This window comes from Streptomyces sp. NBC_01465, from assembly GCF_036227325.1.
Lineage (GTDB): Bacteria > Actinomycetota > Actinomycetes > Streptomycetales > Streptomycetaceae > Streptomyces.
The window spans coordinates 852,754-968,096 of record NZ_CP109467.1 but is presented as its reverse complement, the minus strand read 5'-3'; the positions used below and the strand labels follow the sequence as shown (position 1 = coordinate 968,096).

Annotated in this window: 104 protein-coding genes and 1 tRNA gene (2 of these 105 only partly in view); 76 read left to right on the top strand and 29 right to left on the bottom strand. The window is 70.4% G+C overall.

Going from position 1 to position 115,343, the window contains the following annotated elements:
* The 5 genes from OG707_RS04250 to OG707_RS04230 all read left to right on the top strand — a co-directional run.
* A protein-coding gene (locus OG707_RS04250) for an ABC transporter substrate-binding protein (RefSeq protein ID WP_329114477.1) crosses the window boundary here: on the top strand, window positions 1-1,033 show its 3' portion. Its footprint begins 251 nt before the window's first position; the window shows 1,033 of its 1,284 coding nt (coding positions 252-1,284); its start codon lies off the left edge, out of view; it ends in the stop codon at window positions 1,031-1,033.
* A gap of 11 nt (window positions 1,034-1,044) precedes the next feature.
* Window positions 1,045-2,034: a carbohydrate ABC transporter permease gene (locus OG707_RS04245; RefSeq protein ID WP_329114474.1), complete on the top strand. Its 990-nt coding sequence runs from the start codon at window positions 1,045-1,047 to the stop codon at window positions 2,032-2,034.
* Complete coding sequence (locus tag OG707_RS04240; RefSeq protein ID WP_329114472.1) at window positions 2,031-2,888, top strand: carbohydrate ABC transporter permease; 858 nt, start codon at window positions 2,031-2,033, stop codon at window positions 2,886-2,888. The genes OG707_RS04245 and OG707_RS04240 overlap by 4 nt, the downstream gene beginning before the upstream one ends.
* 5 nt (window positions 2,889-2,893) lie before the next feature.
* The gene (locus OG707_RS04235; RefSeq protein WP_329114470.1) at window positions 2,894-3,475 is read left to right on the top strand and encodes a hypothetical protein; all 582 of its coding nucleotides are present in this window, start codon (window positions 2,894-2,896) and stop codon (window positions 3,473-3,475) included.
* An 83-nt stretch (window positions 3,476-3,558) separates the two neighbouring features.
* Window positions 3,559-6,303 (top strand): exo-rhamnogalacturonan lyase family protein, encoded by a 2,745-nt coding sequence (locus OG707_RS04230; RefSeq protein WP_329114469.1) that lies wholly within the window; start codon window positions 3,559-3,561, stop codon window positions 6,301-6,303.
* A 21-nt stretch (window positions 6,304-6,324) separates the two neighbouring features.
* Here the strand turns inward: OG707_RS04230 and OG707_RS04225 are convergent, their stop codons facing one another.
* Window positions 6,325-8,856, bottom strand: coding sequence for an SCO7613 C-terminal domain-containing membrane protein (locus tag OG707_RS04225; RefSeq protein WP_329114467.1), 2,532 nt, complete (start codon window positions 8,854-8,856; stop codon window positions 6,325-6,327).
* Window positions 8,857-8,938: 82 nt separating this feature from the next.
* Between OG707_RS04225 and OG707_RS04220 the strand changes: the two genes are divergently transcribed.
* A complete protein-coding gene (locus tag OG707_RS04220; RefSeq protein ID WP_329114465.1) occupies window positions 8,939-9,385 on the top strand; it encodes an SRPBCC family protein in 447 nt (148 codons plus the stop codon).
* Window positions 9,386-9,424: 39 nt separating this feature from the next.
* Window positions 9,425-9,496, top strand: a tRNA-Val gene (locus tag OG707_RS04215).
* Window positions 9,497-9,559: 63 nt separating this feature from the next.
* On the opposite strand, the gene OG707_RS04210 is transcribed toward OG707_RS04215, so the two are convergent.
* Window positions 9,560-10,291 carry a 3'-5' exonuclease gene (locus tag OG707_RS04210; protein ID WP_329127607.1) on the bottom strand — a complete coding sequence of 244 codons (732 nt, stop codon included), beginning with the start codon at window positions 10,289-10,291 and terminating at the stop codon, window positions 9,560-9,562.
* 173 nt (window positions 10,292-10,464) lie between these two features.
* On the opposite strand from OG707_RS04210, the gene OG707_RS04205 reads away from it, so the two are divergent.
* From OG707_RS04205 to thrS, 3 genes are all read left to right on the top strand, one after another.
* On the top strand, window positions 10,465-11,043 hold the full coding sequence (locus tag OG707_RS04205; protein ID WP_329114462.1) for a DUF4365 domain-containing protein: 579 nt from the start codon (window positions 10,465-10,467) through the stop codon (window positions 11,041-11,043).
* Window positions 11,043-12,266: a hypothetical protein gene (locus OG707_RS04200; protein WP_329114460.1), complete on the top strand. Its 1,224-nt coding sequence runs from the start codon at window positions 11,043-11,045 to the stop codon at window positions 12,264-12,266. The genes OG707_RS04205 and OG707_RS04200 overlap by 1 nt, the downstream gene beginning before the upstream one ends.
* A 106-nt stretch (window positions 12,267-12,372) precedes the next feature.
* Window positions 12,373-14,352: a threonine--tRNA ligase gene (gene thrS / locus OG707_RS04195; protein WP_329114458.1), complete on the top strand. Its 1,980-nt coding sequence runs from the start codon at window positions 12,373-12,375 to the stop codon at window positions 14,350-14,352.
* 33 nt (window positions 14,353-14,385) lie between these two features.
* Here the strand turns inward: thrS and OG707_RS04190 are convergent, their stop codons facing one another.
* Complete coding sequence (locus tag OG707_RS04190; protein WP_329114456.1) at window positions 14,386-15,069, bottom strand: potassium channel family protein; 684 nt, start codon at window positions 15,067-15,069, stop codon at window positions 14,386-14,388.
* Window positions 15,070-15,135: 66 nt separating this feature from the next.
* Between OG707_RS04190 and OG707_RS04185 the strand changes: the two genes are divergently transcribed.
* Window positions 15,136-15,696: an HIT family protein gene (locus tag OG707_RS04185; RefSeq protein WP_329114454.1), complete on the top strand. Its 561-nt coding sequence runs from the start codon at window positions 15,136-15,138 to the stop codon at window positions 15,694-15,696.
* 3 nt (window positions 15,697-15,699) lie between these two features.
* Here the strand turns inward: OG707_RS04185 and OG707_RS04180 are convergent, their stop codons facing one another.
* Both OG707_RS04180 and OG707_RS04175 read right to left on the bottom strand, forming a co-directional pair.
* Window positions 15,700-17,361 (bottom strand): hypothetical protein, encoded by a 1,662-nt coding sequence (locus OG707_RS04180; RefSeq protein ID WP_329114452.1) that lies wholly within the window; start codon window positions 17,359-17,361, stop codon window positions 15,700-15,702.
* Between the two features lie 177 nt (window positions 17,362-17,538).
* Window positions 17,539-19,749 (bottom strand): elongation factor G-like protein EF-G2, encoded by a 2,211-nt coding sequence (locus OG707_RS04175; protein WP_329114450.1) that lies wholly within the window; start codon window positions 19,747-19,749, stop codon window positions 17,539-17,541.
* Window positions 19,750-19,986: 237 nt separating this feature from the next.
* On the opposite strand from OG707_RS04175, the gene pgsA reads away from it, so the two are divergent.
* From pgsA to OG707_RS04100, 15 genes are all read left to right on the top strand, one after another.
* A complete protein-coding gene (gene pgsA, locus OG707_RS04170) occupies window positions 19,987-20,658 on the top strand; it encodes a phosphatidylinositol phosphate synthase (RefSeq protein ID WP_329114449.1) in 672 nt (223 codons plus the stop codon).
* A complete protein-coding gene (locus OG707_RS04165) occupies window positions 20,655-21,557 on the top strand; it encodes a phosphatidylinositol mannoside acyltransferase (RefSeq protein WP_329114447.1) in 903 nt (300 codons plus the stop codon). Before pgsA ends, OG707_RS04165 begins: the two co-directional genes overlap by 4 nt.
* On the top strand, window positions 21,554-22,714 hold the full coding sequence (locus OG707_RS04160; RefSeq protein ID WP_329114445.1) for a glycosyltransferase family 4 protein: 1,161 nt from the start codon (window positions 21,554-21,556) through the stop codon (window positions 22,712-22,714). Before OG707_RS04165 ends, OG707_RS04160 begins: the two co-directional genes overlap by 4 nt.
* A 33-nt stretch (window positions 22,715-22,747) precedes the next feature.
* Window positions 22,748-23,293 (top strand): hypothetical protein, encoded by a 546-nt coding sequence (locus OG707_RS04155; RefSeq protein ID WP_329114442.1) that lies wholly within the window; start codon window positions 22,748-22,750, stop codon window positions 23,291-23,293.
* 118 nt (window positions 23,294-23,411) lie between these two features.
* Window positions 23,412-24,323, top strand: a complete 912-nt coding sequence (gene pdxS / locus OG707_RS04150) for a pyridoxal 5'-phosphate synthase lyase subunit PdxS (RefSeq protein WP_329114440.1) — start codon at window positions 23,412-23,414, stop codon at window positions 24,321-24,323.
* A 6-nt stretch (window positions 24,324-24,329) separates the two neighbouring features.
* Window positions 24,330-24,923, top strand: a complete 594-nt coding sequence (gene pdxT / locus OG707_RS04145) for a pyridoxal 5'-phosphate synthase glutaminase subunit PdxT (protein ID WP_329114438.1) — start codon at window positions 24,330-24,332, stop codon at window positions 24,921-24,923.
* Between the two features lie 62 nt (window positions 24,924-24,985).
* The gene (locus OG707_RS04140) at window positions 24,986-25,738 is read left to right on the top strand and encodes a YebC/PmpR family DNA-binding transcriptional regulator (protein WP_329114437.1); all 753 of its coding nucleotides are present in this window, start codon (window positions 24,986-24,988) and stop codon (window positions 25,736-25,738) included.
* A 128-nt stretch (window positions 25,739-25,866) separates the two neighbouring features.
* Complete coding sequence (ruvC, locus tag OG707_RS04135) at window positions 25,867-26,409, top strand: crossover junction endodeoxyribonuclease RuvC (RefSeq protein ID WP_329114435.1); 543 nt, start codon at window positions 25,867-25,869, stop codon at window positions 26,407-26,409.
* Window positions 26,406-27,023, top strand: a complete 618-nt coding sequence (ruvA, locus tag OG707_RS04130) for a Holliday junction branch migration protein RuvA (protein WP_329114433.1) — start codon at window positions 26,406-26,408, stop codon at window positions 27,021-27,023. Before ruvC ends, ruvA begins: the two co-directional genes overlap by 4 nt.
* A 109-nt stretch (window positions 27,024-27,132) precedes the next feature.
* Window positions 27,133-28,212 (top strand): Holliday junction branch migration DNA helicase RuvB, encoded by a 1,080-nt coding sequence (gene ruvB, locus OG707_RS04125; RefSeq protein ID WP_329114431.1) that lies wholly within the window; start codon window positions 27,133-27,135, stop codon window positions 28,210-28,212.
* A gap of 164 nt (window positions 28,213-28,376) precedes the next feature.
* Window positions 28,377-28,823, top strand: coding sequence for a preprotein translocase subunit YajC (yajC, locus tag OG707_RS04120; protein WP_329114429.1), 447 nt, complete (start codon window positions 28,377-28,379; stop codon window positions 28,821-28,823).
* A gap of 144 nt (window positions 28,824-28,967) precedes the next feature.
* Window positions 28,968-30,686, top strand: a complete 1,719-nt coding sequence (secD, locus tag OG707_RS04115) for a protein translocase subunit SecD (RefSeq protein ID WP_329114427.1) — start codon at window positions 28,968-28,970, stop codon at window positions 30,684-30,686.
* A gap of 1 nt (window position 30,687) precedes the next feature.
* Complete coding sequence (secF, locus tag OG707_RS04110) at window positions 30,688-31,794, top strand: protein translocase subunit SecF (RefSeq protein WP_329114425.1); 1,107 nt, start codon at window positions 30,688-30,690, stop codon at window positions 31,792-31,794.
* A complete protein-coding gene (locus OG707_RS04105; RefSeq protein ID WP_329114423.1) occupies window positions 31,791-32,330 on the top strand; it encodes an adenine phosphoribosyltransferase in 540 nt (179 codons plus the stop codon). Before secF ends, OG707_RS04105 begins: the two co-directional genes overlap by 4 nt.
* 159 nt (window positions 32,331-32,489) lie before the next feature.
* Window positions 32,490-34,970 carry a RelA/SpoT family protein gene (locus tag OG707_RS04100; RefSeq protein WP_329114421.1) on the top strand — a complete coding sequence of 827 codons (2,481 nt, stop codon included), beginning with the start codon at window positions 32,490-32,492 and terminating at the stop codon, window positions 34,968-34,970.
* Between the two features lie 70 nt (window positions 34,971-35,040).
* On the opposite strand, the gene OG707_RS04095 is transcribed toward OG707_RS04100, so the two are convergent.
* Both OG707_RS04095 and OG707_RS04090 read right to left on the bottom strand, forming a co-directional pair.
* Window positions 35,041-36,270: a DUF349 domain-containing protein gene (locus OG707_RS04095; protein WP_329114419.1), complete on the bottom strand. Its 1,230-nt coding sequence runs from the start codon at window positions 36,268-36,270 to the stop codon at window positions 35,041-35,043.
* Between the two features lie 152 nt (window positions 36,271-36,422).
* On the bottom strand, window positions 36,423-37,199 hold the full coding sequence (locus tag OG707_RS04090) for a peptidylprolyl isomerase (RefSeq protein WP_329114418.1): 777 nt from the start codon (window positions 37,197-37,199) through the stop codon (window positions 36,423-36,425).
* Between the two features lie 139 nt (window positions 37,200-37,338).
* Here OG707_RS04090 and OG707_RS04085 point away from each other — a divergent pair, with 139 nt between their 5' ends.
* Window positions 37,339-38,025: an MBL fold metallo-hydrolase gene (locus OG707_RS04085; protein WP_329114416.1), complete on the top strand. Its 687-nt coding sequence runs from the start codon at window positions 37,339-37,341 to the stop codon at window positions 38,023-38,025.
* 10 nt (window positions 38,026-38,035) lie between these two features.
* Window positions 38,036-39,298 carry a histidine--tRNA ligase gene (gene hisS, locus OG707_RS04080; RefSeq protein ID WP_329114414.1) on the top strand — a complete coding sequence of 421 codons (1,263 nt, stop codon included), beginning with the start codon at window positions 38,036-38,038 and terminating at the stop codon, window positions 39,296-39,298.
* A gap of 53 nt (window positions 39,299-39,351) precedes the next feature.
* On the opposite strand, the gene OG707_RS04075 is transcribed toward hisS, so the two are convergent.
* From OG707_RS04075 to OG707_RS04060, 4 genes are read right to left on the bottom strand one after another with little or no spacing between them, the layout of a single operon-like run.
* A complete protein-coding gene (locus OG707_RS04075) occupies window positions 39,352-39,972 on the bottom strand; it encodes a response regulator transcription factor (protein WP_329114411.1) in 621 nt (206 codons plus the stop codon).
* Complete coding sequence (locus OG707_RS04070) at window positions 39,969-41,201, bottom strand: sensor histidine kinase (protein WP_329114409.1); 1,233 nt, start codon at window positions 41,199-41,201, stop codon at window positions 39,969-39,971. The genes OG707_RS04075 and OG707_RS04070 overlap by 4 nt, the downstream gene beginning before the upstream one ends.
* Window positions 41,159-42,010, bottom strand: coding sequence for an ABC transporter permease (locus OG707_RS04065; RefSeq protein ID WP_329114406.1), 852 nt, complete (start codon window positions 42,008-42,010; stop codon window positions 41,159-41,161). Before OG707_RS04065 ends, OG707_RS04070 begins: the two co-directional genes overlap by 43 nt.
* Window positions 42,007-42,861 carry an ABC transporter ATP-binding protein gene (locus OG707_RS04060; RefSeq protein ID WP_329114404.1) on the bottom strand — a complete coding sequence of 285 codons (855 nt, stop codon included), beginning with the start codon at window positions 42,859-42,861 and terminating at the stop codon, window positions 42,007-42,009. The genes OG707_RS04065 and OG707_RS04060 overlap by 4 nt, the downstream gene beginning before the upstream one ends.
* A gap of 137 nt (window positions 42,862-42,998) precedes the next feature.
* Here OG707_RS04060 and OG707_RS04055 point away from each other — a divergent pair, with 137 nt between their 5' ends.
* The 3 genes from OG707_RS04055 to OG707_RS04045 are packed head-to-tail and all read left to right on the top strand — an operon-like array spanning window position 42,999 to window position 45,731.
* Window positions 42,999-43,619 (top strand): vitamin K epoxide reductase family protein, encoded by a 621-nt coding sequence (locus tag OG707_RS04055; protein ID WP_329114402.1) that lies wholly within the window; start codon window positions 42,999-43,001, stop codon window positions 43,617-43,619.
* 9 nt (window positions 43,620-43,628) lie between these two features.
* Window positions 43,629-44,999, top strand: a complete 1,371-nt coding sequence (locus tag OG707_RS04050; RefSeq protein ID WP_329114400.1) for a replication-associated recombination protein A — start codon at window positions 43,629-43,631, stop codon at window positions 44,997-44,999.
* Window positions 45,000-45,023: 24 nt separating this feature from the next.
* A complete protein-coding gene (locus tag OG707_RS04045; protein WP_329114398.1) occupies window positions 45,024-45,731 on the top strand; it encodes an HNH endonuclease family protein in 708 nt (235 codons plus the stop codon).
* A 1-nt stretch (window position 45,732) separates the two neighbouring features.
* Here OG707_RS04045 and OG707_RS04040 read toward each other — a convergent pair whose 3' ends face one another.
* Entirely contained in the window at window positions 45,733-46,410 is a 678-nt protein-coding gene (locus OG707_RS04040; protein ID WP_329114396.1) for a DUF2470 domain-containing protein, read from the bottom strand.
* A gap of 189 nt (window positions 46,411-46,599) precedes the next feature.
* Between OG707_RS04040 and rpsD the strand changes: the two genes are divergently transcribed.
* Window positions 46,600-47,214, top strand: coding sequence for a 30S ribosomal protein S4 (gene rpsD, locus OG707_RS04035; protein WP_329114394.1), 615 nt, complete (start codon window positions 46,600-46,602; stop codon window positions 47,212-47,214).
* Here the strand turns inward: rpsD and OG707_RS04030 are convergent.
* Window positions 47,202-49,334 (bottom strand): ATP-binding protein, encoded by a 2,133-nt coding sequence (locus tag OG707_RS04030; protein ID WP_329114393.1) that lies wholly within the window; start codon window positions 49,332-49,334, stop codon window positions 47,202-47,204. The two genes, rpsD and OG707_RS04030, sit on opposite strands and share 13 nt — an antisense overlap.
* A gap of 147 nt (window positions 49,335-49,481) precedes the next feature.
* Between OG707_RS04030 and OG707_RS04025 the strand changes: the two genes are divergently transcribed.
* The 16 genes from OG707_RS04025 to OG707_RS03950 all read left to right on the top strand — a co-directional run bounded on the left by OG707_RS04025 (window position 49,482) and on the right by OG707_RS03950 (window position 65,355).
* A complete protein-coding gene (locus OG707_RS04025; protein ID WP_329114391.1) occupies window positions 49,482-49,910 on the top strand; it encodes a DUF948 domain-containing protein in 429 nt (142 codons plus the stop codon).
* A gap of 7 nt (window positions 49,911-49,917) precedes the next feature.
* Complete coding sequence (locus OG707_RS04020; RefSeq protein WP_329114389.1) at window positions 49,918-50,241, top strand: DUF6167 family protein; 324 nt, start codon at window positions 49,918-49,920, stop codon at window positions 50,239-50,241.
* Window positions 50,241-52,910, top strand: coding sequence for an alanine--tRNA ligase (gene alaS / locus OG707_RS04015; protein ID WP_329114387.1), 2,670 nt, complete (start codon window positions 50,241-50,243; stop codon window positions 52,908-52,910). Before OG707_RS04020 ends, alaS begins: the two co-directional genes overlap by 1 nt.
* The gene (gene ruvX / locus OG707_RS04010; protein ID WP_329114385.1) at window positions 52,910-53,374 is read left to right on the top strand and encodes a Holliday junction resolvase RuvX; all 465 of its coding nucleotides are present in this window, start codon (window positions 52,910-52,912) and stop codon (window positions 53,372-53,374) included. Before alaS ends, ruvX begins: the two co-directional genes overlap by 1 nt.
* Before the next feature lie 101 nt (window positions 53,375-53,475).
* On the top strand, window positions 53,476-55,146 hold the full coding sequence (gene mltG, locus OG707_RS04005) for an endolytic transglycosylase MltG (RefSeq protein ID WP_329114383.1): 1,671 nt from the start codon (window positions 53,476-53,478) through the stop codon (window positions 55,144-55,146).
* Window positions 55,139-55,969: a shikimate dehydrogenase gene (locus tag OG707_RS04000; protein ID WP_329114382.1), complete on the top strand. Its 831-nt coding sequence runs from the start codon at window positions 55,139-55,141 to the stop codon at window positions 55,967-55,969. The genes mltG and OG707_RS04000 overlap by 8 nt, the downstream gene beginning before the upstream one ends.
* Before the next feature lie 128 nt (window positions 55,970-56,097).
* Entirely contained in the window at window positions 56,098-57,282 is a 1,185-nt protein-coding gene (gene aroC, locus OG707_RS03995; protein ID WP_329114380.1) for a chorismate synthase, read from the top strand.
* Between the two features lie 29 nt (window positions 57,283-57,311).
* Window positions 57,312-57,794: a shikimate kinase gene (locus tag OG707_RS03990; RefSeq protein WP_329127605.1), complete on the top strand. Its 483-nt coding sequence runs from the start codon at window positions 57,312-57,314 to the stop codon at window positions 57,792-57,794.
* Window positions 57,791-58,882, top strand: a complete 1,092-nt coding sequence (gene aroB, locus OG707_RS03985) for a 3-dehydroquinate synthase (protein WP_329114378.1) — start codon at window positions 57,791-57,793, stop codon at window positions 58,880-58,882. Before OG707_RS03990 ends, aroB begins: the two co-directional genes overlap by 4 nt.
* On the top strand, window positions 58,879-59,319 hold the full coding sequence (gene aroQ, locus OG707_RS03980; RefSeq protein ID WP_329114376.1) for a type II 3-dehydroquinate dehydratase: 441 nt from the start codon (window positions 58,879-58,881) through the stop codon (window positions 59,317-59,319). The genes aroB and aroQ overlap by 4 nt, the downstream gene beginning before the upstream one ends.
* A 103-nt stretch (window positions 59,320-59,422) precedes the next feature.
* Window positions 59,423-60,217, top strand: a complete 795-nt coding sequence (locus tag OG707_RS03975) for an AAA family ATPase (RefSeq protein ID WP_329114374.1) — start codon at window positions 59,423-59,425, stop codon at window positions 60,215-60,217.
* Between the two features lie 66 nt (window positions 60,218-60,283).
* Entirely contained in the window at window positions 60,284-61,396 is a 1,113-nt protein-coding gene (locus tag OG707_RS03970; RefSeq protein ID WP_329114372.1) for an aminopeptidase P family protein, read from the top strand.
* 49 nt (window positions 61,397-61,445) lie between these two features.
* On the top strand, window positions 61,446-62,012 hold the full coding sequence (gene efp / locus OG707_RS03965; protein ID WP_329114370.1) for an elongation factor P: 567 nt from the start codon (window positions 61,446-61,448) through the stop codon (window positions 62,010-62,012).
* 2 nt (window positions 62,013-62,014) lie between these two features.
* The gene (gene nusB, locus OG707_RS03960) at window positions 62,015-62,446 is read left to right on the top strand and encodes a transcription antitermination factor NusB (protein WP_329114368.1); all 432 of its coding nucleotides are present in this window, start codon (window positions 62,015-62,017) and stop codon (window positions 62,444-62,446) included.
* Between the two features lie 93 nt (window positions 62,447-62,539).
* Window positions 62,540-63,922, top strand: coding sequence for an MFS transporter (locus tag OG707_RS03955; protein ID WP_329114366.1), 1,383 nt, complete (start codon window positions 62,540-62,542; stop codon window positions 63,920-63,922).
* Window positions 63,919-65,355 carry a pyridoxal phosphate-dependent decarboxylase family protein gene (locus OG707_RS03950; protein ID WP_329114364.1) on the top strand — a complete coding sequence of 479 codons (1,437 nt, stop codon included), beginning with the start codon at window positions 63,919-63,921 and terminating at the stop codon, window positions 65,353-65,355. The genes OG707_RS03955 and OG707_RS03950 overlap by 4 nt, the downstream gene beginning before the upstream one ends.
* Before the next feature lie 79 nt (window positions 65,356-65,434).
* Here the strand turns inward: OG707_RS03950 and bldD are convergent, their stop codons facing one another.
* Window positions 65,435-65,932: a transcriptional regulator BldD gene (gene bldD / locus OG707_RS03945; protein WP_329114362.1), complete on the bottom strand. Its 498-nt coding sequence runs from the start codon at window positions 65,930-65,932 to the stop codon at window positions 65,435-65,437.
* Between the two features lie 220 nt (window positions 65,933-66,152).
* On the opposite strand from bldD, the gene pyrR reads away from it, so the two are divergent.
* The 14 genes from pyrR to OG707_RS03875 all read left to right on the top strand — a co-directional run bounded on the left by pyrR (window position 66,153) and on the right by OG707_RS03875 (window position 82,583).
* The gene (gene pyrR, locus OG707_RS03940) at window positions 66,153-66,728 is read left to right on the top strand and encodes a bifunctional pyr operon transcriptional regulator/uracil phosphoribosyltransferase PyrR (RefSeq protein WP_329114360.1); all 576 of its coding nucleotides are present in this window, start codon (window positions 66,153-66,155) and stop codon (window positions 66,726-66,728) included.
* A gap of 79 nt (window positions 66,729-66,807) precedes the next feature.
* The gene (locus OG707_RS03935; protein WP_329114359.1) at window positions 66,808-67,788 is read left to right on the top strand and encodes an aspartate carbamoyltransferase catalytic subunit; all 981 of its coding nucleotides are present in this window, start codon (window positions 66,808-66,810) and stop codon (window positions 67,786-67,788) included.
* Window positions 67,788-69,074, top strand: coding sequence for a dihydroorotase (locus OG707_RS03930; RefSeq protein ID WP_329114357.1), 1,287 nt, complete (start codon window positions 67,788-67,790; stop codon window positions 69,072-69,074). The genes OG707_RS03935 and OG707_RS03930 overlap by 1 nt, the downstream gene beginning before the upstream one ends.
* Entirely contained in the window at window positions 69,071-69,643 is a 573-nt protein-coding gene (locus tag OG707_RS03925) for a PH-like domain-containing protein (protein WP_329114356.1), read from the top strand. Before OG707_RS03930 ends, OG707_RS03925 begins: the two co-directional genes overlap by 4 nt.
* A complete protein-coding gene (carA, locus tag OG707_RS03920; protein ID WP_329114353.1) occupies window positions 69,640-70,776 on the top strand; it encodes a glutamine-hydrolyzing carbamoyl-phosphate synthase small subunit in 1,137 nt (378 codons plus the stop codon). Before OG707_RS03925 ends, carA begins: the two co-directional genes overlap by 4 nt.
* Window positions 70,769-74,077 carry a carbamoyl-phosphate synthase large subunit gene (carB, locus tag OG707_RS03915; protein ID WP_329114351.1) on the top strand — a complete coding sequence of 1,103 codons (3,309 nt, stop codon included), beginning with the start codon at window positions 70,769-70,771 and terminating at the stop codon, window positions 74,075-74,077. The genes carA and carB overlap by 8 nt, the downstream gene beginning before the upstream one ends.
* A gap of 56 nt (window positions 74,078-74,133) precedes the next feature.
* Window positions 74,134-75,246, top strand: a complete 1,113-nt coding sequence (locus OG707_RS03910) for a quinone-dependent dihydroorotate dehydrogenase (protein ID WP_329114349.1) — start codon at window positions 74,134-74,136, stop codon at window positions 75,244-75,246.
* A complete protein-coding gene (pyrF, locus tag OG707_RS03905) occupies window positions 75,243-76,082 on the top strand; it encodes an orotidine-5'-phosphate decarboxylase (RefSeq protein ID WP_329114347.1) in 840 nt (279 codons plus the stop codon). Before OG707_RS03910 ends, pyrF begins: the two co-directional genes overlap by 4 nt.
* A gap of 288 nt (window positions 76,083-76,370) precedes the next feature.
* Window positions 76,371-76,694, top strand: a complete 324-nt coding sequence (locus OG707_RS03900) for an integration host factor (RefSeq protein WP_328971330.1) — start codon at window positions 76,371-76,373, stop codon at window positions 76,692-76,694.
* A gap of 38 nt (window positions 76,695-76,732) precedes the next feature.
* Complete coding sequence (gmk, locus tag OG707_RS03895) at window positions 76,733-77,290, top strand: guanylate kinase (protein ID WP_329114345.1); 558 nt, start codon at window positions 76,733-76,735, stop codon at window positions 77,288-77,290.
* Window positions 77,291-77,317: 27 nt separating this feature from the next.
* A complete protein-coding gene (gene rpoZ / locus OG707_RS03890) occupies window positions 77,318-77,590 on the top strand; it encodes a DNA-directed RNA polymerase subunit omega (RefSeq protein ID WP_003970369.1) in 273 nt (90 codons plus the stop codon).
* A gap of 102 nt (window positions 77,591-77,692) precedes the next feature.
* Entirely contained in the window at window positions 77,693-78,898 is a 1,206-nt protein-coding gene (gene coaBC / locus OG707_RS03885) for a bifunctional phosphopantothenoylcysteine decarboxylase/phosphopantothenate--cysteine ligase CoaBC (RefSeq protein ID WP_329114343.1), read from the top strand.
* A 242-nt stretch (window positions 78,899-79,140) separates the two neighbouring features.
* Window positions 79,141-80,349, top strand: a complete 1,209-nt coding sequence (metK, locus tag OG707_RS03880; RefSeq protein ID WP_329114340.1) for a methionine adenosyltransferase — start codon at window positions 79,141-79,143, stop codon at window positions 80,347-80,349.
* A 92-nt stretch (window positions 80,350-80,441) separates the two neighbouring features.
* On the top strand, window positions 80,442-82,583 hold the full coding sequence (locus tag OG707_RS03875) for a primosomal protein N' (protein WP_329114338.1): 2,142 nt from the start codon (window positions 80,442-80,444) through the stop codon (window positions 82,581-82,583).
* A gap of 79 nt (window positions 82,584-82,662) precedes the next feature.
* On the opposite strand, the gene OG707_RS03870 is transcribed toward OG707_RS03875, so the two are convergent.
* Window positions 82,663-83,208 carry a hypothetical protein gene (locus tag OG707_RS03870; RefSeq protein WP_329114336.1) on the bottom strand — a complete coding sequence of 182 codons (546 nt, stop codon included), beginning with the start codon at window positions 83,206-83,208 and terminating at the stop codon, window positions 82,663-82,665.
* A 231-nt stretch (window positions 83,209-83,439) separates the two neighbouring features.
* On the opposite strand from OG707_RS03870, the gene fmt reads away from it, so the two are divergent.
* The gene (gene fmt / locus OG707_RS03865; protein WP_329114334.1) at window positions 83,440-84,384 is read left to right on the top strand and encodes a methionyl-tRNA formyltransferase; all 945 of its coding nucleotides are present in this window, start codon (window positions 83,440-83,442) and stop codon (window positions 84,382-84,384) included.
* A 40-nt stretch (window positions 84,385-84,424) separates the two neighbouring features.
* Window positions 84,425-85,867 (top strand): RsmB/NOP family class I SAM-dependent RNA methyltransferase, encoded by a 1,443-nt coding sequence (locus tag OG707_RS03860; protein ID WP_329114333.1) that lies wholly within the window; start codon window positions 84,425-84,427, stop codon window positions 85,865-85,867.
* Here the strand turns inward: OG707_RS03860 and OG707_RS03855 are convergent.
* Window positions 85,847-88,006, bottom strand: coding sequence for an MMPL family transporter (locus tag OG707_RS03855; protein WP_329114330.1), 2,160 nt, complete (start codon window positions 88,004-88,006; stop codon window positions 85,847-85,849). The two genes, OG707_RS03860 and OG707_RS03855, sit on opposite strands and share 21 nt — an antisense overlap.
* A gap of 145 nt (window positions 88,007-88,151) precedes the next feature.
* Here OG707_RS03855 and rpe point away from each other — a divergent pair, with 145 nt between their 5' ends.
* Together rpe and OG707_RS03845 are read left to right on the top strand one after the other, a co-directional pair.
* Window positions 88,152-88,838 carry a ribulose-phosphate 3-epimerase gene (gene rpe / locus OG707_RS03850; protein ID WP_329114328.1) on the top strand — a complete coding sequence of 229 codons (687 nt, stop codon included), beginning with the start codon at window positions 88,152-88,154 and terminating at the stop codon, window positions 88,836-88,838.
* Between the two features lie 108 nt (window positions 88,839-88,946).
* Window positions 88,947-89,963, top strand: coding sequence for a sugar-binding transcriptional regulator (locus OG707_RS03845; RefSeq protein ID WP_329127603.1), 1,017 nt, complete (start codon window positions 88,947-88,949; stop codon window positions 89,961-89,963).
* 15 nt (window positions 89,964-89,978) lie between these two features.
* Here OG707_RS03845 and OG707_RS03840 read toward each other — a convergent pair whose 3' ends face one another.
* The 5 genes from OG707_RS03840 to OG707_RS03820 form a co-directional block, all read right to left on the bottom strand.
* Window positions 89,979-90,980 (bottom strand): LacI family DNA-binding transcriptional regulator, encoded by a 1,002-nt coding sequence (locus OG707_RS03840; protein ID WP_329114326.1) that lies wholly within the window; start codon window positions 90,978-90,980, stop codon window positions 89,979-89,981.
* A gap of 60 nt (window positions 90,981-91,040) precedes the next feature.
* On the bottom strand, window positions 91,041-92,363 hold the full coding sequence (locus OG707_RS03835) for a GH1 family beta-glucosidase (protein ID WP_329114324.1): 1,323 nt from the start codon (window positions 92,361-92,363) through the stop codon (window positions 91,041-91,043).
* Window positions 92,360-93,181, bottom strand: a complete 822-nt coding sequence (locus OG707_RS03830; RefSeq protein ID WP_329114322.1) for a carbohydrate ABC transporter permease — start codon at window positions 93,179-93,181, stop codon at window positions 92,360-92,362. The genes OG707_RS03835 and OG707_RS03830 overlap by 4 nt, the downstream gene beginning before the upstream one ends.
* Before the next feature lie 2 nt (window positions 93,182-93,183).
* On the bottom strand, window positions 93,184-94,149 hold the full coding sequence (locus OG707_RS03825) for a carbohydrate ABC transporter permease (protein ID WP_329114320.1): 966 nt from the start codon (window positions 94,147-94,149) through the stop codon (window positions 93,184-93,186).
* Window positions 94,150-94,230: 81 nt separating this feature from the next.
* Complete coding sequence (locus OG707_RS03820; RefSeq protein WP_329114318.1) at window positions 94,231-95,517, bottom strand: ABC transporter substrate-binding protein; 1,287 nt, start codon at window positions 95,515-95,517, stop codon at window positions 94,231-94,233.
* Window positions 95,518-95,833: 316 nt separating this feature from the next.
* Here OG707_RS03820 and OG707_RS03815 point away from each other — a divergent pair, with 316 nt between their 5' ends.
* The 4 genes from OG707_RS03815 to OG707_RS03800 all read left to right on the top strand — a co-directional run bounded on the left by OG707_RS03815 (window position 95,834) and on the right by OG707_RS03800 (window position 101,750).
* Entirely contained in the window at window positions 95,834-98,053 is a 2,220-nt protein-coding gene (locus OG707_RS03815) for a glycoside hydrolase family 9 protein (RefSeq protein WP_329114317.1), read from the top strand.
* A gap of 74 nt (window positions 98,054-98,127) precedes the next feature.
* Window positions 98,128-99,036: a glycoside hydrolase family 6 protein gene (locus tag OG707_RS03810; protein ID WP_329127601.1), complete on the top strand. Its 909-nt coding sequence runs from the start codon at window positions 98,128-98,130 to the stop codon at window positions 99,034-99,036.
* A 187-nt stretch (window positions 99,037-99,223) separates the two neighbouring features.
* A complete protein-coding gene (locus tag OG707_RS03805) occupies window positions 99,224-100,687 on the top strand; it encodes a GuaB1 family IMP dehydrogenase-related protein (protein WP_329127600.1) in 1,464 nt (487 codons plus the stop codon).
* Window positions 100,688-100,874: 187 nt separating this feature from the next.
* Window positions 100,875-101,750 (top strand): RNA polymerase sigma factor SigF, encoded by an 876-nt coding sequence (locus OG707_RS03800; RefSeq protein ID WP_329114315.1) that lies wholly within the window; start codon window positions 100,875-100,877, stop codon window positions 101,748-101,750.
* Between the two features lie 16 nt (window positions 101,751-101,766).
* Here the strand turns inward: OG707_RS03800 and OG707_RS03795 are convergent, their stop codons facing one another.
* The 6 genes from OG707_RS03795 to OG707_RS03770 all read right to left on the bottom strand — a co-directional run bounded on the left by OG707_RS03795 (window position 101,767) and on the right by OG707_RS03770 (window position 106,226).
* The gene (locus OG707_RS03795) at window positions 101,767-102,138 is read right to left on the bottom strand and encodes an ATP-binding protein (protein ID WP_329114313.1); all 372 of its coding nucleotides are present in this window, start codon (window positions 102,136-102,138) and stop codon (window positions 101,767-101,769) included.
* A gap of 97 nt (window positions 102,139-102,235) precedes the next feature.
* Window positions 102,236-103,450 (bottom strand): PP2C family protein-serine/threonine phosphatase, encoded by a 1,215-nt coding sequence (locus tag OG707_RS03790; RefSeq protein ID WP_329114311.1) that lies wholly within the window; start codon window positions 103,448-103,450, stop codon window positions 102,236-102,238.
* Complete coding sequence (locus OG707_RS03785; protein ID WP_329114309.1) at window positions 103,447-104,475, bottom strand: SpoIIE family protein phosphatase; 1,029 nt, start codon at window positions 104,473-104,475, stop codon at window positions 103,447-103,449. The genes OG707_RS03790 and OG707_RS03785 overlap by 4 nt, the downstream gene beginning before the upstream one ends.
* On the bottom strand, window positions 104,472-104,951 hold the full coding sequence (locus OG707_RS03780) for an ATP-binding protein (RefSeq protein WP_329114307.1): 480 nt from the start codon (window positions 104,949-104,951) through the stop codon (window positions 104,472-104,474). Before OG707_RS03780 ends, OG707_RS03785 begins: the two co-directional genes overlap by 4 nt.
* Window positions 104,935-105,345, bottom strand: a complete 411-nt coding sequence (locus tag OG707_RS03775) for an STAS domain-containing protein (protein WP_329114304.1) — start codon at window positions 105,343-105,345, stop codon at window positions 104,935-104,937. The genes OG707_RS03780 and OG707_RS03775 overlap by 17 nt, the downstream gene beginning before the upstream one ends.
* Entirely contained in the window at window positions 105,342-106,226 is an 885-nt protein-coding gene (locus OG707_RS03770) for an STAS domain-containing protein (RefSeq protein ID WP_329114302.1), read from the bottom strand. Before OG707_RS03770 ends, OG707_RS03775 begins: the two co-directional genes overlap by 4 nt.
* A gap of 179 nt (window positions 106,227-106,405) precedes the next feature.
* On the opposite strand from OG707_RS03770, the gene OG707_RS03765 reads away from it, so the two are divergent.
* The 4 genes from OG707_RS03765 to OG707_RS03750 all read left to right on the top strand — a co-directional run bounded on the left by OG707_RS03765 (window position 106,406) and on the right by OG707_RS03750 (window position 110,163).
* Window positions 106,406-106,861 (top strand): Lrp/AsnC family transcriptional regulator, encoded by a 456-nt coding sequence (locus OG707_RS03765; protein WP_329114300.1) that lies wholly within the window; start codon window positions 106,406-106,408, stop codon window positions 106,859-106,861.
* 14 nt (window positions 106,862-106,875) lie between these two features.
* Window positions 106,876-107,430 carry a sugar O-acetyltransferase gene (locus OG707_RS03760; RefSeq protein ID WP_329114298.1) on the top strand — a complete coding sequence of 185 codons (555 nt, stop codon included), beginning with the start codon at window positions 106,876-106,878 and terminating at the stop codon, window positions 107,428-107,430.
* 180 nt (window positions 107,431-107,610) lie between these two features.
* Window positions 107,611-108,408 (top strand): carbon-nitrogen hydrolase family protein, encoded by a 798-nt coding sequence (locus tag OG707_RS03755; protein ID WP_329127598.1) that lies wholly within the window; start codon window positions 107,611-107,613, stop codon window positions 108,406-108,408.
* Between the two features lie 57 nt (window positions 108,409-108,465).
* Complete coding sequence (locus tag OG707_RS03750) at window positions 108,466-110,163, top strand: flavin monoamine oxidase family protein (RefSeq protein WP_329114296.1); 1,698 nt, start codon at window positions 108,466-108,468, stop codon at window positions 110,161-110,163.
* Between the two features lie 39 nt (window positions 110,164-110,202).
* Here OG707_RS03750 and OG707_RS03745 read toward each other — a convergent pair whose 3' ends face one another.
* Both OG707_RS03745 and OG707_RS03740 read right to left on the bottom strand, forming a co-directional pair.
* Window positions 110,203-111,135 (bottom strand): LLM class F420-dependent oxidoreductase, encoded by a 933-nt coding sequence (locus OG707_RS03745; RefSeq protein ID WP_329114294.1) that lies wholly within the window; start codon window positions 111,133-111,135, stop codon window positions 110,203-110,205.
* Window positions 111,136-111,172: 37 nt separating this feature from the next.
* The gene (locus OG707_RS03740) at window positions 111,173-111,880 is read right to left on the bottom strand and encodes a DUF5995 family protein (RefSeq protein WP_329114292.1); all 708 of its coding nucleotides are present in this window, start codon (window positions 111,878-111,880) and stop codon (window positions 111,173-111,175) included.
* A 96-nt stretch (window positions 111,881-111,976) separates the two neighbouring features.
* On the opposite strand from OG707_RS03740, the gene OG707_RS03735 reads away from it, so the two are divergent.
* Window positions 111,977-113,140, top strand: coding sequence for a glycoside hydrolase family 6 protein (locus tag OG707_RS03735; RefSeq protein ID WP_329114290.1), 1,164 nt, complete (start codon window positions 111,977-111,979; stop codon window positions 113,138-113,140).
* Window positions 113,141-113,465: 325 nt separating this feature from the next.
* On the top strand, window positions 113,466-115,343 hold the 5' portion of the coding sequence (locus tag OG707_RS03730; RefSeq protein ID WP_329114288.1) for an ATP-binding protein. 897 nt of this gene lie beyond the right edge of the window; the window shows 1,878 of its 2,775 coding nt (coding positions 1-1,878); it begins with the start codon at window positions 113,466-113,468; its stop codon lies off the right edge, out of view.

Sequence of the window (115,343 nt, the reverse complement as noted above, 5' to 3'; positions counted from 1 at the left end):
GACCAAGTTCCAGACCCAGGCCTCCGGCGGCAATCCCCCGGACGTCTTCCAGAACGCGATCGGCTTCCTGCGCAAGTACAACGACAAGCACGTCCTGCTGGACCTCAACTCCCAGGTGAAGGCCGGGAATCTGAGCCTCGACGGCTTCCGCGCCGGGCTGGAGAAGTTCGGCGTGGTCGACGGGAAGCTGCTCGGCATACCCGTCGGTTCCAACTCGATGGCGCTGGTCATCGACAAGGACGCGTACGCGAAGGCCGGGATCAAGCCGAGGATCGGCTGGACCTGGGAGGAGTACTACGCGGGGCTGGAGAAGATCCACGCGGAGCAGCACATCGCCGGCGACACGGGGCCGATGGGCATCATGTACCTCTACGACCTGGTGCTCCGGCAGAACGGCAAGGCGTTCTTCGACGAGAAGGGGCTCGGCTTCACCGAGGCCGACCTCACCGACTGGTGGAACCAAGGACTGGCCAGGACCAAGTCCGGGCTCTTCGCCGACGCGAAGAAGGTCGACCAGATCAAGCCCAAGGCGGGGCTCTCGGACGGGCTTTCGGCCGGCGAGTTCACCTGGGACAACTTCTCGGTCCGCTACACCGCCGAGGGCAAGGGCAACTACGGCCTCGCGCCGATTCCCTCCACCGACGGGAAGACCACGGGGCAGTACCTCGGCTCCCTGATGCTCAGCGGCTCGGCGCGCACCAAGCACCCCAAGGAAGTTGCCCAGTTCATCAACTTCATGGTGCACGATCCCGAGGTCGCCAAGATCATGGGATTCGACCGGGGGGTTCCCCCGACCACCGCGCAGTTCGACGCCTTCAAGCCGACCGACGCCGTCGCGCTGGGCATCCAGGCGTACGAGACCGAGATCGCCAACGCCCGGATCCTGCAGCCCATCACTCCGCACCCGGCGGGTGCCGACGTCTGTGAGTCCGCCTTGCTGCGCATCGCCACCGACGTTGCGCTCGGCTCGCTCTCGGTCGACAAGGGCGTCAAGCAGTTCTTCTCCGAGGCGAAGACCGCACTCGGTTCTTGAGGGGATCAGCTGTGACACACATCCAGGACGCTGCGCCCGAGAGGCTCGGCAAAAGCTCCGGGGCGCAGGACGGTCCGGGAGCGCCTGCCGTCCCTGCCGCGCTCAAGCGGCGGGGACGGCAGGAGAACCTGGCCGGTTTTCTCTTTCTTTCTCCGTGGGTCGTGGGGCTGGTGGTGCTCACGGCCGGGCCGATGCTCGTCTCGCTCTACCTGGCCTTCACGGACTACAACCTCTTCGATTCGCCGAAGTGGATCGGGCTGCAGAACTTCACCGACATGTTCGGCGATCCCCGCTGGCAGAAGTCGGTGCGCGTCACGCTGCAGTACGTGGCGATCGGCACGCCCCTGAAGCTGCTGCTCGCACTCGGCGTCGCCCTGCTGCTCAACCAGAACCGGCGCGGACAGGCCTTCTACCGGGCGGCGTTCTACGCACCCTCGCTGGTCGGGGCGAGCGTGTCCATCGCCATCGTGTGGCGGGCGCTCTTCGCGGACGATGCCATCGTCGACCGTACGCAGCAGCTGTTCGGCATGCAGGCGGGCGGCTGGATCAGCAATCCGGACATGAAGATCTACTCCTTGGTGCTGCTGACCGTCTGGCAGTTCGGGGCGCCGATGGTCATCTTCCTCGCCGGTCTCAAGCAGGTGCCGGGCGAGCTCTACGAAGCCGCCGAGGTCGACGGCGCGGGCACCTGGCGGCGGTTCTGGAACATCACCCTGCCGATGATCTCTCCGGTCCTCTTCTTCAATCTGCTCCTGGAGACGATCCACTCCTTCCAGGTCTTCGGTTCCGCGTATGTCCTGGGCAGCCAGGGCTCCAGCTGTGGTCCTGCGGACTCCGTCCTCGTCTACACCTGCTACCTCTACGACCAGGGCTTCGCCGGCGGCCGCATGGGCTTCGCGTCGGCCATGGCCTGGCTCCTGTTGATCACCGTCGGCCTGGTCACGGCCGTCCTGTTCTGGTCCCAGAAACGCTGGGTGCACTACGAGGAGGCCACCCGATGAGCGCGCTCACCGGCTACCGGAGGAAGAGTGCCGGTTCGCTGGCCTGGCACATCGGTGCGTTCGTCGTCCTGGCGGTCGTTCTGTATCCCGTGCTGTGGGTGATCGGCGGCTCGCTCAAGCCGAGCAGCCAGATCATCGGAAGCCTGGACCTCATCCCCACCAGTCCGATCACCAAGAACTACAGCAGGCTGACCGAAGGCATAGCGGACATCCCGATCTCCACCTTCTTCGTCAACTCGCTTGTTCTGGCGGTCGGTTCGGTGGTGGGCGTGCTCATCTCCTGCTCGCTGGCCGCCTACGCCTTCGCGAAGATCAAATTCGCCGGGCGCAACGCGCTGTTCGCCGTGATGATCGGAACCCTGCTGCTGCCGTACCACGTGCTGCTGATCCCGCAGTACGTGCTGTTCCAGAAGCTGGACCTGATCAACACCTACACCCCGCTGCTGCTGGGCAAATACCTCGCCACCGACGCCTTCTTCGTCTTCCTGATGATGCAGTTCATGCGGAATCTGCCGAAGGAGCTGGACGAGGCGGCGCGCCTCGACGGCTGCGGGCACCTGCGGACGTACTGGCTGATCGTGCTGCCGCTCTGCCGGCCTGCCCTGATCACCAGCGCGATCTTCACCTTCATCAACTCCTGGAACGACTTCCTCGGACCGCTGATCTACCTCAACGAACCGAGCAAGTACACCGTCGCGCTGGGGCTGAAGATGTTCGTCGACCAGGACGCGGTCGCCGACTACGGCGGGATGATCGCCATGTCGCTCGTCGCGCTGCTTCCGGTGCTCGCCTTCTTCATGGCCTTCCAGCGCTATCTCGTCGATGGAATGGCCACCTCAGGGCTGAAGGGCTGAGCCCCATGAAGACGCGCAAGGCCCGTGGCCGCGCCAACACCGCCGATTCCGTGCTGCATTCGCGCTTCGCGATCCTTGCCGAATCGCTGCTCACCGGGGTCTGGCTGACCCTCGCCGCGCTGCCGCTGCTCACCCTGCTGCCCGCTTTCGCCGCCGGATGCGCGCACCTGCGTCGCCATCTGGACAGCGAGCCCTCCGGATGGGGCGAGTTCGTGGCCGATGTGCGCGAGGCGACGCGCAGCGGGCTGCGGTTCTCGCTGCTGTGGTGGGCGGGGATCGCCGTGCTCGTCTTCGACTGGCGGGTGGCCGGCAGCGGGCTGCTGCCGGGCGGGCCGCTGCTCATCGCCGTCAGCGTCGTCGGGCTGCTCGCGCTGGCTGTCGCCGGGCTGCGTACGGCTGCGGCCTGGCGGCCCGGTGGCAGGTGGGCTCTTGTCCGTACGGCTGATGTCGGCGGATCTCTGCTGCTCGTCGGCGGGTTCGTCGCGGTCGCGGCCACCGCCTGGCAGATTCCGCCGCTCGCCGTCCCCGCCGTGGGGTGTCTGGCCGCGGCCGCCGTGGCCCTGGAGCGGCGCGCCGCACACGGCTGAGCCCTGGGCGTGGGTGCGCCCTTGTTCCGTACGACCGCACACCTCTCTCTGTCATGCCCATGTCCCTGTGAAATGGAGTGCAGATGTCCCCGATTCCCCGTCGCAACCTCCTCAAGGCCGCCGCCATGGCCGGTGTCGCCTCCCAGTTCTCCTGGGCGCTCGGCAAGAACGCCCAGCAGGCGTCCGCCGATGAACAGGCCGCCGATGGAGCGGTCGAGATCAGCTGGCTGGAGGACGGTGCGCTCGGTGCCGCGCCCGGGTCCACCGTCGGTGTGCCGTGGCCCATGGGGCAGTACCAGAAGGACCAGACCTTCAGCCTGGCCGCCGCCGACGGCACGGACGTTCCGGTGCAGAGCTGGGCGACCGGTTTCTGGCCCGACGGCTCACTGAAGTGGACCGCCCATGCGGTCGGCCCGCAGGGCGGCGGCGCGGAGAAGTACACGCTCGGCGCGGGGGCGCCCGCCGCTCCCGAGAAGAAGGTCACCGTCTCCTCCGCGGGGGGAGCCGTCACCGTCTCGACCGGGGTCATCACCGCGAAGATCGGCAAGAGCGGCTCCACCCTCGTCAAGTCCGTCACCAGAGGCACCACCGAGATCGCCAAGAACGGCAAGCTCGTTCTGATCCGCCAGGGCGAGCTGGAGGACGGCGACCAGGGCGCGGAGAAGTACGACCGCTTCGAGAGCGCCATCGACGAGGTGAAGGTCGAACAGGACGGGCCCGTCCGTGCGGTGGTCCGCATCGACGGCAAGCACCGCAGCGGGAACCGGAGTTGGCTTCCGTTCTCCGTCCGGCTCTACTTCTACGCGGGCGGCGAGTCCTTCCGCATGGTGCACACCATCACCTTCGACGGCACCCAGGAGCCGGGCAAGGCGAGCGGCGACTTCATCCGCGGGCTCGGGGTGCGCTTCACCGTGCCGATGCGCGACGCGTCGTACGACCGCCACATCCGCATCGGCGGCGACGGGACCGGACTGCTGCGCGAAGCCGTCAAGGGCATCACCGGGCTGCGCCGCGACCCGGGCGCGTCCGTCCAGGCCGCGCAGTTCGCCGGCGAGAAGCTCGCCGACCCCGCCACCTGGGACCAGCGCGTCACCACCCGCCTCCAGTACATCCCCGAATGGGGCGACTACACCCTCAGCCAGCTCTCCGCCGACGGCTTCACCCTGCGCAAGCGGACCAAGAAGGGGTACGGCTGGATCGCGGCCGGCGGAGGCCGGCGCGCCTCGGGCTTCGGATACGTCGGCGGTGCGAGCGGCGGACTCTCCTTCGGGCTGCGCGACTTCTGGGAGAAGCACCCCGCCCAGCTCGACATCCGCGACGCCCACACCGACGAGGCCGAAGTCACCCTCTGGCTCTGGTCGCCCGAGGCCCAGCCGATGGACCTGCGCTTCTACCACGACGGCATGGGCCAGGACACGTATCCCGAGCAGGCCGAGGGCATCCAGATCACCTACGAGGACTACGAGCCGGGCTTCGGCACCCCGTACGGCATCGCCCGCACCAGTGAACTCGTCTTCTGGGCCAACGAGTCCACGCCCACCCCGGAGGCCCTCGCCCAGCAGGTCGAGGCGGTCCGTACCCTGCCCCAGCTCGTCGCCCCGCCGAAGCAGCTCATCAAGGCGAAGGTCTTCGGCCCCGGCCTCTTCTCCGAGCCCGACCGCTCCACCCCGGCCAAGGCGAAGATCGAGGACCACCTGGACTTCCTCTTCACGTACTACAAGGACCAGGTGGAAATGCGCCGTTGGTACGGCTTCTGGGACTACGGCGATGTGATGCACTCCTACGACCCGGCCCGCCATCAGTGGCGCTACGACGTAGGCGGCTATGCCTGGGACAACTCCGAACTCTCGCCCGACCTCTGGCTCTGGTACGCCTATCTGCGCTCCGGCCGCGCCGACATCTTCCGCTTCGCCGAGGCCATGACCCGCCACACCGGCGAGGTCGACGTCTACCACCTCGGCCAGTGGGCCGGGCTCGGCACGCGGCACGGCGTACAGCACTACGCGGACAGCGCCAAGCAGCAGCGGATCGCCAACACCACCTACCGGCGCTTCTACTACTTCCTCACCGCGGACGAGCGCGTCGGCGATCTGATGGCCGCCAACGTCGACTCCGACGAGACCTTCCTGGCACTCGACCCCCTCCGCAAGATCCGCACCGAGCCCTACACCCCCGACCGCCACGCCCTGTCCATCGGCTTCGGCACCGACTGGAGCGGACTCGTATCGGCCTGGCTGACAGAGTGGGAGCGCAACGGCCCCAAGGCGGAGAAGGCCAAGGCCCGCGTCCTGTCCACCATGGAGACGATCGCCGCCCAGCCCAACGGATTCGTCCAGGGCAGCGGGCTCTACGACCTCGACACCGGCAAGTTCGCGATCGCGGACACCCCGGTGGTCGGCGTCTCGCACCTCTCGGCGGTCTTCGGGCTCAACGAGCTGTGTGCGGAGCTGATCCACATCACCGACGTGCCGAAGTTCAAGGACGCCTACCTCGACTACTGCCGCTACTTCAACGCCACCAAGGCCGAGCAGGCGGCCCGCTACGGATCCAACTTCGGGACGCTGCTGCTCTTCCAGGGCCACTCGCGCCTGGACGCGTACGCCGCTGTGCAGACCGGGGACGCGGCGCTCGCGGCGCGCGCCTGGACGAAGTTCTACAAGAGCGACGGCTACTTCGAGTCCTCGCCGTGGACCACCGAGAAGCTCAGCGGCCCCGTCACCCTGGTGCCGGGCAGCGAGGCCAACTGGGTCTACACGAACGACACTTCGCTCTACGGTCTCGCCGCCATCGAGAACCTCGCCCTGCTCGGGGACAAGATGCCCAGCTGATCGTTGTTCGCGGGTCTGCTGTCAGTGCATGCGCGCCAGCCGCTCCCGCAGCCGGCGCGCATCACGCAGCCGGTGCTCGTACGTCGCCCCGACGGCCAGCAGCAGAAGGCCGGCGAGTGCGGGCACCACCCAGCGGGGGAGTGCGTCCACGACCTGCACGATGTACGGCGCGAGCTCGTGCAGCGCGTCCAGGGCGAGGACGCCTCCGCCGATCATCAGCAGGGCCTGCAGCCGGGAGCGGGCCCCGACGAGGGTGACGGCGAGCGCAGCCGCGCCGAGCAGCAGCGGCCGCAGCCAGTCGGTGTCGCCCCAGGCCGCGACGAGGCTCGGCAGCATCGTCGCGGCCAGCCCCGGCCCGTACGCCGTCCAGGACGAGGCCTCCGGGTCGCGGCGCCGCCGCAGGACGCCGATGGCCAGCGCGGGGACGGTCACGGGGAGGGTGTACGCCTCGGGGACGGCGACGTCCCAGGCAGCCAGCCGCACCCAGGTGGCCAGCACGAACAGCACAGGGGCGGCATAGCCGACGGCGCGCCGCTCGGGCCGTACGGCAGTGCCCGCGGCCAGGGCACCGCAGAGGGCGAGGACCAGGGCGAGGGTGGTGGCGTCGGTCGCGGCCAGCACGACGGAGAGGAGGGCCGCGGAGGAGGCGACGATCTCCAGGGGGAGCGCGAGCGGGTGACGGCGCAGCCGGGCGCCCAGCAGGGCGACGGCGGCGGGGACGGCCAGCACGATCAACGCGGTGCGGTGGACGGGGAGTTCGAGGGCGGCGCCGGTCGCGCAGGCGAGGGCGGTGGCGTACAGGACCGCGGGCCCGGCTGTGGTGCTGCGGACCAGCGGGGTGGTGGCGCAGGCCGCGGCGCAGAGCGCGAACAGGACACCGAAGACGGCGAACGTGGCGGCTTGCGTAGCGAGCGCGAAGAGGGACACACCGACCGCGCCGAGGAGGGCGCAGGCCAGGGCGGTGACGGCGAGGGCCCGGTGCGGTTCCAGCCGGACGGCGGGTCCGTGAGGAGCCGCCCCCGGTACTGGCTGCGCGGGCCTGTGCGGGGCGTTGGGCCGGGCGGCCGGGACGGTCGGAGCGCTGGGCTCGGTCGGGTCGGGCGCCGTCTGCGCGGGGGCCTGCGGGGACGCGGGCGCGGGGACTGCCGGAGCCTCCGTTGCCCCCTTCCGCTCAAAGGCCACCGCCGTGGCCAGTGCCGCCACTGTCAGCGCGACCTGAGTGGAGAGCGCCGCCGCGTAAGGGAGTTCGAGTGCGGCGGGGGTCAGGAGCAGGGTTGCCCAGGTCAGGGCGAGTGCGCCGGACGCGGTTGCCGCGCGCCAGGGCCTCTCCGTGGCGGAGAAGCGGTACGCCGCCACCAGCGTGCCCGCCAGCAGGGCCAGTGTCACCGTTGCCGCGGGCAGGCCGGGCCACGGCACCTCCGTGGATCCGGGAGCCCCCGACCAGGGCTTGAACACCCAGGCGGCCGGAGTCACCAGGGCGAGCGCCGCCGCAGGGAGTGCCCAGAGCGCCGCCGCCGCGTGCACCGCACCCGATGCCACGGCCAGGCCGTGCCGGACCGGGCGCGGCAGTTCGGTGCGTACGACGGCCAACAGGGCGATGGAGCACGCCAGTACGGCAGGGACGGTCCAGGCGCCGGGCAGCGCGGGGCGGAGCGCGCCGGCGACCGCCGCCAGGGCCGCGAGCCCGGCGATCGCCGCCGCGACGGGCGCGAGCGTGCGCCAGGCGATGAACAGCGCGAGCACGGCCCCCGCGAGGAGCAGCGCGCCAGGGGCGGCCGCATCGACCGACGAACCAGCGGTCGCCGACAGCCGCGCGGCCGTCAGCAGCGCCGGGGCGCCCGTGGCGCAGGCACCGGCCCAGGCGACCACGCGCACGGCGCGGCCAGGGCCCCACAGGGCGAGCGCGACATCGAGCGCGGCGGTCACCAGCAGCGCCCAGCCCGTCGTGAGTGCGCCCGCATCCGTGGCCAAGGCCCAGAGGAGCAGCGGGAGTTGGGCGGTCACGACAGCGACGGGCAGCGGCAGCCGCAGCCGGTTCACGGCCGTTCCGTACGCGGCCCAGAGCAGTGCGAGGGCGGCAGTGGCCCCCGCCGCGTACGCCAGCGGATCCGTGTCCGCGGCGGCCACCTCGTGCAGTGCGTACGCGTCGAGCACCGTCAGGACAAGGCCGAGCCCGGCCACCGACTCCGCCGTCGACAACAGGGAGCGGCGCAGCAGTACGACCGGTGCGGCCAGCGCCGCGAGCGTCACCGCGGCGAGCACCGCCGCCCGCCCGCCGATGCCCAGATGGCCCCAGCTGACCAGCGTGAAGGCGAGCGCGGCGACCGTCAGCAGGACGGCGCCCAGCGTGAGCAGCACGTTCTGCGCGTTCGGCGGCGAGGTCTCCGGGTGCGACCGGGGCTGCGGAGCACCCCAGGGGTGCGGCGGAGGCGGCTGCAGCACGGACAGCAGCCAGGCCCTGCGGCCGAGCAACTGGTGCCTGCGTGCGTCGAGTTGAGCGAGCTCGCGATCGATGAGCATCAGCTCTTCCGAGGGCGGCGGAACGTTGTCCATGAGCAGGAGTGTGGCGGTGGACACGCCGGCAGGGATGCGCGCGGATACTCAGTTCCCGCTTGAGTACGCGCAGACTTGGCCCATGGACTGGAGCCACTACCGCTTCCGCAGCGTCTGGGAACTGCCCGCCGCCCCCGAGGCCGTCTACGCCGTACTCGAGAAGGCCGACGAATACCCCAGGTGGTGGCCGCAGGTCAGGTCCGTCACCCCGCTCGACGACATCACCGGCACCGCCCGCTTCCGCTCCCTCCTCCCGTACGAACTCGTCGTGACCGCCCGCGAGAAGCTGCGCGACCCCGTGGCGCGGGTGCTCGAAGTGGAGATGACGGGCGATCTGGAGGGCTGGGCGCGCTGGACGGTCGAGGGCCGCGGCGGGCGCACGCGCGCCGTCTACGAGCAGGAGGTGGAGGTGCGCAAGCCGCTGATGCGGCGTCTCTCCGTCCCCGGCCGCCCCGTCTTCCTCGCCAATCACGCGCTGATGATGCGCGGCGGGCGGCGCGGACTGACTGACCTGCTGCAAAGAGTTTGAAAGCACCCCGCGAAGACCTGTATGGTTCAGTCCGTTCCCGGGCGATTAGCTCAGTGGGAGAGCGCTTCGTTCACACCGAAGAGGTCACTGGTTCGAACCCAGTATCGCCCACCGGGAAAGGCCGGTCCGTCACTGACGGACCGGCTATTTTTCTGCCTCGACGCCCCTGCGCCCCTACGCCGCCGCGCTCAGCGCCGGACGCGGCCGCAGCGGCCACGACTGGTCCACCGCCTCCGGGGTGCCCTGCCGCGCGAACCACGCCTGCAGGCCGCGCGCCTGGGCCGCGTGCCACCCGGTCTGCAGCGAGTGCAGCTCGGACGCCGTGAGGCGCTCGAGGCGGGCGGAGAACCGGCGGCCGATCGCCCGTACGACCTCCAGCGAGGCCGCCGCGTCCGCCGCCGCGTCATGGGCGCCGTCCAGTACGACCTCGTACTGCGAACAGAGGTCGGTGAGCGTACGGCGCCCCTTGCGGTAGCGGTCCAGGTGCTTGTCCAGGACCCGGGGGTCCAGGACGCGCAGTGAGGTGTCGCCCAGGTACCTCTCCAGGGACGAGGCGCGGTGGCGCTGCAACTCCCGGTCCAGCAGCGTCAGATCGAACGGCGCGTTCATGACGACGAGCGGCCGGCCCGCCGCGCACTGCTCGGCCAGCGCCTTCGCTATCTCCTCCACCACGGGCGCCGGCCAGCGCCCGTTGCGCTGCAGATGCAGGTCGGTGAGACCGTGGATCTCGGTGGCGCCGGGCGGCACCGGGATGCCCGGATTGACCAGCCAGCGTGTCGCCCGCGGCCGCATTCCCGAGCCGTCCTGGACGACGAGGGCGGCCGACACGATGCGGTCCTCCTCGACGTCGACGCCTGTTGTCTCCGTATCAAATGCGGCCAGGGGGCCTTCGTACCAGCACGGCATGTTCCAACTCCTCGCGCTCACTTGGCAGATGGTGTGCGTCCCCTGCCCGATTCGGTGATACCCGGGCTGTTTGCGACATACGCCGGAAGGAGACAACACAGGTGACGGGCTTGGAATTTCGGCGTCCGTCGCGGGGATACTGATCAGCACAGTCCGGAAGGCGCACAACAGCCATGGCGCTTGCGCAGCCCGAACCGGCCGTGCCGGGCGGCAGTGTGCTGCCCGAGCGGATCGCACCGCTGCGCGGCTCACTGGCCACCACCGCCTGTATGGAGACCCTTCAGGTGGGCTACCTCCATGCCGTCGCGGCAGCGGCGGGATGCTCGTTGTCGCAGCCCTTTCCGGACAACGGAATCGACTGGCACGTGAGCCACGGGGCTCCCGGGCACACCGTCGACGACGAAGTGACGATAAAGGTGCAGCTCAAGTGCACGTACCAGATACCGCCGCACCCGCCGGGCGGAGCTTTCTCCTTCACGCTCGACAACCCGCACCTGGAGAAGCTGGCGCGCACCCCGGTCTCGGTGCACAAGATCCTTGTGGTGATGCTCGTACCCCGGACGCAGGAGGACTGGCTGCGTGCCAGTCACGACCGGCTCGATCTGCGGCACTGCTGCTACTGGACCAATCTGGCCGGCCACCCGGTGACGGGGAGGCGCAGGACGACCGTACGGATCCCGACCTCGCGGATATTCGACGACCGAGCGCTCTGCGAGATCATGACCCGTGTCGGGGTGGGAGGGAGACCCTGATGCAGCACCGCCCCATCGACGAGCCCGTACGTGCCCATCCGAGCGAACTGCCCGGAGTGTGGGACGGCGGCGAGGGCCCCGATCCGTCGCGGGTCGATCCCGCCGTGCTCGGCGCGCTCCTGGAGAGGCACGGCTGGCGGCGGCGCGGCGGCGCGGCCGGGCGCTATGCGCGCTGGACACCGCCCGGCCCCGGCAACGGCTCCGTGAGTCTGCTCGTGCCGGAGAGCCGGGCCTTCCCCGACAGCGACGAACTGCTCGGCGAGGCGCTGACCGCGCTGCAGCGATGCGCCGCGCCGTCGGCGCGCGAGGTGCTCGTCTCACTGTCCGTGCCGAGCGACGAGATCCGCTGGTGGCGCGATGTCCCCGAGGGCCCCTCGGGGGCGTCCTCGTGGACCGCGCAGGAGCAACTGCGGGGCGCCGCACGGCAGATGCTCCTCGCGGGCGCGCTCGCCGCCCGCGGACAGGCCGGCTACTACGGGGCGCGCCACCGCCGTCAGGCGCAGGCCGCGCTGGAGGGCGTGCTGGTCGGCACGGACCCGGGGGGCCGCGGGCTGACGGCCTTCGTGCCGGTCGAGCGGGGGCGTACCGCTGTCGTACGGCTGCACCACGCCCTGCACGCCGCCCGCGAGGCGGCCGACTACCAGCGGGCGACCGGCGGCATGGAAGCCTTCGACGCGGCGGTCGAAGCCGGCGTGAGCCGGGAGCTGACCGAGGCTGTCGTCGCGCTCGTACGGGGATCGGAGGGCGTCGCCGTCTCGCTGGCCTGGGCGCCGGCGGCCGGAGTCCCCGCACACTGCGCGGCCCGGCCCGAGCCGGTGGAGTTCTCGCCCGGCGACCTGCCCGCGCTGCGCGAGGCGGGCGCCCGCTACATGCAGGACGAGCCCTCGCTGCCGGTACGGATCACGGGCGCCGTGGTCCGGATGCGGCGCTCGGATCCGCGCGGGCCCGGGACGGTACGGCTGCGGGTGCTGGCCGGGGCGGAGATCCCGCACGTACGGATGGTGCTCGACGAGGAGGCGTACCGGATCGCGGGCCATGCCCATCTGGTGGGACTGCCGATCCGGGTGCACGGGCGGCTGGAGAGCCGCGGCGGATTCCGCAGACTGACCGGCGCGGACGGTGTCGTCCCCGTGCAGGTGGACGAGGCGGAGCGGGACCGGCTGATGAAGTCGCTGCACGAGAATCTCGACTTCTTCGAGGAGGCGTGCAGCGGCGAGGACTGAGCCGTCGGCCGGTGAGCCAAACCGTTTCGCATCCCGCCCGGGGGGCTCGGTAAGCTGCGGGGGTACGCAGTGAACACTGCGCGACCCCCTCAGTCAGGAGAGACCGGTGTCAGACGTCCGTGTGATCATCCAACGCGATTCCGAGCGGGAAGAGCGCGTGGTGACGACGGGCACTACGGCAGCGGAGCTCTTCCCCGGCGAGCGCACCATCGTGGCCGCCCGCGTGGCCGGCGAGCTGAAGGACCTCAGCTACGCCCTGGCCGACGGCGACGAGGTCGAGCCCGTCGAGATCACCTCCGACGACGGCCTCGCGATCCTGCGCCACTCCACCGCGCATGTCATGGCACAGGCCGTGCAGGAGCTCTTCCCCGAGGCGAAGCTGGGCATCGGTCCGCCCATCAAGGACGGCTTCTACTACGACTTCGACGTCGAGAAGCCGTTCACCCCCGAGGACATCAAGGCCGTCGAGAAGAAGATGCAGGAGATCCAGAAGCGCGGACAGCGCTTCTCTCGCCGCGTCACCACCGACGAGGCCGCGCGCGAGGAACTGGCGGGCGAGCCGTACAAGCTGGAGCTCATCGGTCTCAAGGGCAACGCGGCCCAGGCCGCCGACGGCGCGGACGCGGAGGTGGGCGGCGGCGAGCTGACCATCTACGACAACCTCGACGCCAAGACCGGCGACCTGTGCTGGAAGGACCTCTGCCGCGGTCCCCACCTGCCCACCACCCGCAACATCCCGGCGTTCAAGCTGATGCGCTCGGCCGCCGCGTACTGGCGGGGCAGCGAGAAGAACCCGCAGCTCCAGCGGATCTACGGCACCGCGTGGCCGACCAAGGACGAGCTGAAGGCGTACCTCGACTTCCTCGTCGAGGCCGAGAAGCGCGACCACCGCAAGCTCGGCGCCGAGCTCGACCTGTTCTCCTTCCCCGACGAGCTGGGCCCCGGCCTGGCGGTGTTCCACCCCAAGGGCGGGATCATCCGCAAGGAGATGGAGAACTACTCGCGGCGCCGCCACGAGGACTCCGGCTACGAGTTCGTGAACACCCCGCACATCTCGAAGGAGCACCTCTTCGAGACCTCGGGGCACCTTCCGCACTACGCGGAGGGCATGTTCCCGCCGATCGAGTTCGACGGACAGAACTACCGCCTCAAGGCGATGAACTGCCCGATGCACAACCTGATCTTCAAGTCCCGCGGGCGTTCCTACCGTGAACTGCCGCTGCGGCTCTTCGAGTTCGGCACGGTGTACCGCTACGAGAAGTCCGGCGTCGTGCACGGCCTGACCCGCTCGCGCGGCTTCACCCAGGACGACGCGCACATCTACTGCACCAAGGAGCAGATGGCGGACGAGCTCGACACGCTCCTGACCTTCGTGCTCGACCTGCTGCGCGACTACGGCCTGGACCAGTTCGAGCTGGAGCTGTCCACCCGAGACGACTCCGACAAGTTCATCGGCACCGACGAGGACTGGGCCGAGGCCACCGAGGCGCTCCGCCAGGCCGCCGAGAAGCAGGGTCTCCCGCTGGTCGCCGACCCGGGCGGCGCCGCGTACTACGGCCCGAAGATCTCCGTGCAGGTGCGTGACGCGATCGGCCGCTCCTGGCAGATGTCGACCCTCCAGGTCGACTTCAACCAGCCCAAGCGGTTCGGTCTCGAGTACACCTCGGCGGACGGCTCGCGCCAGCAGCCCGTCATGCTGCACCGTGCGCTGTTCGGCTCCATCGAGCGGTTCTTCGGCGTGCTCCTGGAGCACTACGCGGGCGCCTTCCCTGCGTGGCTCGCCCCCGTCCAGGCGGTCGGCATCCCGATCGGCGACGCCCACATCCCCTACCTCCAGGAGTTCGCCGACCAGGCGAAGGCCAAGGGGCTGCGGGTGGAGGTCGACTCCTCGTCCGACCGGATGCAGAAGAAGATCAGGAACCACCAGAAGGCCAAGGTTCCATTCATGATCATCGCGGGTGACGAGGACATGGAGGCCGGCGCCGTCTCCTTCCGCTACCGCGACGGTTCGCAGGAGAACGGCATCCCGGTCGAGGACGCCATCGCCAAGCTGGTGAAGGTCGTCGAGGACCGCGTCCAGGTCTGATACGCAAAAGCGGCACGGGCCCCCGGGGAGCGATCAGCTCTTCGGGGGCCTTCCCGTTTCCTCTTCCTCGTCCTCGCGGGTGAAGACCTGCAGCAGCCAGGACGAGAAGGACCCCGTCACCGCGCCGAGCAGCGCGAGCCCGCACCCCATCAGACCGGCCGCGATCGCGCGCCCCCAGAACGTCACCGGTGCGACGTCGCCGTAGCCGACCGTCGTGAGGGTCTCGCAGGTCCACCACGCGGCGTCCCCGAAGGTGCGGATGGTGGCGCCGGGAGCGGTGCGCTCGAACTTGTAGACCGTGAGTGCCCCCGCGAAGCCGAGCAGAGCGGAGGTGAGGCCCGCGTACGTCATCACCCGCGCGTGCAGGCTCAGCCGCGGCTCGTCGCGCCTCTCCTGTACGGCGCTGTACACCTTCACCATCCGCAGCGGCCGCAGCAGGGGCAGCGCGAGGACCACGGTGTCCAGCCAGTGCGACGTGACAAAACGCAGCCGCTGCCCGCTCAGTACGAGCCGTACCGCGTAGTCCACCGCGAACGCCAGCCAGGTGACCAGGGTCAGGATGAGCGCGATGTCCCGCCACAGCGGATCGATGCCCCGGGCCAGCACATGGACCGCGTAACAGAGGAGGAAGAGGAGCGAGGCCGCGAAGAGCGGTGCCTCCATCCGCTGCTCCCAGCGGCGCAGTCGGTTCGGGTGGCCGGGTACGGGGGCGTCCATCGGATCAGCATCGCCGCAGGGGCGGCGGGAACGCCCCGGCGACACGTCGGACACGGGGGAAGTCATATGCTGCACAGCATGACGATTGAGCCGGAGCAGCAGATCGGAGTGGGGACGCAGGACGCGTTCCAGCGCCTGTGGACGCCTCACCGGATGGCGTACATCCAGGGCGAGAACAAGCCGAGCAGCCCGGAGGCCGGCGACGGCTGTCCCTTCTGCTCGATCCCGGCGAAATCCGACGAGGACGGCCTGGTCGTCGCACGGGGTGAGCACGTGTACGCGGTGCTCAATCTCTACCCGTACAACGGCGGTCATCTGATGGTGGTGCCCTTCCGGCACGTCGCCGACTACACGGAACTGGACGCCGCCGAGACCGCGGAGCTGGCCGAGCTGACGAAGCGCGCGATGACCGCGCTGCGTACGGCGTCCGGCGCGCACGGCTTCAACATCGGCATGAACCAGGGCACGGTCGCAGGGGCGGGCATCGCCGCCCATCTGCACCAGCACATCGTGCCGCGCTGGGGCGGCGACACCAACTTCATGCCGGTCGTCGGCCACACCAAGGTGCTGCCCCAACTCCTCGCCGACACGCGGAAGATGCTCGCGGACGCCTGGCCGGCCGCGTAGCCCTCACGCGTCGTAGACGTCCGCCTTCCGGGGCGCCGGGTCCTGGACGAGGCCGCTCAGTATCACCGAGCGGTTTCCGAAGCGCTCGGTGTCCACGTTGTGCTCGTCGAGCACCTTCATGGCGGCCGCGTGGACCGCGCGCAGGACGGGAGTGGCCGCCCGCATCGCGTCGTCGGCCATGAAGCGGTGGCGCCAGGGCTTCTCGGCCCAGGCGTGCCGCACCCCGAACGGTTCGGGCAGGACGAGCCCGCCGCCCGCCCAGCCGAGGAGGTTGGGGAACCAGGTCAGCGGGGCGCGCACGGCGATGCGTACGACGTCGTCGGTCCCCATCAGCGGCAGCTGCCGCTCGTGCGTCTCCCAGAACTTGACCGTCCCGCTGACCTCCACGGTCTTGGCCTTGGGCTTGCTGGTGAACAGGGAGTGGACCGGGCCCAGCGCATGGCCCGTGACCTCGATGCGCAGCGTCTCGTGGAGCACGGTGACGGTGATCAGCATGGTGATGACCAGCTGGCCGTCCCAGAGGGTGAACTGGCAGCCCAGGTAGTGGCGGTTGCCGCTGCCGAACTGCTGCTCGTTGCAGATGCGCTGTATCTCGTGGCCCTTGATCTGGAACGCGTCCACCTCGGTGCCGCTCGGACGGCTGACCTCCTTGGCGTTCTCACCGACCGGGGAGACGATCCAGTGCTTGACGTCGGGGGTCGGGAAGCCGTTGGTGTGCAGGGGGCTGCGCTCGAGGAGCTTGAGACGGTCGTGGATCGCGCGGATCACGTCCCAGCTGCGGAAGCCGTGGATCTCGGTGCCCTCGTCGCGCGGGATCAGCTCCTCGGCGAGCTGCCAGCTGCCCCAGCGGGTGCCCATGCCGAGTATCCCCTTGGGGCCCGCGTAGAAGACCGAGTTGGACTGCTGCTCGGCGGTGAGCTTGGCGAGGTTCTGGCGCAGTTGTTCGGCCGCGGTCTCGGTCGGATTCCGCGGTACGGCCTCGGGGATCTTGGCGCCCACGCCGCCGCCGGAGAGCAGGTTCGTCCAGCGGGCGCGGAGGTCCTTGGCGGTCTTCTCGCAGATCTGCTTGGCCCAGAGCCAGCCGATGACCGGCGCGACGATCATCGCGCGGAGGTAGAGACCCAGGAATCCGGTGAAAGGCAGCTTGACCAGGAAGAGCACGGCCAGTCCGCCGGCGGCTATCAGCAGCGCGGTGCCGAGGACGCCCGTGCGCTTGTCCTTGGAGTCCTTCAGTATGCGGCGCAGCTGGAACACGCCCAGCCAGAGCAGCAGTCCGGGGAGGAAGACCAGCCCGAAGACGACCATCACGACCGTGAGCCGGGTGTCGCGTTCCTTGCGGATACGGGTCGCGGCCAGGCAGTGCTCGACCACGGTCTGCGGTTCGGTGCCGAAGGACTGGATGAGCGCCTTGCGGGCGCCGCCGAGCATCCGCACCTGGACGGCCCGCGAGAAGGCCTCGCCGAGATCCGGCTCGAAGAGCTTGAACTTCCCTTCCTTCACCTTGGACTCGTGCCACTCGCTGTTGGCCTTGAGGATCTCGTGGACGTCGCTGTCGCGGTACGCGGCCGAGGCGAGGGCATGCGTCGCCGCGGTCTGGCCCGCCGATCCCTGGAGCGGGATCTGGGCCCCGGGAATGAAGTCGAAAACGTTGTCCCTGTCCGGCATCGCTTCCCCCATCGCCGCGTACAACCGCTGCTGCGGCCTGTTCCCAACTCCCGCACCCTGCACACCTTCTGAGCTGGGACCACAGCGTAACGGCGCGATCCTCTCTCCGTCAGGGGACAGCGGAATGCCGCCCGCCGCAAGCGAATTGGGCGGACGGCATCCTGGACTCACACTCAACTACGTGCCGGTTTCCGCCTGTTCGCGGATTTTGTCGGCCAGCTGGGGAGGCATCGGCTCATGTCGGGCGTACGTACGGCTGAAGCGGCCCGTGCCGTGCGAGATCGACCTCAGATCGACCGCGTACCGCCCGATCTCGATCTCCGGGACCTCCGCCCGCACCAGCGTCCGTCCCGGCCCGGCCTGTTCGGTGCCGACCACCCGCCCCCGCCGCCCGGAGAGATCGCTCATCACCGGGCCCACGTAGTCGTCGGAGACGAGCACCTGCAGCTCGGCCACCGGCTCCAGGAGATCGATCCGCGCGTCGAGCGCCGCCTCACGCAAGGCGAGCGCCCCCGCCGTCTGGAAGGCCGCGTCGGAGGAGTCCACCGAGTGCGCCTTCCCGTCGAGGAGGGTGATCCGTACGTCCACGAGCGGATGGCCCGCCGCCACGCCGCGCGCCGCCTGGGCGCGTACCCCCTTCTCGACCGACGGGATGAACTGCCGGGGCACCGAGCCGCCCACCACCTTGTCGACGAACTCGATCCCGGTGCCCGGGGGCAGGGGAGACACCTCGATCTCGCAGATCGCGAACTGGCCGTGGCCGCCCGACTGTTTGACGTGACGGCCGCGCCCCGCGGACTTCGCCCCGAAGGTCTCCCGCAGCGACACCTTGTACGGCACGGCGTCGACCTGCACCCCGTAGCGGCTGCGCAGCCGCTCCAGCGCCACGTCCTTGTGTGCCTCGCCGAGGCACCAGAGGACCAGCTGCCGGGTGTCCGGATTCTGTTCGAGTCGCATCGTCGGGTCCTCGGCGACCAGCCGAGAAAGACCCTGCGAGAGCTTGTCCTCGTCCGCCTTGCTGTGCGCCTCGATGGCGAGCGGGAGGAGCGGGTCCGGCATGACCCAGGGCTCCATGAGGAGGGGATCGTCCCGGCCGGAGAGGGTGTCGCCGGTCTCGGCGCGGGTCAGTTTGGCGACGCAGGCGATGTCTCCCGCGATGACCTGCGTCATCGTGCGCTGCTGTTTGCCGAAGGGGGAGGAGAGGGCGCCGATGCGCTCGTCGATGTCGTGGTGGTTGTCCTGGCCCCGGTCCTGCAGCCCGTGTCCGGAGACGTGGACGGTCTCGTCGGGGCGCAGGGTGCCGGAGAAGACCCGTACCAGCGAGACCCGTCCCACGTAGGGATCCGATGCGGTCTTGATGACCTCGGCGACCAGCGGCCCGCGCGGATCGCAGACCACCGCGGGGCGGGAGCCGCCCTGGGGGGTGGTGACCCGGGGGGTCTCGCGCTCGGGGGGAGTCGGGAAGCCGCCGGTGATCAGTTCGAGGAGCTCGACCGTGCCCAGCCCCTGTGTGGCGCCCTCGGCGGCCGGGGCCGCCGCGAGGACGGGGTGGAAGGTGCCGCGTGCGACGGCCCGCTCCAGGTCCTCCACCAGGGTCTTCACGTCGATCTCGTCGCCGTCGAGATAGCGGTCCATGAGGGACTCGTCCTCGCTCTCGGCGATGATGCCCTCGATGAGCCGGTTGCGGGCCTCCTCGATCAGCGGCAGGTGCTCGTCCCCGGGCGCACCGTCCTTGCGTACCCCCGACGCGTAGTCGAAGAGCCGCTGGGTCAGCAGCCCGATGAGCCCCGTCACGGGGGCGTGCCCGTCGGGGGCCTGCGGTCCGTACAGCGGTAAGTAGAGCGGGAGTACGGCATCGGGGTCGTCGCCGCCGAAGATCCGGCCGCAGACCCGGGTCATCTCGTCGTAGCCGGTGCGCGCCGTGTCGAGGTGGGTGACCACGATCGCGCGCGGCATCCCGACGGCCGCGCACTCGTCCCACACCATGCGGGTCGTCGCGGCCACGCTGCCCGCGTCCTGGGCGGCCGATACGACGAAGAGGGCCGCGTCCGCCGCCCGCAGACCGGCCCTCAGCTCACCGACGAAGTCGGCGTAGCCGGGTGTGTCCAGGAGATTGATCTTGATCCCGCCCCATTCGACGGGGACGAGGGAGAGCTGGACCGAGCGCTGCTGACGGTGCTCGATCTCGTCGTAGTCGGAGACGGTCTGCCCGTCCTCGACCCGGCCCGCCCGGTTGACCGCACCCGCGGTCAGCGCGAGGGCCTCGACCAGTGTGGTCTTGCCCGAACCGCTGTGGCCGACCAGCACCACATTCCGTACGGAAGCGGGCCGGTCGGCCGTCGCTGCCCTGCCGGCGGCTCCGGGGTGTGCGTTTGCCTTGTCGCCCATGATTCTTGCCTCCCGGGTTGTTGCACGGTGAGGAGAGAGGGCGCGGACACAAGGGGGCCGCAGTGCGTGGCGGCACCGGTGACGCCCGCGGTGTTTCGAGCTTTCCACTCCGGTCACGCTGCGTCCATACGTCGTACCGAGCCGGGGTGCCCGGCGGTGGACGGGGGCGGGCCTGGCTACGATGGGCCAGCCGGTGGCCAGAAGGGCCGCGCGGCCATCCGACCCCTCGGGAAGGCCATGCTGAACAAGTACGCGCGTGCATTCTTCACGCGTGTCCTCACGCCGTTCGCCGCATTTCTGCTCCGCCGTGGGGTCAGCCCCGACGCGGTCACACTCATCGGCACGGCCGGAGTGATGGCAGGTGCACTGGTCTTCTTCCCCCGCGGAGAGTTCTTCTGGGGCACGATCGTCATCACCCTCTTCGTCTTCTCCGACCTCGTCGACGGCAACATGGCGCGCCAGGCCGGGATCTCCAGCCGCTGGGGCGCGTTCCTCGACTCGACCCTCGACCGGGTCGCCGACGGGGCGATCTTCGGCGGATTCGCGCTCTGGTACGCGGGCAGCGGCGACAACAACATGCTGTGCGCGGTCGCGATCTTCTGCCTCGCGAGCGGCCAGGTCGTCTCGTACACGAAGGCGCGCGGTGAGGCGATCGGGCTTCCCGTCGCCGTCAACGGACTGGTCGAGCGGGCCGAGCGGCTCGTCATCACCCTGGTCGCCGCCGGTCTCGCCGGGCTGCACGCCTTCGGCGTCCCCGGCATCCAGATCCTGCTGCCGATCGCCCTGTGGATCGTTGCCGTCGGCAGCGCGATCACCCTGGCGCAGCGGGTGGTGACCGTACGCCGGGAGTCCGCCGAGGCCGACGCCGCAGCAGCAGCCGCTTCGGCGCAGGAGAGCGAGGCGGCGTGAAGGAGAAGCTGACCGACGCGCTGTACGGACTGGGCTGGGCGGCCGTCAAGAAGCTGCCCGAACCGGTCGCCACCGGACTCGGCCGGCGCATCGCCGACACGGTCTGGAAGCGGCGCGGCAAGAGCGTGCTGCGGCTGGAGGCGAACCTGGCGCGCGTGGTGCCCGACGCCACTGAGGCCCGGCTGGCCGAGCTGTCGAAGGCCGGCATGCGCTCGTACATGCGGTACTGGATGGAGTCCTTCCGGCTGCCCGCGTGGAGCGCCGAGCGCGTGAAGAACGGGTTCGCCGTCAAGGGAGTCCACCATCTGACCGACGGCCTCGCCGCCGGTCGCGGTGTGGTCCTCGCCCTGCCCCACATGGGCAATTACGACCTCGCGGGCGCCTGGGTCACCACCAAGCTGGAGGTCCCCTTCACCACGGTCGCCGAGCGCCTCAAGCCCGAGACGCTGTACGACCGCTTCGTCGCGTACCGCGAGGGCCTGGGCATGGAGGTCCTGCCGCACACCGGCGGCTCGGCGTTCGGGACCCTGGCGCGGCGGCTGCGTGCGGGCGGTCTGGTCTGCCTGGTGGCCGACCGTGATCTGTCCGCCTCCGGTGTCGAGGTGAAGTTCTTCGGCGACGCGGCGCGGATGCCCGCGGGGCCCGCGATGCTGGCGCAGCAGACGGGGGCGCTGCTTCTTCCCGTAACGCTCTGGTACGACGACTCCGCCATAATGCAGGGCCGGATCCATCCGCCCATCGAGGTGCCGGAGACAGGTACGCGGGCCGAGAAGACGTCTTCGATGACGCAGGCGCTGGCCGATGCCTTCGCCACCGGAATCGCCGAGCACCCGGAGGACTGGCACATGCTGCAGCGTCTGTGGCTCGCCGATCTAGAGCCCCGCCAGGAGTCAGAGTGAAGATCGGCATCGTCTGCCCGTACTCCTGGGACGTCCCCGGGGGAGTCCAGTTCCACATCCGCGACCTCGCCGAGCATCTGATCCGGCTCGGCCACCAGGTCTCTGTGCTGGCCCCCGCGGACGACGAGACGCCGCTTCCGCCGTACGTCGTCTCGGCCGGCCGGGCCGTCCCGGTGCCGTACAACGGCTCGGTCGCCCGCCTCAACTTCGGCTTCCTGTCGGCCGCGAGGGTGCGTCGCTGGCTGCACGACGGCACCTTCGACGTGATCCACATCCACGAGCCGGCCTCGCCCTCGCTGGGACTGCTGACGTGCTGGGCCGCGCAGGGGCCGATCGTCGCCACCTTCCACACGTCCAACCCGCGCTCCCGCGCGATGATCGCCGCGTACCCGATCCTGCAGCCCGCACTGGAGAAGATCAGCGCGCGCATCGCGGTCAGCGAGTACGCGCGGCGCACGCTCGTCGAGCACCTGGGCGGCGACGCGGTCGTCATCCCCAACGGCGTCGACGTCGGCTTCTTCGACAAGGCCGAGCCGAAGGCAGAGTGGCAGGGCGGCACGATCGGTTTCATCGGCCGGATCGACGAGCCCCGCAAGGGACTTCCCGTCCTGATGCGCGCCCTCCCGAAGATCCTCGCCGAGTGCCCGGACACCCGGCTGCTCGTCGCGGGCCGCGGCGACGAGGAGGAGGCGGTCGCCTCGCTGCCGAAGGAGATGCGCGAACGCGTCGAGTTCCTCGGCATGGTGAGCGACGAGGACAAGGCGCGGCTGCTGCGCAGTGTCGATGTGTACGTCGCCCCCAACACCGGCGGCGAGAGCTTCGGGATCATCCTGGTCGAGGCGATGTCCGCGGGCGCCCCCGTGCTCGCCAGCGACCTGGACGCCTTCGCCCAGGTCCTGGACCAGGGGGCCGCGGGCGAGCTCTTCGCGAACGAGGACGCGGACGCGCTGGCGACCGCCGCGGTCGCGCTGCTCGGCGACGAGGAGCGGCGCAGGGAGCTGAGCGAGCGCGGCAGCGCGCACGTACGGCGCTTCGACTGGTCGACGGTCGGAGCGGACATCCTCGCGGTCTACGAGACGGTGACGGACGGCGCCGCTTCGGTGGCCACCGACGAGCGCATCAGCCTCCGGGCCCGGTTCGGCCTCGCCAGGGACTGAGTCACCCCGCGGTCACGGGTAGCCTTGCCGCCCGTGACCGTAACCCTCATCTGGATCGTCGTCGCCCTCGTCGCGATCGGCCTGTACCTGAGCTGGACCGCGGGGCGCCTCGACCGGCTGCACACCCGGATCGACGCCGCCCGCGCCGCCCTCGACGCCCAACTCCTGCGCCGCGCCTCGGTCACCCAGGAGCTGGCCACCTCCGGCGTCCTCGACCCGGCCGCCTCGATCGTGCTCTACCAGGCCGCGCACGCCGCCCGGCAGGCCGAGGAGGATCACCGGGAGGTCACCGAGAGCGAGCTCAGCCAGGCGCTGCGGGCCGTCTTCGGCGAGCAGGCGCAGGTCGACGTCGTACGCGAGGCGCCGGGCGGCGAGGAGGCCGCCGACGAACTGGCCGCCGCCGTACGCCGGGTGCCGATGGCCCGCCGCTTCCACAACGACGCGGTACGGGCCGCGCGCGCCCTGCGCGGCCACCGCAAGGTCCGCTGGTTCCGGCTGGCCGGGCACGCGCCGTTCCCCCTGGCCTTCGAGATGGACGACGAGCCGCCGGTGGCGCTGGCCGACCGCCCGGGAACGTAACCGCTCACCGCGGGGGCCAAAACGATCCACCGGCTGTCCATTGGCCCTTGCTGTGGACTGGTCGCAGGGCGTTTGCTCGGGGAAGCAAGAACCCTCTTCACCGAGTGAGGTCAATTCCGTGAGCACGCTTCCCACCACCCCCCAGACCCCCGCGACCGGCACCGCACGCGTCAAGCGCGGCATGGCCGAGCAGCTCAAGGGCGGCGTGATCATGGACGTGGTCAACGCCGAGCAGGCGAAGATCGCCGAGGACGCGGGCGCCGTCGCCGTCATGGCCCTGGAGCGGGTTCCCGCCGACATCCGCAAGGACGGCGGAGTGGCCCGGATGTCCGACCCGAACATGATCGAAGAGATCATCGAGGCCGTCTCCATCCCCGTCATGGCCAAGTCCCGTATCGGCCACTTCGTCGAGGCCCAGGTCCTGCAGTCGCTCGGCGTCGACTACATCGACGAGTCCGAGGTCCTCACCCCGGCCGACGAGGTCAACCACAGCGACAAGTTCGCCTTCACGACCCCCTTCGTCTGTGGTGCCACCAACCTGGGCGAGGCCCTGCGCCGTATCGCCGAGGGCGCGGCCATGATCCGCTCGAAGGGCGAGGCCGGCACCGGCAACGTCGTCGAGGCCGTCCGTCACCTGCGCCAGATCAAGAACGAGATCGCCCGCCTGCGCGGCTACGACAACAACGAGCTGTACGCGGCCGCCAAGGACCTGCGCGCCCCCTACGAGCTGGTCAAGGAGGTCGCCGAGCTCGGAAAGCTCCCGGTCGTCCTCTTCTCCGCGGGCGGCGTCGCCACCCCCGCCGACGCCGCGCTGATGCGCCAGCTCGGTGCCGAGGGCGTCTTCGTCGGCTCCGGCATCTTCAAGTCGGGCGACCCGGCCAAGCGCGCCGCCGCCATCGTGAAGGCCACCACCTTCTACGACGACCCCAAGATCATCGCGGACGCGTCGCGCAACCTGGGCGAGGCCATGGTCGGCATCAACTGCGACACCCTCCCCGAGGCCGAGCGCTACGCGAACCGGGGCTGGTAAGCAGCGATGAGCACCACCCCCGTCATCGGCGTCCTGGCTCTCCAGGGCGACGTACGGGAGCACCTGACGGCTCTGGCCGCGGCGGACGCCGTGGCCAGGCCGGTCCGGCGCCCCGAGGAGCTCGCCGAGGTCGACGGACTGGTCCTCCCCGGCGGCGAGTCCACCACGATGTCCAAACTGGCCGTTCTCTTCGGCATGCTGGAGCCGCTCCGCGAGCGGGTCCGTGCCGGAATGCCGGTCTACGGCACCTGCGCCGGCCTGATCATGCTCGCCGACAAGATCCTCGACCCGCGTTCGGGCCAGGAGACGATCGGCGGCATCGACATGATCGTCCGCCGCAACGCCTTCGGCAGGCAGAACGAGTCGTTCGAGGCGGCCGTGGCCATCGAGGCGATCGAGGGCGGCCCCGTGGAGGGCGTCTTCATCCGCGCCCCGTGGGTCGAGTCGGTCGGCGCGGAAGTATCGGTGCTCGCCGAGCACGGCGGCCATATCGTGGCAGTACGGCAGAAGAACGCCCTCGCGACGTCGTTCCACCCGGAACTGACCGGCGACCACCGGCTGCACGAGTATTTCGCGGACATGGTGCGCGCCGCCCTGTGACGGAGTCCCGGTAGGATCTCTGGCGTTCGTACAGAAGATGGTTACGCGAAGGAGACAGGCAGATGTCCGGCCACTCTAAATGGGCTACGACGAAGCACAAGAAGGCCGTGGTTGACGCCAAGCGCGGCAAGCTCTTCGCGAAGCTGATCAAGAACATCGAAGTTGCGGCACGCTCGGGCGGCGTCGATCTCGATGGCAACCCGACCCTCGTCGACGCCATCCAGAAGGCGAAGAAGAGCTCGGTACCCAACAAGAACATCGACTCCGCGGTCAAGCGCGGCGGCGGCCTCGAGGCCGGCGGCGCCGACTACGAGACGATCATGTACGAGGGCTACGGACCGAACGGCGTCGCGGTGCTCATCGAGTGCCTCACCGACAACCGCAACCGCGCCGCCTCGGACGTGCGGGTCGCGATGACCCGCAACGGCGGCTCGATGGCGGACCCCGGCTCCGTCTCCTACCTCTTCAACCGCAAGGGCGTCGTCATCGTCCCCAAGGGCGAGCTCACCGAGGACGACGTGCTCGGCGCGGTCCTGGACGCGGGTGCCGAGGAAGTCAACGACCTGGGCGAGAGCTTCGAGGTCATCAGCGAGGCCACGGACATGGTGGCGGTGCGCACCGCGCTCCAGGACGCCGGCATCGACTACGACTCGGCCGACGCCAACTTCGTTCCGACCATGCAGGTCGAGCTGGACGAAGAGGGCGCGCGCAAGATCTTCAAGCTGATCGACGCGCTCGAGGACAGCGACGACGTGCAGAACGTCTTCGCCAACTTCGACGTCTCCGACGAGGTCATGGAGAAGGTCGACGCCTGACGGGCGCTCACGCACACTCGCTGCGGGCCGACGGGACACACCCTGTCGGCCCGCAGCTTTGTCTTTTTGTCAGAGGTCCCCGATACGCTGCACAAACAGACGATCGACTAGGCGACAAGGGGCGGCGGATGCGGGTGCTGGGTGTGGACCCCGGGTTGACCCGGTGCGGTGTCGGAGTGGTCGAAGGTGTCGCGGGCCGGCCCCTGACCATGCTCGGCGTCGGTGTCGTACGCACCCCGGCGGACGCCGAGTTGGGCTCGCGCCTCGTCGCCATCGAGCGCGGCATCGAGGAGTGGCTGGACACGCACCGGCCCGAAGTCGTCGCCGTGGAGCGGGTGTTCAGCCAGCACAACGTCAGTACGGTGATGGGAACCGCCCAGGCGAGCGCCGTCGCCATGCTCTGCGCCTCCCGCCGCGGCATCCCCGTCGCCCTGCACACCCCCAGCGAGGTCAAGGCCGCAGTCTCCGGCAGCGGCCGCGCCGACAAGGCCCAGGTGGGCGCCATGGTGACCCGGCTCCTGCGCCTCGACGCACCGCCCAAACCGGCCGACGCCGCCGACGCGCTCGCCCTCGCGATCTGCCACATCTGGCGCGCCCCCGCCCAGAACCGACTCCAGCAGGCCGTCGCCGCCCACCGCACGGCACAGGCAACGAAAGGCCGTACCGCATGATCGCCTTCGTCACAGGACCGGTGGCCGCCCTGGCCCCGACGACCGCCGTCCTGGAGGTGGGCGGGGTCGGGATGGCCGTCCAGTGCACCCCGAACACGCTCTCCACCCTCCGGATCGGCCAGGAGGCCAAGCTCGCGACCTCTCTGGTCGTACGGGAGGACTCGCTCACTCTCTACGGCTTCGTGGACGACGACGAGCGCCAGGTCTTCGAGCTCCTCCAGACCGCCAGCGGCGTCGGCCCGCGCCTCGCCCAGGCGATGCTCGCCGTGCACTCCCCGGACGCCCTGCGCCTCGCGATCTCCACCGCCGACGAGAAGGCGCTGACCGCGGTCCCCGGCATCGGCAAGAAGGGCGCCCAGAAGCTCCTCCTGGAGCTCAAGGACCGCCTCGGCGCCCCCCTCGGCACCGGCGCGCACCTCGCCGCCCAGCGCACGGCCTCCGGGCCCGCCCCCTGGAGCGAGCAGCTGCACTCCGCACTGGTCGGCCTCGGGTACGCCCCGCGCGACGCCGAGGACGCGGTCATTGCCGTTACACCGCAGGCAGAGGCATCCGCCGAGCCGAACGTGGGCGCGCTCCTCAAGGCCGCCCTGCAGACCCTCAACCGCGCCCGCTGACCGAGAGATCCACCGCCATGCTGCATTTTCCCGGGGACAACCCCCGGACCCCCGGCCGGACAAGCAGGTCACGCCAGGCACCGGGACCGCACGCGCGAGGAGGTTCTCAGTGAACTGGGACGAGACGAGCGGCCCCGCGGCCCGCGACATCGACGACCGCCTGGTGGACTCCGTCGCCGACGGGGAGGACCAGGCGGTCGAGGCCGCCCTGCGCCCCAAGGACCTCGACGAGTTCGTCGGACAGGAGAAGGTCAGGCAACAGCTCGACCTGGTGCTGCGCGCGGCCCGCCAGCGCGGTGCCACCGCCGACCACGTCCTGCTCTCCGGAGCCCCCGGCCTCGGCAAGACAACCCTCTCGATGATCATCGCCGCCGAGATGGGCGCCCCGATCCGCATCACCTCGGGCCCCGCCATCCAGCACGCGGGCGACCTCGCCGCGATCCTCTCCTCCCTCCAGGAGGGAGAGGTCCTCTTCCTGGACGAGATCCACCGCATGTCGCGTCCCGCGGAGGAGATGCTCTACATGGCGATGGAGGACTTCAGGGTCGACGTCATCGTCGGCAAGGGCCCCGGCGCCACCGCCATCCCGCTGGAGCTCCCGCCCTTCACCCTGGTCGGCGCCACCACCAGGGCCGGACTCCTGCCGCCCCCGCTGCGCGACCGCTTCGGCTTCACCGGTCACATGGAGTTCTACGAGCCCGCCGAGCTGGAGCGCGTCATCCACCGCTCCGCCCGCCTGCTCGACGTGGAGATCGACGGCGAGGGCGCGGCGGAGATCGCAGGACGCTCCCGCGGCACCCCCCGTATCGCCAACCGCCTCCTGCGCCGCGTCCGCGACTACGCCCAGGTGAAGGGCGACGGCACCATCACGCGCGAGGTCGCCGGCACGGCCCTCGCCGTCTACGAGGTCGACGCCCGCGGTCTCGACCGCCTGGACCGGGCCGTCCTTCAAGCTTTGCTCAAGCTCTTCGGCGGCGGACCCGTGGGCCTGTCCACGCTGGCAGTGGCCGTAGGAGAGGAGCGCGAGACGGTGGAAGAGGTCGCCGAGCCCTTTTTGGTACGGGAAGGACTCCTCGCCCGCACCCCGCGAGGCCGGGTGGCGACGCCTGCCGCCTGGGCCCATCTCGGACTCGTACCGCCGCAGCAGACTGGGGCAGATAACGGACAAGGCGGGCTGTTTCGGGCATAGCGGCGCGGAGGGTCGCCCGGTCAGGAACGGCAGTGCCATGCTGGGCGTTGTTCCAATGATGCGGACTCGCTTAGACTCCGCCGACGTCGCCCTTCCAGGCCGGCGTGCCCACCCCCGTAGATCAGGCCGCTCACCAGCGCGGTCGTGCGAAGGAAGTCCGTCCCGTGAGTCCGATCACTCTCCTCCCCTTCATTGTGCTTATCGGGGCCATGTTCCTGATGACCCGCTCCGCCAAGAAGAAGCAGCAGGCGGCCGCGTCCATGCGCAATGAGATGCAGCCCGGTACCGGCGTCCGCACGATCGGGGGCATGTACGCCACCGTCAAGGAGATCCACGACGAGACGGTGACCCTCGAGGTCGCTCCCGGCGTCCACGCCATCTACGCCAAGAACGCCATCGGCGCCGTCCTCGTGGACGAGGAGTACAACCGCATCGTCCACGGCGAGGACGACAGCGCCATCGTGCCGGACGACGCCTCCTCGCTCACCGAGGCCGACGAGACGGCGGATGACGCCAAGATCGACCTGGGCAAGAAGGACGCCGCGGAGGACACCGTGGACGAGACCGCGCCCAAGGACGACAAGGCCGACGGCGAGGGCGACGCGAAGTAGTCACGTACGGGGACCGGATCGCGCTCATCCGCGCACCCGGTCCCCGGCTCGTACGACTTCTGCGGGGGCAGGACCCCTTAATACTTCGTGGCCGCCCACAGCGCACACCCGGCGCAGGGCGGTAGGACAGGGAGAAACGACAAGGTGGCAGCACCGAACAAGGGCCGAAGGCCGGCGGGGGCCCAGGGCAAGCCGGGACGTTCCCTGCTCCTGATCCTGATCGCCATGGTCGCGATGGCCGGAGGAATGTTCCTCGGCGGGCACACCACGCCCCGCCTGGGCATCGACCTCGCCGGCGGTACGAGCATCACGCTCAAGGCCGAGCCGACGCCGGGCAAGCCGAACGCGATCAACAAGACGAACATGGACACCGCGGTCAGCATCATCGACCGGCGCGTCAACGGCATGGGCGTTTCCGAGGCCGAGGTCCAGACCCAGGGCTCGGACAACATCATCGTGAACATCCCCAAGGGGACGAACTCGAAGGAAGCTCGCGCGCAGGTCGGTACCACCGCCCAGCTGTACTTCCGGCAGGTCCTGACCGAGGCCGCGGGCACGCCGACGCCGACGTCCACCGCTTCGCCCACGCCGACCGCCTCGTCCACCGGCAAGGCGAAGGCCACCTCGTCGGCAACGCCCACCCCGACCGCCTCCGCGACCTCTCAGGGCCGTGCGGTCACCGACGGTCTGAAGGCGGACTCCACGCCTTCTCCCACGCCGACCCCTTCGGCGAGCTCCAGCGCCTCGGCGGCCGATGCCGCCACGGCTGCGAAGCTGCAGAAGGAGTTCACGGCGCTCGACTGTTCCACCAAGGCCGGCCGCGCCAACGCGAGCAAGGGCGCCCTGCCCACCGACCCGGTCGTGTCGTGCAGCGAGGACGGTTCCACGAAGTACATCCTCGGCCCGGCCGAGCTCTCCGGTACCGACGTCGACAGCGCCAAGGCCGCGATCTCGCAGCAGAACGGCGCATGGGTCGTCAACATGGACTTCACGGGCAAGGGCTCGAAGAAGTTCCAGACGACCACCACCAAGCTCGCCAAGGCGACGGAGCCGCAGAACCAGTTCGCGATCGTCCTCGACGGCCTGGTCCAGTCCGCCCCTCGCGTCTCCACGACGCTCAGCGGCAGCGCCGAGATCTCCGGCAGCTTCGACCAGAAGTCGGCCCAGAGCCTCGCCAACGTCCTGTCCTACGGCGCCCTTCCGCTGACCTTCCACGAGGAGACCGCCACCACCGTGTCGGCCGCCCTTGGTGGCCAGCAGCTGGACGCCGGTCTCATCGCCGGTGCGATCGGCCTCGCGCTGGTCATCATCTACCTGGTGGCGTACTACCGCGGCCTGGCCGCCATCGCGATCCTCAGCCTCGCGGTCTCGGGCATCCTCACGTACGAGATCATGACGCTGCTCGGCCCGGGCATCGGCTTCGCGCTGAACCTGCCCGCTGTCTGCGGTGCGATCGTCGCGATCGGTATTACCGCGGACTCGTTCATCGTCTACTTCGAACGAGTGCGTGACGAGATCCGGCACGGCCGTACACTCCGTCCGGCCGTCGAGCGTGCCTGGCCGCGTGCCCGGCGCACCATCCTCGTCTCCGACTTCGTGTCGTTCCTGGCCGCCGCCGTGCTCTACATCGTGACGGTCGGCAAGGTGCAGGGCTTCGCGTTCACGCTGGGCCTCACCACCCTGCTCGACGTTGTGGTCGTCTTCCTCTTCACCAAGCCGGTCATGACGCTGATCGCGCGCAGGCAGTTCTTCGCGGACGGTCACCCGTGGTCCGGTCTCGACCCCAAGCGCCTCGGTGCCAAGCCCCCGCTGCGTCGTTCCCGCACCGCCGCCTCCGCTCACACCGACCCGAAGGAGGCGTGAGATGTCGCGACTCGGCACCATCGGCGCCAAGCTGTACCGCGGCGAGATCGGCTACGACTTCGTCGGCAAGCGGAAGCTCTGGTACGGCATCTCCATCCTGATCACCATCACGGCCATCGTCGGCCTTGCGGTGCGTGGTCTCACGATGGGCATCGAGTTCGAGGGCGGGGCGGTCTTCACCACGGACAAGACCACCCACGTGTCCGCCTCCGTCGAGCAGATCAAGGAAGACGCGGAGACGGCCTCCGGCCACGACGCGACGGTCCAGAAGCTCGGAAACGGTTCGGTCCGGATCCAGATCGCCGGTATCGACACCAAGCAGTCGGACAAGATCCAGGCCGAACTGGCCAAGGACCTGAACATCCCGGTCAACAAGATCAACGCCGACCTCGTCGGGCCCAGTTGGGGTGAGACGGTCGCCAACAAGGCATGGACCGGCCTCGCCATCTTCATGGTCCTCGTAGTGATCTATCTGGCGATTGCCTTCGAATGGCGCATGGCCGTCGCCGCTTTGATCGCCCTGATCCACGACCTCACTATCACCGTCGGTGTCTACGCACTCGTCGGATTCGAGGTCACCCCGGGCACCGTGATCGGTCTCTTGACCATTCTCGGATACTCCCTCTACGACACTGTCGTCGTCTTCGACAGTCTCAAGGAGGGCGGCAAGGACCTCACCAAGCAGACCCGCTGGACCTACAGCGAGATGGCCAACCGCTCGCTCAACGGCACCCTGGTGCGTTCCATCAACACCACGGTCGTCGCGCTGCTCCCGGTGGCGGGCCTGCTCTTCATCGGTGGCGGCGTCCTCGGCGCCGGTATGATCAACGACATCTCGCTGTCGCTCTTCGTCGGCCTCGCGGCCGGTGCGTACTCCTCGATCTTCATCGCCACGCCTCTGGTCGCAGACCTCAAGGAGCAGGAGCCGGCGATGAAGGCCCTCAAGAAGCGGGTGCTCGCCAAGCGGGCCGCCGCTGCCGCCAAGGGCGAGACCGTGGAGGACGACTCCGTGCAGGACCACGGTGACGAGCCGGTGGACGCCGCCCCCGCGGGCGCCGTCGTCGGCCAGCGCCAGCAGCCCGTACGAGGACGTGGAAAGCGCCGATGACCAGCACCCAGGAGCTCCTGCTCAGCCGTATCCGGGATGTGCAGGACTATCCGAAGCCCGGCGTCGTCTTCAAGGACATCACGCCGCTGCTCGCGGACCCGGAGGCCTTCACGGCCCTCACCGACGCCCTCGCCGACCTGTGCGTCAAGCACGGGGCGACGAAGATCGTCGGGCTCGAGGCGCGCGGGTTCATCCTGGCCGCACCGGTCTCGGTCCGCGCGGGCATCGGGTTCATCCCCGTACGCAAGGCGGGCAAGCTCCCCGGAGCGACGCTCTCGCAGGCGTACGACCTCGAGTACGGCAGCGCCGAGATCGAGGTGCACGCCGAGGACCTCAGCGCCGGTGACCGTGTCATGGTCATCGACGACGTCCTCGCCACCGGCGGCACCGCCGAGGCCTCGCTGGAGCTCATCCGGCGGGCCGGCGCCCAGGTCGCGGGCGTGGCCGTCCTCATGGAGCTCAGCTTCCTCGACGGGCGTGCCCGTCTGGAGCAGGCTCTGCAGGGCGCCCCGCTGGAGGCCCTGATCACGGTCTGATCCGTACGCGAACACACGAAGGGCGGGCACCCGGGACGACCCCGGGAGCCCGCCCTCCGCACGTCCACGGACCGGTCCAGGGCGAGCGCACAGCCAGGGGTCGATACCATGGGTCTTCCGGACCTGACCGGGGGACCCGGACCCGCACGAGGAGCGCTCTTGCCAGACGAGGCCCAGCCCGCAGCCGCCGCGCAGCCCGACCAGCCGGAGAAGAAGGCCGCTGCGACCCCCGCCACGCCCCCCAAGCCGCCCCTGGAGAAATCCAGGCCCGCGGACGCACCGGTGCGTGCGGGCGGCGCGGCCCCGGTCTCCGCGCCCAAGCCCGCCCTCCAGGGCCCGGCGGCGCGCACCGGCGGAGGATCGTCGAACCGCGTACGCGCACGCCTCGCCCGCCTCGGCGTCCAGCGCTCGTCCCCGTACAACCCCGTTCTCGAACCGCTCCTGCGGGCCGTCCGCGGCAACGACCCCAAGATCGAGACCTCCACGCTGCGCCAGATCGAGCGCGCGTACCAGGTCGCCGAGCGCTGGCACCGCGGCCAGAAGCGCAAGAGCGGCGACCCGTACATCACCCACCCCCTCGCCGTCACCACGATCCTCGCCGAGCTCGGCATGGACCCGGCGACCCTGATGGCAGGGCTCCTGCACGACACCGTCGAGGACACCGAGTACGGCCTGGACACCCTGCGCCGCGACTTCGGCGACCAGGTCGCCCTCCTCGTCGACGGCGTCACCAAGCTCGACAAGGTCAAGTTCGGCGAGGCCGCGCAGGCCGAGACCGTACGCAAGATGGTCGTCGCCATGGCCAAGGACCCGCGCGTCCTGGTCATCAAGCTCGCCGACCGCCTGCACAACATGCGCACCATGCGCTATCTCAAGCGGGAGAAGCAGGAGAAGAAGGCCCGCGAGACCCTCGAGATCTACGCGCCGCTGGCCCACCGCCTCGGCATGAACACCATCAAGTGGGAGCTGGAGGACCTCGCCTTCGCGATCCTCTACCCCAAGATGTACGACGAGATCGTGCGCCTCGTCGCCGAACGGGCCCCCAAGCGCGACGAGTACCTCGCCATAGTGACCGACGAGGTGCAGAGCGACCTGCGCGCGGCCCGCATCAAGGCCACCGTCACCGGACGCCCCAAGCACTACTACAGCGTCTATCAGAAGATGATCGTCCGCGGCCGCGACTTCGCCGAGATCTACGACCTGGTGGGCATCCGCGTCCTCGTCGACACCGTCCGCGACTGCTACGCGGCGCTCGGCACCGTCCACGCGCGATGGAATCCGGTCCCCGGCCGGTTCAAGGACTACATCGCGATGCCCAAGTTCAACATGTACCAGTCGCTGCACACGACGGTCATCGGCCCCAACGGCAAGCCTGTCGAGCTGCAGATCCGCACCTTCGACATGCACCGCCGCGCCGAGTACGGCATCGCCGCGCACTGGAAGTACAAGCAGGAAGCCGTCGCCGGCACCTCCAAGGTCCGTACCGACGTCCCCCGGCACAAGGACGACGCGGTCAACGACATGGCGTGGCTGCGCCAGTTGCTCGACTGGCAGAAGGAGACCGAGGACCCCTCGGAGTTCCTGGAGTCGCTGCGCTTCGACCTCTCGCGCAACGAGGTCTTCGTCTTCACGCCCAAGGGCGACGTCATAGCGCTCCCGGCGGGCTCCACCTCGGTCGACTTCGCGTACGCCGTCCACACCGAGGTCGGCCACCGGACCATAGGAGCGCGGGTCAACGGGCGGCTCGTACCGCTCGAATCGACCCTGGACAACGGCGACTTGGTGGAGGTCTTCACCTCCAAGGCCGCCGGCGCGGGTCCCTCCCGCGACTGGCTCGGCTTCGTCAAGTCGCCGCGGGCGCGCAACAAGATCCGCGCCTGGTTCTCCAAGGAGCGCCGCGACGAGGCGATCGAGCAGGGCAAGGACGCCATCGCGCGTGCCATGCGCAAGCAGAACCTGCCGATCCAGCGGATCCTCACCGGGGACTCGCTGGTCACGCTCGCGCACGAGATGCGCTACCCGGACATCTCCTCGCTGTACGCGGCGATCGGCGAAGGCCATGTCGCCGCCCAGGGCGTCGTACAGAAACTCGTCCAGGCCCTCGGCGGCGAGGAGGCCGCCAACGAGGACCTCGCCGAGAGTGCGCCGCCCTCGCGCGGCCGCTCGCGCCGTTCCAACGCCGACCCCGGGGTCGTCGTCAAGGGTGTCGACGACGTCTGGGTGAAGCTCGCCCGCTGCTGCACCCCGGTTCCGGGCGACCCCATCATCGGCTTCGTCACCCGCGGCAGCGGCGTCTCCGTGCACCGCGCGGACTGCGTCAACGTGGACTCGCTCTCGCAGCAGCCCGAGCGGATCCTCGAAGTCGAGTGGGCGCCGACCCAGTCATCGGTCTTCCTGGTCGCCATCCAGGTCGAGGCCCTCGACCGCTCGCGGCTCCTCTCCGACGTGACACGGATCCTCTCCGACCAGCACGTCAACATCCTGTCCGCGGCCGTCCAGACGTCCCGCGACCGGGTGGCCACCTCGCGCTTCACCTTCGAGATGGGCGACCCCAAGCACCTGGGCCACGTCCTGAAGGCGGTGCGGGGCGTGGAGGGCGTCTACGACGTCTACCGCGTGACCTCGGCCCGGCGCCCGTAGCAACGACAGAGGGCGGCCCCGGTACGGAATTCCGTACCGGGGCCGCCCTCTGTCGTTCTGGTCCGGCTGCTCAGCCGCCGAACTCCTCCAGGCCCTTCAGCGCCTGGTCGAGCAGCGCCTGCCGGCCCTCGAGCTCGCGCGCGAGCTTGTCGGCCTTGGCGTTGTTGCCCGCCGTGCGCGCCGTGTCGATCTGCGTCCGCAGCTTGTCGACCGCGTCCTGCAGCTGACCCGTCAGACCCGCGGCACGCGCACGTGCCTCCGGGTTCGTACGGCGCCACTCGGACTCCTCGGCCTCCTGCAGCGCACGCTCCACCGTGTGCATCCGCCCCTCGACCTTCGGGCGGGCGTCACGCGGTACGTGGCCGATGGCCTCCCAGCGCTCGTTGAGCGCACGGAACGCGGCCCGGGAAGCCTTGAGATCCTTCACCGGGAGCAGCTTCTCGGCCTCGACCGCGAGCTCCTCCTTCAGCTTCAGGTTCTCGCCCTGCTCGGCGTCGCGCTCCGCGAAGACCTCGCTGCGGGCGGCGAAGAAGACGTCCTGGGCGCCGCGGAAGCGGTTCCACAGGTCGTCCTCGGACTCGCGCTGTGCGCGGCCCGCGGCCTTCCACTCCGTCATCAGGTCGCGGTAGCGGGCAGCCGTCGCACCCCAGTCGGTCGAGCCGGACAGCGACTCGGCCTCGGCGACCAACTTCTCCTTCGCCTTGCGGGCGTCCTCGCGCTGGGCGTCCAGCGATGCGAAGTGCGCCTTGCGGCGCTTGGAGAACGCCGAGCGGGCGTGCGAGAAGCGGTGCCACAGCTCGTCGTCGGACTTCCGGTCGAGCCTCGGGAGGCCCTTCCAGGTGTCCACCAGCGCGCGCAGCCGCTCGCCGGCCGACCGCCACTGGTCGCTCTGCGCCAGCTCCTCGGCCTCGACGACCAGCGCCTCCTTGGCGAGCTTCGCCTCGTCGGTCTGCTTGGCCTTCTCGACCTTGCGCTCCTCGCGGCGCGCCTCGACCGTCGAGATCAGACCGTCGAGCCTCTTGCGCAGGGCGTCGAGGTCGCCGACGGCGTGATGCTCCTCGACCTGCCCACGCAGATGATCGATGGCGGTCTGGGCGTCCTTGGCCGACAGGTCGGTGGTCTTCACCCGACGTTCGAGGAGGCCGATCTCGACCACCAGGCCCTCGTACTTGCGCTCGAAGTAGGCCAGAGCCTCCTCGGGAGAGCCTGCCTGCCACGAGCCGACGACCTTCTCGCCATCGGCAGTACGCACGTACACGGTGCCTGTCTCGTCGACACGGCCCCACGGGTCGCTGCTCACAGCGCCTCCATCCACATGATGCCTGCGAGGGCTGTGCGGCCCCCGGGCATCGTCCACAGTTTCTTCGGCCGGGCCACATGCGCCCTGCACTCCGCCAACATAGGCGAACGGCGGGGTGGCTGTCCGCATCCCGCCCATCCGGATATCGCCGATCAGGACTTGGTCACGGTGGCCTTCGAGATGGTGACGGCCTTCTTCGGCGCCCCGTCGGCCGCCCCGCCGGTGACTCCGGCCTTGCCGACGTCCTTGACGGTCTTGAGGCCTGCGGCGTCGATCGTCCCGAACGGGGTGTACGTCGGGGGCAGCTTGCTGTCCTTGTAGACCAGGAAGAACTGGCTGCCGCCGGTGTGCGCCGCACCCGTGTTGGCCATCGCCACGGTCCCTGCGGGGTACGTGACCGTGCCGTCGGCGCCCGCCTTGCCGTACGCGGTCAGGTTCTCGTCCGGGATCGTGTAGCCGGGACCGCCGGTGCCGTCGCCCTTTGGGTCACCGCACTGCAGTACGTAGATGCCGCTCGTGGTCAGACGGTGGCACTTCGTGTTGTTGAAGAACCCCTTGTCCGCCAGCGACTTGAAGGAGTTGACGGTGTGCGGCGTCTTCTTCGCGTCCATGGCCAGCGCGATGTCGCCCTGGTTCGTCTTGAGCGTGAAGGTGTACTTCGCCGCCTTGTCGATCGACATCGCGGGCTCGGGCGCCTCGGACTTGCTCGCCGAAGGAGAAGGTGCCGCGTCCGCGGTCTTCTTCTTGCCGTCGCTGTCGAACGCGCCCGTCGCGAACGCCGTGGCACCGGCGGCGACGACCACGGCGACGACCGCGCCGATCACCGCGGTGCGCTGACGGGTCTTGCGCTGGGCCGCGGCGCGGCGCTGCTGCTGCCGCTCGAACTTCTCTCGGGCGAGCTGGCGCCGCCGCTGATCGCTGCTGACCACCGGTGTTCTCCTCGTGCGTCTCGTGAACCGGTCCTGGCTGAGTTAGCCCGTACCGTATATGGGTTCGCTGTGTGATGAGCAGCGCCGGTAGGCTCTGATCTGCTGCAATCTCCCACCGCACCGACATTTAAGGACGATCGTGCTCATTGCCGGGTTCCCCGCCGGGGCCTGGGGCACCAATTGTTATCTGGTCGCCCCCGCCGCAGGCGAGGAGTGCGTGATCATCGACCCGGGCCACCAGGCCGCCCAGGGAGTCGAGGACGCGCTCAGGAAGCATCGGCTCAAGCCCGTGGCGGTCGTCCTCACCCATGGCCACATCGACCATGTGGCCTCTGTCGTCCCGGTGTGCGGAGCGCACGACGTACCGGCGTGGATCCACCCTTCCGACCGGTACATGATGAGCGACCCGGAGAAGGGCATCGGCCGCACCATCGGCATGCCGCTGATGGGCGAGCTGACTGTCGGGGAGCCGGACGACGTACGGGAGCTGAGCGACGGCGCCGAGCTGAAGCTGGCCGGCATGGAGTTCGCCGTCTCGCATGCGCCCGGCCATACGAAGGGGTCGGTGACCTTCAGGATGCCGGAGATGGCGGACATTCCGCCGGTTCTCTTCTCGGGCGACCTGCTGTTCGCCGGCTCCGTCGGACGCACCGACCTGCCCGGCGGCGACCACGCCGAGATGCTCGAGTCGCTGGCGCGGGTGTGCCTGCCGCTCGACGACTCGACCGTGGTGCTGTCCGGCCACGGCTCCCAGACGACCATCGGCCGTGAGCGCGCCTCGAACCCGTATCTGCGGGGCATGGCCGCTCCCCGACGAGGAATGTGACGTTTCTTCCGTGAGTACTTTCCAGGCCCCCAAGGGCACGTACGACCTGCTCCCGCCGAGTTCCGCGAAGTTCCTGGCGGTGCGTGAGGCCATCTCCGCGCCGCTGAAGAACTCCGGATACGGCTACATCGAGACCCCCGGCTTCGAGAACGTCGAGCTGTTCTCGCGCGGTGTCGGCGAGTCCACCGACATCGTGTCCAAGGAGATGTACTCCTTCGAGACGCGCGGCGGCGACAAGCTCGCGCTGCGCCCCGAGGGCACCGCCTCCGTGCTGCGCGCGGCCCTGCAGGCCAACCTGCACAAGCTCGGGAACCTGCCCGTCAAGCTCTGGTACTCCGGCTCGTACTACCGCTACGAGAAGCCGCAGGCGGGCCGCTACCGCCACTTCTCGCAGGTCGGCGCCGAGGCTCTCGGCGTGGAGGACCCGGCGGTCGACGCCGAGCTGATCATCCTCGCCGACCAGGCGTACCGGACCCTCGGGCTGCGCAACTTCCGCATCCTGCTCAACTCGCTGGGCGACAAGGAGTGCCGCCCGGTCTACCGCGAGGCGCTCCAGGGCTTCCTGCGCGACCTCGACCTCGACGAGGAGACCCGTCGCAGGATCGACATCAACCCGCTGCGGGTGCTGGACGACAAGCGGGCCGACGTACAGAAGCAGCTGGTCGGTGCGCCGGTCCTGCGCGACTATCTCTGCGACGCCTGCAAGGCGTACCACGAGGAGGTGCGCGCGCTGCTCACCGCTGCGGGCGTGGTCTTCGAGGACGACGAGAAGCTGGTGCGCGGTCTCGACTACTACACGCGGACGACCTTCGAGTTCGTCCACGACGGTCTGGGCTCGCAGTCCGCGGTGGGCGGCGGCGGCCGCTACGACGGTCTCTCCGAGATGATCGGGGGCCCGGCGCTCCCGTCGGTGGGCTGGGCGCTCGGTGTGGACCGTACGGTGCTGGCGCTGGAGGCGGAGGGCGTGGAGCTCGAACTGCCCTCCACCACCAGCGTGTTCGCGGTGCCGCTCGGCGAGGAGGCCCGCCGGATCCTCTTCGGCGTGGTCACCGAGCTGCGCAAGGCCGGGATCGCCACGGACTTCGCCTTCGGGGGCCGCGGCCTCAAGGGCGCGATGAAGTCGGCGAACCGCTCCGGCGCGCGCTACACCCTCGTCGCTGGCGAACGCGACCTCACCGAGGGCGTCGTCCAGTTCAAGGACATGGAGTCGGGTGAGCAGATCGCCCTCCCGCTGGAGGGCATCGTCGAGGCAGTCCGTACGCGCCTCGGCTGATACGCATCCCGAAGTGCCCCCTGGCGAGATTCCTCGCCAGGGGCACTTTCGCGTCAGAGGAGCCCCTGCCGCATCGCGCTCGTCACCGCCGCCGTCCGGTCGTCGACCCCCAACTTGCCGAAGGTGCGCAGCAGATGGGTCTTCACCGTCGACTCGCCGATGAACAGGCGGCGTCCGATCTCCGCGTTCGTGCACCCCTCCGCGACCAGTTTCAGCACCGCCGTCTCGCGCTCCGAGAGGCGTACGCGCTCCGGCTTGTTGCGCAGCTGGTCGACCAGGCGGGTCGCCACCGAGGGCGCCAGTACGGTCTCGCCGCGGGCCGCGGCCCGTACCGCGTCGGCCAGCTCCCCTCGGGCGAGGTCCTTGAGGAGGTAGCCCTTGGCGCCCGCCTCAACCGCGCGCAGGATGTCCGTGTCCGTCTCGTACGTGGTCAGGACGATGACCCGGCAGGGGAGTCCGGCCGTGGTCATCCGGCCGATCGACTCGACCCCGCCGCCACCGGGCATCCTGAGGTCCATCAGCACGATGTCGGGGAGCAGTTCGGCGGAGAGGGCCTCGGCCTCCGGGCCGCTCGATGCCTCGCCGACGACCTCCAGGTCCGGTTCGGCGGTCAGCATCCCGCGCAGGCCCTCCCGTACGACGGGGTGGTCGTCGGCGAGCAGGATACGGATCAACGGGGGCTCCTCAGGGACACGGTGACGGTGGTTCCCTCGCCCACGGCGCTGTGCACCAGCGCGGTGCCGCCGACCTCGGAGGCGCGGGCGCGCAGGCCGCTGAGGCCGTAGCCCTGGTTCGGGACGCGCGGGTCGAAGCCGCGGCCGGTGTCCTTCACGGAGACGGTGAGGGCGGTGTCGGCGTAGGCGAGTGTGATCGTGACGGGGGTTCCGGGGCCCGCATGCTTGCGGGCGTTGGCGAGGGACTCCTGGCAGGTGCGCAGGGCGACGACCTCCAGACCGGGCGGCAGCGGCTGTACGGTTCCGGCCACCGTCACCTCGGCTGCGGCGCCCGTCTGTTCGGCATGGCGCGCGGCCAGGCGGCGTACGGCGTCGGGCAGCGAGCTGCCGTCCAGGTCGGCGGGGGCGCCTCCGGCCACCAGGGCCCGGGCCTCCGCGAGGTTCTGCCGGGTGGTGGCGGCCATCAGCTCCAAGTGGCGCCGGGCGCCCGGCAGATCGGTCTCCACCTCGGCCTCCACCACCTGGATGAGCATCAGCAGACTGGTGAAGCCCTGGGCGAGGGTGTCGTGGATCTCGCGGGACATCCGCTCGCGCTCGGCGAGTGCCCCGTGGGCGGTGGAGAGCCGGGCGACCTCCTCGCGGCTGGCGTCCAGCTCGGCGATGAGCACGGCCCTCTCCTGGCTCTGTTCCAGCACCTTGGTGATCCAGGTGCCGAAGAACACGGAGAACGCGAGGGAGGCCACGGCGAAGACGGTGTTGAAGAAGACGACCTGGCGTCCCGGGTGCCAGATCAGTGCCCAGCCGAGCACCGGCGCCAGCACGATGACCGACATGAAGACCAGGGCGCGGCGCATCCGCAGCAGCATGAAGCACTGCGGGGCGAGCACGAAGGTCGCCAGGCGCGTCTCGCCGACGATCCAGGAGGCGGCCAGGAAGAGAGCGACCGCGCCCACGAGATAGACCGTGGCCCTGCGCTCGTCGTCGCCCTTGGCCGTGATCACGGGCCGGCCGGCCGCGACGTACCAGGGGACCAGCAGCGCGAGCAGGACCGCGGCCGTGATCCGCAGGGCCGGACCGGGGTCCGAGGTGCCCAGGACGAAGACCTCGGTCGCGGCCCAGGCGACGGCGAAGTACGCGTCCCAGGGCAGGAACGTCCGTTCCCACACATGGGACGCGCGGGCCGCCGTCAAGCGTCGCGCCGGTTCTTCCACCGGAAGGTCAGTAGACACAGCACCAATCCTCCGATGCACCAGGCCCCGAGCACCAGAGCGATCTTCCCGAATTCCCAACTCCCCGTCTGCTCCAGGACGGAGGCGGAATCGGGCAGGAAGACCCCGCGGAAGCCCTGGCACATCCACTTCAGCGGGAAGAGCGCGCTGATGTTGAGCAGCCAGTCGGGCACGGTGCCGACCGGAATGTAGACGCCGGAGATGAACTGCAGGATCAGGAAGGGCAGTACGACGACCGAGCTGGCGCTCTTGCCGGACTTGGGAAGCGAGCTGATGGCGATGCCGAGCAGTGCGCAGGAGGTCAGTCCGAGCGCGAAGATCCAGGCGAAGGTGAGCCAGCTCAGGGCGTCCGTCGGCAGATCGAGGCCGAACAGTCCGGACCCGACGCCGAGCAGGATGGCCGTCTCGGCGGTCCCGGTGACCAGGACCATCCAGATCTTGCCGAGGAAGTACGCGGCCGGGGGCATCGGGGTGCCGCGCAGCCGCCGCAGCACCTTCTCGTCGCGCTCGATGGCGATGGAGATGCCCAGCGACTGGAAGCTGGTGGACATGATGCCCGCCGCGAGCATTCCGGCCGCGTACAGCTGCGATGCGGTGATGCCCGCGTCCTTGACGTCGTCGCTGAAGATCGAGGCGAACAGGGCGAGGAAGACGACCGGGAAGGCGAAGGTGAAGATGACTTGATCGCGGAGTCGGAAGTACTGCTTGAGCTCCAGCGCGCCGCGGCTGAGCCCGAGGGACCAGGCACTGGGGAGGGCGGATTTCTTGCCGCGCACGGTGGCGGGTGCGGTGACGGTGGTGGAAGTCATCGGGCGTTCTCCTGTCCGGTCAGGCGCAGATAGACGTCTTCGAGGGTGGGGCGGCTGATCTTCAGGCCGGGGATCTCGCCGTCGAAGCGGTGGATGAGCTCGGCGACCGTACGGGTCGGTGTCGCGGTGCGCTCCGAGCGCGGGGTGCCGTCGGGCTCGGTCCATTCGACGGTGGCCCCGTCCCCGAACCGGCTGCGGAGTTCGGCGGGTCGGCCCTCGGCGACCACCTTGCCCGCGGCGATGACCGCCAGCCGGTCGGAGAGCTCCTCGGCCTCTTCCAGGTAGTGCGTGGTGAGGACGATGGTGGTGCCCTCGTCCGCCAGCTTCCTGATCAGGTCCCAGAACTGGCGCCGCGCCGCCGGGTCGAAGCCGGTCGTGGGTTCGTCGAGGAGCAGCAGTTCGGGTCCGCCGATCACCCCGAGCGCGACGTCGAGCCTGCGCCGCTGGCCGCCGGACAGCCCCTTGATGCGTTCGTCGGCCTTGGCGTCGAGACCGACCAGCGAGATGACTTCCTCGGCGTCCCGTGGATTCGGGTAGTACCGGGCGAAATGGGTCACGGTCTCGCGCACCGTCAACTCCGCGGGCGCCGACTCGTCCTGCCATACGATCCCGACCCGGGAGCGCCAGGCGCGGTTCGCAGTGGCCGGATCGGCGCCGAGAACGGACACCTCGCCCCCGTCGCGCGAGCGGTGACCCTGCAGGATCTCCACCGTGGTGCTCTTCCCCGCCCCGTTGGGGCCGAGGATCCCGAACACCTCACCCTGGCGAATGCCCAGGTCCAGTCCGTCGACAGCGGCCACTTCGCCGTACGTCTTGCGAAGGCCGCGCACTTCCACCGCGAGTGATGTCATGCAGACGAGTCTTCTGCGGAGCGGGAGGCGCCGGTAGAACCAGGCGTACATGCTTATGTCCACCGAACGGTGGACACGGCGCCCGGTACGGCAGAATGACGGTGCCCAGCAGGTCACAGGAGCGACGGATCGGCACTATGACGACGACAGTGGTGGATGAGGTGTCCGAGGACCAGGGACGCAGGACCGGCGGCAGCCGCGCCTTCGCCTGGCTTCTGGTGATCACGGGGGCGGCCGGACTGCTCGCCGCGTGGGTCATCACCATCGACAAGTTCAAACTGCTCGAGGACCCGAGCTTCACCCCGGGCTGCAGCCTCAACCCGGTGGTCTCCTGCGGCAACATCATGAAGAGCGACCAGGCGTCGGCCTTCGGCTTCCCGAACCCGATGATGGGCCTCGTCGCGTACGGCATCGTGATCTGCGTCGGCATGAGCCTGCTCGCCGGCGGCCGCTTCCGCCGCTGGTACTGGCTCACCTTCAACGCGGGCTGCCTCTTCGGCGTCGGCTTCTGCACCTGGCTCCAGTACCAGTCGCTCTACAACATCAACTCGCTCTGCCTCTGGTGCTGCCTGGCCTGGGTCGCCACGATCACCATGTTCTGGTACGTCACCTCGTACAACGTCCGCAACGGACACCTGCCCGCCCCGTCCTGGCTCCGGACCTTCTTCTCCGAATTCACCTGGGTCCTGCCCGTACTGCACGTCGGCATCATCGGGATGCTCATCCTCACCCGCTGGTGGGACTTCTGGACGAGCTAGGGTTCCTGGGTGGAACCCGATCTCTTCACCGCCGCAGCCGAAGAACGCCAGGAGAAGCACCCGTCCAGCAGCCCTCTGGCTGTACGGATGCGCCCCCGCACCCTCGACGAGGTCGTCGGCCAGCAGCATCTGCTGAAGCCGGGATCGCCGCTGCGCCGCCTGGTGGGGGAGGGGGCCGGCGGTCCTGCGGGGCCCTCCTCGGTGCTCCTCTGGGGCCCGCCCGGCATCGGGAAGACGACCCTTGCGTACGTCGTCAGCCAGGCCACCCAGAAACGATTCGTCGAGCTCTCGGCGATCACCGCGGGCGTCAAGGAGGTCAGGGCGGTCATCGACGGCGCCCGCCGGGCCTCGGGCGGTTACGGCAAGGAGACCGTCCTCTTCCTCGACGAGATCCACCGCTTCTCCAAGGCCCAGCAGGACTCGCTCCTGCCGGCGGTCGAGAACCGCTGGGTCACCCTCATCGCGGCGACCACCGAGAACCCGTACTTCTCGATCATCTCCCCCCTCCTCTCGCGCTCCCTGCTGCTCACCCTGGAGTCGCTCACCGACGACGACCTGCGCTCCCTGCTGCACCGCGCGCTCACCGAGGAGCGCGGTCTGGGCGGCGCGGTCACCCTTTCCGAGGACGCCGAGGCGCACCTCCTGCGGATCGCGGGCGGTGACGCCCGGCGTGCGCTGACGGCGCTGGAGGCCGCCGCGGGCGCCGCGATCTCCAAGGGCGATCCCGAGATCACCCTGGAGACGCTGGAGGAGACGGTCGACCGCGCGGCGGTGAAGTACGACCGTGACGGCGACCAGCACTACGACGTGGCGAGCGCCCTCATCAAGTCGATCCGCGGCTCCGACGTGGACGCGGCCCTGCACTACCTGGCCCGGATGATCGAGGCGGGCGAGGACCCGCGCTTCATCGCACGCCGGCTGATGATCTCCGCCAGCGAGGACATCGGCCTCGCCGACCCGACCGCCCTGCCCACGGCGGTCGCCGCCGCCCAGGCCGTCGCGATGATCGGTTTCCCCGAGGCCGCGCTGACCCTTTCGCACGCCACGATCGCCCTCGCCCTTGCGCCCAAGTCGAACGCCGCGACGCTGGCGATCTCCGCCGCCCAGGCGGACGTACGCAACGGACTGGCGGGCCCCGTCCCGCCGCATCTGCGCGACGGCCACTACAAGGGCGCCGCCAAGCTCGGCCACGCCCAGGGCTACGTCTACCCGCACGACGTCCCCGGCGGGATCGCCGCCCAGCAGTACGCCCCCGACGAGGTCCGGGGCAAGCGCTACTACACGCCCACCCGCTACGGCGCGGAGGCCCGCTACGCGGACGTCGTCGAGAAGGTGCGCGAGCGCCTCGCGGGGGAGGGCTCCGCCGACGGGCGCCACTGATCCACCGGGCCTACGCTCCGGAACATGGCCCCTCGCGCCCTCGTCCTCTCCGTCTGCGTCCTCGCCGGCGCCGTCGCCGCGACCGGCTGCCAGGCGTCCGGTGACGACCAGCCCGACGCGGCCCTGGTCTCCGCCGTCCCCCTGGTCAGCCCCGGCTTCCCGCCGTCCCCGGCGCAGGCCAGGGCCGACCTCGGCCGCCTCACCGTCGGCTGGGGGCAGCACTGGGAGACGTACAAGCGCGAGGAGTTCGGAAAGACCTGGTCCGACGAGACGGACGCCCCCGGCGGGCGCAACGGCTGCGACACCCGCGACGACGTCCTGCGGCGGGACCTGAAGGACATGCGCCAGGGCGACCGCAATCCCTGTGTGGTGCTCTCCGGCGTCCTGCACGATCCGTACACGGGCAAGCAGCACCCGTACTCCTACCGCCGCGCCTCCCAGATCCAGACCGACCACGTCGTCGCGCTGGGCGCGGCCTGGCGGGGCGGCGCCTGGGCGTGGACTCCGCAGAAGCGTCTCGAGTACGCCAACGACCTGGACGTGCTGCTCGCCGTCGACAAACAGGCCAACTACGAGAAGAGCAGCAAGACCGCGGACAAGTGGAAGCCGCGCAAGGAGTACTGGTGCGCCTATGCGGAGCGCTACACCGGCATCAAGACCAAGTACAGGCTGACGGTGACCCCGCCGGAGAAGACCGCGCTGCAGGAGATGCTGGCGACCTGCCCGAAGTGAGTCAGCGGGCCGCCTCGAAGAGCGTGTGCATGGCACGGCGGAGCTCGGTCACGTCCCGTACCGGCTCGTGAAAGTCGAAGCGCGCGTCGAAGCACTCCGCGCCGGTGCACCGCACCCGCAGCCCGAACCGGTCCAGCGCCAGCGGCACCACGCTCCGCTGATCGCCTGCCCGCTCACCGAGCAGAGAGCCCAGCATCTGCACCTGTTCGCCGTGGGCGGCGTGCAGATGCTGCAGGAGTTCCGTCTCGTGGACGGAGAGCGGATCGGCCGCAGCGTCCCTGAGCTCCTCCGGCTCCACGCCCTCGGCTCCCCACAGGTCGTCGACGTACGCCTCCGCGGTCTCCAGCCGCAGCACCATCCGGCCCGGCTGTGCCATGCCGGGTACGGAGGTGAGCCAGCCGGAGACCCGGGCGCGGCCGCGGATACGATGGGGGACCGAGACCGGGGCGACGTCGGTGATCTCCAGCACGGCGGTCAGCTCGTCGTCCTGCGCGTGGGTCGCGGCCCGTACGACCGGGGAGTCCGCGGGGAACTCGAGGAACAGATCACCCTCGGGCCCGACGGTCCGGGACTCCGGAACGGCCTGCCAGAGGTGCGCCTGTTCGAGGCCTGGTACGAGCAGTACCGCGGAGCAGGTACTCTGTACGAGAGTTCGTGTGCGCTCGGCTGCTGACGGCATCCGAGTGTTTTCAAGCCCGCTGGGACGCGGCTGACCACGATCTGATCGGTCCTCCGTCATATCGACGCCTTCTTTGTGCGTCGATTCTGTCGTGCTGTCCGTGACGTGTGTGGTGTTCCCAGGGCGAGACATGCGATCTCCTTGAGTAAGGTGAGCCTAACCTAACCCAACCATGGAGGTCTGGAGAACGTGCCTAACCAGTCGCGTCCCAAGGTCAAGAAGTCTCGTGCGCTCGGCATCGCCCTGACGCCGAAGGCTGTCAAGTACTTCGAGTCCCGCCCCTACCCGCCGGGCGAGCACGGCCGTGGCCGCAAGCAGAACTCGGACTACAAGGTCCGTCTGCTCGAGAAGCAGCGTCTGCGCGCCCAGTACGACATCAGCGAGCGCCAGATGGCCCGCGCCTACGACCGCGCCAAGAAGGCCGAAGGCAAGACGGGCGAGGCGCTGGTCGTCGAGCTCGAGCGCCGCCTCGACGCGCTGGTCCTGCGTTCGGGCATCGCCCGCACCATCTACCAGGCCCGCCAGATGGTCGTCCACGGCCACATCCAGGTCAACGGTGGCAAGGTCGACAAGCCGTCGTTCCGCGTCCGTCCCGACGACGTCGTGATGGTCCGCGAGCGCAGCCGCGAGAAGGTCCCGTTCCAGGTCGCCCGTGAGGGTGGCTACGACACGGACGGCGAGACCCCGCGCTACCTCCAGGTGAACCTGAAGGCCCTGGCCTTCCGCCTGGACCGCGACCCGAACCGCAAGGAAATCCCGGTCATCTGCGACGAGCAGCTGGTCGTCGAGTACTACGCCCGCTGATCCGGACGTACCTCGCGTTTCCGTACGTCGACCCGTCGTCCCCTCGCTCCTCGCGGAGCAGGGGCCGGCGGGTCTTCGCGTCGCAGCGGGCCGTGCACGGCCCGCGTGACCGCCTCGTCCTGCTCCAGCAGGGCGCCCTCGCGCCGGATCCGCTCGTACGGAGCGTCGCCCAGCTCCTTGCGGGCGCGCTCCTCGCACACCGCGTGCGGCGCGCAGAAGTACGCCGAACCGAACAGCGGAAGCCCGACCGAGGGCCAGATCCGCTCGGCGGCACCCTGCAGCAGCGCGGCCTCCTCCGCATCGCCCTCCTCCAGCGTCACGAGCGCCAGCATCTCCAGGGCCAGCACCGTGCCGAGCTGGTCGTGGAAGGCGTGGTCGATGACGAGGCACTCGGTGAGCAGCTCCCTGGCCCGGTTCGTGCGGCCGCGCGTCCACTGCGCGTACCCCAGGACGTACAGCGCATAGGCCAGCGTCCAGCGCTCCCCGTGGTCCTCGCAGACCGCGACGACCTCCTCGCAGATCGCGGCCGCCTCGGCCACGTCACCGCGGAAGGCCACCGCCATCGCCAGTTCGACCTGTGCCATCAGCACGTTGCTGTTGAGCTCGCCGATCTCTCCGTAACTCCCGATCGCCTGCCGCAGCAGGTGTTCGGCGCGCTCCATGTCGTCGGTGACCAGCGCCAGACAGCCGGTCCTGTGCAGTGCGTACGCGGCCGCCGTCGCGTCCCCGGACTGCTCGGCCTCCTCGCCGCACTCCTGCAGGGCGGCGACCGCCGCGGCCGCGTCCCCCTGCAGCACCGACACGTACCCCAGCACCCAGAGCGCCTTGAGCCGTGACGTGTCGCGCTCGGCCTCCGCCTCCAGCACCTGGTCGAGCCAGTGCCGCCCCTCGGCGAGCCGGCCGCAGCCGACCCAGTAGAACCAGAGCGTGCCGGCGAGGTACTGCGCCAGGTGCGCGTCGCCGGGAAACTCCAGCGAACACTCCATCGCGGTCCGCAGGTTGGGCAGTTCGCAGTCGATCCGTGCCGCCACCTCGGACTGCCGCGGGCTGAACCAGTCCAGCTCGCACCAGGTGGCGAGCCCCAGATACCAGTCGCGGTGGCGCCGCCGTAGCCGGTCGGTGTCGCCCGTCGCCGCGAGCCAGTCGTGCCCGTACTCCCTGACCGTGTCCAGCATCCGGTAGCGGCGTCCCGCCGGTCCGTCCTCGGGCACCACCACCGACTGGGCGAGCAGTTCGCCCAGTACGTCGAGGATCTGCTCGGCGGGCAGATCGGGTCCGCCGCAGATGTACTCGACCGCCTCCAGGTCGAACTGGCCGCTGAAGACGGAGAGTCGTGCCCACAACAGCCGCTGTTCGGACGTGCAGAGCTCATGGCTCCAGCCGATCGCCGTCCGCAGCGTCTGATGGCGGGGCAGTGCACCCCGGCTGCCTCCGGTCAGCAGCTGGAAGCGGTCGTCGAGCCGCTGCAGCAGCTGTTCGACGGAGAGTGTCCTCGCCCGCCCGGCGGCCAGCTCCAGCGCCAGCGGGATTCCGTCCAGGCGCCGGCACAGCTCCTGTACGTGACGGAGGTTGCCGCCCGTCAGCCGGAAGGAGGGCTGCCCGGCGGTGGCACGGTCCGCGAAGAGCCGTACCGCGTCCGTGTCCACCATCGGGGCCAGTGGGAACGTGCTCTCGCCGTCGATCCGGAGCGGCCGGCGGCCCACGGCGAGCACCCGCAGGCGCGGGGCGCGGCGCAGCAACTCGCGTACCAGCCCGGCGCAGGCGTCCACGAGCTGCTCGAAGCCGTCGAGGACGAGCAGGGTCTCGCGCTCCTCGAGATGGGCGACGAGCGCGGCCCGGGGTGTCCTGGTGGTGTGGTCGGTCAGGCCCAGCGCCTCGGCCAGGGCGTGCTCGAGGAGATCGGGGTCGCGGACGGTGGACAGCTCCGCCAGCCAGACGCCGTCGCAGTACCGTTCCTGCAGCATCGCCGCACCGTGCGAGGCGAATCGTGTCTTGCCGACCCCGCCCACTCCCACCACGGTGACCAGGCGTGAGTTCCGCAACAGACACCCCAGCTCGGCCAGTTCGCTTGTCCGCCCCACGAATTGGTTGAGTTCCGCCGGAAGATTGCCATGTCGCATGAGACACGGAGAGTACTGGGAGGTAAGCATTCCGTACAATCCCATCCCGCAATCCCGTCCGCAGGCAGGGCGAATCCGGTATAGGACCGGAGCCCCGGCGCGATAGGCTCGGGGGACCGAAAATCAACGACCAGAGAGCGGTGCGACGTGTCCGGTGGAGAGGTGGCCGGCCTGCTGGTGGCCGTCTTCTGGGCGATCCTGGTCTCCTTCCTCGCCGTGGTGCTGGTGAGGCTGGCCCAGACGCTCAGGGCGACCACCAAGCTGGTGGCGGACGTGACCGATCAGGCCGTACCGCTCCTCGCCGACGCCTCGGCGGCCGTGCGCTCCGCGCAGACCCAGCTGGACAAGGTCGACGCCATCGCCAGCGACGTCCAGGAGGTCACCTCCAACGCCTCGGCGCTCTCGACCACGGTCGCCTCCACGTTCGGCGGCCCGCTGGTGAAGGTCGCGGCGTTCGGATACGGGGTGCGCCGGGCGCTGGGACGCAAGGACGCCGCGGAGCCGGAGCGTTCCCGTCGTACCGTGATCGTCGGCCGCACCGTGCCGGCCGCGAGGCGCAAGAAGCGGAAGGGCTGACCTGCTGATGTTCCGCCGTACGTTCTGGTTCACCGCGGGCGCGGCCGCCGGTGTGTGGGCCACCACCAAGGTCAACCGCAAGATCAAGCAGCTGACCCCCGAGAGCCTTGCCGCCCAGGCGGCGAACAAGGCGGTCGACGCAGGTCACCGGCTCAAGGACTTCGCTCTCGACGTCCGCGCGGGCATGGCCCAGCGCGAGGCCGAACTCGGCGAAGCACTGGGCCTGGAGACCCCGCCGGACCCCGAACTCCCCGCGCAGCGACGCCTCGCGGCCATCGAATACATCACCGAGCACTCGCACCACTCGTACAACCGGAATGAGGACCACTGATGGAGTCGGCTGAAATTCGCCGCCGCTGGCTGAGCTTCTACGAGGAGCGCGGGCACACCGTCGTGCCTTCGGCGTCGCTCATCGCGGACGACCCGACTCTGCTGCTGGTCCCCGCGGGCATGGTCCCCTTCAAGCCGTACTTCCTCGGCGAGGTCAAGCCGCCCGCGCCGCGCGTCACCAGCGTGCAGAAGTGCGTCCGTACGCCGGACATCGAAGAGGTCGGTAAGACCACCCGCCACGGCACGTTCTTCCAGATGTGCGGCAACTTCTCCTTCGGCGACTACTTCAAGGAAGGCGCCATCGAGTACGCCTGGGAGCTGCTCACCAGCTCCGTGGCGGACGGCGGCTTCGGCCTGGAGCCCGAGAAGCTCTGGATCACCGTCTACCTCGACGACGACGAGGCCGAGGCGATCTGGCGCGACAAGATCGGCGTGCCGGCCGAGCGCATCCAGCGCCTGGGCAAGAAGGACAACTTCTGGTCCATGGGCGTCCCCGGGCCGTGCGGCCCGTGCTCGGAGATCAACTACGACCGCGGCCCCGAGTTCGGCGTCGAGGGCGGCCCGGCCGTCAACGACGAGCGCTACGTGGAGATCTGGAACCTGGTCTTCATGCAGTACGAGCGCGGCGCCGGCGACGGCAAGGAGGACTTCCCGATCCTCGGCGACCTGCCGTCGAAGAACATCGACACGGGTCTCGGCCTCGAGCGCCTCGCCATGATCCTGCAGGGCGTACAGAACATGTACGAGACCGACACCCTGCGCGTCGTCATGGACCGCGCCACCGAACTGACGGGCATTCAGTACGGGGCCGAGCAGGGCTCCGACGTCTCGCTGCGCGTCGTCGCCGACCACATCCGCACCTCCGTGATGCTCATCGGTGACGGTGTCACCCCGGGCAACGAGGGCCGTGGGTACGTCCTGCGCCGCATCATGCGCCGCGCGATCCGCAACATGCGCCTCATGGGCGCCACCGGTCCCGTCGTCCAGGACCTGGTCGACGTCGTGATCAACACCATGGGGCTGCAGTACCCGGAGCTGATCACCGACCGCAAGCGCATCGAGACCGTCGCGCTCGCCGAAGAGGCCGCCTTCCTCAAGGCGCTCAAGGGCGGCACCAACATCCTCGACACCGCCGTCACCGAGACGAAGGCCGCAGGCGGCACGGTCCTCGCCGGCGACAAGGCGTTCCTGCTCCACGACACGTGGGGCTTCCCGATCGACCTCACGCTCGAAATGGCCGCCGAGCAGGGGCTGTCGGTGGACCAGGACGGCTTCCGCCGCCTGATGACCGAGCAGCGCGACCGTGCCAAGGCCGACGCCAAGGCCAAGAAGACCGGCCACGCCGACATGTCCGGCTACCGCCAGATCGCGGACGCCGCCGGTGAGACCGACTTCATCGGATACACCAACATCCAGGGCGAGTCGACGGTCGTCGGCATTCTCGTCGACGGTGTGCCCTCCCCGGCAGCCACCGAGGGCGACGAGGTCGAAATCGTCCTGGACCGCACCCCGTTCTACGCCGAGGGCGGCGGCCAGGTCGGCGACACCGGCCGCATCCGCCTCGACTCGGGCGCGGTCATCGAGGTACGCGACTGCCAGAAGCCCGTCCCCGGCGTGTACGTCCACCGCGGCACGGTCCAGGTCGGCGAAGTCACGGTCGGCGCCGCCGCCCAGGCCACCATCGACATCACCCGCCGCCGGGCCATCGCCCGCGCCCACTCTGCCACGCACCTCACCCACCAGGCGCTGCGCGACGCTCTCGGCCCGACGGCCGCCCAGGCCGGTTCCGAGAACCAGCCCGGCCGCTTCCGCTTCGACTTCGGTTCCCCGGCCGCCGTTCCCGGCACGGTCCTCACCGACGTCGAGCAGAAGATCAACGAGGTCCTCTCCCACGAACTCGACGTGCACGCCGAGGTCATGTCGATCGACGAGGCCAAGAAGCAGGGCGCCATCGCGGAGTTCGGCGAGAAGTACGGCGAGCGCGTGCGCGTCGTGACCATCGGCGACTTCTCCAAGGAGCTGTGCGGCGGCACCCACGTCCACAACACCGCCCAGCTGGGTCTGGTGAAGCTGCTCGGCGAGTCGTCGATCGGCAGTGGCGTACGCCGTATTGAGGCGCTGGTCGGCGTGGACGCGTACAACTTCCTCGCCCGCGAGCACACGGTCGTCGCCCAGCTCCAGGAGCTGGTCAAGGGCCGCCCCGAGGAGCTTCCCGAGAAGATCTCCTCCATGCTCGGCAAGCTGAAGGACGCCGAGAAGGAGATCGAGAAGTTCCGCGCGGAGAAGGTCCTGCAGGCCGCCGCCGGTCTCGCCGCCGGCGCCCAGGACGTGCGCGGCGTGGCGGTCGTCACCGGGCAGGTCCCGGACGGCACGGGCGCGGACGACCTGCGCAGGCTGGTCCTCGACGTACGCGGCCGTATCCCCTCGGACCGACCGGCGGTGGTGGCTCTCTTCACCACGGCCAACGGCCGCCCGCTGACCGTCATCGCCACCAACGAGGCCGCCCGCGAGCGCGGTCTCAAGGCCGGCGACCTGGTCCGTACGGCGGCCAAGACCCTCGGCGGCGGCGGTGGCGGCAAGCCGGACGTCGCCCAGGGCGGCGGCCAGAACCCCGAGGCCATCGGCGACGCCGTGGCCGCGGTCGAACGCCTGGTCGGAGAGACCGCCTGATGCGACGCGGCCGCCGTCTCGCGATCGATGTCGGGGACGCCCGGATCGGGGTCGCCTCGTGCGACCCCGACGGGGTCCTCGCCACGCCGGTGGAGACCGTGCCGGGACGTGATGTCCCGGCCGCCCACCGGCGGTTGAAGGCCCTCGTCGAGGAGTACGAACCGATCGAGATCGTGGTCGGCCTGCCTCGCTCCCTCAACGGGGGCGAGGGCCCGGCTGCGGCCAAGGTCAGGGCGTTTGCCCAGGTCCTGGCCGCGGCCGTCGCACCGATCCCGGTGCGTCTGGTCGACGAGAGGATGACCACAGTGACGGCCAGTCAAGGGCTCCGCGCCTCGGGCGTAAAGTCCAAAAAGGGCCGGTCTGTCATCGACCAGGCGGCGGCAATCGTCATCCTCCAGAACGCTCTGGAGTCCGAACGGGCGTCAGGCAAAGCTCCGGGCGAGGGCGTCGAAGTGGTTGTCTGATCGCGATACGGTAACGTTCCGCGCCATGCGACAGTGTTCGAACAGCTGCCGCACAGTAAACGAGGCGGACGATCCGGAGGCCTCGCGGCTCTAGGGGACCGATGACTGAGTATGGCCGGGGCGCAGGCTCCGAACCGTGGCATCCCGAAGACCCGTTGTACGGGGAGCAGGGGTGGAATGGCCAGCAGGCCGCATCCGGTCACCAGGACCCGTACGGCGGCGGGCAGCAGCAGTACCCGCAGCAGCAGCCGCAGTACGGGAACCCGCAGCACCAGCAGCAGCAGTACGGAAACCAGCAGTACGGCCAGGACCCGTACCAGCAGGACCCGTACGCCCAGCAGCCGCAGCAGCACCCCCAGCAGCCCCAGTACAACGGCGGTTGGGACACCGGCCAGCAGGCGGCCATGCCCTACGGCAACGACGCCGCTGACCCCTACGGCAACCAGCAGCCGCAGTACGGTGGCGAGAACCCGGACTACTACCGGACCCCTGACGCGTACCCGCCGCCGCAGCCCCCGGGCCGCCGCGAGCAGGAGTGGCAGCCGGAGCCGCCCCCCGCCGAGGAGACCCATCCCTTCTTCACCGGCGCGGACAGCGATGCCCGCGACGACAGGGACGACTACGACGACGACCCGGACGACGGCGGCCGGGGCGGCAGAGGCGACCGCAGGAGCAAGTCCAAGCCGAAGAAGCGCCGCAGCGGCTGTGCGTGCCTGGTCGTCACCGCGGTCCTGGTGGGCGGCGTCGGCGGTGTCGGCTACTTCGGCTACAACTACTGGCAGAACCACTTCTCCGCGGCACCGGACTACACCGGCGTGGGCGCCAATCCCGTACAGGTCGACATCCCCAAGGGCACGACCATCGGCGGGATCGGGCGGATCCTCAAGGAGAAGGGTGTCGTCAAGAGCGTCGACGCCTTCGTCACCGCGGCAGACAAGGACCCCAAGGGCAAGTTCCTCCAGGCCGGCGTCTATTCGCTGAACCAGGAGATGTCCGCCGCCAACGCGGTCAAGGCGATGGTGGACCCGAACAGCCTCAACTACGTCATGGTCTATCCGGGCGAGCGCTCCAAGAAGATCTACGGCGAGATCGACAGCCACCTCGGGCTGAAGGCGGGAACGACCGCGGGCGTCGCCAAGGCGCAGGCCAAGAACCTCGGGCTGCCCGACTGGGCCGATGACAACAAGGACATCAAGGACCCGCTGGAAGGATTCCTCTACCCGGCCAGCTACTCGGTCGCCAAGGGCATGAAGCCGGAAGCCGTCCTGAAGAACATGGTCTCCCAGGCCAATGAGGCGTACGGGAACGTGGACCTCAAGGCCGCTGCGCGAAAGCTGGGTCTGAAGTCCCCGCTGCAGGTCATCACGGTCGCGAGCCTCGTGCAGGCGGAAGGCGTCTCCAAGGACGACTTCAAGAAGATGGCGGCTGTCGTCTACAACCGTCTGGACCCGGCCAACGCCGCGAAGGTCCAGAGGAAGCTGCAGTTCGATTCGGCCTTCAACTACCTGCAGAACGAGAGCAACATCGACATCAGCTCGAAGGAGATCAACAGCAACCAGGATCCGTACAACACGTACGTGCATGCTGGTCTGCCGCCCGGCCCGATCGGGAACCCCGGCAAGGACGCGCTGGCGGCGACACTGACTCCCGACACCGGGTCCTGGCTGTACTTCATCTCCATCGACGGCAAGACGACGCAGTTCAGCAAGACGTACAGCGAGTTCCTGAAGGACAAGGCGAAGTTCGACGCGATCCGGAAGAACGGTGGCTGAGCCCAGACGGGCGGCAGTCCTCGGCTCGCCCATCGCACACTCGCTCTCCCCGGTGCTGCACCGGGCGGCCTACGCCGAACTGGGGCTCGCCCACTGGTCGTACGACCGCTTCGAGATCGACGAGGCAGCTCTCCCCGGCTTCATCGGGGGGCTCGACGCATCATGGGCCGGCCTGTCGCTGACCATGCCGCTCAAGCGCGCGATCATCCCGCTGCTCGACGAGATCGGCGAGACGGCGTCCTCCGTGGAGGCCGTCAACACGGTTGTCCTCACCGAGGACGGCCGCCTCCTCGGCGACAACACCGACATCCCCGGGATGATCGCCGCGCTGCGCGAGCGCGGGGTGGAGAAGACGGAGTCCGCAGCCGTCCTCGGCGCGGGCGCGACCGCGTCGTCCGCGCTGGCCGCCCTCTCCCGTATCTGTACGGGTCCCGTCACCGCGTACGTGCGCAGCGCGGCCCGTGCGGCCGAGATGCGCGGCTGGGGCGAGCGGCTGGGCGTCGACCTGCGGACCGCCGACTGGGCGGACGCGGCGGAGGCGTTCGCCGCCCCGCTGGTCATCGCGACCACGCCCGCCGGCACCACCGACGCCCTGGCCGAGGCGGTGCCGGACGTACCCGGGACGCTCTTCGACGTGCTCTACGACCCGTGGCCCACGGCCCTGGCCGCTCGCTGGACAGCGCGTGGCGGTGCCGTCGTGGGCGGGCTCGATCTGCTGGTGCACCAGGCCGTGCTCCAGGTCGAGCAGATGACCGGGCGGACGCCGGCCCCCCTCGCGGCCATGCGCGCGGCGGGCGAGCGGGCGCTGCACGCAGCCGGCTGAACTGTCCGGGCAGTGGACACCGGACGGAGCCTCCCTCCGCGGCGTGGGAGGATCGGGGGTGGCGAGACCGGGTCGCGCGCCCGGTCGCGCCGTTGCAGTTCGAGGCGCGAGCAACAAGAGGAGCACCGTTGAGCAGGTTGCGCTGGCTGACCGCGGGGGAGTCGCACGGCCCCGCACTGGTGGCGACGCTGGAGGGTCTTCCCGCCGGCATTCCGATCACTACGGACATGGTGGCGGACGCGCTTGCCCGGCGGAGGCTCGGTTATGGCCGCGGCGCCCGGATGAAGTTCGAGAAGGACGAGGTCACCTTCCTCGGCGGCGTACGGCACGGCCTGACCATGGGCGGCCCGGTGGCCGTGATGGTCGGCAACACCGAGTGGCCCAAGTGGGAGAAGGTCATGTCGGCCGACCCGGTCGACCCCGACGAGCTCGCCCAGCTGGCCCGCAACGCCCCGCTGACCCGGCCGCGCCCCGGCCACGCCGACCTGGCGGGCATGCAGAAGTACGACCTGGACGAGGCCCGGCCGATCCTGGAGCGCGCCAGCGCCCGGGAGACGGCGGCCCGGGTGGCGCTGGGTACGGTGGCCCGTTCGTACCTGAAGGCGACCACCGGCATCGAGATCGTCAGCCACGTCGTGGAGCTGGCCGCGGCGAAGGCTCCGTACGGTGTCGTGCCCGTCCCCTCCGACGAGGCCAAGCTGGACGAGGACCCGGTGCGCTGCCTGGACGCCGACGCGTCGAAGGCGATGGTCGCGGAGATCGACCAGGCCCACAAGGACGGCGACACGCTGGGCGGGGTCGTCGAGGTCCTCGCGTACAACGTGCCCGTCGGTCTCGGCTCGCACGTGCACTGGGACCGGCGTCTGGACGCCCGTCTCGCCGGCGCCCTCATGGGGATCCAGGCCATCAAGGGCGTCGAGGTCGGCGACGGCTTCGACCTGGCCCGGGTGCCCGGATCGCAGGCGCACGACGAGATCGTGCCCACCGCCGAAGGCGTACGCCGCACCACCGGGCGCTCCGGCGGTACGGAAGGCGGCATGTCCACCGGCGAGCTGCTGCGTGTACGGGCCGCGATGAAGCCCATCGCGACCGTGCCCCGCGCGCTCGCCACCATCGACACCGCCACCGGCGAGGTCGCGGCCGCCCACCACCAGCGCTCGGACGTGTGCGCGGTGCCGGCCGCCGGGATCGTCGCCGAGGCCATGGTCGCGCTGGTTCTCGCGGACGCGGTCGCGGAGAAGTTCGGCGGCGACAGCGTCGGGGAGACCCGCCGCAACGTCGAGTCGTACCTGAAGAATCTGCGCATCCGGTGAGCGGGCCGCTGGTCGTTCTCGTCGGGCCGATGGGCGTGGGCAAGTCCACCGTCGGCGCACTCGTCGCCGAGCGCCTCGGCGCCGCCTACCGCGACACCGACGCCGACATCGTCGCGGCCCAGGGCCGGGAGATCGCGGAGATCTTCGTCGACGAGGGCGAGCCGCACTTCCGCGAGCTGGAGCGCCTCGCCGTACTGCAGGCGGTCACCGAGCACGACGGTGTGCTGGCACTGGGCGGCGGCGCGATCCTCGACGAGCGCACCCGCGCGCTGCTCGCCGGCCACCCGGTGGTCTATCTCTCGATGGACGTCGACGAGGCGGTCAAGCGCACCGGCCTCAACACCGCGCGCCCGCTGCTCGCCGTCAACCCGCGCCGCCAGTGGCGCGAACTGATGGACGCCCGCCGCTCGCTGTACGCCGAAGTCGCCCGCGCCCAGGTCGCCACCGACGACCGCACCCCCGAAGAGGTCGCACAAGCGGTCCTCGACGCCTTGGAGTTGAAGAACGCATGACGCAGGACGCCCCCACCCGGATCCAGGTCGGCGGCACGGACGGCGACCCGTACGAGGTACTGGTCGGCAGGCAGCTCCTGGGCGAACTGCCCTCGCTGATCGGCGAGCAGGTCCAGCGCGTCGCCGTACTGCACCCGGAGGCACTCGCCGAGACCGGTGAGGCGCTCCGCCAGGACCTGGCCGACCAGGGGTACGAGGCCATCGCGATCCAGCTCCCGAACGCGGAGGAGGCCAAGACCGTCGAGGTCGCCGCCTACTGCTGGAAGGCGCTGGGGCAGACCGGCTTCACCCGCAGCGACGTGATCGTCGGCGTCGGCGGCGGGGCCACCACGGACGTCGCCGGGTTCGTCGCGGCGACCTGGCTGCGCGGAGTGCGCTGGATCGCCGTCCCCACGACCGTGCTCGGCATGGTGGACGCGGCGGTCGGCGGCAAGACCGGCATCAACACCGCCGAGGGCAAGAACCTCGTCGGCGCCTTCCACCCGCCGGCCGGGGTCCTGTGCGACCTGGCCGCCCTGGACTCGCTGCCGGTCAACGACTACGTGTCGGGCCTCGCCGAGATCATCAAGGCCGGTTTCATCGCCGACCCGGCGATCCTGGACCTGATCGAGGAGGACCCGCAGGCGGCCCGTACGCCCGCGGGACCGCACACCGCCGAGCTCATCGAGCGGGCGATCCGGGTCAAGGCCGAGGTCGTCTCCAACGACCTCCGTGAGTCGGGGCTCCGCGAGATCCTCAACTACGGCCACACGCTCGCCCACGCGATCGAGAAGAACGAGCGCTACAAGTGGCGGCACGGCGCGGCCGTCTCCATCGGCATGGTCTTCGCCGCCGAACTCGGCCGTCTCGCCGGGCGGTTGGACGACGCGACCGCGGACCGCCACAGCTCCGTACTGGAATCGGTCGGTCTGCCGCTGACCTACCGCGGCGACCAGTGGGCCAAGCTCCTGGAGACCATGAAGGTCGACAAGAAGTCCCGCGGCAACCTGCTGCGCTTCATCGTCCTGGACGGCCTCGCCAAGCCCACCGTCCTGGAGGGCCCCGACCCGGCCGTCCTGCTCGCGGCGTACGGGGAGGTCTCCGTATGAGCCGCCCGGTCCTCGTGCTGAACGGCCCCAACCTGGGCCGGCTCGGCTCCCGCGAGCCCGATGTGTACGGGGCGACCTCGTACGCCGGACTCGTCGAGGCGTGCCAGACGCTGGGCAAGGAGCTCGGCCTGGACGTCGAGGTCCGCGAGACCAACGACGAGGGCGAGCTGATCCGCTGGCTCCACGAGGCGGCGGACGGCACGATTCCCGTCGTCATCAACCCCGGGGCTTTCACGCACTATTCGTATGGAATGAGGGACGCGGCCGCCCAGCGCACCGCCCCCCTCATCGAGGTGCACATCTCCAACCCGTACGCACGCGAGGAATTCCGCCACACCTCGGTGATCGCGCCTGTCGCCACGGGCACGGTCGCGGGCTTCGGCATCGGTTCGTACCGGCTCGCCCTGCGCGCGCTGGCGGACGAACTGGCAAGCTGACGCGGCACTTTGAGCCCTCCCCGGCCGTTCACAGGATGACGCTCGGGGAGGGTACCGTTCGGTAGCGACGACCTGTCGCCTGTACGAGACGGAGTGGCACCGGATGCAGCACGCATGGGCGCACGGCACCCACCCGGGTCCGCCGCCCCCGCAGGGCCCGCCGCCGCCCGCACCCGGGTGGACCGGACCGGCGCCGCAGCCCGTCCCGCCCGCAGGGCCGCCTGCGGGCGCCCCCGGGGGCAGGCCCGCCCTGGACACCACGGGGCACATCCAGCTGCCGCCCGGCGGCCCCGTACCGCTGCCGATGCCGCCGCAGGCCACCGCACAGGCGGACACCGGCGCGACCACCCTCGCCGTCCTGCTCATCGGGCCGGCCGGTGCGGGAAAGACCACCGTCGCCCGGCACTGGGCGCAGAGCCGGCGCGTCCCCACCGCCCACATCAGCCTCGACGACGTCCGTGAGTGGGTCTGTTCCGGCTTCGCCGATCCCCAGTCCGGCTGGAACGACCACTCCGAGGCCCAGTACCGCCTCGCCCGCCGCACCTGCGGCTTCGCCGCCCGCAACTTCCTCGCCAACGGCATCTCCTGCATCCTCGACGACGCGGTCTTCCCCGACCGCCCGGTCGTCGGCCTCGGCGGCTGGAAGCGACATGTGGGCCCGGGACTGCTGCCCGTGGTGCTCCTGCCCGGCCTCGAGGTCGTCCTGGAGCGCAACGCGGCGCGCAGCGGCAACCGCCGCCTCAGCGACGAGGAAGTCGCCAGGATCCACGGCCGGATGGCCGGGTGGTACGGATCGGGCCTGCCCATCATCGACAACTCCGGCTACGACGTGGCGACCACCGCCCAGGTCCTGGACGACGTCCTGGCCCGCTCCATCGCGAGCCCGCCCAGCTGGTAGGCGAGCAGCCCCCCGGTCGGACGCGCTGAACCGGCCGCGCCCGGCTCCCGCTCTTACGCTCGGTCCATGTCAGAGGTGTATGCGGTCCGGCGAAACCATCTGCGCGACCGGTGTGCTGCGGCGGGCAGCGAGGCCGCGCTGGTCTCGCGCCCGGCGAATGTGCGCTACCTCGCGGGCGGAGCGCCCCCCGGCGCCGTCCTGCTGCTCGGCAGCGGCGGTGGCGACGACGTACTGCTCTGCCCGCGCACCCCGGCGAGCGACCCGGCCGACGGCCGCCCCGACGAGTCGCTGCGGCTGACGGTCCTGCCCACCCCCGGCGGCGACCCCGCCGTCGCGGCGGCGGATCTCCTCGCCTCCGCAGGCACCGGCTCCCTCGCCGTGGAGGAGAACCATCTGACCGTCGCCAGGCACCGGGCCATGGGTTCCGTGGCGCCGCGGCTGCGCCTCGACGGGCTAGCAGGAGCCGTGGAGCAGCAGCGGATCATCAAGGACGAGGACGAGATCGCCTGTCTGCGGATCGCGGCCGAGATCGCCGACCAGGCGCTCGGAGAGCTGCTCGAATCGATTCTGGTCGGCCGCACCGAACGCCATCTCGCCCTGGAGCTGGAGCGCAGGCTGGTCGACCACGGCGCCGACGGCCCCGCCTTCGCCACCTCCGTCGGCACCGGACCGAACTCCGGCCGGGGCAAGCACAGGCCCTCCGACCGCAGGGTCGAGGAAGGGGATTTCCTTTCTGTCTGCCTCGGCGCGAACTACCGCGGTTACCGGTGCGAGGTCGGCCGTACGTTCGTCATCGGGACCGCCCCGGCGGACTGGCAGATCGAGCTCTACGACCTGGTTTTCGCCGCTCAGCGGGCCGGCCGCGAGGCTCTCGCCCCTGGCGCGGAGTACCGCGATGTGGACCGCGCGGCCCGTCAGGTCGTGGACGCGGCGGGCCATGCGGAGGCCCTCGCGGAGACCACCGGACACGGTGTGGGGCTCGAAATCGACGAGGACCCGCAGCTGGCACCTGCGGCCATGGGTAAACTGGACGCTTGCGTGCCGGTCACCGTCGAACCGGGGGTCCACCTCCCGGGCCGGGGCGGAGTCCGGATCGATGACACGCTAGTCGTACGCCCCGAGGCGGACGGCGGACCCGAGCTACTCACCATTACGACCAAGGAACTGCTCGCTCTCTAGCGTGCGGACCCTCGGTCCCACACACGCGCAGTCCAGGAGAACCTCAACCGTGGCTTCCACGAACGACCTCAAGAACGGCATGGTGCTCAAGCTCGACGGAGGCCAGCTCTGGTCCGTCGTCGAGTTCCAGCACGTCAAGCCCGGCAAGGGCCCGGCCTTCGTGCGCACCAAGCTCAAGAGCGTGATGTCCGGCAAGGTCGTCGACAAGACGTTCAACGCCGGCACGAAGGTCGAGACGGCCACCATCGACCGCCGTGACATGCAGTTCTCGTACATGGACGGCGAGTACTTCGTCTTCATGGACATGAGCACGTACGACCAGCTCATGGTCGACCGCAAGTCCGTCGGCAACACCGCCAACTTCCTGATCGAGGGCTTCACCGCCTCCGTCGCGCAGCACGAGGGCGAGGTGCTCTACGTCGAGCTGCCGGCCGCCGTCGAGCTGACGATCCAGCACACCGACCCGGGCGTCCAGGGCGACCGCTCCACCGGTGGCACCAAGCCGGCGACGCTGGAGACCGGTTACGAGATCGGTGTTCCGCTGTTCATCACGACCGGTGAGAAGATCAAGGTCGACACCCGCACCGGCGATTACCTCGGCCGGGTGAACAGCTAACCGTGGCTGCCCGGAACACGGCGCGCAAGCGCGCCTTCCAGATCCTCTTCGAGGCCGACCAGCGCGGGGCTTCCGTGCAGACGGTCCTCGCGGACTGGATCCGTCATTCCCACAGCGGCGACGACCGGCAGCCGCCGGTCAGCGAGTACACGATGGAGCTCGTCGAGGGGTACGCGGAGTACGCGGACCGCATCGACGACCTCATCGCCACCTACGCGGTGGGCTGGACGCTCGACCGGATGCCGGTCGTCGACCGCAACATCGTGCGCCTCGGTGCGTACGAACTGGTGTGGGTCGACGGGACACCGGACGCGGTGGTGATCGACGAGGCGGTGCAGCTCGCCAAGGAGTTCTCCACCGACGAGTCGCCGTCCTTCATCAACGGCCTGCTGGCCCGCTTCAAGGACCTCAAGCCGAGCCTGCGCCGCGACTAGCCGCACAGCTCTTCCCGGGCCCGGAGCAGAAGATGAACAATCTTCAGCTCCGGGCCTGGTGCATGTCCGCAGTGGTGATCTAGGTTTCGGCCCATGCCCGAACCCGCGCTGGGGGCCAGGGTCCGGATCGGCTACGGGCTGGGCTCGTTCGCCACCGGCACCTTCGGCACCGTCCCAGGTCTGCTGCTGCTCTACTACCTGACCGAAATCCTGGGCGTGGCCGCAGGGGTGGCCGGGCTGCTGGTCTTCCTGCCCAAGGCATGGGACGTCCTGCTCAACCCGTGGATCGGCAGCCTCTCCGACCGCACCGAGCACCGCTGGGGCCCGCGCCGTCCCTGGATGCTGCTCGGTGCGCTCACCATGCCGCTCTGCTTCGCCGCGATGTTCGCCGCGCCGGACGTGGGCACGGGCTGGGCCGCCGCCTATGTGGCGCTGCTCTTCCTGCTGACGGCCACCGCGTACGCCTGCTTCCAGGTCCCGTACGTCGCCCTGCCCGCCGAGCTCACCGCCGACCCCGACGAGCGCGCCCGCATCATGTCCTGGCGGGTCGCCTTCCTCGGCACAGCGATCCTGCTCTCCGGAGCCGTCGCGCCGCTGCTCGCCGGGGCCACGGACGACGAACGGGGCACCCCCGGCGGCTACCGGCTGATGGGCGTGGCCGTCGGCGCACTGCTCTGCGTGGGGATGCTCGCGGCCTTCGCCGCCACCGCCGGGACGCGCGCGGTGCTCCGTACGACCAGCGAGGGCGGACTCCTCGCCCAGCTGAGGGCCGCCCGGACCAACAAGCCCTTCCTCTGGCTGCTGGCCGCCTTCGTCGTGCAGGCGGCGGCGACCGGGCTGATGCTCGCGGGCACGCAGTACTTCGCCACGTACATCCTGGGGCGGCCGAGCGCCACGACGCTGCTCTTCGCCTGCCTCATCGTGCCCTCGCTGCTCGCTATGCCGCTGTGGCTGGCGGTCGGACGCCGTACCGGCAAGCGCACGGCCGCGATTGCCGCCTCGTGCTGCTTCCTGGCGGGCGCGGTGGTCGCGGCGCTGGCCCGGCAACTGCCGAACGGTGCGGTGTACGGAGCGGTCGCGCTGGCCGGGATCGGATACGCCGGGATGCAGATGCTGCCGATGGCGATGCTCGGCGACGCCGTCGCGGCCGACGCCTTCCGCAGCGGGCGGCGCAGGGCCGGGCTCTTCACCGGGCTCTGGACGGCGGGGGAGACGCTCGGGCTCGCCGTGGGCCCAGGACTCTTCGGACTCGTCCTGGCCCTCGGCGGCTTCGTCTCGTCGGACGCCGCGCACCGGGTCGACCAGCCCGACTCCGCACTCACCGCGATCGTCGTGGGCTTCGGCGCCCTGCCCGCGGTCCTGCTGCTGCTCAGCCTGCCCCTGCTCGGCCGCTACCGGCTGAGCGAGAGCGAACTCGTCCGGCTGGCGGACGCCGCCGGACACGATCCTTCCGTACCGACCGTGGAGCAACTGTGAGCACTGACCAGGAGATTCTCGACCGGCTCGGCGCCCTGCGCGCGGCCGATCTGCCCGTGAAGGGCGGGCGCACCATGGCGTACGTCTACGACTCGGGCCTCGAAGGCATCGAGGAGCTCGCGTCCGAGGCGGCAGCGCGGTTCGCGGGCGTCAACGGGCTCGACATGACCGTCTTCCCCAGCGTGGTGGCGCTGGAGAACGACATCGTCGCGCGGGCGTCCCGGCTGCTCGGCGGCGACGAGTCCACCGCGGGGACCTTCACCAGCGGGGGCACCGAGAGCTGCCTGCTCGCCGTGTACACGGCCCGCGAGCACGCCCGCAGGACCCGGGGCGTGCTCGCCCCCGAGATCGTCTTGCCCGACACCGCGCACGCCGCCTTCCACAAGGCGGCCGCGCTCTTCGGGCTGAAGCCGGTCGTCGTGCCGGCAGACCCGGAGACGTACGCGGTGCGTGCCGAGGACGTCGCGGCCGCGCTCACCGAGAACACCGCCCTGGTCGTCGTCTCCGCTCCCTCGTACGCCCACGGGGTCATCGACCCCGTGACGGAGGTGGCCGGTGAGGCGGCCCGGCGCGGGATCCTCTGCCATGTCGACGCGTGCATCGGCGGCTGGTACCTGGGACATCTGCGGCTCTCGGAGGATGCGCCCGCGCTGCCGCCGTTCGACCTGTCCGTGGCCGGAGTCACCTCGCTCTCCGTGGACCTGCACAAGTACGGATACGCGGCCAAGGGCGCCTCGGTGCTGCTCTTCCGGGACGCCGAACTGCGCCGTCACGGCTGGTTCGCGCACGCCTCGTGGCCCGGCTACCCGGTGGTCAACGCGACCTTGCAGGGCACCAAGTCGGCCGCACCGCTCGCCGCCGCATGGGCCGTTCTGGAGCGCATCGGCACCGAGGGCTATGTCGATCTGTCGATGCGGGTCCACCGGGCGGCTGTCGCTCTCACCGAGGGCATCCGGTCCGTCGAGGGGCTGCGGATCCTCGGCCGGCCCGATTCCTCGCTGATCGCCGTCGCCGCGGACGAGCCGGGCATCGACCCGTTCGTGGTGGCCGACGAGATGCGCGGGCGCGGCTGGTACCTCCAGCCGCAGCCGGCCTTCGCCGGGTCCCCGGCCAATCTGCATCTGACCGTGACCGCGGCAGTCGCGGGGGAGGAGACCGTACGGCAACTGCTCGTCGACCTCGCCACCGCGGTGCGGGCCGCCCGGGAGCTCGGACCGGTCGACATCGATCCCGAACTCGTCGCGGCCGCAGGGCTGCTGGACCCCGACACCCTGACCCCCGAGGAGGCGGCGCTCGCCCTGAGCCTCGCGGGGGTCGGCGAAGGCGGGGAGCTGCCCGAGAGGATGGCCCCCGTCCTGGCCGTACTGCAGGTGCTCCCGCCGAAACTGACCGAGCGTCTGCTGCCGGAGCTGATCGGCCGTCTCTACACCTGAGAACGACCGAGGGCGGACCCGCAACAAGCGGGTCCGCCCTTCGGACGTGACGTTTCTTCCGGGAAATCCCGGGAGGGGGTCAGACCTCGTCGTGCACCGCACGGCGGGCATCCGCGTCCAGCACGCCCCAGCTGATGAGCTGCTCGGTCAGGACCGAGGGGGACTGGTCGTAGATGACGGCGAGAGTGCGCAGGTCGTCCTGACGGATCGACAGCACCTTGCCGTTGTAGTCGCCGCGCTGGCTCTGGATCGTGGCGGCGTAACGCTGCAGCGGTCCGGCCTTCTCCGGCGGGACGTGCGCGAGGCGCTCCAGATCCAGGACGAGCTTGGGCGGCGGCTCGGCGGCCCCGCCCGGCGTCGTACCCGGCAGAAGCTCCTGCACCGGGACGCCGTAGAAGTCCGCCAGCTCGGCAAGGCGCTGCACGGTCACGGCACGGTCGCCGCGCTCGTACGAACCCACCACGACGGCCTTCCAGCGGCCCTGGGACTTCTCCTCCACACCGTGGAGCGAGAGGCCCTGCTGGGTGCGGATGGCGCGGAGCTTGGCCCCGAGCTGTTTTGCGTATTCGCTGGACATAAGGCTCCCCGGACACTGAGTCAATGTGCGGCTCCGCCGCGCGGCTGGTAACTCACTGTGAGGTTACGCAGCGTTACTTGGATGCGTCAAGCCGAATGGTCCGGACCGCCCTCCGGCAGGGGGCGTGAACAGGGCCGTACACCCCCTGATAACCTGGGCTACGTAATTTCGACGTCCTTTAAGGTCCGTCCCGTGAGGCGGAGAAGGAGGTCCGTTTCATATGGACGCAAGCACAGCAGGCAATTCCGATGCCCGCCCCGTTCTCGAGGGCCCGGACATCGCGCGGGTTCTGACCCGTATCGCACACGAGATCGTCGAGCGCGCCAAGGGCGCCGAAGACGTCGTGCTCCTCGGCATCCCGACCCGTGGCGTGTACCTCGCCCGTCGGCTGGCCGAAAAGCTCGAAGAGATCACCGGCCGCAAGATCCCGGTCGGCTCCCTCGACATCACCATGTACCGCGACGACCTGCGCATGAAGCCCGCGCGGGCGCTCGGCCGCACGGAGATCCCCGGCGACGGCCTCGACGGCAGGCTCGTCGTCCTCGTCGACGACGTGCTCTTCTCCGGCCGCACCATCCGCGCAGCCCTGGACGCCCTCGGCGACCTCGGCCGCCCGCGCGCCGTGCAACTCGCGGTCCTGGTCGACCGGGGCCACCGCGAACTCCCGATCCGCGCCGACTACGTCGGCAAGAACCTCCCCACGTCGCTGCGGGAGACGGTCAAGGTTCAGCTCGCCGAGGAGGACGGTCGCGACACCGTGCTGCTCGGCTCCAAGCAGCAGACCACCGGCGCGTAGCCCCTCCGGGACCGCCACCCCTGGTCCTTTCGCGCGTCCTCATGCCCGAAATCTCCGCTTTCCCTGGAGCTGCAATCAGATGAAGCGTCACCTCATCTCGGCCGCCGACCTCACCCGCGACGACGCCGTACTCGTCCTCGACACCGCCGAGGAGATGGCCCGGGTCGCCGACCGGCCGATCAAGAAGCTGCCGACGCTGCGCGGCCGTACGGTCGTCAACCTCTTCTTCGAGGACTCGACCCGCACCCGGATCTCCTTCGAGGCCGCCGCCAAGCGCCTGTCCGCCGACGTCATCAACTTCTCCGCCAAGGGCTCCTCGGTCTCGAAGGGCGAGTCCCTCAAGGACACCGCGCTGACCCTGGAGGCCATGGGCGCCGACGCCGTCGTCATCCGCCACCCCGCCTCCGGCGCCCCCTACCGCCTCGCCAACTCCGGCTGGATCGACTCCACGGTCGTCAACGCGGGCGACGGCACCCACGAGCACCCCACCCAGGCCCTGCTCGACGCCTTCACGCTGCGCCGCCGGCTCGTCGGCCGCGACGCGGGCATGGGCAAGGGGCTCGACGGCCGCCGCGTCACGATCGTCGGCGACGTACTGCACAGCCGCGTGGCCCGCTCCAACGTCCTGCTGCTGCACACCCTCGGCGCCCAGGTCACCCTGGTCGCCCCGCCGACCCTGGTCCCCGTCGGCGTCGAGAGCTGGCCCTGCGAGGTCAGCTACGACCTGGACGCCGTGCTGCCGAAGTCCGACGCCGTGATGATGCTGCGCGTCCAGCGCGAGCGGATGAACGCCGCCTTCTTCCCCACCGAGCGCGAGTACTCGCGGCGCTACGGCCTCGACGGCCTGCGCATGGCGAAGATGCCCGCCGACGCCATCGTGATGCACCCGGGCCCGATGGTCCGCGGCATGGAGATCACCGCCGAGGTCGCCGACTCCGACCGCTGCACGGCCGTCGAGCAGGTCGCCAACGGCGTCTCGGCCCGCATGGCCGTCCTCTATCTGCTTCTGGGCGGCTCCGAGCCCGCCATCAGCACGACCCGCACCGAGGAGAACAACTGATGAGCAAGATCCTGATCCGTGGCGCCAAGGTCCTCGGCGGCGAGCCGCAGGATGTGCTGATCGACGGCGAGACCATCGAGGCGGTCGGCAGCGGCCTGAGCGCCGAGGGCGCCCAGGTGATCGAGGCCGAGGGCAACGTCCTCCTCCCGGGCCTCGTCGACCTCCACACCCACCTCCGCGAGCCCGGCCGCGAGGACTCCGAGACCGTCCTCACCGGCACGCAGGCCGCCGCCAGCGGTGGCTACACGGCGGTCTTCGCCATGGCCAACACCTTCCCCGTCGCCGACACCGCCGGCGTGGTCGAGCAGGTCTGGCGCCTCGGCAAGGAGTCCGGCTACTGCGACGTGCAGCCCATCGGCGCCGTCACCGTCGGCCTGGAGGGCAAGCAGCTCTCCGAGCTGGGCGCCATGCACGACTCCGCCGCACAGGTCACCGTCTTCTCCGACGACGGCAAGTGCGTCGACGACGCCGTGATCATGCGCCGCGCGCTGGAGTACGTGAAGGCCTTCGGCGGCGTCGTCGCCCAGCACGCCCAGGAGCCCCGCCTCACCGAGGGCGCCCAGATGAACGAGGGCGTCGTCTCCGCCGAGCTCGGCCTCGGCGGCTGGCCCGCCGTCGCCGAGGAGTCGGTCATCGCCCGCGACGTCCTGCTCGCCGAGCACGTCGGCTCCCGGGTGCACATCTGCCACCTGTCGACCGCCGGATCCGTCGAGATCGTCCGCTGGGCCAAGTCCCGCGGCATCGACGTCACCGCCGAGGTCACCCCGCACCACCTGCTGCTGACCGACGAGCTTGTCCGCTCGTACAACCCGGTTTACAAGGTGAACCCGCCGCTGCGCACCGAGACCGACGTCATGGCGCTCCGCGAGGCCCTCGCCGACGGCACGATCGACATCGTCGCCACCGACCACGCCCCGCACCCGCACGAGGACAAGGACTGCGAGTGGGCCGCGGCCGCCATGGGCATGGTCGGGCTCGAGACCGCGCTGAGCGTCGTCCAGCAGACGATGGTGGAGACCGGGCTCCTCGACTGGGCCGGCGTCGCCGAGCGGATGTCGTACAAGCCCGCCCGCATCGGCTCGCTCGCCGGCCATGGACGGCCCGTCTCGGCAGGTGAGCCCGCCAACCTCACCCTCGTCGACACCGCTTACCGTGGAGAGGTGGACCCCGCGGGCTTCGCCTCGCGCAGCCGCAACACCCCCTACGAGGGTCGTGAGCTGCCGGGACGTGTCACCCACACCTGGCTCCGGGGCCGCGCAACGGTCGTGGACGGGAAGCTGGCGTGACACCTCTCATCAATCTCGCAGCCGAGCAGAAGTCGGCAGACGTGACCGACTGGGCCGGACGCATCGGCTGGGTCGTCGGACTGCTGCTGTTCGTCGTGCTCGTGTACTGGCTGATGCGCGAGGGCTGGAAGTGGCGGGGCACGCTCCAGGGCGACCTGCCCGAGCTCCCCACCGCGCCGTCCGCGCCCGGTGAGCCGAAACTTGTACTGAGCGGCCGCTACCACGGCTCGACCACCGCGGGTCAGTGGCTCGACCGGATCGTCGCGCGAGGCCTCGGCACGCGCAGCAAGGTCGAGCTGACGCTCACCGACGAAGGCCTGGACGTCGTACGCCCCGGGGCGACCGACTTCTTCGTGCCCACCGACGCCCTGCGCGAGGCCCGCCTCGACAAGGGCATCGCGGGCAAGGTCCTCGCCGAGGGCGGTCTGCTGATCGTCACCTGGGCCCACGGCGACAAGCTGATCGACTCCGGCTTCCGCTCCGACCGGGCGGCCGAGCACGCCGCCTGGGTCGAAGCCATCAACTCCATGCGCACCACATCCCTCACGACGGAAGGCATCGCACGATGACGACCTCCACCCGGGGAGCCGCCAAGGCTCCCGCCGTACTCGTCCTGGAGGACGGCCGCAGCTTCCGCGGCCGCGCCTACGGGGCCGTGGGGGAGACCTTCGGCGAAGCGGTCTTCAACACCGGCATGAGCGGTTACCAGGAGACCCTGACCGACCCCTCGTACCACCGCCAGGTCGTCGTCATGACGGCCCCGCACGTCGGCAACACCGGCGTCAACGACGAGGACCCCGAGTCCGCGCAGATCTGGGTCGCCGGTTACGTCGTACGCGACCCCGCACGCGTCCCCTCGAACTGGCGCTCGCAGCGCACACTGGACGACGAGCTCGTCAAGCAGGGCGTCGTCGGCATCAGCGGCATCGACACCCGCGCCCTCACCCGCCACCTGCGCGAGCGCGGCGCGATGCGCGTCGGCATCTTCTCCGGCGAGGCACTCGCCGACGAGGCCACGCTGCTCGCCCGTGTGAAGGCGGCCCCCGAGATGGTCGGCGCCGACCTCTCCACCGAGGTCGCCACCAAGGAGACGTACGTCGTCCCCGCCATCGGCGAGAAGAAGTTCACCGTCGCCGCCCTGGACCTGGGCATCAAGGGCATGACCCCGCACCGCATGGCCGAGCGCGGCATCGAGGTGCACGTGCTGCCCTCGACCGCCACGGTCGAGGACGTGTACGCGGTCGACCCCGACGGTTTCTTCCTCTCCAACGGCCCCGGCGACCCGTCCACCGTCGACCTCACCGTCGTCAAGGCCGTGCTCGCCAAGAAGACCCCGCTCTTCGGCATCTGCTTCGGCAACCAGATCCTCGGCCGGGCGCTCGGCTTCGGTACGTACAAGCTCAAGTACGGCCACCGCGGCATCAACCAGCCCGTCCAGGACCGCACCACCGGCAAGGTCGAGATCACCGCGCACAACCACGGCTTCGCCGTCGACGCGCCCCTCGACAAGGTGAGCGACACCCCCTTCGGCCGCGCCGAGGTCTCCCACGTCTGCCTCAACGACAACGTGGTGGAAGGCCTCCAGCTGCTCGACCAGCCGGCCTTCTCCGTCCAGTACCACCCCGAAGCAGCAGCGGGTCCGCACGACGCCGCGTACCTGTTCGACCGCTTCGTAGAGCTCATGGAGGGCCAGCGTGCCTAAGCGCACCGATATCCAGTCCGTCCTGGTCATCGGCTCCGGCCCGATCGTCATCGGCCAGGCCGCGGAGTTCGACTACTCCGGCACCCAGGCCTGCCGCATCCTCAAGGCCGAGGGCCTGCGGGTCATCCTGGTCAACTCCAACCCGGCGACGATCATGACCGACCCGGAGATCGCCGACGCCACGTACGTCGAGCCGATCACCCCCGAGTTCGTCGAGAAGATCATCGCCAAGGAGCGCCCCGACGCGCTCCTGCCCACCCTCGGCGGCCAGACCGCGCTCAACACCGCGATCTCCATGCACGAGCAGGGTGTGCTGGAGAAGTACGGCGTCGAGCTCATCGGCGCCAATGTCGAGGCCATCAACAAGGGCGAGGACCGCGAGCTCTTCAAGGGCGTCGTCGAGGCCGTCAAGGCCAAGATCGGTTACGGCGAGTCCGCCCGCTCGGTCATCTGCCACTCCATGGACGACGTCATCAAGGGTGTCGACACCCTCGGCGGCTACCCCGTCGTCGTGCGCCCCTCCTTCACCATGGGCGGCGCCGGCTCCGGCTTCGCCCACGACGAGGAGGAACTGCGCCGCATCGCCGGACAGGGCCTCACGCTCTCCCCGACCACCGAGGTGCTCCTGGAGGAGTCCATCCTCGGCTGGAAGGAGTACGAGCTGGAGCTGATGCGCGACAAGAACGACAACGTCGTGGTCGTCTGCTCCATTGAGAACTTCGACCCGATGGGCGTCCACACCGGCGACTCGATCACCGTCGCCCCGGCGATGACGCTCACCGACCGCGAGTACCAGCGGCTGCGCGACATCGGCATCGCGATCATCCGCGAGGTCGGCGTCGACACCGGCGGCTGCAACATCCAGTTCGCGATCGACCCGACCGACGGCCGGATCATCGTCATCGAGATGAACCCGCGCGTCTCCCGCTCCTCGGCCCTCGCGTCCAAGGCCACGGGATTCCCGATCGCGAAGATCGCCGCCCGGCTCGCCGTCGGATACACCCTCGACGAGATCCCCAACGACATCACGGAGAAGACCCCGGCGTCCTTCGAGCCGACGCTCGACTACGTCGTCGTCAAGGTCCCGCGCTTCGCATTCGAGAAGTTCCCGCTCGCCGACGCGACCCTCACCACCACCATGAAGTCGGTGGGCGAGGCCATGGCGATCGGCCGCAACTTCACCGAGGCGCTGAACAAGGCGCTGCGCTCGCTGGAGAAGAAGGGCAGCCAGTTCACCTTCGTCGGCGAGCCCGGCGACAAGGCCCAGCTCCTGGAGACCGCCAAGGTCCCCACCGACGGCCGCATCAACACCGTCATGCAGGCCATGCGCGCCGGCGCCACGCCCGAGGAGATCTTCGACGCGACGAAGATCGACCCCTGGTTCGTCGACCAGATGTTCCTGATCCTGGAGCACGCGGACGAGCTCGCCGCCGCCGAGAAGCTCGACCCCGAGCTCCTCGCCGACGCCAAGCGCCACGGCTTCTCCGACGCCCAGATCGCCGAGATCCGCGGGCTGCGCGAGGACGTCGTACGCGAGGTTCGGCACGCCCTCGGCGTGCGCCCGGTCTACAAGACGGTCGACACCTGCGCCGCCGAATTCGCCGCCAAGACCCCGTACTTCTACTCGTCCTACGACGAGGAGAGCGAGGTCGCGCCGCGCGAGAAGCCCGCCGTGATCATCCTGGGCTCGGGCCCGAACCGCATCGGCCAGGGCATCGAGTTCGACTACTCCTGCGTCCACGCCTCCTTCGCGCTCAGCGACGCCGGCTACGAGACCGTGATGGTCAACTGCAACCCGGAGACGGTCTCCACCGACTACGACACCTCCGACCGCCTCTACTTCGAGCCGCTCACGCTCGAAGACGTCCTGGAGATCGTCCACGCCGAGTCCCTCGCGGGCCCGATCGCGGGCGTCATCGTCCAGCTCGGCGGCCAGACCCCGCTGGGCCTCGCCCAGGCGCTCAAGGACAACGGCGTTCCCGTCGTCGGAACCCCGCCCGAGGCCATCCACGCCGCCGAGGACCGCGGCGCGTTCGGCCGGGTCCTCGCCGAGGCCGGACTGCCCGCCCCCAAGCACGGCACCGCGACGACGTTCGCACAGGCGAAGGAAATCGCCGACGAGATCGGCTACCCCGTCCTGGTCCGCCCGTCGTACGTACTCGGCGGCCGCGGCATGGAGATCGTGTACGACGAGACCCGCCTCTCCTCGTACATCGAGGAGTCCACCGAGATCAGCCCGACCCGGCCCGTCCTGGTCGACCGCTTCCTCGACGACGCCATCGAGATCGACGTCGACGCGCTCTACGACGGCCACGAGCTCTACCTCGGCGGCGTCATGGAGCACATCGAGGAGGCCGGCATCCACTCCGGCGACTCCGCCTGCGCCCTGCCCCCGATCACCCTCGGCGGCCACGACATCAAGCGGCTGCGCGCCTCGACCGAGGCCATCGCCAAGGGCGTCGGCGTCCGCGGACTGATCAACATCCAGTTCGCCATGGCCGGGGACATCCTCTACGTCCTCGAGGCCAACCCCCGCGCCTCGCGCACCGTCCCCTTCACCTCGAAGGCGACCGCGGTCCCGCTCGCCAAGGCCGCGGCCCGCATCTCGCTCGGCGCGACCGTCGCCGAACTGCGCGCCGAGGGCATGCTGCCCAAGAGCGGCGACGGTGGCACCCTGCCCCTGGACGCTCCGATCTCCGTCAAGGAGGCCGTCATGCCGTGGAGCCGCTTCCGCGACATCCACGGGCGCGGCGTCGACACGGTGCTCGGCCCGGAGATGCGCTCCACCGGCGAAGTCATGGGCATCGACTCGGTGTTCGGCACCGCGTACGCCAAGTCGCAGGCCGGCGCGTACGGCCCGCTGCCCACCAAGGGCCGCGCGTTCATCTCGGTCGCCAACCGCGACAAGCGCACGATGATCTTCCCCGCGCGTGAACTGGTCGCCCACGGCTTCGAGTTGCTCGCCACCTCCGGCACCGCCGAGGTGCTGCGCCGCAACGGCATCAACGCCACCGTGGTGCGCAAGCTCAGCGAGGGCGAGGGCCCGAACGGCGAGAAGACCATCGTCCAGCTCATCCACGAGGGCGAGGTCGACCTGATCGTCAACACGCCCTACGGCACCGGCGGCCGCCTCGACGGCTACGAGATCCGTACGGCAGCCGTCGCCCGCTCCGTCCCCTGCCTCACCACGGTCCAGGCCCTCGCGGCCGCCGTACAGGGCATCGACGCGCTCAACGGCGGAGACGTCGGCGTGCGCTCCCTCCAGGAACACGCGGAACACCTGACCGCGGCCCGCGACTAGCAGCCCACGAGGGGGACACCGAACCGGTGTCCCCCTCTTTCATGAGGACACCCACCATGTACAAGCTGTTCTTCAACCTCGTCTTCAAGCGCATGGACCCGGAGAAGGCCCACTACCTCGCCTTCCGCTGGATCCGCCTCGCGGCCCGCGTCCCCGTCCTGCGCACCTTCGTCGCGGCCGTCCTCGCGCCCCGCCACAAGGAGCTCCGCACGGAGGCCTTCGGCCTGCGCATGCACGGCCCCTTCGGTCTCGCCGCCGGCTTCGACAAGAACGCCGTCGCGATCGACGGCATGAGCATGCTCGGCTTCGACCACATCGAGATCGGCACGGTCACCGCGCAGCCCCAGCCCGGCAACCCCAAGAAGCGCCTCTTCCGCCTTGTGCCGGACCGCGCGCTCATCAACCGCATGGGCTTCAACAACGAGGGCTCCGCAGCCGTGGCGGACCGTCTGGCGGCCCGTAACCCCGTCTTCCGTACGACGGTCGGCGTCAACATCGGCAAGACCAAGGTCGTCCCCGAGGAGGAGGCGACCGGCGACTACGTCACCTCGACCGAGCGCCTGGCCGCCCACGCCGACTACCTGGTCGTCAACGTCTCCTCGCCGAACACGCCCGGGCTCCGCAACCTCCAGGCCACCGAGTCCCTGCGCCCGCTGCTCACGGCCGTACGGGAAGCGGCCGACCGCACCGTCACCTCGCGCCGCGTCCCGCTCCTGGTGAAGATCGCGCCCGACCTCGCGGACGAGGACGTCGACGCGGTCGCCGACCTGGCCGTCGAGCTCGGCCTGGACGGCATCATCGCCACCAACACCACCATCGCCCGCGAGGGTCTGGGCCTCACCTCCGACCCCGCGATCATCAAGGAGACCGGCGGTCTCTCCGGCGCCCCCCTCAAGGAGCGCTCCCTGGAGGTCCTGCGCCGTCTGCACGTCCGCGTGGGCGACGAGATCACCCTGGTCGGGGTCGGCGGCATCGAGACCGCGGAGGACGCCTGGCAGCGCATCCTCGCCGGTGCCACGCTCGTCCAGGGGTACAGCGCCTTCATCTACGAAGGCCCGTTCTGGGGCCGTGCGATCCACAAGGGTCTCGCCGCCCGGCTCAAGGCAAGTCCGTACGCCACCCTCGCCGAGGCCGTCGGCGCAGCCAACCGGAAGGTGACCCAGCCATGACCCTCGAACCGTTCGGCGCCCGCCTGCGCCACGCCATGGACACCCGCGGACCGCTCTGCGTCGGCATCGACCCGCACGCCTCCCTGCTCTCCGCCTGGGGCCTGAACGACGACATCGCGGGCCTGGAGCGCTTCTCCCGCACGGTCGTCGAGGCCCTGGCCGACCGCGTCGCCGTGCTCAAGCCGCAGTCGGCCTTCTTCGAGCGCTTCGGCTCGCGCGGCGTCGCGGTGCTGGAGAAGACGGTCGAGGAGGCGAGGGCGGCAGGGGCGCTGGTCCTGATGGACGCCAAGCGCGGCGACATCGGCTCGACGATGGGCGCGTACGCGGCCACGTACCTCGACAAGGAGTCGCCGCTGTTCTCGGACGCGGTCACGGTCTCCCCGTACCTCGGATTCGGCTCGCTGCGCCCGGCGCTGGACGCGGCCCGCATCAGCGGCGCGGGCGTCTTCGTCCTCGCCCTCACCTCCAACCCGGAGGGCGCGGAGGTCCAGCGCGCCACGGCCGCCGACGGCAGGACCCTCGCCCAGCTGATGCTGGACCACATGGCGGCCGAGAACGAGGGCGCGACGCCGCTCGGCTCGGTGGGCGCGGTCGTCGGCGCGACCCTCGGCGACGCGGGTGTGAACCTGGCGATCAACGGGCCGCTCCTCGCCCCCGGCATCGGCGCCCAGGGGGCCACGCCGGCGGATCTCCCCGGCGTCTTCGGCTCCGCGGTCGGCAACGTCGTCCCGAGCGTCAGCCGGGGCGTGCTCCGCCACGGTCCGGACGTGACGGGTCTGCGGGACTCCGCGGCACGGTTCGCGGACGAGGTACGGGTGGCCGTCGCCGGGGCCTGAGGACCGGATTGGCGCCTCCGGAGGACGCTTCCGGAGGCGCGCGGCCGCCGCCTTGCCGAATCTTTTCCGTCCCACAGGCCGAAAACCGGGGTGTTATGCCCGAAATATCCCGTCCCGCCTCAGCTGACCAGGACTTTTCGTCTGTTCTCGCTGACTGGAGCGGTCCGGGCCGCTAGTCTCCGTCGAGAGCGAACGGGCAGTTACGTTGCTCGTTGCTCCCCTGGTGTGGGGCGTCCAGGTCCCTCACCGGTCCGTATCCGACAGATCGACATCCGAGGTGACGTAGGCGTGGCTCTTCCGCCCCTTACCCCTGAACAGCGCGCAGCCGCGCTCGAAAAGGCCGCCGCGGCTCGCCGGGAGCGGGCCGAGGTCAAGAATCGACTCAAGCACTCCGGCGCTTCCCTCCACGAGGTCATCAAGCAGGGCCAGGAGAACGACGTCATCGGGAAGATGAAGGTCTCCGCCCTCCTTGAGTCCCTGCCCGGCGTGGGCAAGGTCCGTGCCAAGCAGCTCATGGAGCGGCTCGGGATCTCCGAGAGCCGCCGAGTGCGCGGTCTCGGCTCCAATCAGATCGCATCCTTGGAGCGCGAGTTCGGTGGCGGCGGCGCCTGACGTCCTGGGCACCCCCGGGAAGCTGGAATAATCGCCGCATGAACGAACGTCCGCGGTTGACCGTGCTCTCCGGCCCCTCCGGGGTCGGCAAGAGCACGGTTGTCGCCCATATGCGCAAGGTCCACCCCGAGGTTTGGCTCTCGGTGTCGGCGACGACCCGCAAGCCACGCCCCGGCGAGCGCCACGGCGTCCAGTACTTCTTCGTGGACGACGAGGAGTTCGACAAGCTCGTCGCCAACGGCGAACTGCTGGAGTGGGCCGAGTTTGCGGGCAACCGTTACGGCACCCCGCGTCAGGCGGTCCACGACCGCCTCGACGCGGGGGAGCCCGTGCTCCTGGAGATCGATCTCCAGGGTGCCCGACTGGTACGGGATTCGATGCCCGAGGCTCAGCTGGTCTTCCTGGCCCCGCCGAGCTGGGACGAACTGGTCCGCCGGCTCACCGGCCGCGGGACCGAGGCGCCCGAGGTCATCGAACGCCGCCTGGAGGCCGCGAAGGTCGAACTGGCCGCCGAGTCCGAGTTCGATACGACCCTGGTCAACACCTCCGTCGAGGACGTAGCCCGTGAGCTGCTAGCCTTGATGAAGGTTCTTTAGACCTTTAACTCCATCGGAAGGCAGAGAGTGTCCTCTTCCATCACCACGCCCGAGGGCATCATCAACCCGCCGATTGATGAGCTCCTCGAGGCAACCGACTCCAAGTACAGCCTCGTGATCTACGCCGCCAAGCGCGCGCGCCAGATCAACGCGTACTACTCGCAGCTCGGCGAAGGCCTGCTCGAGTACGTCGGTCCCCTGGTGGACACTCACGTCCACGAGAAGCCCCTCTCGATCGCGCTCCGCGAGATCAACGCGGGTCTGCTGACCTCCGAGGCCATCGAGGGCCCCGCCCAGTAGGCAAGAAGCACAGAGCAGTGTCACCACAGGCCCGGCAGCGCGACTGCCGGGCCTGTGGTGTGTGATGGAGTCGTACGGAACCGAGTGCGGGGAGACATCGACGTGGCGGACAAGCCGAAGGTCGTTCTGGGGGTCAGCGGTGGCATCGCCGCGTACAAGGCGTGCGAGGTGCTGCGCCGGCTGACCGAGTCCGGTCATGACGTACGCGTCGTGCCGACGGAGTCCGCGCTGCATTTCGTCGGCGCCGCGACCTGGTCCGCGCTTTCCGGGCATCCCGTCTCGACCGAGGTGTGGTCCGACGTCCACGAGGTCCCGCACGTCCGGATCGGCCAGGGCGCCGATCTGGTCGTGGTCGCGCCGGCCACCGCCGACATGCTGGCCAAGGCGGCCCACGGCCTTGCCGACGACCTCCTCACCAACACGCTGCTGACCGCGCGCTGTCCGGTCGTCTTTGCACCCGCGATGCACACCGAGATGTGGGAACACCCCGCGACCCAGGAGAACGTCGCCACCCTGCGCCGCCGCGGCGCGGTCGTCATCGAGCCGGCCGTGGGCCGTCTCACCGGCGTGGACACCGGCAAGGGGCGACTGCCCGACCCGGGCGAGATCTTCGAGGTGTGCCGACGCGTCCTGGCCCGTGGCGTGCGCGAGCCCGACCTGGCCGGGAAGCATGTCGTGGTCAGCGCGGGCGGCACCCGCGAGCCGCTCGACCCGGTCCGCTACCTGGGGAACCGTTCCTCCGGAAAGCAGGGTTACGCCCTCGCCCGTACGGCTGTCGCCCGCGGCGCCAGGGTGACGCTGATCGAGGCGAACACCGGGCTCGCGGACCCGGCGGGCGCCGACGTGGTGCACATCGGGACGGCCGTACAACTGCGCGAGGCCGTCCTGAAGGCCGCGGCCGACGCGGACGCCGTGGTCATGGCGGCCGCCGTGGCCGACTTCAGGCCGGAGTCGTACGCCGCCGGGAAGATCAAGAAGAAGGACGGCCAGGAGCCCGCGCCGGTCGCTCTGGTCCGCAATCCGGACATCCTCGCCGAGATCTCGGCCGACCGTGCGAGGCCCGGACAGGTGGTGGTCGGATTCGCCGCGGAGACCGACGACGTCCTCGCCAACGGGCGGACGAAACTGCAGCGCAAGGGATGCGATCTGCTCGTCGTCAACGAGGTGGGGGAGCGCAAGACCTTCGGGTCCGAGGAGAACGAAGCCGTTGTCCTCGCGGCGGACGGGGGCGAGACCCCGGTGCCGTACGGACCGAAGGAAGCGCTGGCCGACACCGTGTGGGATCTGGTCGTACCCCGGCTCGAATGAATTCTTTGTTTCGCCCCATCAGGCGGGAAAAGTCCGGCAAATCAGGCTATTTACCCCCTGGTGTCCGGCATTCGTCATACTGCACAATGACGTGCCGCGGATCACACGGCTCCCACGGAGCGAGACGCGTGGTCCAGCGACCGGAAGTGACCGATAAACTGGTCTCGGAATGATGTCGGGCGCAGCCCCCGAACCGTTCCGCCAATGATCAGCCAGCAGCCGCTGCAACCCCAGGGAGCGTTGTGTCCCGTCGCCTGTTCACCTCGGAGTCCGTCACCGAGGGCCACCCCGACAAGATCGCTGACCAGATCAGCGACACCATCCTCGATGCGCTTCTGACGCAGGACCCCACATCGCGTGTCGCTGTGGAGACGCTCATCACCACGGGCCTCGTGCACGTGGCCGGTGAGGTCACCACGAAGGCGTACGCGCCGATCGCGCAGCTCGTGCGCGACAAGATCCTCGAGATCGGTTACGACTCCTCGAAGAAGGGCTTCGACGGCGCCTCCTGCGGCGTGTCGGTGTCCATCGGCGCGCAGTCCCCGGACATCGCGCAGGGCGTCGACACCGCGTACGAGAAGCGCGTCGAAGGCGATGAGGACGAGCTCGACAAGCAGGGCGCCGGCGACCAGGGCCTGATGTTCGGCTATGCCTGCGACGAGACGCCCGAGCTGATGCCGCTGCCGATCCACCTGGCACACCGGCTCTCGCGCCGTCTCTCCGAGGTCCGCAAGAACGGGACGATCCCCTACCTGCGCCCCGACGGCAAGACCCAGGTCACCATCGAGTACGACGGCGACAAGGCCGTCCGCCTCGACACGGTCGTCGTCTCCTCGCAGCACGCGAGCGACATCGACCTGGAGTCGCTGCTCGCCCCCGACATCCGCGAGTTCGTCGTGGAGCACGTCCTCAAGCAGCTCCTCGAGGACGGCATCAAGCTGGAGACCGAGGGCTACCGCCTGCTGGTCAACCCGACCGGCCGCTTCGAGATCGGCGGCCCGATGGGCGACGCCGGCCTGACCGGCCGCAAGATCATCATCGACACGTACGGCGGCATGGCCCGCCACGGCGGCGGCGCCTTCTCGGGCAAGGACCCGTCGAAGGTGGACCGTTCGGCCGCGTACGCGATGCGTTGGGTCGCCAAGAACGTCGTGGCCGCGGGTCTCGCCGCACGCTGCGAGGTCCAGGTCGCGTACGCGATCGGCAAGGCCGAGCCGGTCGGTCTCTTCGTCGAGACCTTCGGCACCGCCACGATCGACACGGACAAGATCGAGACGGCGATCGCCGCGGTCTTCGACCTCCGTCCGGCCGCGATCATCCGCGACCTCGACCTGCTCCGCCCGATCTACGCCCAGACCGCGGCGTACGGCCACTTCGGCCGCGAGCTCCCCGAGTTCACCTGGGAGCGCACGGACCGCGTGGACGCCCTGCGCAAGGCCGCCGGCCTGTAAGCACACCTGTCGTACGCGACGGCCCCGGACCTCTGTGGTCCGGGGCCGTCGTGCTGTCCCCGTTGTCAGTGCGGGCTGGTAGGAATGTGGTTGTGAGCAGCGAGAACGAGCAGGACGGGGACTGCGGGGGCGGGGCGCCGGAGCAGCTTGCGCTGATCCGGGAGACCGTGCGGAAAGCGAAGGTGCCCAAGGCCAAGCCGCGGACCTGGCGGGGAGCCGCGCTGGCCAAGGAACTGCCCGTCGCGCGCGTTGTCGTGAACAAGGGCGTGCTGCATCTCGACCAGTTCTTCGACTACGCCGTTCCTGAGGAGCTCGACGAAGCGGCCCGGCCGGGTGTGCGGGTGCGGGTGCGGTTCGGGGCGGGGAATCGCAATGTGCGGGAAGGGCGCCGTGAAGGCGGGGGGCTGATCGACGGGTTCATCGTCGAGCGGCGTGCCGAATCGGATTACGAGGGGGCGCTGGCCGCGCTGGCCGGGGTCGTTTCGGAGGAACCCGTGCTCGGGCCCGAACTGCTGGGCCTGGCGCGGGCCGTGGCCGACCGGTATGCGGGGAGCCTGGCCGATGTGCTGCAGCTGGCCGTCCCACCGCGCAATGCGCGGGCCGAGTCGAAGCCGTCACCGGAGCCGCTGCCGCCGCCACCGGCTCCGGGCGCGGGCACCTGGGAGCGGTACGGGAAGGGGCCGGGGTTCCTGGAGGCACTGGCCGGGGGCGGGGCGCCGCGGGCCGTGTGGACCGCGCTGCCCGGGCCGCACTGGCCCGACGAGCTGGCGCGCGCCGTCGCCGCGACGCTGGCTTCCGGGCGGGGTGCGCTGGTCGTCGTGCCCGACGGGCGCAGCGCCGCGCGCATGGACGCGGCCCTGACCGGAGTGCTGGGGGAGGGGCGGCACGCGGTGCTCACCGCGGAGGTCGGCCCGGAGAAGCGTTATCGGCAGTGGCTCGCCGTGCGGCGGGGGGCGGTGCGGGCCGTCGTCGGGACGCGGGCCGCGATGTTCGCTCCCGTACGGGACCTCGGGCTGGTCGCCATCTGGGAGGACGGGGACTCCAGCCACAGCGAACTGCACGCTCCGCTGCCGCATGCGCGTGAGGTGCTGCTGCTGCGAGCCGCACACGACAAGTGCGCGTTCCTGCTGGGGAGTACGAGCTGCACGGTCGAGGCCGCCCAGCTGGTGGAGAGCGGCTGGGCCGCACCGCTCGTCGCCGACCGGGAGCAGGTGCGGGCCGCAGCTCCCCGGGTGCGGACCGTGGGCGACTTCGACCTGGCGCGGGACGAGGCGGCACGGGCCGCGCGTCTGCCCAGCCTCGCCTGGGAGGCCGTACGGAACGGGCTGAAGACCGGTCCCGTACTGGTCCAGGTGCCCCGGCGCGGGTACGTACCGAGGCTGGCCTGTGAGCGGTGCAGGACACCCGCGCGCTGTGTGCACTGTGCCGGGCCGCTGGAGGCTCCCGACGAACGGGCCCTGCACTGCGCCTGGTGCGGGCGCGGGGAGGACGGATGGCACTGCATCGAGTGCGGTGGCGTACGGCTGCGGGCGCAGATCGTGGGGGCGCGGCGGACCGCCGAGGAGCTGGGGCGGGCCTTTCCCGCCGTACCGGTGCGGACCTCGGGGCGCGACCATGTGCTGGACACCGTGCCCGGGCAGCCCGCGCTGGTCATCTCCACGCCCGGCGCCGAACCGGTCGCCGACGGCGGGTACGCGGCCGCGCTGCTGCTCGACGGCTGGGCGATGCTGGGGCGGCCCGATCTGCGGGCCGGGGAAGAGGCGCTGCGGCGCTGGATCGACGCCGCCTCGCTCGTACGGGGGCAGGGCGAGGGCGGCACGGTCGTCGTGGTCGCGGAGCCCACGCTCAGGCCCGTACAGGCCCTCGTGCGATGGGACCCCGTCGGGCACGCGGTGCGCGAACTGGCCGAGCGGGCCGAGCTGAGATTCCCGCCCGTGTCGCGGATGGCGGCGGTCTCGGGGAAGCCGGAGGCGCTGGCCGAGTTCCTCGCAGCGGCCGAACTACCTGGCGACGCCGAGGTGTTGGGGCCCGTTCCGCTGCCCGTCGCCGATCCTGGCAGGCCGCGCAGGACGGGTGACGCCCCGCCGGGGGAGAGCTGGGAGCGGGCGCTGCTGCGGGTGCCGCCCGGCAGCGGGGCCGCGCTGGCCGCCGCGCTGAAGCGTGCGCAGGCGTCCCGGCTGACGCGGGGCGTCGATCCGGTACGGATCAGGGTCGACCCGCCCGACATCGGCTGAGGCAGGGCAGTGCCAGCCGGGGCCGGACGCACCGCTGCCCCTGACCGTGACACCACGGCAGGGGCAGCTGGTGAAAGAGTCAGCCGTTGCGCGGACCGGGGAACGCGCTGGGGCGCACTTCCTCGCGCAGGGCCTGGGTGCTCGCCGAGGGCTGGGGCGGCATGGAGCGGGCGGCGGGGACTGCGGGCAGTCCCGTACCGAGGGGCAGCGTGCGGGTCGGTGCGGCAGGAGCCTCGACGGGAGAGTGCTCCGGCTCGGGGGCGCCGGACTGCGCGCCGGTGCGCCGCGCGCCGTAACGGCGGTGCACCGCCTGCTTGGTGACCCCGAGTGCCGAACCCACCGCGTCCCACGAGAAGCCCAGCGAACGGTCGAAGTCGACCGCCGCGGTGACCAGGGTCTCGACGCTGTCCCGCAGTTCCTGGGCGAGACGGACGGTCGGGGCCGGAGCCCTGCCGTAGACGACGAAGCCCGTGGACGGGCCGGAGCGGCGCGGGCGGTAGACGTTGCCCAGCTGGGCGGTGAGGGTGCGCAGTGCGTCCACCTGCCGGCGGACCCGCTCGATGTCCCGCACCAACAGGTGCAGGCTGGCCCGCGCTTGGGCGTCGTGGGTTGCGTGGTCGGCCATGAACAAGCCTCTCGAACCGGCGGGGATAAGGAATCGGGCCGCCTCTGCGGCCCATTTCGGTCAATCTCTTTTGACCAACGCGCTACCGGCTGTTGTGGTCACGCTGCGGGGGCGTATGGGCATATGCGAGGGGCGCGCGGCCGTGCGTACGCCCCCTGCGCCCAGGGCCCATAGACTGGTGCGTCGCTCGCCGTCGTACGCACCGGGCTGACCGGTCTGAGAGGTACATCAGTGAAACTCGTCTTCGCAGGCACCCCCGAGGTCGCCGTACCCGCCCTGGACGCCCTGATCGCCTCCGGCCGTCATGAGGTCGCCGCCGTCGTCACCCGCCCCGACGCCCCCGCGGGACGCGGCCGCAAGCTGGTCGCCAGCCCCGTCGCGCAGCGCGCCGAGGAGGCCGGGATCGAGGTCCTCAAGCCGGTGAAGCCGCGCGACGAGGAGTTCCTGGCGCGGCTGCGCGAGATCGCCCCGGACTGCTGCCCGGTCGTCGCGTACGGCGCCCTGCTGCCCAAGGTCGCCCTGGACGTCCCCGCCCGCGGCTGGGTCAATCTGCACTTCTCGCTGCTGCCCGCCTGGCGCGGCGCGGCCCCCGTGCAGCACGCGATCATCGGCGGGGACGAGGTGACCGGCGCCTCCACCTTCCTCATCGAGGAGGGCCTGGACTCCGGTCCCGTGTACGGCGTGCTCACCGAGGAGGTGCGCCCCACCGACACCAGCGGCGACCTGCTCACGCGCCTCGCCTTCGCAGGTGCCGGGCTCCTCTCCGCGACCATGGACGGCATCGAGGACGGCACGCTGCACGCCGTACCGCAGCCGCACGAGGGCATCTCGCTCGCCCCGAAGCTCACCGTCGAGGACGCCCGCATCGACTGGGCCGCCCCGGCGCTGCGCGTCGACCGCCTCGTCCGCGGCTGCACCCCCGCCCCCGGCGCCTGGACCGTCTTCCGCGGCGAGCGCCTCAAGCTGGTCGCCGCCGCACCGGCACCCGACCGCACCGACCTGGCCCCCGGCGAGCTGTCCGCCGCCAAGAACAACGTGTACGTCGGCACCGGCTCGCACGCCGTCGAGCTGCTCTGGGTCCAGCCCCAGGGCAAGAAGCCGATGCGCGCCGCGGACTGGGCACGCGGGGTGCGGATCGCCCCCGGTGAGCGTGTGGGTCAGGCGGACGTACGCTGAGAGGGTTCGCCCCCGACACCATCAGCGGAGCACCTTTCACGTGAACGACCAGCCTCGTCGCCGTCCCGCCCAGCAGCCGAAGCCGCACCGCCGCCCCAAGAAGGACCCGGTGCGCATCCTCGCCTTCGAGGCGCTGCGGGCGGTCGACGAGCGGGACGCGTACGCCAACCTCGTCCTGCCCCCGCTGCTGAAGAAGGCCCGCGACAAGGGCGATTTCGACGCCCGTGACGCGGCCCTCGCCACCGAGCTGGTGTACGGGACGCTGCGCCGCCAGGGCACGTACGACGCGATCATCGCGGCCTGCGTCGACCGGCCGCTGCGCGAGGTCGACCCGCCGGTGCTCGACGTGCTCGCCCTCGGCGCGCACCAGCTCCTCGGCACCCGCATCCCCACCCACGCCGCGGTCTCCGCGAGTGTGGAGCTGGCGCGCGTCGTGCTCGGCGACGGGCGCGCCAAGTTCGTCAACGCGGTCCTGCGCAAGGTCTCCGCGGACGATCTCGACGGCTGGCTGGAGCGGGTCGCTCCGCCATACGACGACGACGCCGAGGAGAACCTCGCCATCGTCCACTCGCACCCCCGCTGGATCGTCTCCGCGCTCTGGGACTCCCTCGGCGGCGGCCGCGCCGGCATCGAGGACCTTCTGGAGGCCGACAACGAGCGGCCCGAGGTGACGCTGGTGGCGCGTCCCGGACGCTCCACCCCCGACGAACTGCTCGACACCCTGGGCGAGGACTCCGCGCTGCCCGGCCGCTGGTCGCCCTATGCCGTACGGCTGGCCGAGGGGGGCGAGCCCGGCGCGATCGAGGCGGTACGGGACGGGCGCGCCGGCGTCCAGGACGAGGGCAGCCAGCTCGTCGCGATCGCCCTGGCCAACGCGGAGATCGAGGGCCGCGACGAGCGCTGGCTCGACGGCTGCGCGGGCCCCGGCGGCAAGGCCGCCATGCTGGCGGCGCTCGCCGCACAGTGCGGCGCGACGCTGCTCGCCTCGGAGAAGCAGCCCCACCGGGCGCGTCTCGTCGAGCGGGCGCTGGCAGGCAATCCGGGCCCGTACCAGGTCATCGCGGCCGACGGGACCCGGCCGCCGTGGCTGCCCGGGTCCTTCGACCGGGTGCTGATGGACGTCCCCTGCACGGGACTCGGCGCGCTGCGCCGCCGCCCCGAGGCGCGCTGGCGCCGTCGCCCCGACGACCTGGAGGGCTTCGCGCCGCTCCAACGGGGGCTGTTGCGCGAGGCGTTGAGCGCGGTACGTGTCGGGGGCATCGTCGGCTACGCGACCTGCTCGCCGCACCTCGCCGAGACCCGCGTGGTCGTCGAGGACGTCCTCAAGGGGCGCGGCGGTCAGCCGGTGGAGGCCGAGTGGATCGACGTACGGCCGCTGATGCCCGGTGTTCCCGCGCTGGGAGAGGGGCCCGACGTACAGATGTGGCCGCATCTGCACGGCACGGACGCGATGTACATGGCGCTACTGCGGCGTACTGCCTGAGGTCACCGGGGTCTGTTCGGACTCGGCATCCAGGGCGGCGGACTCGCGGGCGAGGCGGTGCGGCCACCACACCCGCGGGCCCACGTCCAGGAACAGGGCCGTGACCAGCACGGACCGTACGACGAAGGTGTCGAGCAGCACGCCGAGCCCGACCGCGAAGCCCAGTTCGGCGAAGGCGACCATCGGCAGGGTCCCGAGCACCGCGAAGGTGCCCGCAAGGACCAGGCCCGCCGAGGTGATGACCGCGCCGGTCGCCGAGAGGCCGGTCACCACACCGCGCCTGGCGCCCTTGAGGCCCGCCTCCTCGCGGATGCGGGTCGACAGGAAGATGTTGTAGTCGATGCCGAGCGCGACCAGGAAGACGAAGACGAACAGGGGCAGGTCGGTGCCCTCGCCCGCGTAGTCGAAGAGATAGCGGAAGGCGAGGGCGCTGACGCCCAGCGCGGTGGCGAAAGACAGCACCACGGTCGCGATCAGCAGCAGCGGAGCCACCAGGGCGCGCAGCAGGACGCCGAGGATCACCAGCACCACGAGCAGCACCAGCGGGATGATCAGGGTGTTGTCGTGGCGCGTCGCGGCGTTCATGTCGATCACCGAGGCCGTGGTGCCGCCGACCTCCGCCTCGGCGCCGGGGATCTTGTGCACGGTGGTCCTGAGCCGTTTGACCGTCTGCTGGGCCGCGTCGCTGTCGCCCGCGGCGACCGTGGTGACCTCGAACAGGGCGCGCCCGCCCGCCACTTGCTTCGATCCGGGCGGTACGCCGATCGACGCCGGGACCACGCCCGGGTCCGCCGCCACCGCCGTACGGACCGCGTCGGCATGGTCCGCCGCCGCGATGACGACGACCGGGTCGCCGCTGCCGGCCGGGAAGTAGCGGGCCTGGACCTCCTGCCCCACGACCGAGTCCGGCCTGCCGGTGAAGGCGTCCGCATTGCCGATGCCGTCCGCCCGCAGCTGCATCAGCCCGAAGGAGAGCCCGCCGAGCACGACGGCCGTCACCACCCAGACGGCCCGTGGACGCACGGCGATGCGGTCTCCCGTACGCGCCCAGAAGCCGCTCACCGTGGGCTCCGGGGAGCCGAAGTGGGGCGCTACGGGCCAGAAGATCCACCTGCCGAAGATCACCAGCAGGGCAGGGAACAGCGTCAGCATGGTGAGCAGGGCGACGGCGACCCCGATCGCGGCGACGGGACCGAGGCCCCGGGTGGAGTTCATCTCCGCCACCATCAGGACGAGCATGCTCAGTACGACGGTGGCGCCGCTCGCCAGCACGGCCGGGCCCGCACGGTGCAGCGCGAGTGCCATCGCCTCGTGCCGGTCCTCGTGCTTGCGCAGCTCCTCGCGGTAGCGGGCGACGAGCAGCAGCGCGTAGTCCGTGCCCGCGCCGAAGACCAGCACGGTGAGAATGCCCGCGCTCTGGCCGTTCACCGTCAGCCCTGCGTGCTTGGCGAGGAGATAGATCACCGCCTGGGCGACGGAGAGCGCGCCGACCACCGAGAGCACGGGGACGAGCAGCAGCGAGGGGCTGCGGTAGGTGATGAGCAGCGTCACGACGACCACGCCGAGCGCGGAGAACAGCAGCGTCGAGTCGATCCCCTCGAACGCGTCGGAGAAGTCGGCAGAAATGCCGCCGGGCCCGGTGATGTGGACGCCGAGCCCGCCCGTGGAGGAGCCGGTGACCTCGCGCATCGAGTCGACGGCCGCGGCGATCTTCTCCCAGCCCTTGTCGCCCATGGAGACGGGGACGAAGATCTGCGCGGCGGTGCCCTTGGTGTTGAAGGCGGGCCCCTGGACGTCGCTGCCCAGGATCCCGTGGTCGGTCAGTTTCTTCAGGGCCGCCGCGTCCTCACCGATGTCCGCCCGGTCGGCCGCGGTCAGTCCCTCGGCGCGTGCGTACACGACGATCGCCGGAATCGACTGGGGCCTGAACTCCTCGGACGCCGTGAGCACCTGCGTGGATTCCGCGCTCCCGGGCAGCCAGGTGTTCGCGTCGTTGTTCTGGGCGCCGGTCAGCTTGGAGGCCAGCGGGAACGCCGCGAAGATCACCACCAGCCACACCCCGAGCACCAGCCACTTGGTGCGCCGCCCGCACACGAGCCGGGCCGCACCACGTCGTCCGCCGTTCTCCGCGTCGGTCATGACGCCCCCCAAGTGCCCCCGCCGCGAGCTCTCCCGCCCCCGAGGTGCCGGTGAATCGCCAGGATTGCACGGCATGTACTGATCCCGGGACCCTTTGGTCCGTACCGTGGCAGGCAAGTGGCGCGGGACATGGCAGGCTTGGGGCATGGCCGTCCAGATCAACCCCAGCATCCTGTCCGCCGACTTCTCCCGGCTCGCCGAGGAGGCCAAGGCCGTCGAAGGCGCCGACTGGCTCCACGTCGACGTGATGGACAACCACTTCGTGCCCAATCTGACCCTGGGCGTACCGATCGTGGAATCGCTCAGCCGGGCGACGGACATCCCGCTGGACTGCCATCTGATGATCGAGGACCCCGATCGGTGGGCACCGCAGTACGTCGAAGCGGGTGCCGGATCCGTCACCTTCCACGCGGAGGCCGCGGCCGCGCCCGTACGCCTGGCGCGCGAGATCCGGGCCAAGGGCGCCCGCGCCTCCATGGCGCTGAAGCCCGCGACGCCCATCGAGCCGTACGAGGACCTGCTCCCCGAGCTCGACATGCTGCTGATCATGACGGTGGAGCCGGGCTTCGGCGGCCAGGCCTTCCTCGACATCATGCTGCCGAAGATCCGCCGCACCCGTGAGCTCATCTCCAAGCACGGTCTGGAGATGTGGCTGCAGATCGACGGCGGGGTCTCGGCCTCCACGATCGAGCAGTGCGCCGAGGCGGGCGCGGACGTCTTCGTGGCGGGCTCGGCGGTGTACGGGGCGGACGACCCGGCCGCGGCGGTGCGGATGCTCCGCCACCAGGCCGAGGAGACCACCGCCACGGCCTCATGGGCATGCGGCCACTGAACCACCAGCAGGTGAACGAAGCCCTTCGGGGCTGATCAAGATCTGCCGGATCTGACAGGATGGCGGGTCCGGGACGTGTACAGCAGTGAGGAGAACGCGGTGTCTGCGATGTCGGCGGGACGGTCTGCCCTGCGGATGGGACCCGCGGAGCTGGTGCAGGCGGCGGCCATGGCCCGCCGCTTCTACCTGGAGGGCAAGTCCAAGATCCAGATTGCCGAGGAGTTCGGCGTCAGCCGCTTCAAGGTGGCCAGGGTCCTGGAGACGGCCCTGGAGCGGGATCTCGTACGGATCGAAATCCGCGTCCCCGCGGAGCTGGACGCGGAGCGCTCGGACGCCCTGCGCGCCCGCTACGGGCTGCGGCACGCGGTCGTGGTGGAGTCCCCGGCGGACGCCGCGGACGACGCACCCGACCCCGAGAACCTGGGCGAGGTGGCGGCCGACCTCCTGGGCGAGCTGGTCAACGAGGGCGATGTCCTCGGCCTGGCCTGGGGGCGCTCCACCATCCATATGGCGGCAGCCCTCGACCGGCTCCCGCCCTGCACGGTCGTGCAGCTCACCGGGGTGTACGACGCCGGGACCGCCGAGCGCGGCTCCGTCGAGGCCGTACGGCGTGCCGCCCAGGTGTCCGGCGGCGAGGCGCACCCCATCTACGCCCCGATGCTGCTGCCCGACCCGGCGACCGCAGCGGCCCTGCGCAACCAGACGGGCATCGCGCGGGCCTTCGAGTACTTCGACAAGGTGACCGTCGCGGCTGTCTCCATCGGCTCCTGGGAGCCGGGCATCTCCACCGTCCACGACATGCTCAGCGACGCCGAGCGCGAGCACTACGCCTCGCTGGGCGTGGCCGCCGAGATGTCGGCGCACCTCTTCGACACCGAGGGGCGCCGGGTCGGGCGTGACCTGGGCGAGCGGTGCATCACCGTCGAGGCCGACCGGCTGCGCCGGATTCCCGAGGTCGTGGCGATCGCGGGCGGGCTGCGCAAGGCGGCCGCGATCGGTGCCGTACTGAAGTCGGGTCTGGTGACCAGCCTGGTCACGGACACCGCCGCCGCCGACTTCCTGCTGACGGAGACGGGTCCGGGGCCGCGCCCCGCGCTGGACCGGGCCGACCCCGACGGCGAGTGAGCGGCCCGGCCGCGCCTACGCGGACTCCCTGACCACCAGTTCGGTGGGGAGGATCAGCGGGGTCGGCTGTTCGCCGTTGATGAGGCGCACCAGCATGCGGGTCATCTCGCGGCCCAGTGCCTCGATGGGCTGACGGATCGTGGTGAGCGCCGGCTGGGTGTGCTGGGCGGTGACGACGTCGTTGAAGCCGACCACCGCGATGTCGCCGGGCACCGTACGGCCGCGGTCGCGCAGGACCCGTAGCGCACCTGCTGCCATGGCGTCGGAGGCGACGAACACCGCGTCCAGGTCAGGGTGTTCGTCCAGGAGCCGGGTCATGGCGGCCGCCCCGCCCGCCTCGGTGAAGTCGCCGTGCGCGACCCTGCTGTCGCTGAGTCCTGCCAGCGCGACCGCCTCGCGGAAGCCGAGATAACGGTCCACACCGACGCGCATGTCCTGCGATCCGGTGACGGTGGCGATGCTGCTGCGGCCGGTGGCGATGAGGTGTTCCACCGCCTGGCGTGCGCCGCCCCGGTTGTCGGCGTCGACGTACCACTGCGGTACGCGGTTGAGCGGGCGGCCGCCGTGCACGACGGGGACGCCGCCGTTCTCGGCCACCTTCGACAGCGGGTCGTTCTCGCGCAGCGCGAGCAGCATGACGCCGTCCGCGCCCCGTGACTGGAGGATGCGGGTGAGGCGGGCGCGGCCGCGTTCCGAGGCGGCCAGGACCAGGAGCAGCTCCAGGTCGGTCTCCTCGATGACGGCGTTGACCCCGGAGATCACCTCGGCGAAGAAGAGGTTGGCGAACAGGGCGGGATCGTCGCTGGAGATGGCCAGGACCACCGCGCCGCGGCGCTGGGAGGACAGGGCGCGGGCCGCGCTGCTCGGTACGTAACCCAGTTCCTCGATCGCGGTCTGGACGGCCTGCCGCGCCTTCTTGCTGACGTGCTCACGGTTGTTGATCACACGTGAGACGGTGCCTCTGGAGACCCCGGCGCGCAGCGCCACCTCGTCGAGTGTGGGCTGCCGGTTGTTCATGTGCGGGCTGCTCCTGTGGGTCGTTCGAGGTGGTGAACATCAGAACTCTAGGCCGGTGGTTCACAGTCCGCCACGCTCGATGACGGCGGCGTACCAGCGGGCGCTGTCCTTGGGGGTGCGGCGCTGGGTGGGGTAGTCGACGTGCACGATGCCGAAGCGCTGGGAGTAGCCGTAGGACCACTCGAAGTTGTCGAGGAGGGACCAGACGAAGTAGCCCTTGAGCGGGACGCCTTGGGTGATCGCGCGGGCGCAGGCGCGCAGATGGCCGTCGAGGTAGGCGATGCGGGCCGTGTCGTGGATCGCTTCGTCGAAGGCGGCGCCGTTCTCGGTGACGTACAGCGGCACCTCGGGGTAGTCGGCCCTGAGTCTCAACAGGAGGTCGTGCAGGCCGTGTTCGTCGATCTCCCAGCCCATGGCGGTCTTCGGGCGGCCGCCGTCGGCGATGTCGACGAAGGGGGATCCCACGTAGGCGGACGGGGTCGGTTCGGTGCTGTGGGCGACCAGCATCGGCGCGTAGTAGTTGATACCGAGGAAGTCGAGCGGGGCCGCGATCGTCTTCAGGTCGCCGGGCCGGATGTGGTCGGTGCCGGTGATGTCGCCGAGGTCGTCGAGTACGTCCTCGGGGTAGGCGGCGCGCAGGAGCGGGTCGAGGAAGAGGCGGTTCTGCATGCCGTCGATGCGGCGGGCCGCGTCGAGGTCGGCGGGGTCGTTCGAGCGGGGTGTCACGTGGGTGAGGTTGAGGGTGATGCCCACGCGGGCGTCCGGCATCGCCTCGGCCGCGAGGCCGTGGCCCAGGAGGAGATGGTGGGCGGCCCGTACGGCGGCTGCCGGCTCGCGGCGGCCGGGGGCGTGGCGGCCGGTGGCGTACCCGAGGAAGGCCGAGCACCAGGGCTCGTTGAGGGTGGTCCAGGCCGGGATGCGGTCACCGAGGGCTTCGTACGCGAGCGAGGCGTACTCGGCGAAGCGCTCCGCGGTGTCCCGCGCGGGCCAGCCGCCCTTGTCCTCCAGGGGCTGGGGAAGGTCCCAGTGGTAGAGCGTCGGCCAGGGCTGGATGCCGTGCTCCAGGAGGGTGTCGGTCAGGCGGCGGTAGAAGTCGAGGCCCTTGGGGTTGGCGGGGCCGCGGCCGTCCGGCTGGATGCGGGGCCAGGCGAGCGAGAAGCGGTAGGCGCGCAGGCCCAGTTGGGACATCAGCGCGATGTCCTCGGGGTAGCGGTGGTAGTGGTCGGCCGCCACGGCGCCGGTGTCTCCGCCCAGGATCTTGCCCGGTGTTGCCGAGAAGGTGTCCCAGATGGAGGGGGTGCGTCCGTCCTCGGTGACCGCGCCCTCGATCTGATAGCCGGAAGTGGCCGCGCCCCAGAGGAAGCTGGGATCGAACCGGGTCATGACTTGACCGCCCCTTCCATGATGCCGCCGATGATCTGCTTCCCGGAGACGAGGAAGACGAGGAGCAGCGGCACGGTGGCGACCAGAGCTCCCGAGAACATCAGGGTGTAGTCGGTGTAGTACGAGGTGGAGAGCTGGTTGAGGGAGAACTGGACCGTGGGGTTGTCCGCCTCCAGGACGGCCAGCGGCCAGAGGAATTCGTTCCAGGTGCCCATGAAGGTGAACAGGCCCAGGACCGCAGCGCCCGGGCGCAGGGCCGGCATGACCACCGTCCAGAAGATCCGGAAGGTGTGGCAGCCGTCCACGCGGGCGGCCTCGATCAGCTCGTCGGGAACCGCGCGCTCGGCGTACTGGCGCATCAGGAAGACCCCGAACGCCGAGACGAGGAACGGCACGATGACGGCCTGGAGGCGGTTCTCCCAGCCGAAGTTCACCATGATCATGTAGAGCGGGATGATGCCCATCTGGACCGGGATCATCATGGTGCCGAGGATGATCATGAGCAGGAAGTTCTTTCCGCGGAAGCGGAGTTTGGCGAAGGCGAAGCCCGCCAGGGAGCTGAAGAAGACCACGGACACGGTGACGGCGAGCGAGGCGATCGCCGAGTTGAGCATGCCCTTGAGGAAGTGGGCGTCCTCGGCGTCGAAGAGCCGCGAGACGTTGTCGAGGAGGTGGCTGCCGGGGATCAGGGGCGGGGGCCAGTCGCCGACGATGTCGTTGGAGCGGGAGGCGACGACGAAGAGCCAGTAGAGGGGGAATGCGGAGAGGGCTATCGCGGCGATCAGGGTGAGGTAGACCAGGGGGCTGGTTCTGCGCACGGCTACTTCGCCCTTCGTACGACGAGGAAGTTGATCAGGGTGAGGAGCATGATGACGAGGAAGATCATCCAGGCGACGGCGGATCCGTATCCGTAGTCGAAGTCCCTGAAGGCCTTCTCGAACATGTACATCGACAGGGTCTGGAACTGGTGCAGAGTGCCGCCGGAGATCGCGTAGTTGCCCTGCCCGAAGATGAGCGGCTCGGTGAAGAGCTGCATCCCGGCGATGGTCGAGGAGATGACGGTGAAGATCACGGCGGGGCGGATCATCGGGACCGTGATGCTCCACAGCTGGCGCATCCGGCCGGCGCCGTCGATGTCCGCGGCCTCGTACAGCTCGCGGGGGATCGACTGCATGGCGGCCAGGTAGATGAGTGCGTTGTAGCCGGTCCAGCGCCAGTTGACCATGGTCGAAATGGCAAGCCAGGACGACCACTTGTCGGCGCGCCAGTCGATCGGATGGACGCCGACCAGGCCGAGGAGGCCGTTCGCCATGCCGGCGTCGCGGTCGAAGATCTGGCTGAAGACGATGCCCACGGCGGCGACCGAGGTGACGATCGGCAGGAGGACGCCCATGCGCAGGAGGGTGGTGGCGCGCAGTTTCTGGTTGAGCAGTCCGGCCAGGACGAGGGCGATGAACAGCTGGGGGACGGTGGCGAGGGCCAGCATGCCCAGGGTGTTGAAGAGGGCGTTCCAAAAGTCGGGGTCGGCGAAGAGCTCGGTGTAGTTGTCGAAGCCGATGAAGCTGCCCTTGCCGGACATCGACCAGGAGTGCAGCGAGACCCAGGCGGTGTAGCCGAGCGGGAAGAGCCCGAAGACGGCGAAGACGACGTAGAACGGGGCGAGGAAGAGGTACGGGGAGCCCTTGGTGTCCAGCCGGGACAGCAGCCGGGCGCGCGGGGCGTCGGGGGAGGGGCCCGGGGCGGGGGCGGCGGGCGCAACGGGGCGCTGCCGCAGATGAGTTGGCACAGCGAGTCCTTCTGGGTGTGGTGCGGGCGTCGGCGGGGGCGCGGGGTGGTTCCGGCTTTCGCGCCCCGGCCGACGGCAGGGTTACTTGGCTGCGCGCTTCGCCTCGTCGACCGCCGTGTCCCAGGCGGCGTCCGGCGTGAGCTTGCCCTGCTCGATCGCGGCCAGGGCGTTGGTGACGCGGTCGTCCACCGGGAGGTTGTCGGGGCCGAGGTAGACCGGGTGCAGCGCCTTCACGCTCGCGCCGAAGATCTTTCCGACGGGGGCGTTGTTGAAGTAGGCGTTGGTGGAGCCCTGTACGGCGGGATCGTCGATGGCCTGGAGGGACGAGGGGAAGTTGCCCTTGGACTTGAAGGCGGCCGTCTGGCCCTTCGCACTGGTCAGGAACTCCGCCAGCTCGGCGGCCTCCTTCTGGTGCTTGCTCTGCTTGGGTACGGCGAGGAAGGAGCCCCCTCGTACCGCACCACTGCCGGGCACCTTGGCCACGTCCCACTTGCCGGCGCTTTCCGGCCCTGCCTGCTTCTCGATGGTGGCGAGCATCCAGGAGGGACACGGGATCGTGGCGAACGTTCCCTTCTTGAAGCCGGCGTTCCACTGCGGGCTCCACTGGGCGATGTTGCCGGACAGCTTGGCGTCGACCATCTCCACGGTCTTGTCCCAGGCCGCCTTGACGCCCGGATTGCTGTCGATGACGAGCTTGTTGTCGGTGTCGTAGTACGTGTGGTCGCCCTGCTGCATCAGGATGTTCTGGTAGATCGAGCCGGCGGAGTCGAAGAAGTGGGCGCCGGTGTCGGCGGCGGTGAACTTCTTGCCCGTGGCCAGGTAGTCGTCCCAGGTCGGCCAGAGTGCGCCGACCTGCTCGCGGTCGGTGGGCAGCCCTGCCTTCTTGAACAGGTCGGTGCGGTAGCACATGCCCTGGGCGCCGACGTCGGTGCCGAGCCCGACGAGCGTCTTACCGTCGCGGGTCAGCGCCTGCTTCCACTTCCAGTCGAGGAAGTTGCCCTTGAGCTTGCCCGCACCGTGGTCGAGCAGGTTGACGAACTGGTCGGGCTTGTCCATGAACTGGGTGAGGATGCCCTCCTCCAGGGCCACCACGTCACCGGCGCCGCGCCCGGTGGCCATCCACTGCTGGAGCTTGGGGGAGTAGTCGCCCAGCTTGGCGATGTTCTCCTCCTTGATCGTGATGCCGGGGTGGCTCGCCTCGTACTCCTTGTAGAGATCCTCGTAGCCGAACTGGGCGAAGGTCTTGACGACCAGGGTGGTCTTCCCCGAGTCGGAGGCGCTGTCGTCCCCCGAGCCGCAGGCGGCGGTGGCCATGAGCGTGCCGGCGACAGCGGTCGCGAGCAGCACTCTTCCAAGTCGAGCGGTCATGCGGGTGCCTCCAGTCTCGCCGGAGAGTTTCCGGGAGCGGTAACAATCGGAATGGCCTCGTCCGAGGCCGTTTTCACACCGTTTACCTGGGTTGACGCCACAGTCGTAGCCGGTGATGGTGTTCGCTCCCGGTCAAAACTGGGAGCGGTAACAGCCCGGAGATTAGAAGGACTTTGCCGCAGAAGGGAAGAGCCGGGACGGAGAAAGTTTCATGAGTTGAACGCGTCGAAAGCGTTGACACCTCTCGCGGCCGAGGCGAGCATCTGGCACTGACGCCGCACCGAGCCGGGATCCCTGCCATCGAGAAGGGCCCGGTATGTCCCTCAGATTCAGACTGGCCGCAGTCTGTCTGCCCCCTGCGCTGCTCGTCGCCACGACGGCGGTGCCCGCGCACGCCGCAAGCTACGAACGCGTGCTCAACGGCACGTTCGACAGCGTGAAGACTCCCTGGTGGAGCAGTGGGAACACGCCGTCCCGCGTGGAGCTGGGGCGGCTGTGCGCCGACGTCCCGGCAGGTACGGCCAATGTCTGGGACTCCATGGTCGCGGAGAACGACATCCCGCTGGAGGCCGGTCAGCCGTACACGCTGCGGTTCACCGCCTCCGCCACCAGGAGCGTCTCCGTCCACTCCGTCCTGCAGCTGGCCGCAGCGCCGTACACGACGACGCTCAACAAGACGGTCGCCCTTGGCCCCACGCCCAAGTCCTTTGAATTCACCGGGACTTCCACCGTGGCCGGCCTGCGCGGCCAGCTCTCGTTCCAACAGGGCGGCGCCACCGAAGCGTTCACCTTGTGTATCGACGACGTGTCGCTGACCGGCGGTGCCGTGGCGCCCGGCGGGGGCCGCGACTTCGGCTCTCCGGTACGCGTCAACCAGTACGGCTACACGACCTCGGGCCCCAAGAAGGCATCGGTCGTCGACGACTCGACCACCCCCGTCCCGTGGCGGCTCCTCAACGCTTCAGGTACGGCGGTCGCCGAAGGACGCACCCGCGTCCAGGGCGAGGACGCCGAGTCGGGCGACCATGTGCACCTCGCGGACTTCAGCAAGGTCCGTACCGTCGGCACCGGATACACCCTCGTCGTCGGCGACGCGTCCAGCGAGCCCTTTGCCATCGCCGACAACCCGTACAAGACGCTCGCCAAGGACGCCCTCGGCTTCTTCTACGCCTCGCGCAGCGGCACCCCGATCGAGGCGCAGTACGCCGGCGCCGCCTACGCCAGACCCGCAGGGCACGTCGGCGTCGCACCGAACAAGGGCGACACCGAAGTACCGTGCCTGCCCGGCACCTGCGACTACTCGCTGAACGTCCAGGGCGGCTGGTACGACGCCGGTGACCAGGGCAAGTACGTCGTCAACGGGGCCCTTGCAGACTGGCAGCTGATGGATTCGTACGAGCGCTCACTGCGCCAGGGCGACCGGACCGGGCGCAGCGACGGACTGCTGAGCATCCCGGAGAACTCCAACGGCGTCCCCGACGTCCTCGACGAGTCGCGCTGGGAGACGGAGTTCCTGCTGAGCATGCAGGTGCCCGCCGGCAAACCCCTGGCCGGCATGGTCCACCACAAGGTCCACGACCTGGCCTGGACCGCGCTCCCCACCCGTCCCGACCGCGACACCCAGCCGCGCTACCTCCACCCGCCGTCGACCGCCGCCACTCTCAACCTGGCGGCCGCCGGGGCCCAGTGCGCACGCGTATGGGCCCCCTACGACAGGGCATTCGCCCAGCGCTGTCTGACCGCGGCCCGGACGGCGTGGCAGGCCGCGCTCGCCCACCCCGACGTCTACGCCCCGGACAGCGACAGCGTGGGCGGCGGTGCCTACGACGACACCGAGGTCGGCGACGAATTCTCCTGGGCGGCAACGGAGTTGTACGCCACCACGGGCGACCGCCGTTATCTGCGCCACATCGACACGCAGATCACCTCCGCGGGATTCTCCTGGCGCGACACCGGAGCACTGGCCGACCTCACCGTCGTACGGCTGCCGAACCGCTTCCCCGCCCGCATGGTCGCCGCCGCCCGCAAGCGGGTCCTCGCCGTCGCCGACGGATACGTCCGCGACGAGCAGTCCCAGGGCTACCCCAACCCCTACCTGCCCGCCGACGGCGCCTACGTCTGGGGTTCCAACAGCGCCACCGCCAACAACGCCCTGGTCATCGCGACGGCCTACGACCTCACCCACCGCGGCCGCTACCGCGACGCCGTCCTGGAGTCGATGGACTACCTCCTCGGCCGCAACGCCCTCAACCAGTCCTTCGTCACCGGTTACGGCACGCGGGCCAGCCACAACCAGCACCACCGCACCTGGGCCCACCAGCTCGACGCCACCCTGCCCGCCCCGCCGGCCGGATCCCTCGCCGGCGGCCCCAACTCCGCTCTGCAGGACCCGGTCGCCCAGCAGAACCTGCCCGGTTGCGCCCCCGCCACCTGCTACATCGACGACATCTTCTCGTACTCCACCAACGAGGTCGCGATCAACTGGAACTCGGCGCTCGCCTGGACGGCGGCCTTCGCCGCATCCGCATCCCGCTGAAGCAGAGGAGAAGCACCGTGCGTTGGAAAGTCCTGCTCCGAACTGCCCTGATCTGTCTGACCGTGGCGGCCGCCATGCCCGCCGCCACCACGGCCACAGCACAGGCCACAGCCAGCCCCATCAGCCTGACCAGCGGTTTCTACGTCAACCCCAACTCCAGCCCGGCCGTGTGGGCCAAGAACAACCCCTCCGACTCCCGTGCGGCGCGCATCCAGTCGTCCATCGCGTCGAAACCCATCGCCCGCTGGTTCGCCAACGAGAGCGGAGGCATCGGCCCCGCGGTCTCCAGCTACGTCGGCGCGGCGGCCAGCCACAGCCAGCTCCCCGTCCTGGTCGCGTACAACATCCCCGGCCGCGACGCGTGCGGCGGCGAATCGTCCGGCGGGGCGGGCAGCGTCGCCGCGTACCGCACCTGGATCTCCACCTTCGCCGCGGCCGTCGCCGACCGCCCTGCGATCGTCGTGATCGAGCCCGACTCGCTGGCGGACTTCGACTGCATGACCTCGGCACAGATCAGCGACCGGCTGGCGATGATCGACTACGCCGCCCAGATGTTCCAGCAGAAGGCCCCCAACACCTGGGCCTACCTCGACGCCGGGAACGCCAACTGGGTCGATGCGACCACCATGGCCGGCCGCCTGGACTCCGCAGGGGTCCACCGGGTCCGGGGATTCTCGGTCAACGTGTCGAACTTCTACACCACGGCCGCCTCGGTGTCGTACGGGAACGCGGTCACCGCCAAGCTTGGCTCCACCCCGAAATTCGTCGTCGACACCAGCCGCAACGGCAACGGTTCCAACGGGGTGTGGTGCAACCCGACGGGGCGCAAGCTCGGCACATCACCGCAGGTGGGAGGCGGCGCCGATCTGCTGCTCTGGGTCAAGACACCAGGCAACTCGGACGGGCAGTGCGGCAGCGCCCCCACCGTTCCCGCGGGGCAGTTCAGCCCCGATCTCGCTGTCCGTCTGATCGACGGCACCTGAGCCGAGGCGCGGGGCGGGGGTCCCTGACAGCCCCCGCCCCGCGCCCGGTCACGGACCCCGCTTGGAGGATGCAACCAGCACGCACACCGCAGGCCTGGAGGAATCTCCCGGGCTGCGCAATCGTTCGGGCATGGGAGAATGAACTACGTGCTTTTTCCCCTGGCTGAAATGCCTAGGGGCCACTCCGATCGACTGGGATGTTCAGCACGTGCGTTTCCTCAATGACTTGAAGCCGCCGTACGACCTGACGTACGACGATGTATTCATGGTGCCGAGCCGCTCCTCGGTCGGCTCCCGCCAGGGCGTCGACCTGTCGGCCCCCGACGGCACCGGCACCACCATCCCGCTGGTCGTCGCGAACATGACCGCGATCGCCGGCCGCCGTATGGCCGAGACGGTCGCCCGCCGCGGCGGCATCGTCGTCATCCCCCAGGACATCCCGATCGACGTCGTCACCGATGTCATCTCCTGGGTCAAGACGCGCCACCTCGTGCTCGACACCCCGATCGTGCTGGCCCCCACCCAGACCGTCGCCGACGCGCTGTCGCTGCTGCCCAAGCGCGCGCACAACGCCGGCGTGGTCGTCGATGCCGACCAGCGGCCGATCGGTGTCGTCACCGACCAGGACCTGGCCGGAGTGGACCGCTTCACCCAGCTCTCCGACGTCATGTCCAGGGACCTGGTGCTGCTCGACGCGGACATCGACCCGCGCGACGCCTTCAACAAGCTGGACGGCGCCAACCGGCGCTACGCCCCGGCCGTGGACGCGGACGGCAAGCTCGTCGGCATCCTCACCCGTACGGGCGCCCTGCGCGCCACGCTCTACAGCCCGGCCGTCGACGCCCAGGGCAGGCTGCGCATCGCCGCCGCCGTCGGCATCAACGGCGACGTGGCGGGCAAGGCCAAGCAGCTCCTCGACGCGGGTGTCGACACGCTCGTCGTGGACACCGCGCACGGCCACCAGGAGTCGATGATCTCCGCGGTCAAGGCCGTACGGGCGCTCGACCCGCACGTCCCGATCGTCGCGGGCAACATCGTCGCCGCCGAGGGCGTACGCGACCTCATCGAGGCCGGCGCGGACATCATCAAGGTCGGTGTGGGCCCCGGCGCCATGTGCACCACCCGCATGATGACCGGCGTGGGCCGCCCGCAGTTCTCCGCCGTCCTGGAGTGCGCCGCCGAGGCGAAGAAGCACGGCAAGCACGTCTGGGCCGACGGCGGTGTCCGTCACCCGCGCGACGTGGCCATGGCGCTCGCCGCCGGTGCCTCCAACGTCATGATCGGCTCCTGGTTCGCCGGGACGTACGAGTCCCCGGGCGACCTGCAGCAGTCGGCCGACGGCCGCTGGTACAAGGAGTCGTTCGGCATGGCCTCGGCCCGCGCCGTCCGCAACCGCACCAGCGAGGAATCGTCGTACGACCGCGCCCGCAAGGCGCTCTTCGAGGAGGGCATCTCCACCTCGCGGATGTTCCTCGACCCGGCCCGCCCGGGCGTCGAGGACCTGATCGACTCGATCATCGCGGGCGTCCGCTCCTCCTGCACCTACGCCGGTGCGAGCTCCCTCGAGGAGTTCGCCGAGAAGGCGATCGTCGGCGTCCAGAGCGCCGCCGGTTACGCCGAGGGCAAGCCGCTCCACGCCAGCTGGAGCTGACCCCGACACTGCTCAACCTTCCGGCCGGTCCCCGCAGTTCGCGGGGGCCGGCCGCGGCCTTGCACACCCTTCCCTCACTCCTTCTGGCCGGATTTTCGTGAATGGACGGCGGCATACCGGGTAGTCGGGTTCTGCGAACGCACCCATGCACCGCCGGAGCAGAGCAGAAGGGGAGGACACCGTGTCCATGGCGAGCCCAGTCCCAGTCCCGACCGGAATCAGGTCATACGACAGCGGGTCGGACAGCCGGACAGAGGAGCAACTCCCGTATGTGGAGAGCCCCGCCGCGGTCGCCCCGCGCGACGCCCGAGAGCTCTCGCGGCTCTTCTTCGCGCGGCTTGCGACCCTGGAAGAGGGCACGCACGAGTACCAGTACGCCCGTAACACCCTGATCGAACTCAACCTCTCCCTGGTCAAGTTCGCGGCAGCACGCTTCCGCAGCCGCTCCGACCAGATGGAGGACATCGTCCAGGTCGGCACCATTGGTCTCATCAAGGCCATCGACCGCTTCGAGCTCACCCGCGAGGTGGAGTTCGCCACCTTCGCGATGCCGTGCATCGTCGGCGAGATCAAGCGGTTCTTCCGCGACACCAGCTGGTCGGTGCATGTGCCGCGCAGGCTCCAGGAGTTGAGGATCGCGCTCGCCCGCGCCACGGACGAGCTGTTCCAGCTCCTCGACCGGTCGCCGACGACCGCGGAGCTCGCCGCCCACCTCGACCTGCCCGAGGACGAGATCGTCGAGGGTCTGGTCGCCGCCAACGGCTACACCGCGGGCTCCATCGACATCCCGCTGGACGACGCCTCGGAGAGCGGCTCGGACTCCCTGTCCGACCGTCTCGGCGATGACGACCCCGAGCTGGAGGCCGTCGAGAACATCACCGCGCTGAAGCCGCTCGTCGAGCAGCTCGACGAGCGCGACCGTCAGATCCTGCGGATGCGGTACGGCCTTGAGATGACCCAGTCGCAGATCGGCGCCGAACTCGGCGTCTCCCAGATGCATGTGTCGCGGCTGCTGTCCCGGATCACCGCGCAGTTGCGCAAGGGGCTGCTCACCCAGGAGTGAGCCCCCCGTCCAGCGCTCAGCCGGCCGTCGCGGGCCGGGTCCAGATCGTCCGTACCGTCTTGCCGAGAGGCAGCGGGGAGATCTCGACCCGGCCCGCGAGCCGCAGCACCAGCGGCCAGCCGAAGCCGCCGCCGCCACCGAAGTCGGGCGTACGGGCGACCGGGTGGTGAGGGCTGGAGTCGTCCAGCTCCACCACCAGCTCCCCAGGGCCTGCGCTCAGCCGCAGCCGCCACCAGCCGGCGGTGTGCCGGGCGGCGTTGGCCACCAGCTCGCTGACGACCAGCAGTACGGCGTCGAGGTCCGCCCAGGGGCAGTGCTCGACGAGAAAACGGGCGGCAGCGTCGCGAGCGGTGGCACTGTCCGCCAAGGGCGAGTCCACGACAACCACGGGCGGCTCCTCAGGCATCTCCCGCTCGCATACCCCGGCTCGGCCCATCCATCACCACGGAACCGGTAGTTCGCTGCGGGCGGACAGAGCCGGCCACTCAGCGCACCCGGCGGACCGTCAGGGCGACGGTGTCGTCCGGGTGCAGGATCACCGTGCGCATCTCCGCCGCGATGGCACCGGGAATGTCCGCTATCGGCAGCGCGCGGTGGCGCCGCGCCACCTCCTGCAGCCGGATCTCGCCCTCGCGGGGATCGCGCCGGCTCTCGGTCAGCCCGTCGGTGTACAGGACCAACAGGTCGCCGGGGGCGAGGCGTTCGCGCAGCAGTCGCTCACTGCCCGGCAGCGGGAAGCCGATGCCGCGGCCCCGGACCTCCAGCAGTCGGGTGGTGCCGTCCTCACGTACGAGCAGGGCGGGCGGATGGCTTCCGTTCGCGATGAGGAGCTCGCCGGTGGCCGGGTCGAGCCTGACCAGCTGGACGGTGGCCATCACCTCGCGGTCGACGGTGGAGAGGATCTCGTCGGTCCTCGCGACGATCGACTCCACCGGGTGCCCCTCCAGGGCGAGCGTGCGGACCGCGTGGGTCACGTTGAGCGCGCTGCGGGTACTGGCCAGGCCGTGGCCGAGCGCGTCGACCACCGTGATGTGCGCGGTGCCGTCCGGGAGCAGGAACCAGTCGTAGAGGTCTCCGCCGGTCGGCGCGTCCTTCTCGGCGGGCTCGTAGTGCACGGCCATCTCCAGGCCCGCCACCTCGACCGGCGGCGGACGCAGGGCGTCCTCCAGCTGGCGCAGCATCCGGCCGTGCGCGCGCCGCAGTTGCTCGTCGCGCTCCTCCAGCTGTACGTAGAGGGCCAGCACCCCGCTGTTGGTCTCCGCCAGCTCGTGATGGAGGCGCTGGTGGTCCCGGCCGAGGGCGTCCAGCCGGGTGAGCGCGTCGCTCAGCTCCTCCTCCAGGAGGTCCGACACCGCGGGGGCGCTTCCCTCGGCGGGCGAGGACTGCAGCGGGACCCGCCAGACGGCAGCACACCCCGGCATCCGCTGCGCGGGCAGCGGCAGCCCGGTCAGGGACGGCTGGCGAGGTGCCAGCGGGGTCTGCAGCCGTACGGAGAGCATGGCGCCGCTGCCGTTGGCGGCCTCGGGGCCGGCGTCCAGCACGACCATGCGGCCCGCGTCGAGCTCACCGGCCGCCACCTGGGTCACCGCGAGAGTCAGCCGGGAACGCGTTTCGACCGGCAGCCGCAGATGGTGGGCCAGCCGGCGCAGGGTGGTGCGCAGACCGGCCAGTGAGTGGTGGGTCGTACGGTGCGGGATCATCGGTCTCTCTTCGTCACGGTCGGCCCCAGCGCGAGAACGGTCGCGTCGTCGCGGACGCGCCGGTGGCCGTGGGCCAGTGCGCCTGCCAGGAGCGGGGGCGGCAGCCGCAGCAGGAACGGTGAAGGGTCGTGCGACCAGCGGGAGTTGATGCCGTCGGAGTGGACGACCAGGGTGGCGTCCCGGTCCGTGGCGAGCCGCTCGGTGCGCGGGAGCGGCATGTTGAGGCCCACCACGCCCGGCTGGCCTCCGAACCGGCTGCGTACGCCGTCGGGCGTGACGAAATGCGCCCGGACGTTGCCGACCGAGCAGAACTCCGTCTCGCCGTCGCGCTGCCGCAGCAGACCGACCGCGGCCCCGCGGGTGCGCCGAAGCGAGCGGTTCATCGCGGCCATCACGTTGGCGAGCGGTTTGCCCGGGTCGCGGTGGAAGGCGCGCAGCGCGGCCTGTGCGGCCTCGGCCGCGGGCGGTCCGTGGCCCAGACCGTCGATCACCGCGGCGGTGCGGTCCCCGTCGGTCTCGGCGAGACCCCAGGCGTCCCCGCACTCCTCCTCGCCCTCGGCGGGCAGACAGAGCGCGCCGAAGGACCGGACGCGGCGCTCCGCCCCGGTGCCCGCCGACGGCGCGGTGAGCCGGGCGGAGATCAGGGTGCCGATGCCCGGCTTCGTACGGACCGAGAGCTCGGTGGCGATCCGGCGTACCGCTCCGAGCCCCGAACCCATGGTGCCGGTGGTGGTGAAACCGTCCGTCAGACACAGTTCGGGGTCCGCCATTCCGGGACCGCGGTCGACGGCCAGTATCTCGACGCCGGCGTGCAGGGGGAGCGGCTGGATGTACACCGAGCCGTCCTGGGCGTGGTTGGCGAGGTTGCCCGCCAGTTCGCTGGCGACGACGGCGGCCCGGTCGGGCAGGGCGCCGGGCAGGCCGTGCTCCAGCGCCGTCCGCCGGGCGGCCGCCGCCGCGAGGTGGACGGCGCTGTAGTGGTCGATCCGGATCTGTACGGAGACGGACGGCGCGGATGTCGTCACCGGGTGTTCCAGCGCAGTGCGGTCACCGTGGTGCCCCTGCCGGAGGCGCAGTCGACGGTGAACTCGTGCATCAGCCTGCGGGCGCCGCCGAGCCCGTGGCCCAGGCCCGAACCCGTGGTGTATCCGTCGGTGAGCGCCGCGTCCAGATCGATGATGCCCGGGCCCTCGTCGCGCACGGTCAGCCGCAGACCGCGCCGTGCGTCCCGGTGCAGCACCTCGATGCGCAGGGTGCCGCCCCCGCCGTGGATGTAGGCGTTGCGGGCCAGTTCACTGGCGGCGGTCACCACCCGGGTCTGGTCGACGATCCCGAATCCGGCCTCGACCGTGGCGGCGCGCACGGCATGACGTACCGTCAGCAGATCCTCCTCGGACTTCACCGAGTAGCTCTGTGCGCCGTTCTCCTGCGGGGCCGTGGCCCGGGACGCGGCGGCCAGTTCCTCCCGGCCGGGCGCCAGTCGTTCACCTGAGAGCGCCATGGGGCGCCTCCGCGGAGGGTCGGGGCATCCGCTGCCAGCCGAGCGCGGTCAGGGCCTGCTCCGCGTTGAGAGCGGTCTCCACCCCGGTCAGCTGGAGGCCCAGCTCGACCAGGGTGATGGCGACCGGAGGACGCATCCCCGCGACGATCACCCGGGCGCCCAACAGCCGCGCCATGGTGGTCAGTTCCATCAGGGTCCTGGCCACGAAGGAATCGATGATCTCCAGCCGGGAGATGTCGATGAGCACGCCGCGGGCGCCGTCGGCGGCGATCCGCTCGGTGAGCTCGTCGGTGAACGCCACGGCGGACTGGTCGTCGAGCTCATTGAGCAGACCGGTGACCAGGACGTCACCGAGCCGCAGGATCGGAACACCCGCAGGGCGCGGGGCGTTCACGATGCCTCCTTGCGGTACGGGTCCAGACCGACGGCGGGCCGGTCGGTGAGCCGGATCGCGGCTTCCAGGGCGTCGGCGAGGGTCGCCCTGGTGAGGATGGTCGACAAGTCGATGCCCAACTGTGCGATGGTCTGCGCGATGGGCGGCCGGATCCCGCTGATGACGCAGTCGGCGCCCATGAGCCTGACGGCGTTCACGGTGTGCATCAGATGCTGCGCCACGGCCGTGTCGACGGCGGGTACGCCGGTGATGTCGACGATCGCGATCCGCGCCTCGTTGTCCTGGATCGCCTGCAGCAGGCTCTCCATCACCACCTGGGTACGGGCGGTGTCGAGGGTGCCGATCAGCGGTACGGCCAGGACATGGCGCCAGAGCCGTACGACAGGGGTGGAGAGGTCCATCAGCTGGCGGCTCTGCCGCTGGATGATCTCCTCGCGGCCCTCCACGTACGTCTCGAAGGAGAGGGCACCTGCCGCGTCCAGAAGCCGGTTCACCAGAATCGCCGCGGAGAACAGCTCGGCCGCGTCCCTGGTCTTGTGCTGGACCGCCTCCAGGAGCGCCTCCTTCAGCGAGAGCACGGCCAGTGAGGTGGCGGTCGGCGTCGCACCGGCGCGCGCCCGGCGCAGCGACAGCTCTATGACCGTCCTGCGCAGATCGTTCTGCGAGGTGACGAGACGCTCCACCGGTACGTCCCCGGAGAGCCCGGTGGCCAGCGCGGAGATCAGCAGATCCGCTTCCTCGCGCAGCTCCTGCTCGCTCATGTCCGTGCCGAGGACCGCCTGTTCCCGCTGCAGACGCACCCAGCGGTCGGCGATCGCCTCTTCCTGTTCGCGCAGGGCCTCCACCAGACGGTCCCGCACACTCGACTCACTGCTGCTCACAAGCACCTCTCGCATTCATCTGTCCGACTGTTGCGGGTGTCCCGTACTTGATCCCTGAAACATCCGGGGCTGAAGTGGCCTGGGGCCGCCTCGGTGCTGTCGGCCCCGCGATCTGATCTACTGCGCGTACGGGACGCGACGCTCCCGCAACGCCCCCGCAGAGAAGTGATCACCTCGCAGTGCGCCTGAACGACCTCGACGAACGCATCGTCCACGCCCTCGCCGAAGACGCCCGCCGCTCCTTCGCGGACATCGGCGCACTCGTGGGACTCTCCGCGCCCGCGGTGAAGCGCCGCGTGGACCGGCTGCGGGCGGAGGGCGCCATCACGGGCTTCACCGTCCGCGTGGACCCCGCCACGCTGGGCTGGGAGACCGAGGGCTTCATCGAGATCTACTGCCGCAGCAACACCTCGCCCGAAGCGATCCAGCGCGGTCTCGAGCGCTACCCGGAGATCGTGGCCGCCTCCACCGTCACCGGCGAGGCGGACGCCATCGTCCAGGTCTTCGCCTCCGACATGCGCCACTTCGAGCGCGTACTGGAGCGCATCGCCGGGGAGCACTTCGTGGAGCGCACCAAGTCGGTCCTCGTACTGTCGCCGCTGCTGAGGCGCTTCTCCTCGGGCGCGCCCGCCTGAGAGGATCTCGCCTCATGGGCGAGAACAAGCAGCGGATGATGGCGGGCGACTGGTTCCTGCCGCAGGACGACGAACTGGGCGCCGACACGGTACGGCGCACCGGCCTGCTCGACGCGTACAACGCGGCAGGGGCGACCGGACCCGAACGCACCAAGATCCTCACGGAGTTGCTCGGCGCGGTGGGCGACGACGTCCGCATCAGGCCGCCGTTCCACTGCGACTTCGGGTACCGGATCAGCATCGGCCCCCGCACGTTCGTGAACTTCAACGCCGTCTTCCTGGACACCGGAGCCGTGACCATCGGCGCGGACTGCCAGATCGGCCCCAACGTGCAGCTGCTGACCCCCGTGCACCCGCTGGACGCCGAGCGGCGCCGGGACGGCTGGGAGAAGAGCGAACCCGTCACCCTCGGGGACAACGTCTGGCTCGGGGGCGGCGTCATCGTCTGCCCCGGCGTGACCATCGGCGACAACACGGTCGTCGGGGCGGGCTCCGTGGTCACCAAGGACCTGCCCGCGGGGGTGCTGGCCGTGGGCAACCCGGCGAGGGTGATCCGCACCCTGGAGTGACCTGCGGCGGGTGACCGGGGTCACGTACGCAACGAATCGCCGCCGGGGGCGCCGATTGCGCAACGGATCGACGGTCGGTGCGCAACGGTCGCGGCTTGTAGGGGCTCGGTGGCGAAACGTACCGTCGTCACGTCCCCCGAATCTCCGTACGCACCCCGTACGCATCCGCCGAGGTCTGCCATGCCCCCGCTGCGCACCGCCCTGCTCCAGAGCTCCGGCCGCCCCGGCGCCGTCGAGGACAACCTCGCGGTCCTGGACGACGCGGCGGGCCGGGCGGCGGCCGCGGGGGCCGGGCTGCTCGTCTGTCCCGAGATGTTCCTGACCGGGTATGCGATCGGCGCCGACGTGCACCGGCTGGCCGAGCCCGCCGACGGGCCCTCCGCGCAGGCCGTCGCCGCGATCTCCGTACGCCACGGCCTCGCGGTCCTCTACGGCTACCCCGAGCGCGAGGGCGACGCCGTCTACAACGCCGCCCAGCTGATCGGCCCCGACGGCGACACCCTCCTCGGCTACCGCAAGACGCACCTCTTCGGCGGCTTCGAGCGCGAGTGGTTCACGCCGGGTGAACAGACCGTCGTCCAGGCCGAGTTGGGCGGACTCCGGCTCGGCATCTTGATCTGCTACGACGTGGAGTTCCCGGAGAACGTCCGGGCCCACGCCCTCGCCGGCACCGACCTGCTCCTGGTCCCCACCGCCCAGATGCACCCCTTCCAGTTCGTCGCCGAGTCCCTCGTCCCGGTGCGCGCCTTCGAGAACCAGCTGTACATCGCGTACGTGAACCGGACCGGCCAGGAGGGCGAGTTCGAGTTCGTCGGGCTCAGCTGTCTGGCCGGCCCCGACGGAGCGGCGCGCGCCCGCGCGGGCCGGGGCGAGGAGCTGGTCATCGGCGACGCGGACCCCGCCTTCCTCCAGGACTCCAGGTCGCAGAATCCCTACCTGCGCGACCGGCGGCCGGGCCTGTACTCCTCCCTGGCCTGAGCCCGCCCCCTCCCGCTTCCTCCCCCTTCAGTTTTCCGCGCAAGGAGTCCGTACCCCATGACGTCCACGGTGCCCACCACTGCCGTCCAGCACGACGACGCGCAGCCGCCGATCACCATGTTCGGCCCGGACTTCCCGTACGCGTACGACGACTTCCTCGCCCACCCGGCCGGGCTCGGCCAGATACCCGCGACCGAGCACGGCACCGAGGTCGCCGTCATCGGTGGCGGGCTCTCCGGCATCATCACCGCGTACGAGCTGATGAAGATGGGCCTCAAGCCCGTCGTCTACGAGGCGGACCGGATCGGCGGACGGCTGCGGACCGTCGGCTTCGACGGGTGCGACCCCGATCTCACCGCCGAGATGGGCGCGATGCGCTTCCCGCCGTCCTCGACGGCGCTGCAGCACTACATCGACCTGGTCGGCCTGGAGACCAAGCCGTTCCCCAACCCGCTCTCGCCGGTGACCCCCTCGACCGTCGTCGACCTCAAGGGCGAGTCCCACTACGCCACTTCGGTCGACGACCTTCCGCAGGTCTACCGCGATGTCATGCACGCCTGGAACGCCTGTCTGGAGGAGGGCGCCGACTTCACCGACATGAACCGGGCGCTGCGCGAGCGCGACGTCCCGCGCATCCGCGAGCTCTGGTCGCGGCTGGTCGAGAAGCTCGACAACCAGACCTTCTACGGCTTCCTCTGCGACTCGGAGTCCTTCAAGTCCTTCCGGCACCGTGAGATCTTCGGGCAGGTCGGCTTCGGCACGGGCGGCTGGGACACCGACTTCCCCAACTCCATTCTGGAGATCCTGCGCGTCGTCTACACCGAGGCCGACGACCACCACTGCGGCATCGTGGGCGGCTCGCAGCAGCTGCCGCTGCGCCTGTGGGAGCGCGAGCCGGAGAAGACCGTGCACTGGGCGCAGGGCACGTCGCTCGCCTCGCTGCACGAGGGGCGCGAGCCGAAGCCGGCGGTGACGCGGCTGCACCGTACGGCGGGGAATCGGATCACCGTCACCGATGCGACAGGGGACATCCGTACGTACCAGGCGGCCGTGTTCACCGCGCAGTCGTGGATGCTGCTGTCGAAGATCGCGTGCGACGACTCGCTCTTCCCCATCGACCACTGGACGGCGATGGAGCGGACCCACTACATGGAGTCCTCCAAGCTGTTCGTGCCGGTGGACCGGCCGTTCTGGCTGGACAAGGACGAGGTCACGGGCCGGGACGTCATGTCGATGACGCTGACGGACCGGATGACGCGTGGCACGTATCTGCTGGACGACGGTCCGGACAAGCCGGCCACGATCTGCCTCTCGTACACCTGGTGCGACGACAGCCTGAAGTGGCTGCCGCTGTCCGCGAACGAGCGGATGGAGGTCATGCTGAAGTCGCTCGGGGAGATCTATCCCAAGGTCGACATCAGGAAGCACATCATCGGCAACCCGGTCACGGTGTCCTGGGAGAACGAGCCCTATTTCATGGGCGCGTTCAAGGCGAACCTGCCGGGTCACTACCGCTACCAGCGGCGCCTGTTCACGCACTTCATGCAGGACCGGCTGCCGGAGGACAAGCGGGGGATCTTCCTCGCCGGGGACGACATCTCCTGGACGGCGGGATGGGCGGAGGGCGCGGTGCAGACCGCGCTCAACGCGGTGTGGGGGGTCATGAACCACTTCGCGGGCACGACGGACGCGTCGAACCCGGGCCCGGGCGACCTCTACGACGAGATCGCCCCGGTGGAGCTCCCGGAGGACTGAGCGTGGAGGGGGGCCGGGCTCGGACCCGGCCCCCTCGGGTCACACCCCGGCCGCCCGCGCAGCCCCGTACACCTCGGCCGCCACGTCCACCAGTTCCTTCGCGTCCCGCATCGTCCCCTGCAGGTCCAGCAGGAACTCGTCCGCGATCCCCGTCGCCGCGTGCGCCGCCAGGTCCTCCACGATCTGCGCCACACTGCCCTGGAAGGGGCGCCGGTCGTCGCCCTCGTACGGCTTCGCGCTGTACGACGCGTTCACCCGCACCGTCACCGCCACCGGGCGCTCCCGGCCGCGCTCCTCCGCCACCTCCTGGAGTTTCTGCCAGGCCTCCGTGAGCTGGGCGGCCCCCATCGCCGCCGGCATCCAGCCGTCCGCACGGTCCACCAGACGCCTGGTCGCCTTCGGGCTGTTCGCCGGGAGGTAGAGCGGGATCGGGCCGGCCGGCTTCGGGCCGACCACGGACGGGGCGATGGTGGTGAACTCGCTCTCGTACGCGACCGGGTCCGGACCCCACACCGCCGCGCACACGTCGAGCAGCTCGTCCAGCACCGCGCCCCGCCGCGCGAACGGTGCCACGGACGCGGCCGCGTACTCGTCGAGCGACCAGCCCGTGCCGAGGCCCGCCACGACCCGTCCGCCGCTCGCCGCGTCCAGCGAGGCCAGGGACCTGGCCAGCTGGAAGGGCAGGTGGAGCGGGGCCACCAGGACGCTCGTGCCCAGCCGGGCCCGCTCGCTCGCGGCGGCGGCCAGCGTCAGGGTCACCAGGGGGTCGGCGACCGAGCGGTACTGCTCGGGCCAGGGCAGGCCCGGGATCCCGTACAGACCCTGGGTCGGTGGTTCGGGGAAGAGGATGCGCTCGAAGACCCACAGGGACTCGTAACCGGTCTCCTCCGCGGCGCGTGCGACGAGCGGGACGTCGCGTCCGAGGGCGTACTGCTTCATCTGGGGGAGTCCGAGACCGAGTGCGGTCGTCATATGCGTAACTCATCTCCTTGGGCCGGAAGTCCGGAAGTCAGCGCAGCGGTGTCAGCAGGCAGCGCCCCACCAGGCCGACACCCGCGTCCATCCGCTGTGTGAACTCCCCGGCCAGTCCCGGAAGTTCCCGCAGGCCCCACAGGACCCGCGCGGCCGACCATGCGGCGTCGCGCGCCCGCTCCAGACTCCAGGACCCGAGGAGATGGGTGAGCGGGTCGGCGATCTCCAGGAGGTCGGGACCCGGCATCAGGTCCTCGCGGATGCGCTCCTCCAGGGCGACGAGGATGTCGCCGACCCGGTCGAACTCGTCCTCCAGCTCCGCCGGTTCGCACTCCAGCATCTGGCAGCTGTCGACGACCGCCAGGGCGAGATCGTGCCCGATGTGGGCGTTGATCCCGGCGAGCGCGAACTGCAGCGGACGGACGCCCGGATGGCGCCGGTACTGGAAGAGCGGCTGCCAGCAGGCGGACGGCCTGCCGCCCTCGGCCACCGCGTCGACGGCCGCCAGATAGCGCCCGGCGAAGAGCGCGTCGAGCGCGCAGGCGGCCGTCGCGTCGCTGAAGTCGCGGCCGCGGTCGATGCGCCGGTCGATCTCCTCGGTGACGGTCAGATACACCTGGTTGAAGACGGCGACACCGTCGGCCGGGGGCCAGTCCGTGCGCAGCGCGCGCATGCGCGCCACCACCATGTCGACCGACGGGCCGGCCAGGCCCGTCCGAGCTGCGAAATGTTCCGTCTGCGCCATAGCGGCACCTTTGCAGCCCTAGGCTCTCCGCGTGTGCAGTCGTGGCCGAGCTTCCCCAGAACGGGGGAACGAGGTCCGGGTGAGGGGGAGTTCGAGGTGTCGGGCTTACGCGCGCAGGGTCGCGCGGACAGGATCGAGCGCCGCCGTGCGCGGTGCCGGGGCGCCCTGGCCCTGGCCGCCTGTGCGGTGGCCGCCGTGGGCACGGCCGTCGGCGTGATCGCCGCGTACTCCGGGGGCGGTGGTACGGAGGCGGCGCGGCCCGAGGTGACCAGTTCGCCGAGACTCCAGCCGCTGCCCGCCCGCCCCAGCCCCTCCGCCCCGCCCTCCTCCGCGAGCCCTTCGCCCTCCCGTACGCCCAAGAGCTCCGCGCGCCCCGCCAGGGCCGCGGCGGGCCCGATCAGCGCTCCGCTCTACCGCCACTCCGACTCCCAGGTGCTCGACTGGGTCACGTCCCACCCCGACGACCCGCGCCGCCCGCTCATAGCGTCGCGGATCGCGGACCGGCCGGCCGCGGTGTGGTTCCCGGAGTACAACCCGGGCCAGGTGCGGTCCAGGGTCCGCGCGGTGACCTCGGAGGCGGCCGCCGAGGGCCGGGTGCCGGTGCTCGTTCCGTACGCGATCCCGGAGCGGGACTGCGGCGGCGCCTCCGAGGGCGGCGCGCCCGACCTGGCGTCGTACGACCGCTGGATGCGCGAGTTCGCCGCGGGGCTCGGCAGCGGCCCCTCCATCGTGATCCTCGAACCCGATTCGATCGCCCAGACCGACTGCCTGTCGGCGTCCCAACGGGCCGGGCGCTACGCCTCGTTGGCGCGCGCCGGCCGAGCCGTCCACGCTGCCGCGCCGAAGGCGAAGGTCTACTTCGACGGCGGCCACTCCGTCTGGAACCCGGCCGCCCGGCAGGCCGCGTTCCTGCGCGCCGCGGGCGCGACGACCAGCAGCGACGGCATCTTCACCAATGTCTCCAACTTCAACCGCACCGCCGCCGAGACCGCCTACGCCCGCCAGGTCCTGGCCGCGCTCGGTGGCCCTTCCCGCCTCGGCGCGGTCATCGACACCAGCCGCAACGGCAACGGAGCGCCGTCCGACGACGCGTGGTGCGACCCGGACGGACGGGCCATCGGACAGGCGCCCACGACTCACACCGGGCAGGCCCGTATCGACGCGTATCTCTGGGTGAAACTGCCGGGGGAGTCCGACGGCTGCAAGGGGACGGCCGGCACCTTCGTGCCCGAGTACGCCTACGAACTGGCGGGCGGCTGACCGCCGTCCCCGCCCTTTGGTGCGCCGCTCGGCGGTTGGGCTCCTGGCGTACGGGAAAGCTGATCACACAGGTGCCACGGGCAGAAGTCCCATATTCTTCACACCGGATGTGTGCCTGCGGCGCCTGTTGAGGGCAGCGGACGCGGCGGTCGGCGTGGTCACGAGGACCGTCTTTGCCTGGGGGGAACCTATGGACCAGCGCGCTCGTGCGTTCTATGAGGAATTACGCGCACTGGAGAACCGTGCCAGGGCCGCGAGACGCACGGCAGGCCAGGGTTACTCCCGGCAGGAAGTCGGCCGCGCCGTCAGGAAGTACGGCGCGGACGTGAGCGCGCAGCGGGTCAACGACTGGGTGTCGGACACCGCGGGGAGGGCGAAGGTTCCAAGCCGTGGCAGCAGCGAGCAGGTCTGGGCCCTGGTCCGGCTGTGGAGCCACTGGGCCGGAGAAGTGCCCAACGAGCCCTACTGGCGCGCCTTGCTCGACCGCGCCCAGCCCGCCGAGCGCGGGCGTGCGACGGCGCCGGCCGATACGCGGTCCTTCCGCGACGAGGAGCGCCGCCCCTCGCCCACGGCCATGGTGTCCTCGCTGCGTATGCTTCCCCGCGACGTGACGACGTTCACCGGCCGCAATCACGAACTGGACCGGCTCGTCGCGGCGGCCCGCTCCACGCGTGGAGTGACCGTGCGCACCGTGGACGGGATGCCGGGAGTGGGCAAGACGGCACTGGTCACCCGGGCCGCGCATCTGCTCGCCGACCGCTTCCCGGACGGCCAGATCTTCATCCGGCTCCACGCCCACACGCCCGGCCAGCGGCCGGCCGAACCCGCCGAAGTACTCGCGGGCCTGCTCGCCCCGATCGTCGGGCCGGCCCAGCAGATACCGGTCGACCTGGACAGCAGGGCGGCCCTGTGGCGCGGCCATCTCTCCGGCCGCCGGATGCTGCTGGTCCTCGACGACGCGGTCGACCACGTACAGGTCGAACCGCTGCTCCCCGCCGTCGGCGACTGCCTGGTGCTCGTCACCAGCCGCCGTCGCCTCATCGCCATGGAGAGCGCCACGCCCCTGTCGCTGGAGATCCTTCCGCAGCGCCAGGCCGTCGAACTCTTCACCCGGCTGACCCACCGGGCGGACACCGACAGCAACAGCGACGCCGAGATGATCGACCAGATGGTACGTCTGTGCGGCCGTCTGCCGCTGGCCATCGCCCTGCTCGCGGGGCGGCTGGCCCACCATCCGGCGTGGAGCATCGCCGAGTTGGCCGCGGACTTCATCGCGACGCGCGACCGGCTCGATGAACTGCACGCGGGCGACCGTACGGTGGCGGCCGCCTTCGAGTTGTCCTACCGCGACCTGCCCGCCGACCGCCAGCGGCTGTTCCGCCGGATCGGACTGCACCCCGGACCCGACATCGATGCCCGCGCGACCGCCGCGCTCGACGGCATCTCCCTCGCCCGGGCGCGCCGGGAACTCGAGGCCCTGTACACCGACCACCTGATCGACGAGCAGGCCCCGGGACGCTACCGCCCGCACGACCTCGTGAGGGAGTACGCCCGCATCCTGACCACCCGTGATCCGGCCGAGGACCGCGAGCGCGCCACCGCGCGGCTCCTGGACCACTACCAGCACCGGGCGGAGGCCGCCGACCGCCACCTCTCGCCGGCCCCGTCCCCCCTCAGTGCCTCCGCCACCGACCCGGAACTGTCCTCCCGTGAGGAGGCGTTGACCTGGATGCACGCCGAGCGGGCCAACCTGTTCGCCTGCGCCGACCATGCCGCGGCCACCGGCGAGCACTCCCGGGTCATGCGGCTGGCCTCGGCCATGACCGCGTTCCTCCACCAGGAAGGCCCGTGGCAGCAGGCCGCCGACCTGCAGGAGCGGGCGGTGACCGCAGCCACCCGCAGCGGTGACCTGCGGGGCCAGGCCAGCGCCCTGACAGCACTGGGTCATGTACGGCTCCTGACCAATGAGTACGCGGCGGCGATCGCGCTGGAGGAGAGGGCCCTGGCCCTGTACCGGGAGCTCGGCGACCAGGTCGGCGAGGCCCGGGCGCTGACCGAACTGGGCCGCGTGCTCCGGCTGGTCAACGACTACCCGGCGGCGACCGGGCACCAGCGCACGGCCCTCGCGCTGCAGCGGAGCCTGGGCGACCGGCACGGCGAGGCCGAGGCGCTGACCGAACTGGGCTTCGTCCGGTACCGCACC

What these genes read in the sequence shown, in the direction of transcription:
- OG707_RS03740 (WP_329114292.1), bottom strand. Translation starts at nt 111,880, where the DNA reads ATGGCGCAGACGGAACATTTCGCAGCTCGGACGGGCCTGGCCGGCCCG.
- OG707_RS03955 (WP_329114366.1), top strand. Translation starts at nt 62,540, where the DNA reads ATGCCCGAACCCGCGCTGGGGGCCAGGGTCCGGATCGGCTACGGGCTG.
- pdxT (WP_329114438.1), top strand. Translation starts at nt 24,330, where the DNA reads ATGAGCACCACCCCCGTCATCGGCGTCCTGGCTCTCCAGGGCGACGTA.
- OG707_RS04220 (WP_329114465.1), top strand. Translation starts at nt 8,939, where the DNA reads ATGGACTGGAGCCACTACCGCTTCCGCAGCGTCTGGGAACTGCCCGCC.
- OG707_RS03745 (WP_329114294.1), bottom strand. Translation starts at nt 111,135, where the DNA reads ATGACGACCGCACTCGGTCTCGGACTCCCCCAGATGAAGCAGTACGCC.
- OG707_RS03975 (WP_329114374.1), top strand. Translation starts at nt 59,423, where the DNA reads ATGCAGCACGCATGGGCGCACGGCACCCACCCGGGTCCGCCGCCCCCG.
- OG707_RS04065 (WP_329114406.1), bottom strand. Translation starts at nt 42,010, where the DNA reads ATGACTTCCACCACCGTCACCGCACCCGCCACCGTGCGCGGCAAGAAA.
- OG707_RS04230 (WP_329114469.1), top strand. Translation starts at nt 3,559, where the DNA reads ATGTCCCCGATTCCCCGTCGCAACCTCCTCAAGGCCGCCGCCATGGCC.
- OG707_RS04055 (WP_329114402.1), top strand. Translation starts at nt 42,999, where the DNA reads ATGACGACGACAGTGGTGGATGAGGTGTCCGAGGACCAGGGACGCAGG.
- pyrR (WP_329114360.1), top strand. Translation starts at nt 66,153, where the DNA reads ATGGACGCAAGCACAGCAGGCAATTCCGATGCCCGCCCCGTTCTCGAG.
- OG707_RS03760 (WP_329114298.1), top strand. Translation starts at nt 106,876, where the DNA reads ATGGGCGAGAACAAGCAGCGGATGATGGCGGGCGACTGGTTCCTGCCG.
- mltG (WP_329114383.1), top strand. Translation starts at nt 53,476, where the DNA reads ATGACTGAGTATGGCCGGGGCGCAGGCTCCGAACCGTGGCATCCCGAA.
- OG707_RS04020 (WP_329114389.1), top strand. Translation starts at nt 49,918, where the DNA reads ATGTTCCGCCGTACGTTCTGGTTCACCGCGGGCGCGGCCGCCGGTGTG.
- aroQ (WP_329114376.1), top strand. Translation starts at nt 58,879, where the DNA reads ATGAGCCGCCCGGTCCTCGTGCTGAACGGCCCCAACCTGGGCCGGCTC.
- OG707_RS03870 (WP_329114336.1), bottom strand. Translation starts at nt 83,208, where the DNA reads ATGGCCGACCACGCAACCCACGACGCCCAAGCGCGGGCCAGCCTGCAC.
- OG707_RS03780 (WP_329114307.1), bottom strand. Translation starts at nt 104,951, where the DNA reads ATGGCGCTCTCAGGTGAACGACTGGCGCCCGGCCGGGAGGAACTGGCC.
- OG707_RS03845 (WP_329127603.1), top strand. Translation starts at nt 88,947, where the DNA reads ATGTCGGCGGGACGGTCTGCCCTGCGGATGGGACCCGCGGAGCTGGTG.
- OG707_RS04185 (WP_329114454.1), top strand. Translation starts at nt 15,136, where the DNA reads ATGCTGCACAGCATGACGATTGAGCCGGAGCAGCAGATCGGAGTGGGG.
- carA (WP_329114353.1), top strand. Translation starts at nt 69,640, where the DNA reads ATGACGACCTCCACCCGGGGAGCCGCCAAGGCTCCCGCCGTACTCGTC.
- OG707_RS03750 (WP_329114296.1), top strand. Translation starts at nt 108,466, where the DNA reads ATGACGTCCACGGTGCCCACCACTGCCGTCCAGCACGACGACGCGCAG.
- OG707_RS04240 (WP_329114472.1), top strand. Translation starts at nt 2,031, where the DNA reads ATGAGCGCGCTCACCGGCTACCGGAGGAAGAGTGCCGGTTCGCTGGCC.
- pgsA (WP_329114449.1), top strand. Translation starts at nt 19,987, where the DNA reads ATGCTGAACAAGTACGCGCGTGCATTCTTCACGCGTGTCCTCACGCCG.
- OG707_RS03910 (WP_329114349.1), top strand. Translation starts at nt 74,134, where the DNA reads ATGTACAAGCTGTTCTTCAACCTCGTCTTCAAGCGCATGGACCCGGAG.
- OG707_RS04140 (WP_329114437.1), top strand. Translation starts at nt 24,986, where the DNA reads ATGTCCGGCCACTCTAAATGGGCTACGACGAAGCACAAGAAGGCCGTG.
- OG707_RS03790 (WP_329114311.1), bottom strand. Translation starts at nt 103,450, where the DNA reads ATGATCCCGCACCGTACGACCCACCACTCACTGGCCGGTCTGCGCACC.
- OG707_RS04210 (WP_329127607.1), bottom strand. Translation starts at nt 10,291, where the DNA reads ATGCCGTGCTGGTACGAAGGCCCCCTGGCCGCATTTGATACGGAGACA.
- OG707_RS03990 (WP_329127605.1), top strand. Translation starts at nt 57,312, where the DNA reads ATGGGCGTGGGCAAGTCCACCGTCGGCGCACTCGTCGCCGAGCGCCTC.
- OG707_RS04205 (WP_329114462.1), top strand. Translation starts at nt 10,465, where the DNA reads ATGGCGCTTGCGCAGCCCGAACCGGCCGTGCCGGGCGGCAGTGTGCTG.
- OG707_RS04200 (WP_329114460.1), top strand. Translation starts at nt 11,043, where the DNA reads ATGCAGCACCGCCCCATCGACGAGCCCGTACGTGCCCATCCGAGCGAA.
- OG707_RS04190 (WP_329114456.1), bottom strand. Translation starts at nt 15,069, where the DNA reads ATGGACGCCCCCGTACCCGGCCACCCGAACCGACTGCGCCGCTGGGAG.
- OG707_RS04105 (WP_329114423.1), top strand. Translation starts at nt 31,791, where the DNA reads ATGACCAGCACCCAGGAGCTCCTGCTCAGCCGTATCCGGGATGTGCAG.
- OG707_RS04060 (WP_329114404.1), bottom strand. Translation starts at nt 42,861, where the DNA reads ATGACATCACTCGCGGTGGAAGTGCGCGGCCTTCGCAAGACGTACGGC.
- OG707_RS03970 (WP_329114372.1), top strand. Translation starts at nt 60,284, where the DNA reads ATGTCAGAGGTGTATGCGGTCCGGCGAAACCATCTGCGCGACCGGTGT.
- OG707_RS03755 (WP_329127598.1), top strand. Translation starts at nt 107,611, where the DNA reads ATGCCCCCGCTGCGCACCGCCCTGCTCCAGAGCTCCGGCCGCCCCGGC.
- OG707_RS04045 (WP_329114398.1), top strand. Translation starts at nt 45,024, where the DNA reads ATGGCCCCTCGCGCCCTCGTCCTCTCCGTCTGCGTCCTCGCCGGCGCC.
- OG707_RS04030 (WP_329114393.1), bottom strand. Translation starts at nt 49,334, where the DNA reads ATGCGACATGGCAATCTTCCGGCGGAACTCAACCAATTCGTGGGGCGG.
- pyrF (WP_329114347.1), top strand. Translation starts at nt 75,243, where the DNA reads ATGACCCTCGAACCGTTCGGCGCCCGCCTGCGCCACGCCATGGACACC.
- aroB (WP_329114378.1), top strand. Translation starts at nt 57,791, where the DNA reads ATGACGCAGGACGCCCCCACCCGGATCCAGGTCGGCGGCACGGACGGC.
- ruvC (WP_329114435.1), top strand. Translation starts at nt 25,867, where the DNA reads ATGCGGGTGCTGGGTGTGGACCCCGGGTTGACCCGGTGCGGTGTCGGA.
- bldD (WP_329114362.1), bottom strand. Translation starts at nt 65,932, where the DNA reads ATGTCCAGCGAATACGCAAAACAGCTCGGGGCCAAGCTCCGCGCCATC.
- rpe (WP_329114328.1), top strand. Translation starts at nt 88,152, where the DNA reads ATGGCCGTCCAGATCAACCCCAGCATCCTGTCCGCCGACTTCTCCCGG.
- OG707_RS03815 (WP_329114317.1), top strand. Translation starts at nt 95,834, where the DNA reads ATGTCCCTCAGATTCAGACTGGCCGCAGTCTGTCTGCCCCCTGCGCTG.
- OG707_RS03855 (WP_329114330.1), bottom strand. Translation starts at nt 88,006, where the DNA reads ATGACCGACGCGGAGAACGGCGGACGACGTGGTGCGGCCCGGCTCGTG.
- OG707_RS04225 (WP_329114467.1), bottom strand. Translation starts at nt 8,856, where the DNA reads ATGGACAACGTTCCGCCGCCCTCGGAAGAGCTGATGCTCATCGATCGC.
- OG707_RS03930 (WP_329114357.1), top strand. Translation starts at nt 67,788, where the DNA reads ATGAGCAAGATCCTGATCCGTGGCGCCAAGGTCCTCGGCGGCGAGCCG.
- OG707_RS03935 (WP_329114359.1), top strand. Translation starts at nt 66,808, where the DNA reads ATGAAGCGTCACCTCATCTCGGCCGCCGACCTCACCCGCGACGACGCC.
- ruvX (WP_329114385.1), top strand. Translation starts at nt 52,910, where the DNA reads ATGCGACGCGGCCGCCGTCTCGCGATCGATGTCGGGGACGCCCGGATC.
- OG707_RS04040 (WP_329114396.1), bottom strand. Translation starts at nt 46,410, where the DNA reads ATGCCGTCAGCAGCCGAGCGCACACGAACTCTCGTACAGAGTACCTGC.
- OG707_RS03840 (WP_329114326.1), bottom strand. Translation starts at nt 90,980, where the DNA reads ATGAACAACCGGCAGCCCACACTCGACGAGGTGGCGCTGCGCGCCGGG.
- OG707_RS04180 (WP_329114452.1), bottom strand. Translation starts at nt 17,361, where the DNA reads ATGCCGGACAGGGACAACGTTTTCGACTTCATTCCCGGGGCCCAGATC.
- secF (WP_329114425.1), top strand. Translation starts at nt 30,688, where the DNA reads ATGTCGCGACTCGGCACCATCGGCGCCAAGCTGTACCGCGGCGAGATC.
- OG707_RS03835 (WP_329114324.1), bottom strand. Translation starts at nt 92,363, where the DNA reads ATGACCCGGTTCGATCCCAGCTTCCTCTGGGGCGCGGCCACTTCCGGC.
- gmk (WP_329114345.1), top strand. Translation starts at nt 76,733, where the DNA reads ATGAACGAACGTCCGCGGTTGACCGTGCTCTCCGGCCCCTCCGGGGTC.
- OG707_RS03820 (WP_329114318.1), bottom strand. Translation starts at nt 95,517, where the DNA reads ATGACCGCTCGACTTGGAAGAGTGCTGCTCGCGACCGCTGTCGCCGGC.
- OG707_RS03800 (WP_329114315.1), top strand. Translation starts at nt 100,875, where the DNA reads ATGGCGAGCCCAGTCCCAGTCCCGACCGGAATCAGGTCATACGACAGC.
- OG707_RS04235 (WP_329114470.1), top strand. Translation starts at nt 2,894, where the DNA reads ATGAAGACGCGCAAGGCCCGTGGCCGCGCCAACACCGCCGATTCCGTG.
- OG707_RS03810 (WP_329127601.1), top strand. Translation starts at nt 98,128, where the DNA reads ATGCCCGCCGCCACCACGGCCACAGCACAGGCCACAGCCAGCCCCATC.
- ruvA (WP_329114433.1), top strand. Translation starts at nt 26,406, where the DNA reads ATGATCGCCTTCGTCACAGGACCGGTGGCCGCCCTGGCCCCGACGACC.
- OG707_RS04175 (WP_329114450.1), bottom strand. Translation starts at nt 19,749, where the DNA reads ATGGGCGACAAGGCAAACGCACACCCCGGAGCCGCCGGCAGGGCAGCG.
- alaS (WP_329114387.1), top strand. Translation starts at nt 50,241, where the DNA reads ATGGAGTCGGCTGAAATTCGCCGCCGCTGGCTGAGCTTCTACGAGGAG.